Origin of the sequence: Kineothrix sp. IPX-CK (assembly GCF_039134705.1) — a bacterium.
Taxonomy (GTDB): Bacteria; Bacillota; Clostridia; order Lachnospirales; family Lachnospiraceae; genus Kineothrix; species Kineothrix sedimenti.
In genome coordinates this window covers 3,287,275-3,402,617 of the sequence record NZ_CP146256.1, presented here as the reverse complement: position 1 = coordinate 3,402,617, position 115,343 = coordinate 3,287,275, and the positions used below count along the sequence as shown (strand labels likewise).

Genomic DNA, 115,343 nt, shown 5'->3' with positions numbered 1-115,343 from the left:
GCAGATTTTATTGTTGGTCAGCGTACCTCTTTTGGCATTAGGAGCGATCACCTATACGATAGGAGCTCAGAGGATAACTGCTATTATGACGGATACAATAAAAAAAGGGCTCATATCGACGACAATAGCGGTAAGAGATACCATCGGCGCAGGAAGAGAGGGGGATTTTCGTTTAGATGAGAATGGTGATATGTGGAAAGGCGACAGCCTGAACATATCCCAGAGTACCGAAGTCGTGGACGATATCAAGGAAAATACCGGAATGGAAGTGACCGTTTTTTTCGGAGATACGAGATACATGACCTCGGTAAAGGATGACAAGGGAGAACGTGTCATAGGAACCAAGGCATCGGATGAGGTAATCGAGACCGTATTAAAGGGTGGCAATGAATATTTTGCCCAGAGAGTGAATGTGGCGGGGGAAGAATTTTTTGCATATTATCTTCCTATATACAACAGCGATTCCAATACGCCGGTGGGAATGGTGTTCACCGGTATAAGCCAGGAAAAAGCGGAAGCTTCTATCGATAATATCCTCAATAGCTTATTGGCCATCATATTGATTTCGGTCGTCCTTTTCGTTGCTTTGGCATGGGTAATTTCCAACGGAATTATAAAAGGCGTGAGAGCCGGAGTCGGAGCCATTGAAGAGGTGGCAAACGGCAACCTGACCGTGAGCATCGAGACGAAAGCGATGAAGCGTAAGGACGAGGTGGGAGAAATGCTTACCGCGGTGGTGAAGCTGAGAGAAGAACTGGTACGTCTGATCGGGCAGATAGCCGATAAGAGCGGGCAGGTACATCACGAGGCCGAGATGCTGAGCAAGAAGACGGGAAGCGCATCGGAGATGATGGCTCAGGTGGAGAAGGCGACTTCGGATATTGCAGCAGGTGCCGGTTCTCAAGCGGAGGAGACACAGGAAGCTACGGAAAACATAGTGCTGATGGGCAACATGGTGGAAGAAACCAACAGAGAGGTGAGCAGCCTCGCGGATAATTCCACTCAGATAAAAGCGTCGGGAGATGCGGCGACAGAGACTCTTCAGGAACTCAATGATATTAACCGCAAGGTTACGGAAGCTATTGGCATTATCTATGAGCAGACGAATACGACCAATGAGTCGGCAATGAAGATTAAGGAAGCGACCAACCTGATCACGTCTATTGCGGAAGAAACGAATTTATTATCCTTGAACGCAACGATAGAAGCGGCGAGAGCCGGAGAGCATGGCAGGGGATTCGCGGTGGTTGCGGCTCAGATCCAGAAGCTCGCCGAGCAGTCCAACGAGTCGGCAAGGCAGATTGAGATCATCATTAATGATCTGATCCACGACTCTCAGGAAGCGGTGACGACGATGAACGAGATTCAGGAAATCATGAAGGAGCAGAATCTAAAAGTAACCCGCACAGACGATAACTTCGACGAAGTAAAAGAGGGTATCAGTCAATCGATGTTCAGCATTAAGGCGATTGCCGACCAGACGAAGAAGCTGGATGAGGCGAGAGTCAAGGTGATCGACGGTGTACAGAACCTTACCGCCATAGCACAGGAAAATGCAGCGTCTACGGAAGAAACCTCCGCTTCTGTTATGGAGGTGAGTTCAATCGTGGAGAACATCGCGTCCAGCGCGGGGGACTTGGAAAAGATTGCGGATGAACTGAAGGAAAGTATCGGAACATTTCGACTGTAAGAAAAAATAAATGACTGTGCGGACGCGTTAGCGGACTGCGTGGTATAGACGGACACTCATTTCAGGGAAGGGAACCTGAGATGAGTGTGTTGTTTTTTATCAGCCGCTCGGTTATAATTTATTATGTAAGGGTTCGTGCAGCAGATACGGAAAGTGGTGAGCAAGGTGATTGATAAGGACAAATTTCAGGTTTTAAATTATGTAAAAAAAGAGGAATACATCGGCAGCATGGATGGAATGCGCTTTATGCTGAGAAAGAAAGCTTCGGGAGAAGAGACTAAGCTTGAGACCATCATCTGGCCGGAGCCTTTGGGATATGCCAAGACACCGGAAAGCAAGAAACAGCATATGGAGTTTGAGTTCAGCCAGCCGGGCCTGGAGGAAGCGATAGACTGGATGAACGGACAGTATGGGCAGCTGAAGGAATTGTGGAATGTTATGAAGTAGAGCTGATATAAATAAAATTGTGGAATAATTTGGGTAGGCTTTTGCGGAAAGGGTGAGTATGGACTTGAGAAGAGGGAAAGAAAATGGATTGTGGACAAAGGGACTGCGATTTCTCTGCACAGCGTCGGCGTTTCTTATACTGCCGGTTTATGTGGTGGCCCGGATATTATTTAAAATCGCTATCGTGCGGGATAACGAAATCTCATTTTTTAAACATCCTGCAGTAAGATATCTAATGGACGGCATCGGAGCTAAAATCGACGCCATCAAAAATAACAGGCCGGAGGAGCAGGCAGAATCCGGCAAGGGCTTCGCGTGCTTTCGGCAGGAGATAGAAGCAGGAAAAGCATGGTTCCTTTCGCAGAACAAGGAGAGAATCACGGTCACAAGCTATGACGGATTAAAACTCGCGGCATATTATCTTCCGGCGGAAGGCGATTCCGACAGGGTGATGATTCTGATGCACGGGTACCGCAACGATGGCTTCGGGGATTTCAGCGGTCTGGCGGAGTTCTATCACAGTATGGGTTATCATCTTCTCGTGCCTCATCAAAGAAGCCACGGGAAAAGCGAGGGAACCTATATCTGCTACGGCGTGAAGGAGCGGTATGATCTGAAACAATGGGCGGAATATGCCGTTAGCCGTTTTGAGGGAAAGTGCAGCGTCTTTTTGTCAGGGATCTCCATGGGAGGAGCTACGGTGCTCATGGCGGCAGATCTGGAACTGCCGACTCAGGTAAAGGGAATCATAGCGGACTGTGCGTTTACTTCGCCGTGGGATACTTTTTCTCATGTGATGAAGATGGATTATCATCTTCCGAGATTTCCGTTCTTATATGCGGCGGATTACGTATGCAGAAACAGAGCGGGATTTCGTTTCAAGGAATGCAGCACCATTTCGTGCATGAAGAGGAATAAGATTCCGGTGCTGTTCATACATGGCGGAAGCGACACTTTCGTGCCCACCGAAATGACCTATAAAAATTACGAGGCCTGCGCCGCCCCGAAGGAAATATTGATCGTGGATCAGGCGGCTCACGGAACCAGTAATCTGGTGGAGCCTGAGGTTTACCGCAGTACGGTAATAAATTTTATGGAGAAATGGACAGATGGAAATTAAGGAACTGATACATTTTATAGGGCTGCTGGAAAAACTGAAATGCAATACGAGGCATTCGTGGACCACCAGCGGAAGAAAGGAAAGCGTGGCGGAGCACAGCTTCATGCTGGCGGTCATGGCATATCTGGTAAAGGATTCCTTTCCGAAAACGGATATGAATAAGGTGATCGTGATGTGCCTTCTGCACGATTTCGGCGAGGCTGTGACCGGGGATATTCCTGCCTTTGAAAAGACAAGGACAGATGAAGACACAGAGGAAGAAGCGATTGCCGGCCTGCTTAGTGAACTGCCGGATAAGCAGAGAGAGGAAATGAGCGCTTTGTTCCGGGAGATGAAGGAGATGAAGACGCCGGAGGCAAAGCTGTGCAAGGGGTTGGATAAGATGGAAGCGGTGCTGCAGCATAATGAGGCGGATATCAGCACGTGGCTGCCGCTGGAGTATGAGCTGCAGCTTAAATATGGAGAGAAAGAAGTGGAATTTTCTCCTTATCTTACAGCCTTGAAGGCGCAGTTGAATGAGGATAGCAGGAAGAAAATTACTAAAGAAAAGGAATCGATGTAATAAGCAGGAGAATAGAAGATGGATATTAAGTGCATTGCGTTGGATTTGGACAGGACGACTTTGGATGCGCGGGGGAGGCTGTCCGAGGGAAACAGGGCAGCGCTTGAGCAGGCTATTGAAAGAGGGATACATATTGTTGTGGCGAGCGGGCGTTCATTTCATACGCTGCCGGAAGAAATCAGAAACTTCCCGGGAATAGAATATGCAGTAACCGGGAACGGCGCGGCAATGTATCATGTGCCTTCGGCAAAATGTCTGCATAAATATTTACTGGAGAAAGAGGATGTACTCGCTATTATGAAGGAGACGGAAAGAGATGCTGTGTCGTATGAAGCTTTTATAGATGGAACGGCGTATGCCAGTAAGGAATATATTGAGAATCCGGAAGCCTTCGGCGCTTCTCCGGAAGCGGTGGAATACGTGAGGACGACCAGGTGTCTGAAGGAGGATATTGTTTCCTTCATCATGGAAAAGCAGGCGGTACTGGACAGCATAGATATCATAATTAACGATGAAGTTAAAAAAAGAGATATATGGGGAAGGGTGCAGAGACGAACAAATAAAGTTTACATAACTTCTTCGATTCGCCAGCTCATCGAAATCTCTCACCAGAATGCGGGAAAGCATTCCGGAGTCACGTATTTTATGGATTTGTTAGGATTAAGGCGCGAGGAGGTTGCGGCCTTCGGCGATGGAGATAATGATATTGACATGCTTCTTCATGTGGGACATGGAATTGCCATGGAGAACGCTTCGCAGGGATGCAAAGAGGCGGCGGACTATGTGACAAAGCGTCATGACGAGGATGGCGTGGCGTATGGAATGAGAGAAATACTGCGGGTGATCGATTAATGGCAGCAGGAAATAAGAAAATGGGAGACGAGTCGCTATGGATATAGGAAAGAAGAGGAATGAAGCCAGGGGAAACGGGAAGATAAATAAAGGCCCCGGCAGGAAAGGCACTGAGGGAGATGGTGCGAGAGCAAAAAGCGGAAACAGGAATACGAACGCGAGCGGAAAAGGAGAGAGGGGCGGAGATAAGGATAAAGATAGGTGGGGAGAAGAACGCGGGAAGAGGGAAACACGAGAAAGAGGTAATGGTGAGGGTTCACGGAGAAGTGAAGGGAAAGTAAGTGGAAAAGGAAATGGAAGCGTTGACAGAGATAAAGATAAGCATAGAAATGAAAATGTAAATGGGGAGTGGAAAGCACGAGGGAGAAGCAGTGGAGAGAGCCTGCAGAGAAATGAGGGGAAGGTAAGTGGAAGAGGGAATAGAAACGTTGATGGAGACAGAGATAAGCGTAGAAATGAAAATGTAAATGGGGACTGGAGAGCACGAGGACCAAAAGGAGAACCTGAAAAGGGTGGAAAGTTCAAGGCAAAAAACAAGGACGGCCAATGCAAAGTGTCCAGAGAATGCGGCGGCTGCCAGATGATAGATGTGCCGTATCCCGAACAGCTCATAAGGAAGCATAAGGAAACGGAAAAGCTTTTAAAACCTTTCGTAAAGCTGGAAGGTATTATAGGTATGGACGAGCCGGAGCATTATAGAAATAAGGTGAATGCGGCTTTTACCCATGACAGAAAAGGCAAACCGCTGTCAGGGGTATACAAGGAGGGAACGCATTATATCATTCCTGTTGAGGAATGTCTGCTGGAAAATAAAAAGGCCGATGAAATTATCGGTTCGATCAGAGAACTTCTTCCTTCCTTTAAAATTAAGACTTATGATGAAGACACGGGCTACGGGCTCCTCCGCCATGTGATGGTGCGCGTGGGATATACCAGCGGGCAGATTATGGTAGTGCTTGTGCTCGCTTCGCCCATCATGCCTTCCAAGAACAATTTTGTGAAAGCGCTGCTCAAGCTTCATTCGGATATTACCACGATCGTTATAAATGTGAACGACAGGAAGACAAGCATGGTTCTGGGGGATAAGGAGCAGGTGATATATGGAAAGGGTTATATTGAGGACAGTTTGAACGGCAAATCCTTCAAGATTTCGCCCAAATCCTTCTATCAGATCAATTCCGTGCAGACGCAGAAGCTCTATGGCAAGGCTATAGAATATGCCGGACTCACCGGAAAAGAAACGATACTCGATGCGTACTGCGGCATCGGTACTATCGGCATAATGGCAGCCGACAAGGCCAAACAGGTAATCGGTGTGGAATTAAATAAGGATGCCGTGAAGGACGCCGTAATAAACGCCAAACAGAACCAAATATCCAACATACAATTCTATCAGAAGGATGCCGGTGAATTCATGGTGCAGCTTGCCGAGCAGGGAACGAAAATAGACACCGTATTCATGGACCCTCCCCGCGCAGGCAGCGACGAGGTATTCTTGAATTCACTGGTGGCGCTGAAGCCTAAAAAGGTAGTGTATGTTTCCTGCAACCCCGAAACACTGGCGAGGGATCTGGAGTATCTGGTGAAGAAGGGGTATCGAGGGGTGAAGGGAGTGGCGGTGGATATGTTTCCGTTTACGAATCATGTGGAGAGTGTGATACTACTACATCGGAAAAATATCTAAGAATCCTTGATTTTAGGCACTTTGAGAGGTTTTTTCAGTTTTCACAAAGTGACCGAAAAGGGAAGAAAAAAGCAATTTCTGACGGTGTGAACGTGTCAGTGGTTCTTGATATGGTGTCCGGGAACACATGCAAGTAAGGTTAACATTTTTACTATTTTTTCATTATTCAACTAAATAAGAACATGTCGTGAGACCGTTCATTTTCAAGCTAAATTGAGAATGGGCGGTCTCTTTTTGTTTTCAGAAATTTATGTTAGAAAGGATGTGTTTTTGGATATGGGTGCAAAAATGAAGGAGTATTCTTCTTCGCAAGAAGAGGTTGTAACGGAAGGCAAAACGAATACACAGGTGGATGAAATCAAGAATTTAAAGCTAAATCAGCTTATAAATTTCAAAGATCATCCGTTTAAGGTAGAGACAAATACTGAGTTATTCGAATTAATGCAAAGTATAGAAAAGGATGGAGTGCTTGTTCCATTACTAGCTAGACCTAATCCAAATGGAGAAGGCTATGAGTTGATTTCAGGTCATAGAAGAAAAGCTGCTTGTGAATGGGCAGGAGTTACAGAAGTACCTGTTATTGTTCGTGATCTTGATAACTGTCAGGCAGTCATAGCAATGGTTGATGGATTTAGAGTAATGCACACCGTCATTGTCACAGGCGAATCGTTTGAAACGGATGAGTCAGAAGGGAGAGTTGGATATGGATGAAATGTACAATATCTTAGGAGAAGAAAAACCGAACCAGAGGGAACAGATAAAGATTCAATCAGAGAAATTAAATAAGTACTTTCCAGCTGATTTTACAGAACATCAGAAAGTGGAACTGATTGAAAATCTTGTGAAAGATTGGCACACCGCACAGTCGTTAAAGAAAGGCTCAAGATGATAAAATTTAGGAGGATAAAGAAGATGGATACAAGAATTGAAGTAATAGGAATCGATCACGGTTGGTCGATGATGAAAAGTGTATCGGAAGTTTTTGTTACAGGCATTAAGGAGATAACAACAATTCCAGCTCTTTATAAAGATACCTTGGAATACAAAGGCAAATGATACCAGTGGAGGAGGATGGATATCAGAGCTAGAAAAGATTGCGAATGACGAAACTAAATACAGAATTCAATTGGCATCTCAAAATGATTTATCAAATAAAACAACAATCGATGATATTCAAGATTTTATGAAAAATCTTGAATTAGATAGATGGGAAGTAATTGATGAATTACCAGAAAAAGTAAGTTATGATAATGTACTGTTTTTCCAAGAAGAGATTTCAGATAAGAACAAGTATAAGAATATCGCCAATGTACATTTATTAGAGGGTAAAGATATTGTTTTAGTAACCGTTGCAAAAGGATTAGTAGATTTATCTGATGAATTTGTTCCCCAAGATGATAGTTTTACTTCAATATATCGGGTACCAGAATCAGTCGCACAATATTTGGAATCACTATTCAGCGAAAAATAGAATGTAATGTGAGTCTGTCGTTAGGCGTAAAAGTTTATGACAAGTGTTATATGTTTTATATACGCGGTAAGCAATTACGTAAGTAATCTGAAATTTTCTCAGGAGATTCCTTACAATCATCATCGACCCAACGTTTTAGCACAAAAGTAAAGCCTGCTTGATAGAAAACTAGATAATATAGCATTTCTGAGTTATTGGTGATTCCGGCGGATTCGCATACTGGTTTTACTACATGTTCCATTAGTGCTTCGTACCCAGTTGTAATAGGAAAATTGTTTCTTGATTGAAGACAGGCTTTGTAAAAATTTCTATGCTCGTATATCGTTGTTAAAAAAGGAAGATAGAAACTACCGTCTAACATGCTATCTGAAACATCATCGATGCTATTATATTTTGCAATGATTTTTTTATGGATATCAGTCTCTAGTATGTTTAGAAGTTCAGGGATATCCTGATAATGAGCATAAAAGGTAGAACGATTGATACCAGAGTTTTTACAGATATCCTGTACCGTTAATTGATTTAAACTTTTACTATTTAAAAGTGACATGACTGTATCTTTGATTTTTTGTTCACTTTCCTTGTATCTTAGATTGTTTTTTGTATTCATTGTTTAATATCCTTTCATTATTCCAACACAAGTTGGAAAAGTGATGGTTGTTATTTTAGATATAAGTAATTATACTTGAAATATATTAATAATACAAGTGTCGGATTAAAGGAGGAATCATTATGAGAGCTGCATTATATCAAGGACAAAAAAATATTGAACTTACAGAAATTGAAACGCCAATAGCAGGTGATAACGATATTGTAATTAAGAATCTATATTCAAGCATCTGTGGAACGGATGTGGCAGTATATAATCATGGACCAAATACAGGACATAAAATTTCAGTTGGCGAGGAGTTTGGACATGAAACGATATCCGAAGTAGTACAAGTTGGTAAAAATGTAAAAGATATCAAGATTGGGGATAGAGTTTATCCATATCCGAGACTGGCAAAAGGAGATACAAAAAGAGCTGGAACAATTGGGGGTTTCTCAGAATATATACTAATACCAAATGCAAAAATGAATGAGCAGGTTTACAAAGTCAGTGAAAAAATCGATAGTAAGACTGCTTGTTTGATTGAGCCATTTACAATCGGGTGTAGAGCAGCAAGGCGTTCAAATCCTAAGAAAGGTGAAAATGCCATAGTATTTGGTGCTGGAACAATTGGTATTTCTGCAGCTATAGCGTTGAAATTTTTTGGATGTGATAAAGTTTTGATTTGTGACTACTCCGATTTTCGCTTAGAAAAGGCAAAGGATTTAGGCTTTGATATTTGCAATAATGGAATGGAGGATTTAAATGTAAAAGCCAAAGAGTTATTTGGTGAAGCAATATCTGCATTGGGTATGACTGCTAATGTAGATATTTATATTGATGCGGCAGGAGCTGAAACAATCCTTGAGACCTATCAGGGAATGGCGAAAGTAGATTCGCGAATGGTTATCGTTGCGGTACTGGCTGGAAAACGTCCAGTAGATCTTCTGGCAATGACTTTTGGACAGTATGCGCTAATTGGCAGTGGTGGATATACACCAGAAGATGTGGCTGATGTAATGTCAATTATGGAAAGTGGGAAGTGGTATATTCAAGATATCATTACGCAAGAATATTCTTTAGATGAATTAGCACAAGCAATTGAAATGGCTGGCAAGGTGAATGAATCTTTAAATGTGGTGATAAAATTCAAATAAATCTGATTGATAGAGAAACTTTTTGCTTCTAAAGGGAAGTAAAAGTACTTATATCAATACTTCAGTGTGAATACAATCTGTTGAATGAAAACTTTAATAATATTGTATATGAGATGCCTTTATAAACACGATGGTTACTTCAATCTGGGTTTATAAAGGTATTTTGTTCATTGGTATAATAGCAACTAAAAGAAGTAAAAATATTTAATTTTATCTGTGCATATAAACAATTCTGAAACAAATGTGTTGTATAGTATTTTTAATCAAATGTCAGAATGTAGATAGGTGTTTACACAGTTATATTTAATGAGGGTTGCAAGACATTTGGTTGATAAGTAACACCACATATAAAGGACAGATTAGATGATAAATTTGGATATTTAAAGTGAATATTTAAAATATTGAAAGTAGGGAAGGCGTTGGTCGATTATTTGACCAGCGTTATTTTTTTGATTGGAATGCGATTGTAATATAAAAATAGAGTGATATAATAATCTATAGGAAACGACAGTTTCCTTTAGAAAGGAGCGGTGAAATTATGAGACATAAGTCAGTGGAGAGAATGAATTCCATAAAACAGTATGTAGATGACTATTATTTTAAACACCGCCGTTTTCCTTCAACAAGTGAAATCGCTTGTGAAATGGGGATTGTCAAGAGTACTGCTTATAAGTATTTAGTAGCTATGGATGAGAGTGGAATACTTAAATATGATGGTAAGGAGATACTTACAGACAAGATTCAGAAGGTCAATACAGATACTACTCATGTTGCAGTCCTTGGCTCAATCTCTTGCGGAATCCCACAGCTTGAGGAAGAGAATATCGAGGAATATGTAACATTACCAGTATCAATGTTTGGCAAAGGTGAATTTTTTATATTAAGAGCAAATGGAAATTCTATGATTGAGGCTGGAATTAATGATGATGATTTAGTGGTCATTAGGAAACAGAAAGAAGCAAAAGATGGACAGATTGTTGTAGCTCTAATTGAAAATGAGAATACCTTAAAGCGGTTTTATATTGATAAGGAAAAGAAATGTATTAGGTTACATCCTGAGAATAATACAATGGAAGATATTATTGTTTCAAATTGTGAAATTCAAGGTGTGGCAGTTCATGTAATTAAAGCTTTGGAATAAGGCGCAAAGTAAGACTAAACAGTTGCTATAACCAAAAGATCAGAAGGAAGCACCAAATTTCTATAGTTGTCAGCACTTGGCTTCGGTGTATCGGAATCTGGCTATTATAGAGACTCATCAACGGTTTTACTTTCCCTGAATCCGTTTGAGTGATACTTTATATTACTTAGGAGGTATTCGTTAGATGAGAAAACGTAAAGAGTTGTTTTGTGTATGCTGTCCACATTGTGGGAGCATCGTTGCCAAGACTTCTTCGACTGAATATACTGAAAATAAGTGTACTTGTGGGAGAAGGGTTGCATCATGGGTAGAAAAAGGCTGCATTATGGTTTTTGATGCAGAATGTAATGAATCTTATGAGATGGCAGAGAGACTAAAGTTATATCATGAAAAACTAATGGTAGAGCAGTCGTAAATTTTACCAATACAAAATTTCATACATTGAGACATTGGAGGAATCGTCAGATTGGGCGAAGAGCTTTTGGTATTACATAAAGGCTTGGGAATCTTCAGAGACGGCACCGATGTTCAAGAGTTTGTGATGAGCTGAATATGGCATTGACAATCCTATAGGTGACTCGAATGGTCGAGCGCTGATTGTTATTAGAATCATTAAGAGCCTGGCAAAACGTTAACAGTAATTCATGGGACAAGTGGACAACACCACTACCCAACAGAATTATTTGTGTACCGTTTTGCCGGGCTTTTATTTTTATGCATTTTTAAGAGTAATTTTACACCTGTTAACGTTTACAGGCTCCAGAAACGAAAGGAGCATGTATATGTATTACGATTTAGAAATGAGTGGAAAAAGAATTAGAGGATTACGAGAAGCAAAGGGCTATACGCAGGAAAAATTAGCAGAGGAAATTGGAATGTCTCAAAAAACTATTGCAGCTATTGAAAAAGGGAAGAAAGGAACAACCATTGACACGTTGGTTGCAATTGCAGATGTATTAGAAAGCTCCCTTGATTATATTGTAGGTGGCAAAACAACAAGCACTGAAATAGAAAATTTATTATCAGGACTTTCTGCTGATAAGAAGGAAATGGCTTTCAAGATTTTGAAGGGCATTCTTGAAAATATATAATTCCCTCAAAGGAGTAAATTACTCCAAAAAGATTTATTTCAATTAGCGGTGATCTCCTTAGAAAAAGTCAACTTTCTGCTGCTGGATGAACCGACAGGACATTTGGATATTTATGCGCAAATTGCATTAGAACAGGCAATTTCAGAGTATAAAGGAACAATTCTTATGGTGTCTCATGATTATTATACGGTGGCCAATTGCATGGACTATGTACTTTGGGTAGAAAATAATACTGTGCGCAGAATGAGCATCCGTAAATTCCGTCAGATGATTTATGCCAATCATTTCGACAAAGATTATCTGCTGTTGGAGCAAAAGAAAAAAGAGACAGAAACCAGAATTCATCAAATGCTTCAAATGAATGAATTTGAAAAGGCAAAGGTTCTGATGGAATCCCTGGAAGAAGTTATTAAAAAAATGAAAGTATGAATGACATAATTTAATCGAGAAGAATTGTTGAAATAAATATCCTGCTATCAAGGCATTATTAGGTTTAATGAGAATATAAAAAACAAGTTTTTAGATATGGAACTGATTCAAGGAATAAAAACTGTGGGAGGCATAGAACTGCTCATTGTCTTTGCGGTGGCTCCTTTCTACTTTTTCCGTTGCGCCTTGTCAGATGTTTTTTTAATGAGTATAATATTTTAAAAGTGATATAAAACGAGAATCTTATGGAGGAAAAATTATGGATGCAATAACCTGTATAAAAAAAAGGCGAAGTGTAAGGAAATTTAAAAAAGAGAAGATTGCTCAAGAGGTAATGAAAGAACTTGTTGAAACGGCTTCTTATGCTCCATCATGGAAAAACACACAAATTGTTCGTTATATAGTGTTGGAAGATCAGGAAAAAATAGAAAGAGTTGCCCGGGACTGTGTATTAGGATTTGAATATAATACCAAGACGATGAAAAATGCAGCAGCTTTAATCCTTGTTACAATGATAAAGGGCCGTTGCGGATACGAAAAAGATGGTTCTTTTTCTACGCCCAAAGAAGATCGGTGGGAAATGTTTGATGCGGGTATTGCAAGCCAGACATTTTGCTTAGCTGCCCATGAAAAAGGTATAGGTTCAGTAATCATGGGTATTTTTGATGAATCCAAGGTAGAGGAAGTTGTATCGATTCCAGAAGGGCAGCAGTTAGCGGCAATTATTGCGGTCGGGTATCCAGAAGTTATTCCTGACGTACCCAAAAGAAAGACAGTAGAGGAACTCGTTTCATTTAAATAAGATGGGTTCCTTTTATTGATTTATGATATCGACAACGAAGTTAACATTCTTTGAGTAAGCGAAAGTGGATACGCTCACTTTGTGAGGATATTTACCGCTTATAAATACAAAGGGCTAAAAGTATTTTATATAAATGTTGCACCTATATCTGGAGTGCTATGAACTTATACATATGTTTTGGGCATTGGATCATGAGGGTCTAATGCCTTTTTTACCGGTTACGGTATTCTCGAGGCGAACTTCCTGTTATTTTTTTAAATTGCTTATTAAAATTAGACAGGTTGTTAAAGCCACAGCTGTAGGAGATAGTCGATATGTCATCAGTTGTATCTGTCAGGGCTGTGCATGCGGCTTTGATCCTGAGGTGGGTCAAAAATTCAATCGCACTGCAGCCGACGGCTTTCTTAAAGGAGTTCATGAAGTGACTGGAACTGATGGCGCATTTAGCGGAGAGCTCGTCGATCGTGATGGAATCCATGTAGCAATAGGTCATATGCTCCAGCGCAGGACGGATTAGGGAAGAATAACTGATATCGTCGTCCTGAAAGGAAGACAGATTATCGTTTTTTTCAAAAAACCAGTAAAGCTGCAATAGAGTACTTTTTAATAAAAGGTCATCATATGGATTGTTTTTGTTCGCACAGCTTACGATCGTCTCAGTCAGGGAGCGTATGACCGGATAATCCGGGTGGCTCAAGTCGTATTTCATATTTACACGCAGCTGTCCTGTGATAAGAGGGCGTATACAGTGGGTACTGCTGCGATCATTGCTTTCAAGTCCGAGCATGTTGGCGTGAAATACAAAGGCAATATAATGCAGACTCATGTTGGAGGAAGGGTAGGCGGCATGCAGCATATTGGGAGAAATCATAATCACGTCCCCATGGCTTACAGGAAAGTGTTCGTCTCCACAGATGAAGTCACCCTGTCCCTGCAATACATAATCAATTTCAAACTCACTATGCCAGTGCATAGGCACGTTGGGAAAAGAATCCGGTATCTGGCAATCATAAATACTGTAGGGAACCGATGAAGAACTGTGCTGGCGCTGTTCTTTATTACCTTGAGATGCAACGATCGTATATTTCATATCTGACCTCCATGGATAACAATCCGAATTACAACTTAAATCGTAGAATAGTATCAAAAATATATAGTATTTCAGAAGAAATGTAGTCGTTTATAGAGTATTATATCATTGTAATCCAAAAAATCAACTGACATATGGGAGGATGTACTATGAAGTTTTTAGATGACAATGGGGCATTGGTGTTTTACCAAAATGGCGAAATGGGGCGAATCGAAGCCTGGGGTAAGGATTCTGTCAGAGTACGTACCACCATGTTTGGCAAATTTTATGGAAACGACTGGGCATTGACAGAAAATGTTGACCATGTAGATAGCGTTGTAAAGATTGAAAGAGAAGATCATTGGGTCGGAGATGGAACCATTGATCAGAGGGAGATTGCTTCGATCACGAATGGTCGTATTAAGATAGTTGTGAATTTTGTGGGTATTATTTCGTTTTATAAAGATGACAAGCTGTTCCTTCGTGAATACTTCCGTATGTATGACGGAACCATTTCTAAAGAGAGCCGCTGCCTGAAAGTAATTAACCGCGAATGGAAGGGAATTATTGGTGGAACCGATTATTCTTTGAATGTAAAGTTTGAAAGTAATAAGGGTGAGAAAATCTTTGGTATGGGCCAATATCAACAAAATGATATGGACTATAAGGGGTGTGTCTTGGAATTGGCACAGCGTAATTCTCAGATTTCTGTTCCTTTTGCTGTATCTTCCTCAGGATATGGCTTCCTTTGGAACAACCCGGCTGTTGGTCGTGTAACCTTTGGCAAGAACTATACAGAGTGGATTGCAAGATCTACCAAGGAGATGGATTACTGGGTCACTGTGGCAGATACACCCAAGCAGATCCTGGCAAACTATACCGCAGTTACCGGCCGCGCTGACATGTTTCCGGAAGATTTGATGGGACTTTGGCAATGCAAGCTGCGTTACAGAACTCAGGATGAGGTTCTGACTGTTGCTCGTCAGTATCAGAAGGAAGGCATTAAAATTGACCAGATCGTCATTGATTTTTTCCATTGGACAGTACAGGGAGACTGGAAATTCGATACACAGTACTGGCCGGACCCTAAGGCTATGGTTGATGAGCTTCACTCTATGGGAATCAAGGTTATCGTATCTGTCTGGCCTTCTGTGGATCGTAAGAGTGAAAACTTTGGTCCGATGATGGAAAGAGGACTTCTGATCAAGACAGAGCGTGGCGCTGCACAGACCTATGATTATCAGGGGGACTGTGTGGAAATCGACCCTTTCAACCCTGAGACACGTAAGTATGTATGGGAAGTATGCAAGAAAAACTACTACGATTTCGGCATCGATGCTTTCTGGCTGGATAATTCGGAACCGGATTATGGTGTGTATGATTTTGAGAATTACAGATATTGTGATGGTCCTGCACTTAGTATCAGCAATATGTATCCTCAAATGTATAGTCGCTTATTTTATGATGAGATGAGCAAGGATAATAAGTCTGTTGTAAATCTGCTTCGCTGTGCATGGGCCGGCTCTCAGAAATATGGGAATGTGGTCTGGTCCGGTGACGTGCCAAGTACCTTTGAAGCCTTTGCCGATCAGCTGCAGTGCGGTCTGAACATGGGACTTGCAGGTATTTCGTGGTGGACGACGGATGTCGGAGGCTTCATGACAGATGATGTAAATGATCCTGATTTCAGACAGCTCCTAATCCGTTGGTATCAGTTTGCAGTATATTCCGCTGTACTGCGTATGCATGGAGACAGAGGCCCTTACAACATTCCGCCGCTGGATAATAGAGACTGGGGAGGCGGTTACCTTCATACAGGCCAGCCAAATGAACTTTGGAGTTATGGGGAAGACAATTATAAGATCATGAAGAAATACTATGATATCCGTATCAGTATGCATGATTATATCAAAAAGCTTTATGAAGAAGCTCATACGAATGGCTCTCCATTGATTCGTACCATGTTCTACGAATTCCCCGAAGATGAAAAATGCTGGGAACTTCAGGATCAGTATATGTTTGGGGACAAATACCTTGTAGCGCCGATTCTTCATCTGAATGAATTCAAGAGAGACGTATATCTCCCTGCCGGTGAGTGGATCTTGACCTCTACCGGAGAAAAGTATACCGGCGGCATAACGGTATCAGTTGACGCACCAATCGAATACTCTCCGGTTTTTGAACGCATACATGCCTGACAGAATCTCGCTAAGCAGGCTGGTAAGGCAATTGTTTTTGAAATTACCCTGACACCAATATCGCACCAGATTCAAGCGACCTCTTTTTTGACCGTTCACTGCATGAAGAGAAAGTAGTATTGATGTCAAAGGTGGTGAAATAAAGAGAACTGAAAAGATTTGAAATAAGGGGGGCCATGGATTGGAATTTCAGCGGATTAAGAAGAGAGGAGGTTCCGATACTGGAACTTCCTTATTTTTTTGTTTGGGTGAACATATCCATGTTATAAAAATAGATGGGGTTGTGAGTGGACAGAATGGATGCCTTGTAAGCAAGTACTTTCATATTGATTTTAATATCCATGGCAGCGATTATAATAACTTTCATATTAAATCTATTGTTTAAGAAAATAAGATTTGTGAAATATATACCGGCAATTGTATTATTTCCTTTTATGATATACAATTTTATTACTAGCTGCATGCGCAAGTTCTCTTATTGCTTCAATCGCTTTTGATATTACGCATAGAATTATCGGTTGAGAGAAATAAAGTTGGCGAGTTCACGATATCTTAACGATTAAAAAATAATGGAAGTGAAATATGATGATATTTGAAAAAATCAAACAAGAAATTATGGCTGACCAAATGAACGAATCCTATACAAAAATGGGGATCCCACCATTATTCAAAGCTTCTGTAGATGCTCGCATTGTCATAGTTGGCCAAGCACCGGGACGTAAGGCAGAAGCAACTCAATTGTTTTGGAATGATTTAAGTGGTGATCGATTAAGAGAGTGGATGGGAGTATCTCGCGAGATGTTTTATAGTACGAATCGCGTCGCTCATTTGCCTATGGATTTCTATTATCCAGGAAAAGCGAAAAACGGTGATATTCCACCTAGAAAAGGCTTTGCAGAAAAATGGCATCCACGTTTACTGGATGAGATGCCAAATATTGAAATTATAATTCTAATCGGTAGCTATGCACAGAAATATTATTTAAATAAAAGACGTGAAAAAAGTTTAACTGAAACAGTGAGAAATTTTCAAAAATATTTACCGGAATATTTTCCGTTGGTTCATCCTTCTCCTTTAAATCTTGGCTGGTTGAAACAAAATCCATGGTTTGAAAAAGATGTTTTACCTGTTCTGAAAGAAATGGTGGATAAGAACTTATAAGGAATCATCTGAGATTGGCTATAGTCAGTCTCTTTTTATTTACAAGGCACCCTGATGTATAACGCTTATAATTAGACATCGAAAAATGAGAGTTGTCATGTTATAATTGGTACAGCTAATTTATAAAAAAGGTTGAGCATTTAAATCATTGAAAATATACCCTGACGCTAAAGGAGTACCAGACTTGATGGTGATCAAGATTATAGCAATAACGCATATTGAAAAGGAGCAGGTATGAAAAAAATTTGATTGTTTTTACCGTTCTCTTATTGATTCTGAGCTTCAGCAGCTGCGGGACTCAAGGCGACAGGATATATTATTCTAACAGCTATGATAATGGAACACTTTATAGTATGAATACTGACGGCAGTGATAACCGTAAGCTTAACGACAATCTTTGTCAAATGTTTCAATACCCTTTCTTATTGTCGGAATATACAAAATACTTTTTAATTCTAAAAGAATTGACATATAAATGGAAGTAAAGATGGACATAAGAACATTAAATTGTAGGCTATAACCGGGGGAGGAGTGAAAGGATGCCGTTTACTGAGAAAATAAAATTGGAAGCGAAAAAAAGATCAAATTTTAGATGCTGCATATGTCATAAAATATTTGTGGAAGTACATCATATTCTGCCAGAGGCAGATGGAGGCTCAGACACTATTGATAATGCTGCTCCATTATGTTCTTCATGCCATGATTTATATGGTGGCAATCCGGAGAAAAGAAAGCAGATCAGGCAGATGAGAGACTACTGGTGGGATCAAATGGATGAATGGCGCATGAACTTATCTCAAAAAAAAGATCTTGATCATATTGCAATCATTGAAGAAGAACCAGAGAACATAAATCAACTTAAATATAAAGGTATTGCAATTTATCATTTTATCTATAAAGAAGAGGGATTTAAAGAAAGTGCGCAAATGCCATTTGATCTAGTTAAAGAAGCACAGACCAATAACCCTAATCAAAAGAGGTTACTTTATTTAGAGATAGATGGGCATAGAAATAAAAATGGTGGTTTTGACCATGATATGTATGAATTACAAAGATATTTCATTTTAGAATTTTTGATGCCTTATTTAAGTTCTGTATCTATGCCTTTACTTTCGGTAACAAATAATAAATTACAAAAAAATGATTTTCCTGATGAACTGAGAATAGATTCGGAAGATTAATTATAATAAATTAAGTGTGGATAGCAAGAGACAATATTTACAATTATTTATAGAAAATTACATGTTAACAAAATAAGAAATATACTCTGCCGCCAAGGTCTTACCAGCGTCAATGGGCATCTTGTTTATCCCCTCAAGGTATGTGGAGACGGTAGAATTGATCTCAAGGGAAATAAACAAAGAGTGAAGAATACAATAATTAAGAGGTGAAATAAGATGAAAATTCAATTTGACCCTAATAACAATATTATTAAACTATGTATGATGGGTATTGGCATGGAAGATAGCAACAAACCCGAAGATGCGGGCGCGCTGTTTCTTAAAGCATGGAGTGAAGCTGAAAATGACTTTGAAAAATTTATTGCAGCTTATTATGTTGCCCAACATCAAAAAAATGTTTCAGATAAATTAAAATGGTTGGAAACATCATTGCAGTTTGCGTTAAAACTAAATGATGACAGCGTCAAGAGTACTTTCACATCGCTGTATTTTAATATTGCCAAATGCTATGAGGAGCTATGCGATCTTGAAAAGGCAAAGATGAATTATGATATATCTAATTCGTACAATGTTTTGCCCCCTGATAAAGGTCCATTTTATCATGGGACAAAAGCAGATTTGCAGGTTGGTAATCTACTGACAGCAGGGGAGGATTCGAATTATAAACCTGAACTCAAAATGAATCACATTTATTTCACAGCCCTTGTTAACGGTGCAGGACTTGCAGCTTCATTAGCAAAAGGAAATGGAAGAGAAAGAGTTTATATTGTGGAACCAACAGGGGAATTTGAAAATGATCCAAATGTTACAGACAAGAAATTCCCAGGCAATTTGACACGTTCATATCGCTCGCGAGAACCATTAAAAATTGTTGGCGAAGAAACAGAGTGGGAGAAACAGACACCTGAGGAATTACGCCAGTGGCGTGAAAAGCTGGCTGATAACAAAGGAGATATTATTAATTGAGGATATATCGATTATACTCCAATCTGGTGGAATCAAACACATGAAAAAACCAGATTATCGCCAGAGCCGGAAATATACCTTGCTGTCAAGGTTCCACCGTGTTCAAGCGCCCACCTTTTTGACCGTTCAAGGTACAGAAACGCTGTGAGAATTGAACGTGCCTGAACCATTATAAATAAAAGCATTAACTGCTTTTGCAGCTTTGAAATTATCAGGTGCCCCTTGAGGCGATAAAAGATGACATGCCCCTTAATCTGAGTAGAGATAAGCAAGGTCACTCGTTGTTGTACAACGTTCTGTAATAAGCATTTCTATAAGTGGAAGGAGTCAGGTTTTCATATTCCTTGAAAAGCTTCATAAAGTATTTCTCGTCCTTAAATCCCAACTTATAGGCTATTTCCTTGATGCTGAGATCGAACCGGCAGAGATATTCCTTTGCTTTAAGTATTTTCATACCATTGATATATTTTCTGGGGCTGACTCCTAAATGCTTTTTAAACATTCTGGACATGTAGTCCTTGTTGTAATTGAACTTTTCGGCCAGCTCATCGATAGTGAACTCCTCGGTTATGTTAAGACGAATCCATTCAAGGAGAATATTGAAATTACCTCCGCCGGTGTTGGGTAATTCGTTTAGATTCAGACTGGCATGAATAAACTGCTGGGATAGTTCCAAGAGCAGTGTGGTAAGTGAATAATCGGTGCAGAAGGAGCTATAGTAGTCCGAATTAGCTATATGAAGCAGCTGCTTGAAAAGTATAACACTTTTTTCAATACTTTCAGGCTGCCAAAATGCAGGTAACATAATGCTGTCATTAAGCTTGTTGAAATACGGAGTGGAATTTAAAGGGGAAATCTCGTCCAAAGCATCCCTTCTATTAAGTATACTGTTTTGACCGTGGCAGTAAAAGTGCAGCCAGTAAAAAGAAGTTTCCCCTGTCGAGTGCCGGTAGCCTGTATGAGTATGGCCAGGCAGAAGGAGCAGAACCGAACTTGGAACCACCTCATACTTAATATCATCCTGCATGATATATGCAGTTCCTTTGAGCCCTATAATTATTTCAAAGCTGTCCATATTCCGTTTATTATGAATCCAGTTTCCTTCAGAAATAAATTGCCCGGAAGAAATATATGAAAAAGGTCTATCAAGGGAAGCCTTAAAATAAAACATATGTCGGATTTCACCACCAATTCTTCATATTTATGGGTCGATTCGCAAAATCTATTTTGTTAAAATTAAGTATACTACATAGGATTTTAAACTTCAAGAATCAGTAAAAACGCTAAAATGCGCCAAAGGAGAGAACTATATGACAAAGCATACCGAATCATATCCACTGACTCTAAAGAAAACCGTAATCAATGACAGCTTCTGGTCGGAATATCAAAAGCTGATCCGGGATGTCGTGCTTCCATATCAGAAGGATGCATTAAACGACAATATTCCAGGTGCTGAACCAAGCCATGCCATAAAAAACTTCAAGATTGCCGCGGGTCTTGAGATTGGAGAATTTCAAGGTTGGGTATTCCAGGACAGCGATGTTGCAAAATGGCTGGAGGCCGTTGCTTATAGTCTTTCGCAGACGCCGGACAGTGAGTTGGAGCGTTCTGCGGATGAGGTCATTGATATTATTGAAAAAGCACAGCAAAGAGACGGTTACCTTGATACTTATTTTATTATTAAAGAACCTGAAAAGCGCTGGACAAACCTTGAGGAATGCCACGAACTGTATTGTGCAGGACATATGATAGAGGCGGGTGTTGCATACTTTAGTGCTACCGGAAAAAGAAAGCTGCTCGATGTTGTATGCCGTCTTGCGGATTGCATAGATTCAGTTTTCGGTCCTGAGCCTGGGAAGATGAAGGGGTATTGCGGACATCAGGAAATAGAGCTTGCCTTGGTGAAACTTTACAGGATCACTGGCAATGAGCGCTATTTAAGCCTGAGCAGATACTTTATTGATGAAAGAGGGAAGGAACCTTATTATTTCAGCCTTGAGAGGGAGAAAAGAGATATCCTGGAATTTTGGCCGGGCTTCAGTAAGTTTAAAAGGGAATACATGCAGACCCACCTGCCGGTGAGGGAACAGAAAACAGCGGAAGGCCATGCGGTCAGAACAGTATATATGTATTCGGCTATTGCTGATATTGTAGCAGAAACAGGGGATGAAGGGCTTCTTGATGCCTGCAGGAATGTATGGGATAATATAGTAAAGCGTAAGATGTATATTACGGGCGGAATAGGCTCTGCTGCTTTCGGAGAGGGGTTCACCTTTGATTATGATCTCCCCAATGATACTGTATATGCGGAATCTTGTGCCTCGGTGGGTCTGGTGATGCTTGCCCACAGGATGCTGAAAATCGAGGCGAAGGGCGAGTATGGGGATGTTATGGAAAGAGCACTGTACAATAATATTTTGAGCGGAATGGCGTTGGACGGGAAGAGCTTTTTCTATGTTAATCCTTTGGAGGTACTTCCGGAGGCCTGCGAGAAGAATCCGGCAATGGAGCATGTCAAGCCTGTTCGGCAGAAATGGTTCAGTTGCTCTTGTTGCCCGCCGAATATTGCAAGATTGCTTATGTCGCTGAGTCAATATATATATACGGTAGGAAAAAACTCCATATACACTCATCTTTATATAGGCGGAAAGGCAGAATTTGATCTTGATGGCACTTCGGTTATACTTACTCAGGAAACAAACTATCCGTGGGATGGGAACGTAAGGCTAAAAGCTACGGGCTTCGGTGAAAAGGAGTTTACACTGGCATTGAGGATACCGGCCTGGTGCAGGAATTACAAGCTTAGGGTGAACGGAAAGATTTTGGAAACCGGTGTGGATATCTTAAAGGGATATGCCAAAATCAGTAGGATTTGGAATGATGAAGATACAGTTGAATTGTCAATGGATATGCCTGCGGTATTAATCCAGGCGAATCCAGAAGTTCGGGCCGATGCGGGAAAGGTTGCTATCACAAGGGGGCCGTTGGTATACTGTCTTGAGGAGATTGATAACGGAAGTAACTTGTCGGCAATATCGATTCCACTGGACTGTAGTCTTGAAATTGAAAAAGACAACAGCTTTTTAAACGGTGCCGTTACAATAAGAACAACGGCAATTAGGACAGATGATAAATACTGGCCGGACGAACTTTACCGCCCAGCGGTAAATACGGAGAAGGAAACAATCATAAAAGCCGTGCCTTATAGCATGTGGTGCAATAGGAGGCCCGGGGAAATGACTGTTTGGATCCGGTATAGGTAATTTTCTTGCAGACAAAATGCCCCTTTTATGAATCACCTATAAGGGGCATTTTATATCGAATCGGTTTTTAGGTATTATCAAAGTTTACTATGGTTTTGAATGTCCCTCTGCACTTATATTATTGGAGTAGAAGACTTACAAATAAATATGTCAACTAGAATGAGTTATAAATTTTAGAAAGTAGACCTCCGTTTACTTAAAACAAACCGGCCTCCAAGATCCAATCAGGCTTGCCCGATATTATTTTTGTCTATTCAAGGCATGTGGAGACAACAGCCCTGTTGCAAAGGAAAGGTGCTGACTTGATACATTAAAGAACGGATAGAACAAAAAGAAAATAGGGAGCACGGGGAAGACATTAGAGTGCAATCATTTCAATATGATATACACGATAATGTCTTTTTTGCTTCCCTTGATGCAATCTATTATAGATAACGTAAGGCTTATTATAGTTATAGTGATTTGTGGGAAGATGTTTGGTGAAGACATGAAAGGAGGCAAAGAGAATGTTATAAATTGCTAAGGAAGAAGTTATACTTATCCCATTTATATTTATTTGATAGAGTAATCTAATGAATTCTACGACTAACAGGTGTTCATAAAGCGGAGATAGAGTAGAAAATGAAAAAAGTAAGGAAAACAGAGATACTAGAAAAGCATACGATTTTATCCACTGGGCGCTGATTCCGATCATTACGACTCCCTTTTGTAATTTTAGGTGCTTCATAATTCTTTTTGGAATTATAATATTTTCTCTTAATTTTAGAATGAATAGATTTTTTACGATGCTTTGGTTAGAGGGTAAATGTATGATTATTCTTTTATATATAATTGGTTAAGAATTCTCAGATAAAAAGAAAGGGTAAATTCTCGTATTATGCAGAATATATAAGGAATAAATAAGATTTAATTCATTGTTGCAATTGAACTAATATGTTATATTATATTTAATAATCGTGAAAATGTGTTGGGTATGCAAATAAGAAAAAGTGCTAGTAGAGTGAGATGTTATTGTCCCATTGTTCAGAGACTGTATTTTAAAAAGGCCAGGAGGAACTATGTCCTTAAAAATTAAAGTTAATGTTTTATTACCTGTATTTGTTTTATTTTTAATTACAGTGTTTATAGTAGCGCTACAGATAGTAGAAAAGGGAAGAAGTGCTGAGGAAAATAGCGGGATTGAGCTGGAAGAAGGCAAAGAGGATGATCTTTCTGTAAAAGTACTAAATGAAACAAGCACTAACCAGTTTTTAGTAGAGGATATGGATGACTTGCAGATAAGCAAAGAATTCCATATCGAGAATTACTATATTGACAGTAAGGCAGAAGCTGGAAATTATTACTTTATAGATGAAAATAAAACGCTTTGGGGCGAAGGAAGCAATGAATATGGTCAGCTAGGGTTTAAAGAAAAAGAGGGGATAGATTCATTTAAAAGCGCACCTTATAAAATCGCGGAAAACGTCATCCATGTAGATAGAGGAGGAGTATATTTCACTATTTTTCTTACAGAAGAAGGTCATCTTTATGGAATGGGAGATAATCTAAATGGATTAATGGGTATGGAAAATATAGAAGGGAAAGACTACTTTTTAAATCCAGGAAGTGTGGTGACTGAAAAGCCGGTTTTACTGATGAAAGACATTGTTTATGCAAGATGTGGGAACAGAAATATTATTGCATTGCAAAAAGATGGCAGTGTATGGTGGTGGGGAGAATTTCGTACCACTTCTTCCAAGGGTGGAAAAGAAGTGAAGAGTATTAGTTATTCCCAGCCGGTAAAGGTGTTGGAAGGAGCTCAGTATGTGTCATGCAGTTCTTTTTGTGCGGGTGCGATTAAAGAAGATGGGAGTTTATGGTTATGGGGAAATAATACCTTTGGTTCCTGTGGTATAAACAGTGGAGAGGAAGATTTCATAAATGAACCTGCTAATGTGACGGATGGAGTAAAAATGGTGTGGTTTGATTCTATGGAGTTTAATTCTATCCAGACGCCAAGTATACATCTCTATGAGGATAATCCTGAAAAATGCAGATATCCATACGTTACCTTTATCGAGAAAAAAGGTGGAGAGTTGGCTGCATGTGGATATGGGGTAAAAGGAGAAGAAAGCGTAGAAAGGGTCTATGCTTTATTTGACGATATTTTAAGGACAGAGGACGCGATGAATGGGGAAGATTTTGAGCCTGTAAAAGTGAGTTATTCTGAGACATTTCAACCAATCAGTATCATTCAAAAGGATGGGGATATAAATTTGAAGTTAGAAGAATGTAAGTATGGATGGTCCCCGGAAGAACTTGGTGAATATCTGGATACTATAGGGATGGGCTATAAGGTGATAGATGGTGAATCAGAAGGGGAACAGGTATATTGTTTTGTTACCTTAGATAATTACTTTACTTTTTATTTTAATCAGAATAAGGAACTTTATCGATTTTACTCAACAGCTTATGGATCAAGAGATGGAAAAATAAGCATTGGGATGCGTAAAGAAGAAGCTGAAATATATTTAGGAGAACCCATAGAAGAGGTGGTTAGCGCTGATAATAATGTATATACAACTACTATTTATCAGAAAGAGGATGTTTTTTTTGAGATTGGCTATGAACATGGGAGAATTTTTTATATATATGAAAGTATAATAGAGCCAGATAAATGATATTTTTAGGGAACGAATTATTCATTCGTTCCCTGATATTTATTTTAAATTAGTTTTTCTGCAAACAAAAGTTTGTTGCAAACATGGATCCGCCAGAATAATTCAAAGTGACAAAACCGGTGTATGAAGTGACAGCAGCACTTCCTTTCTTATAACCGATAATGTACATATTGGCCGGATTGCTTTCGCCGGCAGTAGCACTACGGGTATATACATAGTCACCTACACTTAGGCTTGTATGGGCAGACCCGCTTGTAGAAACTACGTTCAATGCTCTTCTAAGCTTAAAACGATAGCATGACGTAGCCCCAAGCGCAGACTCTGTAACAGATGTTCCAGAGTAAGCAAGATTGCCATACTGACCAGTATTGATATAACCAATGCCATAGCCCCCACTGCTGTTGAGAAAGCGAATTTCATAATTCCCAAAATATCCATTATGTTCTTTGATGAAAGTAAATACCTCACCATTGTAGAGTGTTCCATACTTTGAATCGCTTTCACAGCTGGAACGGCTGTAGACGGTAATATTAGAACCTTCGTTGATTGCATGATAAGCCATATTCGTTATCCTCCTTATAATTTTTATAATAATAGTTGATTTGCAAATCTATATTATATAGATATATGTAGGTGTAAATTGTAAACTGTTTTTTAAAATTTATTATTTGTATAATACCTTATATAAATAAAGACATTACAGCGATCCCCAAAGCAGAAAAAAACAAAAGTCCGGGGTTTTAACCCCGGATTCTTCTTATTGATTATGGTATCGTGTTGTATAAATGTTAGCCATTAATTAAGAGAGTTATCTCCTCATATACATGCTCAGGAGAAATGTAATAATCTCTTGTTCTACGATTTTCCTGTAATATGCTGGAATCCCCGAAAGGTAATGGGATGTTATAAGATTGATCATGGTACTTCACTACTACATATAAGACACCTGAAGTGCAGGGAGCATTTACATCACCGTCCATTTTCTCCAATGCACGAGAAATTAACAATGCCGCATTCTTTACTAAAACAGTTGGATTATTCCAATCAGAAACGAGGCAAGTATGATATATCGGTCCACCAAATGACTGGTAACCAAGATTGCTCTCCATACCAAGTTCTTTATGCACCTGCGAGAATATGCTGCCGATATACGTTTCCGAAAAATCATCTATCAATTCATTTGTGCCATATACCGTTACGCGCAGGTCTGGGTATGTATCTGGTACATATTTAATCCAGTGCATATCCAGGTTGAGACTGGCTCTGTCAATCCTAAATTTGCAATCATATTTTTCTTCCAACATTTGTATCGCTTCCTGTCCATAAGCCGGCGTCCTTCCCCAAAAGGAAATTTTCTCGAAAGGATACCAATAATTTTCCGAAAGAAACACGCCATATGCTACTTCCAGCTTGCCATCTTCTGTTATATTCTCTTCATTCATTGTAAAGAGTCCATAGACTGCGGCAAAAAAAAGTATAACATACGCAAAAATATTGTATGCTTTCAAAGAAATGGCTTGCAGGAGCTTTCTAGATTCTTCCTTTCCCTGATTTCCTATGATAAGTAGTCGCCTAAATAGTATAAATGGAGTTATGGTGCTAATAATGTAACCAAGGGCAGACAACCATAAACGATATTCAATTTGAAAGAGGGATAATAACGCTCTTAGTCCCCAAAATAATATCAGCCATATTACATATCTAAAAATAGATGCTCGTAGTTTTTGATATTCTTTCTCCATTTTTCATTATTCTCCTACAAATATTTGTACGATAAATTATTCCATATTCTTCCTTCACATCCCAAATTCACGCTAAGTTCTGTAAAAATCGTATTAAAATATTTTCCTATTTTTGTAAGATACTCAAATAACATATCTTTCTTATTTACTAACTATTATGAAAATTATTACATCATGATTATTATACACTGATAAAAAAATATCCACAACTTGCTAGTTATCAATAAAATGAATCCACTCATTAACAAATATTCAAGGCTTTTATATAAGGATGAAAAAGAGAATTACGTAGAAGAAAAAGCATTTTATAATGTTATTCTACAAGAAGATTTTTTTATGAGATCACTTTAATTTATTTTTACTAGTTTACAATTTGAGGATTTTATCCTTTTTATTATATATAGTCGGCTAAATAAAATAAAAAGAAAGGGAATTAATTATGGATTCAAGAGTACAAGAAGTGCAAATATGGTTAGGAGATACCTTTCCAAGTTACTTTTATTATGATGAGAATGGGCAAAATTCGGGGTCATTTCCAATCGAGCCAGACGGCATGACAGGGAATACTACTGTAAAGGCGCTTATTATGGCACTACAAATTCATCTGAATTTAAAACCTGATGGTCTATGGGGCAATGGTACTTCGTCTGCATGCCCTACAATTAATGATTCTACCAATAATGTTACGTTAGTAAAGATACTACAGGGAGGATTCATCTGCAAGGGTTATAATCCAGGGCCGTTTGACGGGGTTATGGGAACATCTACGAAGTCTGCAATTAAGAGTTTTAAAGCTGATTTGGGATTTGCTAATGGTACAGAAACAATGGAAGCATCTTACTTTAAGTCGCTGCTTACCACTGATCCAACAATTGTGACAAATACCACAGATGTATATATTCGTATAGCTCAGCAATATCTGAACGCGAATTATTCAAATTTATATCTCAGCAGTCTTGGTTTCATTCCAACTAGTGGACATTTTGAAAGAAAAACTAGTAAAGCGCTTATATATGCGTTTCAGAGTATTATCAATACTACCCCAGATGGAGCCTTGGGGCCAAATACTTTTAATAAAATGCCTTCCATATCCGTGGGAAGCAGTAATGTAGCATTGATAAAGCTATTGCAATGTGCATTAACATGCAATCAGTTTCATGTCAATAATATAAACGGGGTTTACGATCAGCATGTAGCAAGTAAAGTAACGGAGTTCCAAATATTTATGTGTTTGGATATAGATCCGCTCGTCACCTTGGGTGCTGTAAACAGAAGAACTTGGGGAGCATTATTATGGAGCAAGGGTGACATGGATAGAGCAGCCAATGCTGCTGATACAAGATATCAATTAACAGCAGTACAGGCTCAGTCACTTTATAATGATGGGATACGATATATCGGAAGATATCTAACCAAGGTTTCAGGTGGATTCGACAAGAATTTAACGGAACAAGAGATTAGTAATATCCAAAATACAGGGTTAAAGATATTTCCGCTGTTTCAGGAAAATAATGCATCGGCTACAGATTTTACCTATAGGACAGGATATGATAGTTGGAATAAGGCAGTAAAAGCTGCCACTAAGCTAAGAATCCCTAGTTGTACGATTTACTTTTGTGTAGATTTTGATGCGACGGAAGCTCAGGCTAAAGGAACTGTAAAACAGTATTTCCAAGGAATAAATGATGCAAAGAAGGCCAATTCTTCAATTTATAAAGTGGGTATATATTCGGCAAGGAATACATGTAGTGTTATCTGCTCTGCTAATTTGGCAGTCAATAGCTTTGTCAGTAATATGTCTACTGGGTATAGTGGAAATTTGGGATTTTTAATGCCGGAAAATTGGAGTTTTGATCAATATGCTACTGGTTCCTATATTGCCAGTGATGGCAGTCGAATTGATCTGGACAGGGTAATTGCATCCGGGCGTGATCTCGGAGTCGAGACAACAGGTGAAATTGGTGATGAACCTATAGTTTCCCGCCTGGAAGATGTATATTGGGAATGTTTCCCGAATGCAGATGCAGAATCTTGTGTATTATCGGTATTATATTATTTATGGCATAAAAAATATACAGATTTAGAGTTTAATGTAACATTAGTATCAAACCCCATTTTTGCGGATTATATGACGGCAAATCATCCTGATCTTGCGGCAGAGTTGGAGCCATATATTAAGAAAACGGGGTATATTATTTTAAAAGATTCTTCCGGTAGGCTTATAGAACTTCATCATCTTGCGGCAGTTATATCAGCCTATTTGAACCCTCCGGTTTTGATTCCGGCGGAATGGTACGGGTGGGCAGGCGACTTGGCAACAGCTATTAAGGAAATTAAAATATTAAAAGACAACTTGGAACCCAGGGGGGAATATCTCGGTGACATAAGGCATGCGCGAGATAGGATAGGGCGAATGGAAGTCGGTGATGATGTCCAGATGAACTATTGTGACATATTTGGTGATGCTGATGGTTTTGCTATTCATACACTAATTCGGGCAATATTAAGTAAATCACTTAAAGAACATGTATTAACAGGTTCCTTTTATCAGTATTATGCGGATGAACATACCAATAGAATGACATATTTGCTGAACAATATGGGGGCTGGTTCTTATAGTATTGCAGAAGTTACAGATTATTTATATTATTACTTTATTAATCCAAAGCAAGATTTATTGATGCGTACCAAAGCCGGAATAGAAGGTGAAGGAATATTGGCAAATTGGACAATTATAAAAGCTTGTTGCCAAGCCTTCGTAGAATTTATTATTCATGATTGGAAAAATTATTAATTATCTGTCTGCTATAAGGGTATTCAGAAGTAAGATTTCGGACAAAATCCCGGGTATATTCGTGCCCGGGATTTTGTAATTTACCCCAAATGAATGGTATCTTATAGATGGATATTTTGTGTTCATAAAGTTGCGCTTATCGCAAAAAGTCCAGTAAAATAGTCGTCGATGAGTTATGTGACTAGTATCCTACGTTTTTGAGTGCTGTTTGCCTTGGGACAGGGAAGGACTAAGTGAAGTTAATGTAAATTAGATACTTGTAAGAATAAGTTCCTTGTTTGATACTATCAAATTTAGATTTCAGGACTCACTACTGTACAGGATCACTATTTCTGTAGTAGAATCTAAACGTAAGAGCAACTCATATTACCCCAGAGGAGATTCAATATGTGGAGAAGAACCAGAAAAACATTATTTCTAATATTTGGCTGCTTGATCATGTTTTTGGCGGCTGCAGCATTATATCATTTTATCATGCTGAAGGTGAAAAAGGATAAAATAACGCAAGTTGGAACAGCTGTTGAAGTCGACGGCTATAACATGAATGTTTACGTGGAAGGTAAGAGAGAGGATTCGGAGGCGGCAATCATACTGTTATCCGGCTCAGGTGTTGCTTCGCCCATATATGATTACAAAATACTGTATTCTAAACTTACCGATGAATATCAGGTGGCAGTTGTTGAAAAATTTGGATATGGTTATTCGGATGTAAGCGGATTGCCAAGAGATGTTGCGACTTTGGTGGAAGAAGATAGAAAAGCCTTGAAAGAGGCCGGGGTTGAAATGCCATATGTACTGATGCCGCATTCTATGTCGGCATTGGAAGCGATCTACTGGGCGGATACTTATCCCGAAGAAGTAGAGAAAATAATAGGACTCGATATGGCTGTTCCGGAGTCTTATAAGAAAAGCAATATGGCAGGTATTACTTTTATGAAAACCATGACTTACTTTGGAATGCACAGGATACCGGCTTTTTGTTATGTTAACCGGGACGGTTTGACCGATGATGAATTTGAACAAAATAAGTTATTGGTATATAGGAATTCCTTAAATACAGATGTTTATGAAGAATGCAAAGTGGTTTTAAATAATGCAAAGATAGCGGGCGAATTAGCGGTTCCGGATGTGCCGATACTGATGTTTACTACCAATCTGGGGCAGGCATCCGGGTATGAAGGCTGGGTAAAAGCGCAGGAAGATTTCGCTGAACGCGCGAAGAACTGCATACTGATCGAACTTGATTGCGGTCATAGCCTGCATTATTATAAGTCTGATTATATGGCAGAGGAGATTAAGAAGTTTATGAAAAAGCAGTAATTTTATAAGGCTGGCATGTTGTCGGGCAGCTACGCGCGATAGAATTATTTATTTGTACTGAATTGGGAGCAGAAAACCGTAACCAAAAAATTAAGTCCTCATAAAGTACAATGAGGTGGTTGAAATGCCAAATGGAATACACACACATGATTACAGCGGAAGGACAACAATTAATATTGAACATCGTCATGAATATTCGGGAACGACGAGTTCGGCACCTGATCGCGCAGGTCATTTTCATTATTTGGAGGGAACAACATCCTTAAACGATGACCATGTCCATAATTACAATACTACAACAAGTCCTGCAATTTACGTCGAAGGCGGTCATTATCATTACTACAGCGGTGCTACCGGTATAGCATTTATACCTGAAAGGCATATTCATTATTATAACCAAAATACGTCAACGTACATGGGATGAGATACCATATACCCTCAAAACAGACTGAAAAGTATATTTTTCAGTCTGTTTTAATTTTGCCTGATACTCAGCAAGAAGGGGAAATTATCCGTGCAGTAAACTTAATTGATGGAGTTCGGGTTTTCTTTTTCGTCTGATGAGTTGATGGTGCTTATAGTAGGATGGCGGTTGCCCTTGCTGTATCATTGCGGGCAACGTTTGTGTAGAAATAATTATTAAGATAACGGATTGAACCAAAATTTGTATGCCATCCCCTTGTCACGATTGAACAGGCAAGAGAGCTTGAAACAACGGAACTCATTAACAAAATGTATGATGGTGTCGCGGACCAGCTTGTGGCTTCTATTCTGGGACGAAAAAATTTATCCCCGGAAGAAATTAAGAGATTAAAGCAGCTCGTCAACAGTCTGGAATAAGGAGGATGATCATGAGTTTTTCGGCTTCTGTGCTTATTCTGGTTATCGTAATCCTCCGTGCGCTGCTATTGTACAAATTCCCCCCAAAAATATTTATTGTTTTGTGGGGTGTGGTATTATGCCGCTTGTTGATTCCCTTTGAGGTTTCGTCACGATTCAGCATTTATTCAGTTATAAATATGCTAAAGGACAGATTCTATAAACCGGATTTATCATTGGCTGAAATATCTGCTATGCTAAGCAATACGGCTGTTACAGAGACTATAGCTACTCTGCCGGAAACGGCAAATGCAAATGTATCTCCTTTCGTGGTAATCTGGATTATTGGTTTGGTGGCCTGTGCGCTTTTTTTTCTTATAACACACATGCGTTGCCGTAGAGAGTATAAGACGTCGCTCCCGGTAAACAATGAATTTGCGCATATCAGGAGATTTGATACGATGATAAAGTTAGTAATGGTGACAGCTCTGTGCGTTCACTGGTTCAATCCCTTTGTGTGGCTAATGTATGTAATAGCAAATCGAGATATAGAATTATCCTGTGATGAAGCTGTTGTAAGGATATTCGGAGAAAATGTAAGATTGGCCTATGCCCTGACATTGATCGAGCTGGAAGAGAGAAGAAACCGTTTTGCGCCCCTCGTAAACAATTTCAGTAAGAATGCTATTGAAGAAAGGATCCAAGCGATTATGCTATACAAAAAAGCTTCAATATTAACAAGCTGCATAGTCTTTATACTGATTATTAGTTCGGTCGCTGTCTTTGCAACATCAGCACAAGTAAGCGAACTTAGACCATTCAACCAGGAGAAATCCAAAGTTACATTATCAAATAACAACCAATCCTTTATTTTTGAGAACGTAGAGTTATCTTATTATGATAATGGTCATCCATATTTGCATGATGTTAAAACAAACAATACTGATAAGATAATAACTGGGATCCAGTATGGGATGTTGAGTTATGACGAGTCTGGCGGGCCGTTAAAATTACAATGGAATTTCCTTGATTCTTCATCTGAAAGTACCTATGAGTATTTGGTAAAAGAGGAACTGGATATTTTGCCGCAACAGACTTATAATGTCAAAGGTGGTTGGTCTTTGTATGACAGCGAAAAAATGGATTGGTCTGAGATAGAAAATGCCCATCCAAACAAAGTAGCATATGCACTGTATCAGATAAAAGAAATTACATTTGAGGACGGAAGCGTATGGAATAATTCGGAATATAGCAATTGGCTGGAAACATATAAAGGAAAGACTGTGGAAGTTTCGGTGTTGGAAAGCTTTTACCCGAGCGAATATAAAATTATGCAATAGGAATATATGGCCTGAGAAGTATTACCTTTCGTTAAGCAGCAATCAGGACATCTGACCTTTATAATTTTAAAAAGGATTTTAAAAGACTTGACTTTGACGTCGTGTCGTACTTTATAATATTGGAAATAATGTAGCGTAATGGAGTTCTCATTAACACTTTAAATAAACTAAAGCTGGTATAGGATTTTATTAAATTATGTAGATTGGGTGTTTCAGGCAGTGGCCTCAAAGGATAAGGTACATATATGATGAACACATATTCCGACATAAAGATTGTCTATTACTCCGGCACCGGAAGCAGTTTATCAGTGGATTGATAGCTTGTATACTGTAAATCACGCCTCTGCGGCGGTAATCTCTGTTTCAGGGGCCGATGTTGTTTGCCCCAACACAGCCTGCCGGGTCAGCAGTACCAGGTGTCTGTAAAAAAGGCGAGCCTTTATGGATTGACAGAATTTTTTCTGTGATAGGAAAGCTGGAGACTTCAGGAGGACACTACTGGGGTAAGCGGATAAAGGTGCTGGAGCACTGCACCCAATGCGGCTGGTGTGCGGGGCATTGTCCTTCAGGGAATATTGCTATGCTGAATGGAAAACCAACATTTGGTGATGGGTGCCATTTTTGCTTAAAATGTATTTATGGCTGCCCCATCAAGGCCTTGCAGCCGGAGATCTGTAAATTTGTTGCATACAGGAGGGAGACTGTTTGCAGGATTACTCAAGAAGATTCCCACAGAACCGCCAGATACCAGTTAAAGATTTAAAAGTGGGTTTCTTCTGGCTGGGAGTTAAGAAATATCTAATGTCTTGGGCGGATAAGGGGAAATGATTGCTTGCATGGCGACACGTATGGAAATCGATTGAAGGAAGGAGGTCAGACATGAGCGGTTTAAAGACGATAACACAAGTTACAAAAACGTTTGATATTTCCACACGTACATTGCGTTATTATGAACAACTGGGTTTGATAAAAAGCCAAAGAATAGAAGGATATTCATATAGAGTTTATGACGAAGCCGCCTGCTCGTCCATAAATCAAATTCTGATTCTACGCAAATTACGCATTCCTTTAAAGCAAATAGGTGTGATACTCACTCGTCCAAATGCTGTAAATGCAACAAATATCCTTATTCGGAACATTGATGAAATAAATATTGAAATGGATTCCTTATCAACCATCCGATCAATATTAATTAAATTTGTGGATGAGCTTCGTGAAAAATCAGGTATCTATCTTATGTCAGATATTCTGGAAGATGCCACTATTCTATCAATGATTGCACCTCTTGCTCAAACAGGCCGCAGTATGAGTGAGAGGCGGATAATGGAGGATTTACAAAGGGCAAGTGATAATCTGAATAAACTGAGTGATGACGATGTACGGATTGTGTACCTGCCGCCTGCAACTGTGGCTGCTTATCAATATACGGGAGATGAGCCGGAAAACAAAGTGGCGCAGATTATTGATAAATTCGTATTAGAGCACGATCTGCCCAAAATAAAACCTGACTTACGACATTATGGATTCAACGCGCCTAACCCGGCCACTGAAAGCAATGATCACGGCTACGAAATGTGGGTTACTATCCCCGAGGATATGGAAGTGCCGGAGCCGTTGATGAGGAAACGCTTTGGCGGAGGGCTTTATGCTGCGCACATGATACCGTTTGGTTCCTTTGAAGTATGGAACTGGTTTGTGAACTGGCTAAATAACAGCAAGAAATATGCTTATGACGGCAACGGGGATTCGGGCAATATGTTTGGCTGGCTAGAAGAGGAATTAAACTATGTTAACCGTGTTTATCTTCCCGGTCCTCAAAGAGATGGACTTCAACTGGATTTGCTGATTCCAATCAAAGAAAAAAAATAGGGTAAGGTATTATCAAAGCATCAGATATTCAAAAAGAAAGAATAGCAGGAATTGAAAATAAGGCAGGTTTGCTTCTGGGGGAGGTTAAGATTGCCACACTGACCTCAGTAAACGAGAACGGTTATCCCCGAACTTGCGCCATAACAAAGGCCGGAGACAATGGGTTTCGTGAAGTTCTGGAAATACCCATTATTAATGAAGATCATGGCAATTATGACGGCGTACAATTTGGCTTCTCAGATAAAGAGCCTGATTTTTGGATTAGGAGTGAAAACAAATAGGGAGGCGCCACTGTAAAAGCGAATCTTGTCTTTTTTGTAGATGACTTGAACGTTCTATATGAAAAAGTGCGCCAAAAAGGTGTCGATTGTAATCCGCCCATGACAACGGAATGGGGAGGAAAGTCCTTTCGTATGGCAGATCCATGCGACAATGAATTGGAATTTTTAGTGTCAATGTAGCAGTTTTAATTTTTTAGTAAGGGGGGTAAAGATGAATTTTGAGAATTTAGAACAAAGAATAGCACAGGCTTATATCGATTTGCTTCCGCCGTTTGTTCCTGATGATAATGCGAGCGTAAGTGCGGCGGAACAAGAACAGTTCTATATTTTAATAAAGAAACTATATCAGTTAGCTTTTGACGAGCCATCGCTTTTTGTCGCATCGCTTCATGAGGATGATGCTTATCCTGGTTATATTAAATCTTCTTATGGCAAACCTGAATTGCAGGTTAATATGAGAAAATTCAGTAATTCAATAGATATGCTGCTGCAAAATATGTTTCTCATAGGTCAAGGTGCTCAGGTAAAATTGAATAAAAGGCAAAAAATAATCCTCACTAAGCTTGATATTAACGATTTTACAAATCTATCTGCTGCCTGGATTTGGCTGTCAACCCGTCCTGACAGCAATTTAACCGAGTTCTCATTTTGCTTATTTAATAAGAAATACCCATATACTTCCGACATCTATGCATATCTGCTTGGGGAAGCGGCATTTCACAAGCTTGAAAACTGGATGATTGGACAAGGATATAAACGATTTGATATTTACAATATCACTGCCAGCGACTGCAAGCTGTCATTGACTTATGCAAACCCTATGTGGAGCAAAGATCAGCCCAACGGCGGCTTTGAATACAAAATCAGACATACAGGCATATCGGCACGATATGACTCTTGCTTTAAAAATCCTGTTGTTTTTGGTTTGTGCATACCAAATGGCTTGAAAACATACTTGGAGGCTTTTGATTCGGCAAATACGAATGTGAAAAACTTTATAATAGAGCATACAAAAAAATGTGACGGATGTAGATATTGTGTGCAGACCGATAAAACCGGGACACGTCCGCTTGCCCAAATGAAAGTCGTTCATAATGGAGAAGAATATCATTTATGCCCTTATTTTCCGGGGTATGGTTATCGTTGGCACAATATCAACGACGAATTGGCTGAACAGTTGATAGAAATGTTAGCCTTTATGGACAAACTCTACAAGCATTCAAATAACCGCCATGAGAATGTAATCGGTAACGACTAAGGGAGGTAAAATGGCATACTTAACAAAAAATATTCAAAGCGAATCAACACTCATGAAGCTGACCCACCATGCATTTCCGGAAAGAAAGCTTGAAAATCTGCATGAGCTGACAGAAGGCTATTTTAATATAGCTTACGAGGTTTCTTTTGAAGATGGGACAAAAAGCGTCCTGAAGATAGCACCTGACCCTAAAGTAACGGTCATGACCTATGAGCAGAATATCATGGAAGCGGAAGTGCGTTCCATGCAGTTAGCAGCACAGAAAACCAGGGTTCCATTGCCGGAAATCGAGTTTTATGATCCATCCTGTACACTTTGCAGCTCTCCCTATTTTTTTATGAACAAAATAAACGGCAAAAGCCTATCTTCTCAAAAATCTTTGCTGACCTCAGAGCAGGTAAGCCATATTTATTATTTGGTGGGTTCCCTGAATAAAGAGATTAACCAAATAACCAATGATAGCTTTGGTTACCCCAGTCAAAAGGCACTGCAAGGCAAAAACTGGTTTGATGTTTTTACCGCAATGATAAAAGCCATAATACTGGATGCCGAAAAAGAAAGCATAGACCTTACAATCTCTGTGGAAGAACTATTCGAGCGGCTACAAATGGACAGAAGAATATTCTCGAATGTGCTTACACCGCAGTTGGTTCATTGGGACATATGGGATGGCAATATTTTTATTGAAGATGAAAAGATGACAGGCTTAATTGATTGGGAGCGTTGCCTGTGGGGAGATCCGCTTATGGAAGTTGGATTCCGGTCCTATGCCCAATCGGCTGACTTTTTAAGAGGATACGGAATTGAGAAGTTTACAGAAGAAGAAAAACAAAGAATCCTTTGGTATGATCTCTATTTGCTCATGATTATGGCACAGGAACATGTTTACCGAGGATACGAAACGGCAGATTCCTATCATTGGGCGACAGCATTATTGCGTGAGAAATATACAGAACTATTGAAAACATCATCTCGTTAAGGAGGGGAGAAAACGTGTTGCAGATTACGCCCAATCTTCATTTTCGTGGATAATGTAAGCAAGCTGTTCAACTATACAAAGAAGTTTTTGGCGCTCAAGTTAAAGTCATGTTGAGTGAAAAAGATGTTAACCCTAATGCTGATATTGCTGAAAACAATGCAAAGCACCGCCTACAGCAGCAGCTTTGTTTCACTCGTTGATAAATTCGGCATGCGGTGGGAGCTTATGACAGAACAGACTGAAAAGTAGCTATTCTTTAAGACGCTGTTTTGTAGCACTCATGTTTGGAGGACATTGTATGGTGAAAGAGCTTCATAATGTACATAACGCCTCTCTAAAAATGATGGAGGCATAGCAGAGGACGCCGACAAAGTGGTATTTTGGCTCAAGTTTTTTGACAGTCTGGATAGGCGTAACAGACGAGAAGTTCTTATTGTTTTTAGCAGGTGATATTGTACGATTTTGAGGTGCTATTTTAATTCGGTGCTTCGCTGTTGGGCTATAAGACATGCAAATAGCATTCATATAAGGGGGCAGGATCATGTTAAAAAATAAGGTGTTTGTAATAGTAGTGGCCTTAGTTTTAGTCGTTTCCATTACGTTTAATATTAAAGTTTTTGTCGAGCGAGACAAGAATAGGCAGCTGCTTATAAACCATATTTACTTTGAGATGGAAAATATTTCAAGAGATTTGGAGCTTTTTATTACTGACCAAAAAGAGGGATCCGTGGAAAAGAAATTATACAGGTTAGAATATGCAAGTGTTAAATTAAGAAAATTAGATCAGACAATTTTAAATTATTCAATTTATGTCGACGAATTGTTGTTTTATCCCGGCATAATATCATTTGATTTGATTGCAGATACTTTAATGTATGGATATAGTTCAGAATTGAATGGAGCAACTATTTATAGCGTTTCAAATGATGACGTAGTTTCTGATGATGAAATGACTTATATTAAAATGTTGCAAAATGATTTGAAAGATACTGCTAATAAAATGACCTCTGCTAATGACGCTCTTAAAGAGAATAACAAACTTTCCATCCAACAAATTAATTCTATTTTGAATGAGTTTTATTTAAAGTGGTCTGATTCAGGTGACACAAGTCCATATAGGCTATTGCGTGACAATTAAGCATTTTATAGATAAGGAGAACAAAGTCATTTGATACATATGGTTGTTTGAATGGCTGAATCATACTGCGGTCATCTTGCAATGAGACATTAAGGTACAACTGTATATTTGGTATGTAGGGATTAGAAGTAAAACTTTTATATAAAAATCAAAGGAGAAACGGGATGGATCATAAGGAAAAAGTAAAATATTTTTATGAGCATATAACTACTAATCATATAGTTGAAAAAGTCGCTGACTATGTGTCCGACGATTGCGCTATTCGATTAGGGGATAAAACGATACCGGTTGGGGTAGCAGGTATGCAGCAACACATGATTGATGTAAGGAAAACTTATCCCGATTTAAAAATGATTATTACACGCCAATACTGCGATGGCGACTATATTATCTCCGAATTTATTATGGAAGGAACTCATAAAGGAGAATGGCTGGGGATGAAACCTTCCGGCAAAAAGTTATGCATTACCGGAGTGGATATTGATAAAGTAATAGATGGAAAAATCGTGGAACACGGTGGAGCAGTGAATACGTTTGAAGCTTTGTTTGAAGCCGGAATTATTTGTCCGTCTCTATAAAAATTCTGATTACTTGTCTGTCCAGAAACAGGAGGAGAACATGGATATTAGTATTATCCCCGTATACAAAAACCTTGATGGTTATATCGCAGACGTAGAAAGTAAAGTAGACAGTGTGGAGATCCTGTGGGATAAATATGCAATAGATCCTTACTGGGAAACCTTGTGTCAATACGCCCCATACGATTTAACTGACAGAAAGCCAAAGCCCGTTACAAACATCCCCACACTTAAAAAGCAGATTGAACTATTGAATAAAATTAATCTCACTAAGCTTAAAGATGAATTTATTAAAATTGCTTTAGCCCTTCCAAATTATGATGACGATCCTATATATGTAGCTATATATCCTCTATCTGACGATAATTCATCCATAAAGGAACTCCAAAACGGTGTCGTAGGTGCCTCTACCTTTGGAAATATGTTGATAAATATTAATCCTTTAGCAAATGACTTTAAGGACTGGATACCCTATGTTTTCGCACATGAATATCATCACACTGTTTGGGGGAATTACTGGTATGCATTGCACGGTGGTGAGTTAGATATTCAATTTATCAATTCGTTACTGATTGACGGGGAGGCAGATAGCTTTGCATTGTCTTTCTATCCCCAACTAAAGCCAAAATGGCTGTTTGATCTATCCGAAAGCTCTGAACAGATTCTTTGGAAAAGACACTATTCTAAAATAATATTGAAACAGAATGTAGATTATTCCAAATATATGTTTGGAGATAAAAAATCCCAGATACCATGGTGTGCGGGATATACCGTAGGGTTTAGAATTGTTCAAAAGTTTTTAATTAAAAACCCTGATATTACGTTTAGAAAGTTGGTTGAGATGCGTCCATTTGACATATATGAGGGGAGTGGATATCAAGTTCCATTATAATTGAACGGCAAAGAGGGATGGGTAAGCACGATTGAAAAGATCACCAGCGTAATGAATCGAAACCAAAGCGACCATGACCTGATGCTCTTGCTGTTTCCAGTTCATATTTTCCACACATCGGAGCTTTATCAGCGGATTGATAAAGATAAATGGAATACCTACCTATGCGGGTAGCTGTTAATGATTTAAAGGTGGTTTTCTCCTGGTTGGGAGTTGAAAAATATTTGCTTTCATTTGGTGATAATTAAGGTCATTTGCTTTAAACATAGACAAGTTCTAATTGGAACTGCAAAAGCGACGGATGATTCTATAAGATAAAGAAGGGATAGTTTTATGAAGAAAAAGTATTGTGTATGTGTAAATATCTTACTGCTGGGCTGGTTCTTTTTAGATATGGTAGGTGTGTATTTTGAAGATACATATTTAGTCACTCGTTCTTGGAAAGATGACGGCATATTTATGTTCATATTTGCTGTTACATTGATTCTGTTTATCTTTAAAGAGCATATAGGGAAATACATCTTAGTAGGTTGGCAAGCACTTTGGCTGATTACGCAATTTATTTTTCATGAATGGTATACTATTGTCGGCGGTGGAGAGGAAAAAATGCGCTATTTTAGTGAATCTATAAAGCTTTTTTATTCAGAAAGCCGTTATATTCCTGACCTGTACCATATTGTTCTTCATATCCTGATTGCTGCGTCACTGGTGTTAACAAGTTTGTATATTATCAAAAATAAAGGAATTTGGCCCCAAAAACCGATTCAATAATTGCACTATTAAAATTTATGTCCCATTTCTTAATGCTTAACAAATAATTGCTAAAGGAAGTTTTGAATCAACTTTAATAGCACGAGACCGTAAGCGTATACATAAGAGTTATCCGTAGAACATTTGACAATTGTATGCAAATATTTTATACTGAACATGTTCAATTATAGTTCAGTTGGGATGGTATAAAATATGAATTCTAAGGAGCAAGATACTCAACAGTTGATTATTGATATGGCAAAAGAACTACTGGAGGAAACAGAGGATGTAGAGAAGATAACTGTCCGACAGCCATACAGATTTATCACCCACCCCCAAATTAAAAGCAATGCTCAAAGAGTTTTATGCCCTATCAGAAATTCCGCTACGTTTTATATGTACAGTGGTATTGATTTGTCCGATCAGGGACAGCAAAGTCGCTTTATAGATAAGCTGATAAACAACTTAATTGGCAGTAATGAAAAAAGCGTAGAGATATGAAAACAGTAACTATCATCAGTGCAGTTATCACAATGTTGCTTCTGTTATCCACCATGATATGTGGGCTATGGTTGAGGGCTAACAGCATCAGCACCCCCAGCTCTTTTGATTTCCATGTGAACTGCGGGATTGTGCAGAAATACTATCCGCTCTAATTAAAGATTGCTCCCTTTGCGATTTATCAATGCAAGTGCCGGACATTGGAAGCTATGATATGGTCATTATAGGCTCCGGCGTAAGAATGGGAAAGATCTATAAGTCAATGAAAAGCTTCATTGAAAATAACACGCAGGCGCTTCTTATGAAGAAAACAGCTGTTTTCTTATGCAACGCTTACCCGGATACATTCCAAAAGGTTGTTGAGAAAAACATACCCCAAGACCTGATTGACAGAGCAATTTACATAGAATCCCTTGGAGGTATCCCGCCTTTCGCTTCGCCTAAAAATGAGGATTGGATTTTATCAGAGCATGTAGACCGGCTGGTTCAGGCAGTCACTTTAAAGGATAAGGTAAATATATAATGAAAACATATTCTCATATAAAGATTGCCTATTATTCCGGCACCGGAGGAACCGAGCTGGCGGCAAAGAGCTTTCAAAGTCGATTGGAAGAAAAGCGTTGTATATGTACCATTGAAAAGATCACCGACGGAATGAGTGTAAACCAAAGTGACCATGACCTGCTACTTCTACTGTTCCCGGTCCATGCCTTTAATGCTCCGGAGCCAGTTTATCGGTGGATTGACAGCTTGGATGCTGTAAACCACATCTCTGCAGCAGTCATTTCTGTTTCTGGAGCCGGGGAGGTTTGTCCCAATACAGCCTGCCGGGTGGGCAGTATCAAACGGCTGACGAAGAAAGGCTATCGTGTCATCTATGATAGAATGATTGTTATGCCCTCTAATTGGGTTGCATCTGCCCCCAGCCCTTTGCCCTATCTGCTGATGCAGACACTACCAATAGCGGTCGAGCAGATCTCGTGCGATTTGCTGTCAGGTGTCTGTAAAAAAGGCGAACCGTTATGGATTGACAGATTTTTTTCGGTGATGGGAAAGCTGGAAACATCAGGAGGACACTATTGGGGTAAACGGATAAAGGTGTTGGGGCACTGTACCAATTGCGGCTGGTGTGCAGGGCATTGCCCTGCTGGTAATATCACGATGTCGAATGGAAAGCCAGCCTTTGGTGACCAATGTCATTTTTGCCTAAAATGCATTTATGGATGTCCGAGCAAAGCCTTACACCCGGGAACTATGAAATTTGTTGTCATCCAAGAAGGATATTGTTTAAAGGATATCACAGAAAAGTTTTCACAGAACCCTCAGACATCTATCAAAGATTTAAAAGTGGGGTTCTTCTGGTTGGGAGTTAAGAAATATCTATTGTCTTTGGAGGATAAGCACAAATGATTAATTGTAATATACATTCGCTTTATTTATGTGTTTTTGATATGGAACGTCCAATTGCTTTTTATGAGGATTTTTTTGAAAAAAGTATGAATCACATCGTCTCGGAAATAACTGTCTGCCGAGTATTGAGGTTGAGGATGTTGAAACATTACATCGGAAACTATGCGGGTTGAAAGTTGTTTTTCCTATTACTTTAATTGGACAGAACTTAGTATGTGAATTCGAAGATAGTGAAGGAAATCATATTGAGTTAACTGCTCCAGCTGAGTATAGCTGATAAATATGCTTTCAGAAAGCACAAAGGGATTGACTTTGACATCGTATCGTACTTTATAATCTGCATAAGGGAGGAGACCATGCATGAGCAACTTAAAAACGATAATACAGGTACAAAATCGTTTGGGTATATGCCCTGCGATCCTCTAAAACCTTATATCGCGAATTATTGGGGAACAGCAGGGGTTTCACAGGAGAAAACAAATTCTGAACTTCTGCCAGCGTGCCAGCACACTAGTCATTCCAGATACCTGCTATGGATGTTATCTTTGATATTAACCACACAACTGGTACTGTGAACGGTAAATTATGCGGCATGGATGAAACGGCTTTTACATTTATTCCTGTGCAAACAACAGATGTTATCTCGCGTTTTGCAATACGATTTTACTTTTGGAGCATTCATTCTTATTCTGATTATCATCTGCATCCAAGCAAAACAGTCGCGTTATGAACGCACTGTACTATATGTTGAAAAATCGGGGCTCATCTTGTGTAAAAGACGCCTGCGCTTACTCTTGCACTAGTCAGAGACAGCTTGAACGCCTCTTTCAGGAACACATAGGTACTACCATTAAGAAAACGTCCAACCTCGTGCGCTATCAAAACCTATGGCATGATATTGTTTTTCAAAAGCATTTTTATGTGCAGGAAGCTGTACTCAAATACGGTTATACCGACCAAGCACATTTAATAACTTCTTTTAAGAGTTATCACACTATGACACCTTTAGAGGCTAGGAAGAAAATTTATTGAAGGTATAATTTTATGTCGCTTTTTTGCAATACACAATAATGAAGCAGTGATAAAATATTACTGTAAAAATTTATAGAGTCGGAAAATATGCAATTCAGACAGATTGGCGTGCATGGTTGATATACGTATTAATTATGATTATCAAAGCAAACTGTGTAAAGCATATGACTTTTTGCTAAAAGGGGTAGAAAATGAAGTTCATAAATTCACCAACTGAGTCACCGGAAAATGTAATACATAAAACATATTACAGCCAGTTAATGGCACGCGATATTGGCTATAATATTTATTTACCGCCAGATTACAATGAGAATGGCGAAAAATTCCCGGTTTCATATCATTTGCATGGATGGACCGGCAATGAATCATCCGAAGTGTGGGCGATGGAAAAAATATATAAAGGCAAACAGGAAATTACCGTGTTCCCAAACAATTCCCCGGTAATCGAAAAATACGAGAAATTGCCTATTGAGTTCATGTTTATTAACGAGTTAATGCCACATATTGAAAGAGAATACAAAACGATATCAGCACACAGCGGTAGGTCAATTTCCGGTTTTTCGATGGGCGGCGGTATGGCGTTTAATTATGCCATTAAATATCCTGAATTATTTTCTTCGGTAACTGCTTACGCAGGGACATATCACCATTATTATCACAAAGGCTCTGGTACTGTGGGGACAGATCCGAAGAAGGCCAGCGAACTGTATGCAGATATGATGAGAGAAGAAAGATATTTTGACGAAGGCAATATTTTGTGCTTGATAAGACAAAATGCAAAAAAGATTCGCGGCAGCTTGGATATAAATATGCATATCGGAACGGCTGATATATTGTTTTGTGATAATGAGATTTTGCATTTATACTTGGATTCATTGCATATTCCGCACAAGTACAATATATTCGAGGGCGCGGGACATGAACTGGAGCGAATTCTATAAATGGAAAGAATAAGAATGGCTTTATCCAAACTATAAAAGAGAAAATTCTTGCAGTATAGAGCTGTGACAGGATAAGTATCCTGGAAGGAAGTGATCGATATGAAAACTAAAAAGCAACAAGAGCTGTTGGATTCATTTTTGGATACGCTGGATCATGAACTGTGTTTATTATATCAAGCAATTGCAATGTGTTTATCGGAACTTGGTTATTATCCTCGGAAGCAACGCTCTTATATAGTGTTTAAGCATGATTTACATAATAAAGAAATGGCAAAGATGGGTCTGACTTGGACTAAGGATCATTCCCCATACTTTGCTTTACGATTCTCAGCTTGCAAAGGATATTCGGAGAAATTTTCAAATATCGTTAGAGATTATATTGAAAATAATATGGGCAAGCTGTTCCCGCATTGCGAGGATGGCAACTGCATTTTTCGTTCGGACGGAGTCAGACCCCCACGTTATGAATATTCTTATTCCAATGGAGAAAACGGATCTTGCTGCGGAGCGAAAGCGCTTGTTATACCTAATATTACAGCAGAAGATATAAATGAAATTAAAATACTTATTAGAGAAGAACATGATTACTTAATAAAGCATGAAGCATGAGTTGGCTTGCCAACTGGTTAAGCGGCAGCAATAAATATGATTATGACGGTAATGGGGATTCGGGCAATATGTTTGGCTGGCTGTAAGAGGAGCTGAACTATGTTAACCGAGTCTATCCTCCTCCTTCTCAAAGGGATAGGTTTTAGTTTGATCTGCTAATGCCAATGGAAGAAAAGAAAGTGAGATGAGATTTATGAAAGCATCAGAGATTCAAAAAGAAAGAATAGCAGATATTGAAAATAAAGCAGATTTTCTGCTTAAAGAGATTCAGACCGCCACACTGACTTCGGTAAATGAAAGTGGCTATCCTCGAACCTGCGCTGTTACAAAGGCCGCCGACAATGGCTTTCGGGAAGTGTATTTTATTACCTCAAAGCGTTCCCAGCTTCATGGAAAAGCAACGCACTTTGAAGAGAATCCGAAAGCTTCCATGTGCTATTTCAAAGGCACTGATAGTGTCACTTTGGTTGGAGAAGTCGAGTTTGTCGAGGATCAAGCGCTGAAAGAAAAGCTATGGTCAGAATCTGACCGACGGTTCTTTAGTAAGGGCATCGCAGACCCTAAATTCAAATTATTGAAATTCACAACATTAGAGGCAACCTTTTGGATTGGGGGCAAATTCAGAACCTGCAAGTATAAAAAGCAGCTTTTCGTTGATACATCAAGAAAGGCATAACGCGCAATACCCGATGTAATTTCATTTAAAATATGAAGGTACATTTATGCAAGTGGTTAATTTAAGCGATGAAGTTAATAAGAATTCGGAACTATATGTCTACAAAAAAATAGGGCTGTTAAATGAGGTTCACTTCATTGAGGGCGGCTTTTTTTAGAAACCGAGGAGCAGAAAATGAAAGTCAACGCAGGGGAATTTGTGATTGTCCCTAAAGGGACGAAGCATCGTCCTGTAGTCGGCGCTTTGACTAAGTCCTTAATGATTGAACTGTCCTGTACGCTAAATAAAGAGAATAGCGGGAATCTATATGAGGACTAACTCCATATTAACGGGAGAATAGGAACGAAAAGCAATAATGGATGTCTTGTCATGAAAGGTAGTCATTTTTTAAGAAATTGTTTTGCATATTCCGGTCAATCTGCATGCCGATTCCGATAGCAACTGCATGGCACTTCCGACCGGTTCTGCACGCCTTTCCGCTTTAACTGCATAAATATTTTCAACGTGTTATAGTTCTTTCGTAGTCATAAAACAAACTACGAAAGGAGGCATGCAAATGCAAGACTACAACACTATTATTTGCGTGATTCAAATGCGCCAGAATAAGTGCTCAATCAGTGTGATCCAAGACCGATATCATATCGGCTCCGGAACGGTGCAGCTTATTCTAAAACGTTACAATGCTTCGGGTTTCGCCCTGGAGCAACTAAAATCCATGGAACCACCTGAGGTTGAGATGCTGTTTTATCCACCCGAGAACCTACAACGCAAAGACATCCAACTACCAGAATTCCAGCACTATTTCAATCGTATTCATTCCAAAGGAAGTAAGGTGAATGTATCTTACTGTTGGATGGAATACAAACAGGAACATCCTGATGGATACGAACAATCCCAGTTCTACGAACTTTATAACCGCTTCGTAGAACAAAACTTTGGAAAGCGTGATGTCAAGATGGCAGTGGAACGCGTTCCCGGAGAAAAAATGTACATCGATTGGGTCGGTGACCAACCAGAGCTATTAATGGATCCAGAAACCGGCGAAATACGGAAGGTACATTTATTCGTAACCACGATGGGACTTAGCAGCTATATCTATGCGGAAGCATTCTTAGATGAAAAGTTGCAAAGCTTCTCGACAGGAACGGTTCATGCACTTCAATTCTATGAAGGGATACCTAAGTATCTTGTTCCTGACAATTTAAAAGCTGCTGTTACAAAGCATACCAAGGATGAGCTGATTTTACAGTCTGCTTATTCTGATCTGGAAGATTTCTACGATACGATCGTACTCCCTCCACCGCCTCGAAAACCGAAAGGGAAACCTACCGTGGAGAATCACGTGCGCTATCTTGAAACCCATCTTGTAGAAAAACTCAAAGAGAACATTTATATCTCTTTGGAAGAGTTGAACGCTGACATACAAAAAATAGTAGCGACCCTCAACTCTAGGAAATTTCAAAACAAGAATTACTCAAGAGCCGACGCATTTGTAAAGTACGACAAACCGTGTATGAAACCACTGCCAGGCGGATGCTTCACGGTATGCGATTACAAAACAGTCACAAGAATTCCTGATAATTACCACATCGAGTATGACGATCACTACTATTCAGTAGTGTATACCCATTGTGGAAAACCTGCAATTATAAAGGCAACAGCATCAGAAATCCGTATCTGCGATGGATACAACAGATTGATCTGCAAACACAAACGGTCTTACAAGGACTTTCCCAAATACATCACAGAAGATAGTCATATGAGACCGGAACACCTTTACTACAAGGAAGTCAATGAAAAGGATGGTGCTTACTATAGGCGCTGGGCTTCAGTATTCGGACCTAACATGGAAGAATGCATTGATAGGCTACTGAAAGCTTCTAAACACGAGGAACAAGCCTATAATGCGTGTGCTGGGCTTCTTCATACGGTAAAAGAAATGCCGCATGGAATCGTAGAAGAAACAGCACGTCAGTGTATTCAAATGAACTCCTGCCGTTACAAAACATTTAAGCAGGTATTAAGTCGAATGCAAAGCAATCCGATTAGTCCAGGAGTTCTTCCTGAACACGAAAACATCCGAGGAAAGGGCTTCTATAAGTAAGGTGAGAATTATGGCTTATACACAAAAAAACTATACATACAATGACAAGCTAAGCACTGATGAAAATCTGTTATTGGACAAACTATTTAAACTCCGCCTGTCCCACATGTCGGAGGCATTGGAGAAGCAGTTCCTTAACCCCAACACGGCACTCGAGGACTTTCATACCCGTATATCTGAGATTATTCACTATGAATGGGATCAGCGTCAGAACACAAAGTTCAACAAGCTACTTAAGAAAGCGTCCTTGAAATATCCGACTGCAGACTTTGATTCTGGTCTTTACGAATCAGATCGTATGCTGGATACTCACACCATTGAGTTACTACAAAAATGTGAATGGATTGACGAACCTAAAAATCTATTGATTACTGGTAGCGCTGGGGCAGGCAAAACTTATATCGCGAATGCACTATGCATTACCGCTTTACAACAGCTACGAACAGTAAAATATATCAGAGCCAATGCACTTCTTCTAGAAAGTGAAAAGGCACGTCAACTTGGTCATGCCTACGATTATACAAATCAGATGGCAGCTTATGACTTGCTGGTAATTGATGATTTCGGTCTTATGGAACTAAGCATGGATAAGTGCCGTGACCTCTTTGAAATCATTGAAACAAGAGATTGTAAAAAGGCAACAATGATTGTATCTCAGCTTCCCGTCATCAAGTGGTGGGACCTCTTCAAAGATAACACCTATGCGGATGCCTGCTTAAGCAGGATGACATCTAAGGCGTACCGCCTTGAGTGCAATGGAAGAGACATGAGAAAGTAACAAAATCTACAACGTGCAGTTTGAAGCGGAATAGCATGCCGTCCCTTCGGGACGGTTATGCTGTTTGGCTGGAATATGCAAAATTGTTTTAAGGCACTCATATTTTAAGGATAATTTATACATAAATTGCAGTTTTATTATAAAAACAAAATTCAATTGAAAAATAAATTATAAAAGGAGCAAATTCATGTAAAAGCATTCGTTGACACCGCAGAGAGGTTTTTTCCCTCAGCCATCCTACTTGATCGGCACTTTTAAAGATGATGCCGCTCCAAATTTTACTTTAATTACATTTATAACATTCTGCTCGATTAATCCACCAATGTTGATGTTCGCTTCAAGAGGCAAAAACTTGTACGTGATCTTACTGAGAAAAATAAAGTTTTTTCTGCAAACCTTGTTACCGCCAGAATGATGTACATAGCAGATTACTTTGGTAATACATTAGGATATGAAAGGAACAAATGTGAAGATATAGGGGCCATATATACAAACTGTAAGGTTTTAAACGTTCCCATTTCGGAAGAATCACCATGGGTATACGAATGCGTGCTTAAGGATTTAAAAAGTACTGGTGACGGATGCATATACATTGGAGAAGTTAAAAATATACTGGTTGATGATAAAATTGTGGATACATCATATGGGAAGCTTGATATGCTTTCTGTAGATCCACTAATCTATGCGTTTGGTCATTATTATCGATTGTCTTCCAGTATTGGTTCGGTTGGGTATTCTAAAAAACAATTAGAAAACCTAACAAGGCGCCCACCATATTCAAACAACCTCTAAAAGTATGGGAAGGAACTTAATAGACCGAAAAATCGTGGAACACGGTGGTACAGCGAATACATTTGAAGCCTTGTTTGGAGCCAAGATCATATGCCCGGCTTTATAAAACTTGATTAATGAAAGGAGTGTACTGGATGAAACTAGGAGCAACCTTATATATAAAAAATACCGTTGAAGCTGTAGCATTTTATACAGAAGCTTTTGGACTAACCCTGGGATACCATGAGAAATTTGCGGATGGCACATTTATGCATGCGTCATTACTTAGAAACGGACAAGAAATATTTGCTGTCAGTGAATCACATAATGATACCTTTGTTAATATCATGCTCACATCATCATTAGAAGGATCACGCCCAACTATGAGTTATGGGATTAACTTTGAGAGTGAAGAAGAAGTAAAAAGGGCATATGAAATGTTAGCGAAGGATGGAACGGTGCTATTAGAGTTGGGTTCCCTTCCATGGAGTTCCTGTTGTGCGGATGTCGTCGATAAGTACGGCGTATACTGGTATATCGCAGTATAGAAAAAGAGATCATGGAGGGAATAGAATGCTTATGAAGGTACCAACCAATGAAGAAATGATTTCTTTAATTGGTAATTTATTAGGATACACGGAGTCTTGACACTAAACCGTTAGGCGCTATTGCTTCCTGTGCCCAGATGGGAGGATATTCTCCATGTATTGCTGACGGATTCCCATAAATGGAGGTGGGTGGTACATGAACTTTCCGGACGGCGATGAGATTGATTTATGCCACGAAAAAAAGAGCGTGGCATGGATTCTTATCCTATATTTTTAACTGCTAATGATTAGGAAAGAGATATGATAGAGGGCTATGAGGCCGGTGGTGCAGATTATATTACAAAGCCCTTTTCGATTGCGGTGCTTACAAAGAACTTTACACCCAAGGAATACCGTATCTTATTTCTTTTTATTATAAATCCCCGAATTATACTGACGAAGCGTCAATTATTGGAAAAGCTATGAGACATCGACGGTGATTTTGTAGATGAGCATACACTAACTACGACAATCAGTCGTATTCGTAAGAAAATTGAATCTACTGCAGCAGAAGCTATCTGGATTTACTTCTGATTTATGCCGTACATTAGATGGAATGATGAATGGGAATGAAAAACCGAAGATTAATTTAGAAGAGGAAAGTCTGCTGGCTCGTATCAGTCATCGTTTAGAGCGGTTTTATCATACCACGCAGGAAAATAGAAAACAATCGGAGCCGGAAAAATTAGAGCTTCAACCCCTTGTGTCGGATATTTCTCACCAAACAAAAACACCCATAGCAAATCTAAAAATGATTAACGATACCTTGCTGGGACATTCCGTGTCGGAGGAAAGGCAAAAGGAGTTTTTGATAACTGTAGAGAGTCAATTGTATAAATCGGATTTTCTTGTTTCGTATTTTAATGTATAATTATTATAATTGATTTTTTCGTTTTATAATTTTATGGAATTGGGGGGGTGCATGAAAAAGTATACAACAATTGAATTAGCTCGGATATATCATATTCACCCAAACACCATACGCCTCTACGAACGCCTGAATTATATATCTATACCTCAAAGAGCAGATAATAATTATCGAATTTTTACAGAATTACACATATTGCAGATTAAAATATGCCGTTGTATTTTTGGTTATCCCTTTACGAATAAAAATATACGGAATGCTGGAAATGAGGTTATGTGGGCATCAGCAAAACAAGAGTGGAATATTGGTAGGCGAAATGCAGAACGATATATCGGAATTATCGAACAGGAAATTAAAATTGCGCACAGAACAGCTATTATATTAAATCAATGGGCAAATACGGTAAATCAGCAAAAAAATTCAGATAATAAAAACTACCTGTCACGCAAAGAAGTAGCTGACCGTTATTCCGTTACGGTGGAAGCAGTGCGAAATTGGGAGCGAAACAGGCTCATTTTTTCTGTTAAAAAGGGCGAAAAGGGTGAGCAACTTTATTCCAGGACTGATTTAGATAGAATAAGCATAATATATATGTTGATACAAGCTGGCTTTAGCGTTGCCGCAATACAGCGAAGTCTTACTATGTATGAGAATGGACATCCAAATGAAATTGTAACTGCTTTAAACAATCCCAAATATGAGGAGCTTGTTTCTGTTGGTGACCGATGGATTCATGAATTAGAACGCTTAAACAAAGCGGCACAAACGATACCTTCAATTTTTGACGAATTAGCAACTTTATAAAACAAACCTTACACATGCACACCACCCCTTTCTTTAATGCTATTATTAGCAGAGGGTAGGTGTGTTATTTTTTTTACCTTTACATTAAGCGCGGGAGGATTTATTAAATGAAAGATTTTTTGAAACTATTATCAAAGGAGCGGCCTGTTGGAACAAAAGTAAATACGGAATTGGTAGAAGTACTTGAACGGAGCTTGAGTGAAATGGGATATACCGTACAATCATTACCATTTAATTGTATGGTATGGAACAAAGGAGTATCCTCTATCAATGCTGATAATCAGAGTATTACAATTGAGCCAAATCCTTTTTCAGAACCATTTAACGGAAGCGGCAAACTACAGCTTATAAAAACATTAAAACAGTTAGAAAACATCAAATGTAAGGACGATATCTTAGTGCTTGCAGAAGATATGACACGAACACCATTGCAACCGAAGAATTATCCCTTTTACTATCCTGACGAACATAGGACGATTATTTCACTGCTTGAGAAGAAATCACCCAAAGCTATTATTGCTGTTACAGGAAAAAACACTCTAAATGGCCAAAATCCTTTTCCGCTTTTTGAAGACGGTAATTTTCTCATTCCATCCGGTAGCATTGGGGAACAGCATCTAAAAGAACTAGACAAGTTTTCTCGTCTGAATGTACCTGTAAACTTAGTAATAGATTCTTATAAAGTAGAAGCAAAAAGTCGTCAGATCGTTGCATCAAAAGAGGCGAAAAAATCAGTAGGAAAAATTATTATTGCCGCACATATGGATTCAAAGTACAATACGCCAGGCGCACTTGATAATGCAGCGGGGGTTACTGTGTTATTGAAAACGGCTAAATCATTAAAATCCTCAGTATATGATATAGATATTGTTCCATTTAATAGCGAAGAATTCTATGGTGCCAATGGAGAATTGGAGTATCTCAAACTTCTTGATAGTGAAAGCAAACAGATTGCGCTCATGATAAACATAGATTCTCCGTGCCACAAAGGTTCAAAGACAGCTATCTCATTTCATAATTTGAGCAATCCTATTGAGAAAATAGCCAATACTCTGATTGCTAACAGTCCCAAAATGTCAAAAGGTAAGGAATGGTATGCTGGGGATCATGTTCCATTTATATTTCGCGGGGTTCCATGTGTTGTTGTAACATCATCTGATTTTTTTGATGGAGCATTAGAATATACACACACCCCAATGGATACTTTAGATACTGTTGATTTTAGATTAATTAAACCTACAGCACAGCTTCTTACTGATATTATTGATTCTCTTTCTGCAAGAGAGCAAAAACGGAGATTTGAAATTAACAGATAATCCTTATTTTTTACTTACACCCAATAAGCTATTATATTATCGGTCTTTACGTTTCTACTCTGCAGGCGGAGCCTCAAACGCTTACCGCCGGCTCGGCTTGTATATTTTCGTCAAAAGAAATACAATAGAGCTATAAAGATGTTATGCATGGATTACTTGTACCATATAGGAGCAGTAAAGTAAAGGACGGTGAAAATAAATGAAACGGATATTCTTGGTTGAGGATGATAAGGCGATCGCTAAAAATCTTATACTTTTGCTCCGCGCGGAGGGATTTACAGTCACTCACGCTCCCACGCGGAAGGATGCTCTTGCCGCGCTTGCCGGGAATAAATTTGACCTGGCGCTTGTTGATATTTCTCTTCCCGACGGAAACGGCTTTACGATTTACACAGAAATCAAAGAGACAGGAGATGTTCCTGTTATCTTTCTGACGGCTTCCGGCGATGAAGCGAGTGTTGTTACCGGGCTGAATATGGGCGCTGACGACTATATCACCAAGCCTTTCCGGCCCCGTGAATTGATTGCGCGAATTGGAACCGCATTGCGAAAAAGCGGGCGCTCCGGGTCGGATTTTGAGATCTGCGGGCTTCATGTCGATACGGCAAGCGGCGTTGTGAGGAAGGACGGCAGCGAGGTTTTTCTTTCGGCATTAGAATATCGCTTGCTGCTGGTGTTTATTAACAACCCCAATAGTATTATAACAAGGGGAAGGCTCCTTGACGAATTGTGGGACGCGGCAGGAGAGTTTGTCAATGATAATACACTGACCGTATACATCAAACGCTTGCGGGAGAAGATAGAGAACGACCCGGCAAGCCCGCAAATAATTCTGACCGTTCGCGGGACAGGGTATCGATTGGGGGACGAGTATGCTTCGGAATAAAGAGTTTCGGCAGTTTGCCATCTTGTTCTCCTTAATGGCTGCCGCCGCTGTAATATTGGGATTTGCGATCAACAGGCCGGCGGGAATCCTTGCCGCCTCTTCTGCCGCTGCTTTTGGCGCAGCGTTTTTTGCGTTTACCAAAACCAGGTACAAAAGCATTGCCCGGATTTCGGATCAAATCGATCTTGTGCTCCATAATGCCGACCATCTGTATATTGGTGAATCGGACGAGGGCGAACTTTCCATTCTGCAAAGCGAGATAACAAAAATGACATTGCGCATCCGGGAGCAAAACGACGCGCTGAAAAAAGAAAAAGAACATCTTGCCGATTCGCTTGCCGACGTAGCCCACCAACTCCGGACTCCGCTCACATCCGCGAACCTCATTCTGTCATTGCTGGCGAATAACCCTGATGAAAACGAGCGGAAAGCATTTGTGCGGGAAACGGAGGAATTGCTTTTGAGGATGGACTGGCTGATCACTTCCCTGCTGAAATTATCCCGCCTGGATGCGGGTATTGTAATGTTCCAAAGCGAGCAGATAGATGTGAACAATTTGATATGCGACGCGCTTCGTCCGTTCCTGATCCCGATGGAACTGCACGATATTGATCTGCAAACAGATGTACCGGAAGGGATGCTTATTCAGGGCGATTCAGGCTGGTTGTCGGAAGCGATCCAAAATATTCTCAAAAATTGCATGGAAAGCGCAGGAGAGAAGGGGAAGATTGAGATTGTTTGTGAGGACAACCCGCTGTTTGCCGGAATCGTTATCCACGACAGCGGTCCGGGCTTTGAAAAAGAAGATATCCCCTGTCTGTTTGACAGGTTTTATCGTGGGAAAAACCCGAACGCGGCAGGATACGGGATCGGGCTTTCGCTCTGCAAGATGATCATAACACGGCAGAACGGGTCGGTTGCCGCAGGAAATCACCCCCAGGGCGGCGCGGTATTTTCTATTCGTTTTCCAAAGTGACGAATCTCTCACCGGAAAGTCACCAAGATGTAAGCCGAAGGCTCTATTATATGGGTAAAGGTTGAAAGAAATACACTTTCAACCTCAAAAGCTTTGTGCCTGCGTAATCCTCGGCGCAAAACTTGGATGTGCAGAACCATGCGCAGGAAAGGAGACTCACATAATGGAGTTTTTAAAAATCGAGAATTTATGCAAGGTCTACGGCAAGGGAGAAAATCGAGTCACCGCCCTTGACGATGTTTCGCTTACCATCGATAAGGGAGGATTTACTGCAATCATCGGTTCCTCCGGTTCGGGCAAATCTACATTGCTTCACATCATCGGCGGTGTGGACGTACCGACGAGCGGTAAGGTGTATTTGGAGGGGCAGGATGTATATGCGGGGAGCAATGAGAAACTCGCCATCTTCCGCAGGCGGCAGGTTGGATTGATTTACCAGTTTCACAACCTCATTCCCACTCTGAATGTGGTGGAAAATATCACCCTTCCTATCCTGATGGACAAGCGGAAGGTCAATGAGGAACGGCTGAATGATCTGCTCGAAATGCTTGGTCTGCAAGACCGTAAAATGCATTTACCCAATCAGCTTTCGGGCGGTCAGCAACAGCGCGTTTCCATAGGGCGCGCTTTGATGAACGCTCCGGCGGTCATGCTTGCCGACGAACCCACGGGCAGTTTGGACAGCCGGAATGGACATGAAATCATCAAGCTGCTGAAAGAAAGCAATAAGAAATATGGGCAGACCCTTCTCCTCGTCACCCATGACGAAAATATCGCCCTGCAGGCAGACCGCATCATCGGTATATCGGACGGCAAAGTAACGCGGGATGAGAGGATGGTGCAGCCATGAATATTTTTAACAAAGTTACCCTGCAGAGCATGAAAAGAAGCCGGACCCGAACGATTGTCACGATTATCGGAGTTATTCTGTCCGCTGCCATGATTACAGCAGTCGCTGCCTTTGCCGTGTCCCTGCAAAGCTATATGATAAGTGGTGCCGTTGCCAAATATGGTGATTGGCATATTGAAATCCCGGACGCAGATTCCTCCTTTGTGCAGGAACAGACAGAGGACAGCCGAGTGGCAAATGCTGTAGCGCTGCAGAACATCGGCTATGCCACACTGGAAGGCGGACAAAATCCCGACAAGCCATATCTCTTTATTACCGGATGGAACGAGGAAGCCTTGGATGCTCTGCCCATCAAGCTGCTTTCCGGCAGACTGCCGGAGAACAGCAGCGAGGTCGTGATACCGGCTCATATTGCGGCAAACGGCGGCGTGAAAATTTCGGTGGGCGACACACTCACCCTCTCGGTCGGCAACCGCATGAGCGGCGACCGGAAGCTCAGCCAGCACGATTCGTATTGTGCCGGGGAAGAAACGCTTGTGCCCGTGACAGAGAAAACATATACGGTCGTCGGCATCTGCGGGCGGCCGGGAATCGAGGAGTATGCTGCACCCGGATACACTTTGATTACAACAGAGGATACCGCCTCAGCGAACAGTCTTACCGTATTTATCACGCTGAAGGACCCATATCAGATTCATTCTTATGCAGATAGCATATCAGACAATAACCGTTACGTTTTGAACGATGATGTACTGCGTTTTATGGGACTTTCAGGTGAAAAGATGCTTACAGTTCTTCTGTACTCGATTGGCAGCATTTTGATTGCCCTGGTTATGCTCGGCTCGGTGTTCCTGATTTATAATTCATTCAACATCTCATTGAATGAACGCACGCACCAGTTTGGAATTCTCATGTCGATAGGTGCCACGGAAAAACAGCTGCGCAATTCTGTGCTGTTTGAGGGGATTTGTATCGGTATGATCGGCATTCCGATCGGTATTTTGGTCGGGATACCAAGCATCAAGCTTGTGCTTTCTCTTGTGGCAAAGAATTTCGCAAATGTTATGTATGACAATGTACCGTTGATTTTGGTGGTGTCTGTTCCTGCTCTTGTTGCGGCGGCGGTTATCAGTATGATTACCATTCTGATTTCGGCCTATATTCCGGCAAAGAAGGCCGCCAGTGCGCCCGTGATGGAGTGTATCCGCCAGACAAACGAGGTCAAGGTGGAAGCCAAAGCGATAAGAACTTCAAAGCTCGCGGAACGCCTTTACGGTTTAGAGGAGACACTTGCGTTAAAAAACTTTAAGAGAAACAGGCGGCGTTACCGCAGCATTATCCTGTCGCTTACGTTAAGTGTTGTGTTGTTTGTGTCGGCAAGCTCTTTCGGAGCCTATTTGTATAAGATCGCTGAGAATTCCTCTGTGGTAGTTGAAGAATATGACATCTGTTTCTATACGCGAGACATGGAGGAAAGTGAGCTGTTACAGCTTTATGATGAGTTGAAAACCGCCGATAGCGTTACCGAAAGCTCTTATCAGGCACTTTCGACCTATTCCTGCGTGCTAGGTACAAGTGATCTGTCAAGCCATTTTTTTGACGAGTATGGCGAGTCCATCGGTTATGATGGGGCGAGTGAAACGGTGGAAGTGCAGTTGGATATTCAGTTTGTTGAGGACAGCGTCTATCAGAACCTGCTCGAAGGCCTCGGCCTGTCCGAAGAGGAATACACCGGGCAGGACAAAAAAATGATCATGGCAGGAATACTGCCTGGGAGTTGGTATACGCAGGAACAGCCTATGGAATTTACGCTCCGCTCCAAGACCGGGGACCAGACGAAAACGATCCGTGCAACCTTTGTAAAAGACTACCCCGATCTGCTGCCCACAGAGCCGGGTGAGTGGCCCGGATACTCTCTTATGGTGATGGCCCCCTACGAGGTAAAGCCGCAGTTTGACGCGCTAGGTGCGACTGTAAAGCCTACAAAACTGGGCATGACCTTCAAGTCGGAAAATCCCGGTCAGTCTACGACTGAGATGCAGAGGATGATTGATGGAGCCGGCATTACCGCCGACTATAATCTGTACAATGTCTATGAGATACTGGAGCAAAACCGTAATATCACATTCATTGTTAATCTGTTCTCGGTTGTTTTTATCGCGATGATTTCGCTGATTGCGGTTGCCAACGTCTTCAACACGATTTCCACCAATATCAAGCTGCGCAGACGGGAATTTGCCATGCTCCGTTCTGTGGGAATGTCCGATCGGGATTTCAATAAGATGATGCGCTTTGAATGCACTCTTTATGGAGCGCGGACGATGCTTTGGGGGCTGCCCCTCTCAGGAATCCTTTCGGGTCTGATTTATAAGGGGATGGTTGTCGGTGGGGCGGACAATATCGATTTCGTTTTTCCGTGGGGCAGTATGGCAGTCAGCGTGTTCAGCGTGCTCTTTATCGTGTTCATTACAATGCTGTATGCCATCAGCAAGATAAAAAAAGAAAATATCATTGATGCGCTTCGGGATGATATGACTTGAAAGTATTGCTGAAAAAATTATTAAATGTCGTTTTTTTTGCAATATTTATATAGAATCCATGCTATAATCAGCAGTAACTATCAGAGCCCGATATTAGAATGCAGACGAGGGCTTTGGACATGCGCTTGAGGCAGACAATTGGAATCCGAATTCATCACCGGTACTACTGGTTTTGCAATAGGTATTTTAGAAGAAATTAACTTTGACGATAAACAGCATCCGATTTTGCAGGGGATTTTAAAGTATATCACAAGCACAGCAAGTTTAAATGAAAAGGGCTGGCCCTGGAGCGTTCCATCGAATAACGATTACGCTCATGCGTCATGGTACACATATGATGCCGGCAATAAGGATGCATATTTGGAGCTTACTTCTATAGAACTTGCATTTTTCGCCGTACGGCATGCCGATGAAAAGTCTGAAATATATAAAAAGGCGGCAATGTTACAGGATTGCAGTATCCTAAAATCCACTAATGTATGGAGAGAGACCCGGCGAAATGGTCCGGATGGTGTGGAAGACCTTCTTCTTTTATCCAATCACCCGACAGTAAATATTATAAGGGTAACGAGGACATAATGTCAAAAGAGCTTGACTGGCAGCTTGAAAAAATAATCGGAAGACTTTCAGAGTATAATGTATGGAATGTAAATGCAAACGGTTGGTATTGGTTTGACGATAATCAGGGAGGCGAATATCCGATGGAGAGTTTTGTAAGTGCAAATTGGTGGGAGGTTATTGATATGATTAAATATATCGGGCTTTTTAAGAATTTCGGCAGGATGGATGTTAATTGAAAAAGTTAGGAGGTGTTCCAATGAATCTATATGAAAAGCATGTTGAGAAGGAACTGAACCGCTGGCATGATGACATTATTAAAAGCGCCGGATTATTTGAACGTACCTCCAAGGGAATTCAAAAGCAAACGCAAAAGCTGGTGCCGAAAAAAATGCAGAATACAATTACTGCGACGGTTGAAAAAATGGTACAAACAATTTTGTTTGGATCAGATTTATTGACAATAAAGGAAGATGCTTCCGGCCTGTCACTGGCTGAGCAGGATTTTCTGGTACAGGAGCAATTTCAGATTTACATGAAGACAGCTGTCACACAGGGCATTGGGTTTGGAGCAGGCGGTATTTTATTGGGATTAGCCGATCTGCCGGTGCTGATGGGGATAAAAATAAAATTTATGTTTGACGGCGCGAAGTTATATGGCTATGATACAGACCAGCAAAGCGAAAGGCTGTTTCTGCTGTATGTTTTCCAGCTTGCCTTTTCCAGCAGAGAGCATCGTCTGGATGTGTTCCGGATATTGCAGGACTGGGATGAGCGCGACCATCCGCCGGTGGATTGGGAAAAATTTCAGATGGAGTATAGGGATTATCTGGATATCGCCAAGCTGTTACAGCTTATGCCGGTCGTAGGAAGTGTTGCGGGTGGAACCGCCAACTACAAGCTGATGAACCGACTGAAAGAGAATGTCATGAATTGCTATAGAATGCGGATTCTTTGCCAGAAGTGGAATGAATGAAATAGAAGTTTTACATTTAAAACAGACTGAAAAGCATTCTTTTCAGTCTGTTTTAAGTTATCAGATATTTGAGTTACAGCTATAAATTCAGGGAACAATTTCAAAAATAGTACCTTGATTATAATCGGTCACTCTCGTGGAGCTGTAAACTCCCAAAAATAGTCTGGTCTGATTCATATCCGTTCCCAAACCAACATAATAAGAGGATCTATCTCCGAAATCATAATCAGTTTCAATAATACTAAAATCGTTAAGCTTACAATCCGTTCTTGGCCTGGTATAAGCCAGGACACCTCTGGTAGGCTGCGGAGATTCCTGACGGCGGGCCAGCTCCGTAAATACAATACATCCCATTAAATCAGGAATATCATTTCCCATATAGGGATGGATGCCTGTGAGAGCAGAAGCTTCAAATTTGTCCGGACGGGAATCTTCATGAAAATAGCTGATTAAAGGCGGAAGGCGCTGCACTGAAGTTTCTACTGCTTCATCATAATAAGCAAATATTTTTTCGTTTAAATTCGGGTTTGCAGAGCAGCTTCTTAAGAGCGCAGTAGGAAATATACCTTCCCACCCCCTCCAGCCGAAGTTGACAAATCCTTTCTGATCCGGCTCGGTTTCCGTTAATGAAGAGTCAATAAGATCAGTAACGGGCATCGGTTTATAGTCTACAAACGAAAAAATAGACTCTACTAAATCCTGCCCAACATCTCCTACGTATTTGATATACTGATTATTTACCCTTTGAAAAGAAATGCCCGGTATATTGCGGACTCCTTTGGCAATGACCGTAAGTGTATCCTGAATAGATGAGGGAAGTTCGCTAAATCGTGTGACTACGGGAGGATCATCGCTGAAGGAATCTATGTCTACATCAATTTCAATTATTTTCCCGGCGATTTCCATATCATCCTGACTTAAATTAAATGGATCGTAGCCCGATCCGCCGTCTCCGGTTGTCAGAACGAGTTTGCCGGTTTCAGGTGAAAAGTTCAGGCTATTGACACCATTATGATTCAAAAATGGCCTTCTTATATTAAGCAGTGTCCGCTGTCTTTGCGGTTGGCTGGCCGGATCAAAAATCCATTCTTCGATGGTATCGATATGATCATATCGGGTTTCTCTGTTTAGCCACCTAAGATTAAGTGTTGAAGGGTCGCACGGATCAGGTGTAACGGGTCGGGAAAGGGCTCCCGGGCCTTGTGATCCGGCTACTGAATAATGAATATAAAACAGCCCGTTATTATTAAATGCGGGATGAAAAGCCAGCCCCAGCAATCCGCGCTCGTCGTATCCGCCGGAAGTAGTGCCTAACTCCAGGATCTGCGGGCGAATATCTAAGAAGGTCTCGATAACGCCGTTTCCCATGCAAAAAATCTCTCCTATCTGTGTAGCTATAAATAATCTTTCTATTGAGTCGCCCGGAAGTATAGCAGTTTTCAAAACTGTGGGTAAATTTATATTACCGACTAAGGGCTGTAGTCCAACTTTTACTTGTACCAATGTCGTTACCTCATATTTACTAATGCCTCTTTTAAAAATATGATTATTATTATTTGATTAGTACCAGATCCTGTTATAATATACCTATAAATGAAGAAGATAAATCAGCAATTGGCATTAGAGCTTTGGAACATGCAAAATATCTTGCTTCCCAACGTATTGTTTGCTATAATATACATTGTTTTAAAAGCATTCTTGTAGCTTAGGAATGCTTTTTATTATATCTTGGACAGGAAGTTATGTTAACAATAAAAGGAATAAACCTATGGAATGGATAAAGGAAGGATTAAGGCTCTTAGTAAGTCGCTCCGGCAAAAAACAAAAGGAGTTCGAGAAATACAACAGCATGCTTGTTCTAAACAGAATCCGGCTGATCTCTTTGGCTAATATTTTCCTGTCAATCTTTTGGGTATATATGGATTGGACAATTATAAATAATGGTGCCGATAGGATATATGGTATAACCCTTATTACGATGCACGCGTTTAGTGAAGTCGCCTCGGTTGTGTTCTTGATTTTCTACAAGCGGGTGCTTGGTAAGAGAAAGAACACGAATTATCGAATCATATATATTTCTTCAAAGATATATGTATTTTTGTATATTCTTTTTGGTGCTGCTTCTTCTATCAATAGTCAAAGATATACCGGTAATATTTATTCCTATCTTATTCTGGCATTAATTGCAGCGATTGCCTTTACCCTGAAACCGTCTTTTATGCTTTTTGCATTTGGTGCGAATCATATTATTTTCCTTGCAGGCATCGGGATCCTCTGCAATGACACGAGTCTGCTGCTATCAAAGGTGGTTAATTCTACAGTTCTGGCAGGCGCTGCATTTCTGCTTGGATTTATCTTTTACCGTCACAGGATGACGGAATTTTTTTATAAAAATAAATTAATGGAAAACGAAGAGAATTTTAAAAAGCTTTTTTATGTAAATCCTTATCCGGTATTTATTACAAGGCGGGAAGACGGAACGATTATAGAAGCAAATAAAAGGGCATGCAGCCTGATGGGGATCAAAGCAGAGAGCCAGGATAGTTTTAACGGTATCGACTGTTATATTATGGGTGACAGCAGATGGACTCTTCAGGAAAGATTGAAAGAAAAGAACAGTATTTTTAACCAGATTGTAGAGTATAATTTTAATGGCAGGCGCAAGTGGGTTACCGCGAATTACGAAATAATTGATTATCACGGTGAAAAGTGCATTCTGACAGGTATCATGGATATAACGGAAATCAGAAAAGCGGAGGAAGAACTGTCCCATTATGCTTCTATCGACTCCCTGACCGGAATTATGAACAGAAGAATGGGCTTTAAAAAACTGGAAGAGCTGTTGGAGGAGTCCAAAAAAGAATTTCTGGAATTTGTGATTTGCTTTCTGGATATCAATAATTTAAAGCTCGTAAATGATACCTATGGTCACAGCGAAGGCGACCGCTATATTCAAGCTTTATGCGGTATGATTAAAAGCAGACTGGAGGAAGAAGATATCTTTTTCCGCATAGGCGGTGATGAGTTTATAATAGTATTTAAGAAGAAAAATAAAAAGCAGGCAGAAAATATCTGGGAAGAGATCATAAAACAGTTTAACGAAAGAAATCTTCAAGAAGAGTTCCCTTATAATATTACGGCAAGCCATGGATTTTATTATTTCTGCACCGGTATGGATATAGATTTGGATCAGATGATTGAAAAAGCAGATAAACAAATGTATGAAGAAAAACAATGGTTCAAGAAAATGGAAATTTCTTAAGTATTTTTACATTTCTTCTATATCTTTTATCCTTTTGCTCCTTAATAATATGATGTTATAACGGTAGTGTCCAGGTGACTTCAAGGCATGCTTATCCTTGGCAGTATCAATTCCTGTGTATATCATTGTAAAGCTCCCTTGAAATATATTTGATACTGTTTGGAATGTACAGATATAAAAAATCAAAATAATAAAAATAATAAAAATAATAAAAAAATCATATCAAAAATAATTCTCATTTTGATAAGAGTTGTTTTGACGTTTTATCAAAATGAGAATCGTAACATCTTAAAATTATCATATTGATAAAAAACGAAAGGATTTGTACAAGAATAAGTGCAAAATCCTTTGTTGACAGTCTATTTTCGACATGTTATACTCCGCTTAATCAAACAAGAATTCCAAGACGACAGAGAGGTTGTATTCCTCATCTGTCTTTTTTTGAACCAAAAAACGACCTACAGTAAAAAAGTTTCTAAAAGCGTTTCACAGATATGGGGACTGTGTCTTGCAGTTAAAGTGGAAGAGAGGATTTAGTATGCATGATTATATCATTAAAAACGGAACAGTAGTAACAGAAACGGGAGTCTGCCGGACGGATATTGCTGTGAAAGGTGAAAAAATAGCAGCATTAGGAGAATCTGAATTTTTAGGAGAAGCCAGAGAAGTAATCGATGCTTCCGGTAAAATCGTAGTACCGGGTCTGATCGATCCCCATGTTCACATTGCAGCACCGTTTATGGGTTGTATCGGACCGCTTGATTTTTATAGTGCCAGCAAAGCGGCAGCCTTAGGCGGAGTTACTTCTATTATTGATTTTACCAATACTCAGCCCGGTGATTCTGTCCTTCAAAAAATCGAGCATAGGAAAGAAGAGATGGCAAACGCGGCTATTGACTATGGTATTCATGCAAAAATTGTAGAGGCAACGGATGCCATAATCGGAGAAATCAAAGGCATGGTAGAAGCAGGCTGCCCTACGCTTAAATTATTTACTACATACCGAAAAGCCGGAGTCATGATACCTGATGAGGATATTGTCCGTGTCATGCTGGAAGCGAAAAAATGGGGAGCAAGACCGGGAGTCCACGCTGAGGATAATACGCTTAGTGAATATAATGATGATTTGTTTGCGGCTCAGGGAAAAACAGACTGGAACTATCATTACTTGTCCAAGCCGCCCATTGTAGAAGGGCTTGCAACGGCTAAAATTATTGACTATGCAAAGTTTGCAGGGTGTGAATTATATATATTCCACGTAACCTGTACAGAGTCGATTGATGCGATTAAACGGGCACAGAAGGAAGGCTATCCGATTATTGGAGAGACCTGTATTCACTATTTAGAGCTTACAAAGGAAGCTTTAGATGATGCAGATACCGGATTTCGTTATATCTGCAGTCCGCCGCTGCGTGACAAAAAAGATAATGCTGCTTTATGGGATGCACTTTCAGAAGGAACCCTGAGTCTGGTAAGCTCTGACAATTGTTTATATGATGATAAGGAGAAAACAAGCTTTTTAGAAAAAGATGCCCGGGGGAATGTTATCCGTGATTACAAAAAGATTGCTAATGGTGTCAGTGGCATGGAAGAACGGCTGCCGCTCTTGATGACAGATGGTGTGGGCGCGGGGAAGATAAGCTTAGAGCAGTTAGTGGAAATATCCAGTACCAATCCGGCCAAAATATTTGGAATGTATCCGAAAAAGGGTGTTATTCAGCCGGGCAGTGATGCAGATATTGTACTGATCGATCCTGATGCGAAGATGACATTATCTGCAAAAACCTTGCACTACGGAATCGATTCTTCCGTATATGAAGGAAAAGAGGTTAAAGGCATGCCGGTTATGACCATGCGTAGAGGTGAAGTAATTGCAAAAGACGGAGAATTTTTTGGAAAACCAGGTACGGGACAATTTCTGCACCGTACATTAGGGTGAAAGGTATGAAAAAGATTTTACTGATTAACCCCAATAGCTCTATAAAAATGACAGAAGATATAAAGGCTACCGTATCAGAATTAAGGACCGATGCGGATATCGAAGTAATCAGAATGCCCCGTTCCCCTAATGTTTTGGAAAGCTTTACCGATTATACACTGGCAGGAGCAGAACTTATAAAATACTTTCAAGAAAATGACCTCACAGCTTACAACGGCATTCTGCTTGCCTGTTTTGGAGACCCTTGTCTGTTTGCATTAAAGGAACTGTCACCGGTTCCTGTAGTCGGAATAGCAGAGGCTGCATTTTCAAGAGCATTGTTGTTAGGATACCGCTTTAGTGTGCTGGCAGCCAGTAAAAAGGCGCAGCCTATGATGGAATCGCTTATAGACGGCTATGGTCTGCAGTCAAGAAATGCAGGAACCTTAACACTGGGAATGCCCATAGAAGAATTCTTATCCGATCAAACAGCTCTGGAAGGAAAGCTTTTGGCTTTAATCGAAAAAGCCAAAGAAAAACAGGCGGAAGTCGTCATATACGGGTGTGCCGGTATGACAACGGTCTCCAAAAATACAATTATGGAGAAAACAGGCATATCTGTGATAGATCCGGTTATCTCGGGTGTATCTACACTGCTTTCCCTGCTTGAAGACGGGGACGGCATATCAAATTCAGGACTTTATTTCTAAACAGGCCACAACGCAGTACATGCGAGGCAATAAATATTATTATACTTAGGAGGCGCACATATGAAAAGCATTTGGAAACTTGAAGAAGGCGAAGTAAGAAAACCTGGTTTATCCCACTACGTTATGATGGCATTATTTACAGGAGTGGGTATTGTAGTCGGTACCTTTGGCAGCTTAGCGGTGTCTATCGGACCGGTATCAGCTTTTTGGCCGGGACAGGCAATTCAATCCGTAGGAAGTATCTGGTATGGTGGGTGGGGAGCGATAGCCGGAGTTGTATTTCCGATGATATCCAATGCAATATCGGGTTCTGCAGCATTGCCAATATCCATTGCGTATATACCCGGCAATCTGGCACAGGCAGCATTTGCAGGATATTTCTTCCGTAAACTGAATTGTGATCCCCGTTTAAAATCGGGAAAAGATTATGCGGTATTCTTGATCTTAGGTACTCTGGTTGCGAATATGATAGGCGCAGCAGAAGGGAATCTTGTATTACTGCTGTTTGGTATTATTACTCCGGCAGGAGTTCCGTTAAATTTCCTTGGATGGTTCCTCGGCAACACAGTAGCATCAGCAATTTTGGGTGTTATTATGTTAAAATTCTTGTCACCGCTTGTAATGAAAACAAAAACTTTCTGCAAAGGCTTGTGGGCATAAGTCTAAGGAACACTTCTTTAGTGTGGGGCAGCAGATTATGCTGCCCACAATTATAAGAAAAAATTATTAAAATGATAAAAATATTTATTGCGGCATGGAAGGACATTATTATGAAACATGAAAATATGAGAAAAACAGTATTAGGTTATGTGCCTATTCAATCCCCTATCTATTTGTTGCATCCGGTAACCAGGATTATTTTATATCTGGTTATGAGTTTTGTACCGCTTTTAATTCAGATGCCGGAGGTTAACCTGATTCTTTTAATTGGAACACTTTGTTTATTTAAGTTTTCCCGCATTGATATGCGTCAGTTAAAGATTTACGTTCCTATGATGATTTTGGTAGCTTGTTTTATTACTTTTTCTTATATAGTATTTCCTACCAAAATGAGCGGTGAAATTCCTATTGTTTTCTTTGGATTCAAGCTGTACCTTTTTTCCATTATGTGGGCAGTTATGGTATACGTTCGTATTATCACCTTATTGCTCGCTTCAATTTTCTTCTTTTCAACAAATAGGGAAAGAGATATTTTAGTAGGGCTTCGATGCCTTCGTGTTCCGTTTGCGGTGTCTTACTTTTTGGGACTGACCCTGCGGTCTGCGGGTATGTTCTTAGAGGATTATGGAATTGTAAAGGAAGCGGAAAGAGCCAGAGGACTTGATATGGAAAATGAAAAATTTCTTACCAAGGTAAGCCATTTCCCGATGTATATGATCCCGCTTTTTACACTGGCTATCCGTCGTTCGGAAGATATCAGTACCGGACTCTATGCCAAAGGAACGGAAATCAAGGGAACTTATAAAGGGATGAAAAGGCCGGATTACTTACGGACCAAATTTAAAAAATCTGCGTTAGACAGTGTGGTATCCTTTGCTGCAATATGTTTTTTTGCCGGAGCAGTCATTTTGAAGATATCCATTAATGCCTTTGAGCTTAAAAACTCAATTCTGAATATATGGTTTGGCAATATTTTATAAGGGACCGGAGGAAAAAACATGAATGCAATTGAAATTACTGATTTATGCTGGAAATATGACGGCGCGGAGGAATACATATTTGACCACCTGAATCTGACCATAAAAGAAAATATATTTTTAGGAATTGTAGGTTCCAATGAAGCAGGAAAGACAACACTGGTATCCTGCATAAAAGGGATTATTCCAAACAGTACCACTGGTATTTATAAGGGAAATGTGCTTTTGTACGGGGAATCGGTAAAGGACTGTGATTCCCGTGTGATTTCAGAAAGTGCGGGTATGGTTTTTTCGGACCCGGATGCACAGTTTACCACCATGAGCGTGGAAGAAGAAATAGCCTTTGGCCTTGAGAATATCGGGGTGGCGGTAAAGGAAATCGAAGAAAGAATTTTATGGGTCAGCAAGCTTTGTCATTTGGATGACTTGCTGGAAAAGCCTCCTTTTGACTTGTCGGGAGGACAGAAGCAGCGTGTGGCTATAGCTGCTGTATTGGCAACGAAACCAAAGATGATTATCTTAGACGAGCCTACCTCTATGTTAGATCCGAAATCAAAGGACGAAGTATTTGATATTTTGCAGGAAATTAAAAATAAGTTAAATATTACGGTAGTAGTAATAGAACATAATATAGAAAAAATTGCAGAGCTTTCGGATGAGGTCATTCTGATGAAAGAAGGAAAAATAATCCGGCATATGGAAACAAAGGATTTCTTTAAGGACGTGGAATTATTGAAGGAAAATAGCCTAAAGGTACCGGAATCCATTGAAATGCTATATTATCTCTACGATAAATTGGGAATCGATAAAACAGGACCGGTAAAGCTGGAAGAGATTGCGGTGGAAATCAAAGAGCTGCTGTCAGGAAGAAAGGCGGTTAATTAATATGGAAGAAATTATTAAAGTATCAGATCTGACATTTGCCTATGATGATGGAACGGTAGCGCTGGAGGATATTAATATAACTATACATAAGGGAGATTTTGTGGCATTAATCGGTCAAAATGGCTGCGGTAAAACAACCTTATCCAAGTGTCTGAATGGTATCTTGAAAATAACCAAAGGAGAAATCGTGGTAGGCGGGCTTCATGTGGAGCAAAGGCCCAAGATAAAAGACCTGGTAAAAAATATCGGGTATGTATTTCAAAACCCGGACCATCAGCTTTTTAACTCTAAAGTTTACGATGAAATTGCTTATGCACCCAGAAACATCGGTTTGGATGAAAAGGAAGTGGATAAGAGGGTAAAGGAGGCGGCAGCAACAGCCGGAGTAAAAGAAGCTCTTTTTGAGGAACAGCCCGTGCTTTTGATGAAGGGCCTGCGTCAGAGAGTAGCGATTGCTTCCATCCTTTCGTTAAAGCCGCAGGTCATTATTGTGGATGAACCAACCACAGGACAGGATTATAAGCAATCCTTGGAAATCATGGAGTTCTTAAAAGAGTTAAATGAGAAGCATGGACACACTATTTTGATTATTACCCATGAAATGCATATTGTGGCTCAGTATGCGAAAAGAATCATGGTAATGAAAAAAGGGGAGATTTTTATGGACGGGACACCAGGCGAAGTCTTTTCGCAGCCGGAGAGATTGATGGAGGGGTATGTAAAACCGCCTATGGTGACGAGAATGGCACAATTAATTGACAGTACGGGAGCAAGTGACGGCGTAATCAATATAGAAGAATTGAAAAAGATTATGGAAGAAGGCAAAATTGTTTAATGAAAATAAAAATCAAAGATGGTTTTATTGTTGATGGTACCGGTAAGAAAGGTTTCCTGGGTGATATCCTGATAAATGGAGAAAAAATTGAAGAAGTGGGAGTTGTTACGCAAGAAGTTGACCGGGTAATTGAAGCAAAAGGACTGGTGGTTGCCCCCGGCTTTATTGATACTCACAGCCACAGTGATCTGGAGGTGCTTGTCCGCCCTGAGCTGCTTCCAAAGCTTCGGCAGGGAATAACAACAGAGGTGTTGGGGCAGGACGGAATCTCCATGGCACCGATGCCCATAGCCTATAGCAGTTCGTGGAGAAAGAATCTGGCAGGTCTTGACGGAGACTCCGATGAGATATGTTGGGATTATGAAGATACGGCACAGTATTTAAAGCGGATTGAAACGGCAAAACCTGCCTTGAATGAGTGCTATCTGCTGCCCCATGGAAACATTAGAATGGAAGCAATGGGATTAGATAACAGAAAACCGGATAAAAAAGAGCTGGAACGAATGAAGGAAATTGTCCGCAGGGAAATGGAAGCGGGGGCTATTGGTATTTCGGACGGACTTATCTACATGCCCTGTGCGTATTCCGAAATGGAAGAAATCATTGAGATTTGTAAAGTGGCGGCCGAATATGACGGTGTTTATGTGGTACATCAGAGGAGCGAAGCGGATACCATATTGGAGTCGATGAAGGAAGTAATCCATATCGGAAAAGAAAGCGGTATCCGGATTCATTTTTCCCACTTTAAGGTTTGCGGCAGAAAAAACTGGAGTAAGATAGAGGCGGTTGTGAAACTGCTGGATTCCTGTAAAGAGGAAGGGATGGAGGTATCCTTTGATCAATACCCTTATGTGGCAGGAAGTACCATGCTTGGTGTGATACTCCCGCCATGGGTACACGATGGCGGTACTGACAAGCTGATGCAAAGGCTGGCCGATCCGATACTCAGGGAAAAAATGATAGAGGACATTGAAAAGGGGATACCAGGCTGGGATAATTTTGTTGATTTTGCGGGACTTGACCAGATCTTCATTACCAGCGTAAAAACCAAAAAAAATCTGGATACGGTGGGGCTGAATCTAATAGAGCTTGGTAAGCTTAAGGGTAAAGAACCTTATCAGGCAACATTTGACTTGCTATTAGAAGAGGAAAATGCTGTAGGCATGGTTGATTTCTATGGGACGGAAGAGCATGTTATGTGCTTTATGAAACGCCCTGAGATGAATGTATGCACAGACGGCTTATTAGGTGGGAAGCCACATCCCAGAGTATATGGTGCTTTCCCTAGAATTTTGTCTACTTATGTCAGAGAGAAGAGAACTTTGACACTGGAAGAAGCAATCTATAAAATGACCGGTAAAGCAGCGGAAGCAATGCGTCTTAAAAACAGAGGAAGAATACAGGAGGGCTTTTATGCTGACTTGTGCATTTTTGATGCAGAGGCGGTAAGGGATAAAGGAACTTTTACAGAACCGGTCCAGTATCCCGAGGGCATTTGTTACGTACTTGTAAATGGAGAGATTGCAGTTTCCGGAGAAGAATTCACAGGAGTAAGAAACGGAAAAGTCATAAGAAGAAAGGATCGGTGAGGGTATGGATTCTATATGGGCTGTGATTATTTTTCTTTTGAATATGTTTTTTTTGCTTGCAGCGTATTATTTTTTAAATGCTTATCTGTATTTTTCTACAACTTGTATAAGGCCTAAGAAGAACGGTGAGGAAGACGCTGAAGAAATAAGGCTGCCTGCCATATATGATCATATTATGATAGAGGGGGCGGCAGGTAAGCTTTCGGGATATTACAGGAAGGGGCACAAGAATAAGCTGGTCATATTAATTCACGGCTGGATGGATGATGCAAAAAGTCGCTTAGAGGACGTAAGTCCATATGCAGAGTTGGGATATCATGTGTTGCTTTGCGATTTGAGGGCACATGGAAAAAGCGAGAGTAAGTACCTTGGCATGGGTATTGCGGACAGCTTGGATTTGGAAGCATGGGTAGCCGCCATGGAGGAACAATTGGGAGAAGGAATTGAGATAGTTTTAGATGGCGTGTCTTTTGGTGCGGCAGCAATCTTACATCTGAATCCGGATTTCCTGAAGGATCATATAACAGCTGTAATTGCGGACAGCAGTTATGAAAGCTTAGGCATGATACTTCGAAAAATGATACGATTTTCTCCGAAATTTATGGCAGGCTTTTATTTAAGCGGTATTCATATTTGGGGAAAGCTGCTGGGAAAGTATTCAATAAAGAAGGATCATGTAGAAATCAACATCGCACAGATTACAGTTCCAGTGCTGCTGATTGGTGGAGCATTGGATAAATTGGTTTCCATTGATACCCAGAAAAAGTTACAAAAGGCGTGTAAAGGCATTTGTGAGCTTTTTATAGTAGAACGGGCGTCACATGCAAAAGCTTCTTATGTGGATCGGGAAGGGTATGAAAAAAGAATTAAATTATTTCTAAATACATATGCAGAGTGATAAACTTGTTCGAAATTAAGGGCTGGCTGATGAAACAGTTATCAGCGCAGGGCTGAAAATATATGGAGGTTTTATGCAGGAACAAATTAAATGGGTAATGAACATAATGCCAAAAACAGAAGATACACAGTTGCATGTCATGGAAATTGAGGAAATAAAAAAAGCCAGAAAATTTCATGCAAGTTTTCCTCAATATGAAATCACACCTCTGGTAGAGCTAAACAATATGGCTGCATTTTTAGGAATAAATAAGGTTTTGGTGAAGGATGAGTCCTATCGTTTTGGATTAAATGCCTTCAAGGTCTTGGGAGGGGCCTTTGCCATGGCAAAATATATGGCTCAGAAATTAGATAAAGATGTATGTGATCTGCCTTATGAAGTTCTGGTGTCGGAAGAAACCAGGGAAAAATTTGGTCAGGTGACCTTTTTTACTGCAACGGATGGAAATCATGGAAGAGGAGTGGCCTGGGCAGCCAATCGCCTTTTACAAAGGGCAGTGGTGCATATGCCAAAAGGGTCGACAATTACCAGACTTAATCATATTAAAAAGGAAGGTGCTACGGTAACCATAGAAGAAGTCAACTATGATGAATGTGTTCGTATGGCTGCGGCGGAAGCAGCAATGGAACCAAACGGTGTCATGGTTCAGGATACCGCATGGGAGGGTTATGAGGAAATACCCGCATGGATCATGCAAGGCTATGGGACCATGGCAATGGAAGCTGATGAGCAATATGTAAAGGCCGTCGGTACGGCACCTACTCATGTGTTTGTACAGGCAGGAGTAGGTTCTTTGGCAGGTGCGGTGCAAGGATACTTTACAAACAAATATCCCATAAATCCTCCCAAAGTAGTGGTGGTAGAGGCGGCAGAGGCGGCTTGCCTTTATCAAGGAGCAGCAAAGGGAACTGGTGAAATCAGTATCGTTACCGGAGATATGCCAACTATAATGGCGGGGCTTGCCTGCGGTGAGCCAAATACGATTTCCTGGAATATATTAAGGAATCATGCAACTGCTTTCCTATCCTGCACCGACCAGGTGACAATAAAAGGTATGCGAATGCTTGCAGCACCTGTCAAAGGGGATACTCCGGTTACAAGCGGAGAATCAGGAGCACTTCCCTTTGGAGTGCTCGCTTCTGTCATGACAGATGAAATCTATGGTCCGTTAAGAGAAGCATTGCAGTTAAATGAAAATTCCAATGTACTATGCTTTTCAACGGAAGGAGATACAGATCCTGAGCGCTATCAAAATATAGTTTGGAGGGGAGCCGAAAGATAAAAAAAGAAAAAGGCAGGGATTAACATGACACATTTAAAGAAAATTCAGGATGCAGTAATACAATATGCCAAAATTATGGCGGAGGTAGTACAGGCAGATGTTGTAATTGTTGATACAGATTTTTTCAGAATAGCCGGCACAGGGGTGTTCGAGCATGAAATCAATACATTTGTGGGAAGCACTGCTTTTGTCTTTGATTATGTTATGAAAACCGGAAAACAGATGATCATTGATAATCCGGGGAATCACCATCTATGCATCGCCTGCCCCAATGGGGGTAACTGTTATGAAACCTATGAGATTTCTGCGCCCATTCTGTTAGGTGATAATGCCATCGGTGTAATCGGACTGGCTTGCCTGAACGAAGAACAAAAGGCGCATATTAAAAGAAAACAGACTACATACTTAGAATTCTTAAAACAGATTGCGGATATGATTGCGGCAAAAGCCATGGAGCAGGAAGAAAAAGAGCGCAACAGGGAGCTTAACAATATTCTTCGTGAAATGGTTAATCAGGTCAATCAAAGCGTATTGGTTATGGGAGAAAAGAATAATATTCTGATGGCCAATAAAGCGGCAAGAGAGCAGCTGCATCTGGAAGAGGAAGATATGACAGAGTACCAGATGCAGATAGAGCCTACCGGAGATGTAATGAATCATTTAAGAGAATATCTGCTGACAGTAAAAGAACGGAAATATACGGTGATGGGCACCTTATACGATATGCAAAACGGCGGCGATGCTGCCAGCAGCATGCTGTTGTTCAGCGATATCAATGTTCTGCAGAATCAACTGTATGAATATAGTCAGAAAGCCAGAGCTTATAGTGAGGACAGCATTATCGGCAGCAGCGCCATTACAAGAGACCTGACCAAAAGCATCAAAAAAATTGCTAAGGCAAATACTACGGTTCTGATTACAGGAGAAAGCGGTACCGGAAAAGAAATTGTTGCAAAATCAATATGGAAGTCCAGTGACAGAGCAGATAAACCTTTTGTTGTGATTAACTGTGCTTCTATCCCGGATGCCACTATGGAATGTGAATTGTTCGGCTATGTAGCCGGAGCTTTTCCGGGTGCAGATCCGGCCGGAAGAATGGGAGAATTCGAACTCGCTAATAATGGAATTGTTTTCCTTGATGATATCGGAGATTTACCGCTCCATTTGCAGGGAAAGCTGCTTCGTGTTCTGCAGGAACATAGGATTACCCGCGTAGGATCCAGCCAAAGCATTTCAGTTAACATTAGAATTATTGCGGCTTCTAATCGAAACTTACATGAAATGATGGAAAAAAAGGCGTTTCGAAGTGATTTGTATTACCGTTTAAATGTTATTCCTCTGCATGTGGCACCTTTGCGTGACAGAAAAGAGGAAATTGAGGAATTTGTAATGTATTTCATTAACCGTTACTGCCGCCTTCAGGGAAAAAAATTCAACTATATGGATCCTGAGGTCATGAGGCTGCTTCGCAGATATGACTGGCCCGGGAATGTAAGAGAATTGCAAAACGTAGTAGAATTCATGGTCAGTATGATGGAAGACGACGGACATATCGGATGCAGTAATCTGATCCTGGATTTGTGGAGCATATCCACAGGCAGGGAAGATAAATACATGCATACAATTAGGGAGCTGGAAGAAAAGGAAATACAAAAAGCATTATGGATTTATGGAGATTCTACGGAAGGAAAAAGAAGAATCGCACAAAAACTCGGGATTGGCATAGCTACGCTGTACAGAAAATTGGATGCGTATAACATAAGCAGTGTCAATCCGGCTTGGAATGGAGAACAGGAAAATGGATATAAAATTAGATTATAGTGAATTACTGCAATTATGCCGGACTCTAATTCAGCAAAAAAGCTATTCTGGAGAAGAAAAAGGTGTATCTGACAGAGTGAAGGAATATATGTTAAAGCACGGATATGATGATATGATCGTAGATAAATACGGCAACATAATCGGACATATAAAGGGAAAGAGAAAAGGTCCCAGAATTTTATTTGATGGTCATATGGATACGGTGCCGGTAACACAGCGCGAAAAATGGAAGGTGGATCCCTTTCAGGGAGAAATGAAGGAAGGGAAATTATATGGCAGAGGAGCAACCGATATGAAAGGCGCCCTGGCTGCCATGATTTTTGCAGGTGCTCAATTTGCCAAAGACTGTGATAAAGATTTTGCCGGAGACATTTATGTGGCAGGAGTTGTGCATGAGGAATGCTTTGAGGGAGTGGCGGCAAGAGAAATCAGTGCCTATGTCAAACCGGACTATGTGATTATCGGTGAAGCATCTGAGTTGAACTTAAAAATCGGACAAAGAGGGCGGGCGGAAATCGTTGTAGAGACATTTGGGGAGCCAGCTCACTCAGCAAATCCGGATAAAGGTAATAATGCGGTATATCAGATGACAAAGGTAGTGGAGGCTATTCGTACCTTAAAGCCTACGGAACATCCTGTGCTGGGTAAGGGGATCTTGGAACTGACTGATATCAAATCCAGCCCTTATCCGGGGGCATCCGTTGTACCTGATTATTGCAGAGCCACCTATGACAGAAGGCTGCTGGTAGGAGAAACCAGGGAAAGCGTACTGGAGCCTATTGAGAAACTTTTTGAAGCACTTATCAAGGAAAATGAAGGCATGAAAATAAAAATATCTTATGCGGCGGGGAAAGAAAAATGCTATACCGGAGAATGGATTGAAGGAGAGCGCTTTTTTCCCGGCTGGCTATTTGAAGAGACGGAACAATATATTCAGGACATTAAAAAGGAAATGGAAGAAAACGGTTATCAGCCAAAGGTTACACAATATAACTTTTGTACCAACGGAAGCCATTATGCGGGAGAAGCAGGAATAAAAACAATCGGCTTGGGACCTTCCAGAGAGAATCTGGCACATACCATCAATGAATATGCTGAAATAGAGCAGATTGAAAAAGTTGCGGACTGCTATTTACTTGTTATGAAGGCACTGCTAAAATAGCACTTTCTTCTAAGTTTATTATGTTTTCATATACAATAGAAAGCTCCTTGCTCCCCAAAGTTTTTTACTTTATGGTGCCTTTCGTGATATTTTTACATTCCTTTTACATCCTTTATACTTTTGCTCTTTAAAAATATGATATTATTGTTTTAACAGTAATAATCGGACGTTTCCTTTCGCTTTGCAATAAGGGCGCCTGGGCGGATTTCTTAGCAATATATGTTAAAACAGTAAAAGGAGAGTTGATTCATGAAATTAAGTAAGGAAGAAAGAGCATGGATATTGGTTGATTGCGGCAATTCAGCATATTCCATGGCGGTTACAACTGCGTTGCTGCCAATTATATTCGGTATGTTTGAAAATGTCAAAAGCAGTATGGATCTTGGGTATTTTAATTCATTTGCAAGTATTCTGATAGCAATTCTTAGTCCCATTTTAGGTACGATTGCAGATTACAAGGATAAGAAGAAACGTTTTTTTACATTTTTTACGTTTCTGGGTGTGTTTGCTACAGCCGGGCTTGCATTTTTTTCTCCTTCCGGGGGACAATGGCAGCTGTTGATTCTCTTTTTTATCTTGTCGGCCATCGGTTTTGCAGGTGCTAATATTTTCTATGACGCATTTTTGGTAGATGTCGCGAGTAATGAAAGAATGGATAAGGTTTCTTCTTTCGGTTTTGCTTTCGGATATATCTCGAGTATCATTCCTTTTGGTATCAGTCTGGCACTGATATTCTTTATGGGAATGGATAAAGCGATCGGATATCAGATCGGGTTTATTATTACTGCTCTTTGGTGGGGGCTCCTGACCATACCTATGCTAAAAGATGTGAAACAGAGACATTATATTGAACCGGAGCCTAAGCCGGTGATCAACAGCTTTATACGTCTGGCCGATACGTTTAAAAACATAAGACAGCATAAAACGGTATTCATCTTCCTTATGGCATATTTTTTCTACATTGATGGTGTGGATACGATCATCAAAATGGTGGTACCCTATGCTACTTCCATTTTAGGAGAGGGAACGCTTGACACTTTCACTTTGCTCGGGATACTGCTGATCATACAGGTTATCGCATTTCCCTGTGCGATCCTCTACGGTAATCTGGCAAAAAGGTTTTCAGCCAGAACGATGATCATTGTCGGTATCATCACGTATATCATTGCCTGTGTAGCGGCATATTTTATATCCTCCTTATGGCATATTTTCATTCTGGGCGCTATGATCGGCTCTGCGCAGGGAGGAATTCAGGCACTCAGCAGGTCATATTATGCGAAGATTATTCCCAAGAAAAAGTCGAATGAGTTTTTTGGATTTTACAATATCTTCGGTAAATTTTCGGCCATCATCGGTCCGGTCATAATGTCTTTGACAACAACGATCACCGGTAACGCGAGATTGAGCATATTTGGAATTATTCCGCTGTTTATTATAGGATTCGTTATTTTCATTACTTTGCCTAAGGAACAAAAGTACAGTTCTGAAATTATGGAGTGAAAAAGAAGATGGATACAGGAAAAGCAAAATATTTGGTAGTTATCTCCTATGATGCATTTTCGGAAGATAACTGGGAGAAGGCAAGCAGACTTCCCAATCTTTCTAAATTAATACAAAATGGAGCATACAGCACAAAATTAAGGAGCGTCTATCCGACGCTCACTTATGTTGTACATACCACGATGGTAACAGGTGTCTATCCTGACAGGCATGGGATATATCACAATAATCCTTTCCAGCCATTTGTGGCGGAAAAGGAGCAGCGCTGGTTTTGGTTTAAGAAGGATGTCAAGGTACCTGCTATTTATGATGCGTTGAAAGGGAGCCGGATGAAATCGGCAGGAATTCTGTGGCCGGTAACAGGAAAGGCGTCCATCCGCTATAATATACCGGAGATAAGAGCGATCAAAAAAGAAAATCAGGCTTTTAAAATTTTAAAGAACGGCAGCCCTTTTTTTAGTATAAGAATGGAGAAAAAATACGGAGCACTTAGAAGAGGAATAGAACAACCCTTTCTGGATGATTTTACAACGATGTGTGCTGTGGATACCATTAAAAGAAAAAAGCCTGATCTTCTTCTGATACACTTGATCGACCTGGACGACGCGAAACATGAACATGGAACGGATAGTCCGGAAATTGAGAAGGTGCTTATCCGTATGGACAAAAGACTGGGCGATATCATGGATGCGGTTGAGAAGGCAGGCATTAAAGAGGATACGGTTTTTCTGGTCTTAGGTGATCATGGGCAGATCAATGTCAGATACAAGGTAAGGCTCAATCAGCTATTGAGGGAAAAAGGACTTATTTACGAAGAAGATGGTGAGATGAAATGGAGAGCTTATATACAGAGTGCCGGCGGAGCGGCTTATCTGCATTTAAGGGAAAATGATGATGAGGCAGAACATCTCACCCTGGATATTCTCAATAAGGCCATAACGGATGGATGCTATGGAATAGAGCGGCTATATGACAGGAAAGAACTGGATGGTTTCCATGCAGCTTCTTTGGTGACATATATGCTGGAAGCCAAGACCGGCTATTGCTTCGAAGACGGTCTGGCTGGTGAGGTTGTCACCGATCTGGAAGAACAGGGAATAAAGTATGCAACCCACGGGTATTCACCCGATAAAGCGGGCTATCGATGTAATATAGTAATATCGGGAGACTGCATAAAAAATGGATATTCCCTGGGAGAAATCCGGATGGTGGATATAGCGCCGACTATGGCAAGTATTCTGGGAATTGATTTTCATGACTGTGACGGACGGCCATTGAATGAGATTTTTTATCATTGACTGAGGGAACAATTCCAAGCATTTACCGTAAAAAACAGAATTGCAGTTCCGCCGATGGTAGTTTTTACATAGCCGGATGACACAGTGCGTGCGACGCAAAAACATGTGGAGCATTACGAAGCCGTTTGAAAGGATATATTATTTCCGACATGAAAATGCTAAAACAGTTGCAGGATAAATGAAAGAGCGGCAGGGGGCTGCTACTCATATTTTATCGGGAAATCCAAGGTCGAAAAGTAATCGGCAGGCGATTCCGGCCGTCGTATCTGACGTACGGAGCCATCCTGGCGGAGCAGCAGTTCTGCAGGCCGTAACCTTCCGTTAAAATTATTGGCATGAGAATAGGTATAGGCTCCTGCATCATGAAATATCAGGATATCGCCGGCTTCTATGCATGGGAGTCGCCTGTTCGCCGCGAAACGGTCCCTGTTTTCACATAAAGCTCCGGTAATATCATAAGTATGATCGTATGCCTTCTCTTCCTTGCCGGCAACGGTTATATGATGATAATCGGTATATCTGGAAGGGCTCATAAAGCTGTTGGTGGAAGCATCCAGACCCAGGAATGTCCTGTAGTTTTTCTTGATATGGAGGACTGAAGATACAAAATAACCATAAGGGCCGGTCATGAAAATACCGAATTCGATATATAAGGGAAGCGGTGCCAGGCCCGCCGGTTCCAAAATATCCTTATAGGCTTTTTGGATGGCATGACTCACTGCTTCAATATCCGCACCGTCAGCATCGTCCTTATAGGGGATTCCCAAGCCTCCTGCCAGATTAATGAATTCAAACTTTATACCGGTTTTATGACAGATATCGACAACCTCTTCAAATAATGAGCGGGCATTTTCTTCGAAATAATCCGTTTCAGTTCTGTGGCACCCGAACTGGTTGTGTAAGCCGAAGCGTCTGATTCCTCTCTTTTTTAAATAAGTAACACCTTCTATAAACTGTTCCTTTGTAAACCCGAACTTGTGGTCATTGTAATTCAGTATTGTTTTGCCTTCGTATTGGATAGTCCCGCCGGGATTTAATCGAAAGCAGATAAGCTTCGGAATATCCGTATGCTTTTGCAAATAATCGATATGAGAAAAATCGTCCAGATTGATAATTGCATTCAGGCTATTCGCTTTTTTAAATTCTGCGGCAGAAGTCACGTTAGAGGTAAACATGATTTCTTCTTTGCGAAAGAAGCAGGAATCGGCCAAGATCAATTCTGTTTCGGAAGAACAGTCTACGCCGCAGCCCTCTTCCTTGAATATTTGCATCAGAAATGGATTGGGTGTGGATTTCACGGCGAAGTATTCCCGGAAGCCTGCATTCCAGGAAAAAGCTTTAAATAAACGGCGTATATTCTGCCGGATCGCCTTCTCGTCATAGAGATAAAATGGGGTGGGATACTCGCAGATAAGGTTCTTTAAATCTTTGAAATCCAACGGAAAAGTTTTCATGGTCATATATTCTCCTTCTTTGCTCTGTGGTATGATTATAGTAATCTTATGCGGACCGGACGGGAAAAACAAGAATCGAAAAAGGTATCTGTACCGGTATAGATATCGTGTGAAAGGAGGGAGAGGCATGTACAAATATAACCAAATAGCCGATTCCATCAAAGACAGAATATATAAGGGCGACTTAAAGCCGGGCGAAAAGCTGCCATCCATTCAATCCTATGCCAGGGCATCGGGGTATAATTCAGATACTGTTGTAAAAGCTTACAGGCTTTTAGAAGAGGAGCATTTGATATACGCAGCACCCAAAAGCGGTTTTTACGTGGTGAAATCCATGGGCAGGCTTTCAAAAGCCGGGGATGAGATCGATCTGATTACTGTAAGGCCTCCGGATTCGATTAACCCTTATAAGGACTTTTATCACTGTATGGAGAAATCAATTTCTATCTATCAAAATAAGCTTATGGAATATGCTCCGCCCCAGGGAATGGAGGAATTAAGGGAAGTTTTGGTTAAGCATCTGATGAATTTTCATATTTTTATAAGGCAGCAGGATATTTTTATTACTAACGGTGCCCAGCAGGCTTTATATATTCTGGCAGCCATGCCGTTTCCCGGTGGCGGTACAAAAGTCATTGTGGAGCAGCCGACTTATGCGGTCATGCTTCAGGCATTAAGCTGCAATAAGATACCTGTCATAGGGATAAGAAGGGGAAAAGAGGGGATTGATTTAAAGGAATTGGAAGCGCTTTTTAAAACGGGTGATATTAAGTTCTTCTATACCATGCCGAGATTCCAAAACCCCACGGGGTTCAGCTATCATGAGAAACAAAAACGGGAAATTATAAGGCTGGCCAACCGATATGAGGTATATATTGTGGAGGACGATTATCTGGCAGATTTAGAGCTGGAGGAAAAGGTGGATTCCCTCTATGCCATGGGCGGGAAGGAGCGGGTTATTTATATCCGCAGCTTTTCCAAGACATTACTGCCTGGATTGCGCCTTGGTATGACTATCATACCGGAACCGCTGAAAAAGGAATTTATACATTACAAGCAAAGCATGGATATAAATACTCCGGTCCTGACCCAGGGGGCCTTGGAAATATATTTGAAAAGCCGTATGTATAGATCTCATGTGTTAAGAACGAAGAAGTTCTATAAAAATAAGATGGAAGCCTTAAGAGAAGTGTGCGGACTCTTTTTTTCAAGTGATGTCAAATATCATATTCCATCCACTGGTATATATGCCTTTATTGAAATGGAAAAGGGCTTGGCGGAGAAAGTAGTAAGCAGCCTGGCTGAATGTAATGTTCGGGTAAACAGTATAAAAGATTGTTATTTGGACGGATTTACCGTTTCGGAGGGAATACGCCTGTGTATATGTAACTGCGAGGATGGGGATTTGGCAAAGGCTGTGAAATTGATGAGAGATGAAATATCAAAATATACGTTATAAGAACAGGAATCACTAAACAACAAAGCCTTCACAGTTGCGGAGAAATGCGGGCCGTGAAGGCAGGGGAATAAACCGGTGTCATCTTTATAGCTTTGTAGAATTCCGTACAACCAGTTCTGTATGCAGTATTACTTGCTTATCCGGTGTATTGGGGTTCAGTATTTTTTCGATAAGGAGTTCACAGGCCTGAAATCCGATATCAAAACATGGCTGTTCGATGGTCGTTAAGGGCGGATTGCACATCAGGGACAAGTCGATGTTGTCGAAACCGATAATAGACAATTCTTCCGGTACCTTTATACCCAGCTCGTTGGCAGCACGGATCGCGCTGACTGCGAAATAGTCGGATGTACAGAACAATGCATCCGGTCTGCTTTGAAGGCTTAAAATATGTCTTGCATGTGAGAGCGCAGAATTGAAGTTAATAGAAGAAATATGGGCAGTCCATTCGGGATTCATTTCCAGACCGGCATTTTCTAAGGCAAGCCGGTAACCCTTCTCGCGATGTCTCGCGTATTTAAATTTCATATTACAATTTAAAAATCCGATTTTTTTGCATCCTATGGAAATTAAATAGTTTACTGCTTTCTGTGCGGCGGCCACGTCATCGATGCTCACATAAGACACGCCGTAAGTTTCGGAATATTCCGAACACATTACCACAGGACAGCGGAAACTCAGCTCCTCCAATAATTTGTTATTGGGAGCGGAAGACAAAATGAGCATACCCGCCAAAGAGTTATTTTTTAGAATGTTTAAATAATCATCGCTTTCGGTATAATAATCCTTAGATTGCAGCAGCAGTACATCATAGCCGTTATCATGAGCTGCTTTTTGCACGCCGTCAATGACAAGTGAATTAAAAGGGTTGTTAAAATCAGGAACACACATGAGAATAACCCTGCTTTTTGAATTATTAAGACTGGATGGAGCTTTGGGCTTAAACTGCAGTTCTTCCATTATGGAAATTACTTTTTCTCTGGTAGCTGGTTTTACAGTATCTTTATTGTTCAGAATTCTTGAGACGGTTGCGATGGAAACATTGGCTTTCTGTGCAATCTCTTCTATTGTTATTTTTGAATTTTGTGTCATAACAAATCCCCCGTTTAAATTTTTTTACTTTACTAAGTATAGCTAATAGGAAGTGAAATGTAAATAAAAATGTAAAAAATAGTGTAAAAAATAATTTTTACATTATTTTCAAGGATGAAAAAAAATAATATACAAAAATATAAAAAAATATTTATTTATAATTACCAAAAATTAAAAAAATTTAAATACACATTTGACAATTATGGCAAAATAGAATATTATGAAAATGTAAATTTACAGAAATAAAATAATTTTACAGTAAAACGAGGTGCGATATGAAATATGGAATAAGTTCATATGTATGGGTTTCTCCGTTTTCCAGCCATACATTAAATCAATTGCAGCACGCGAAGGATATGGGATTCGATATTTATGAAATCGGGGTCGAGAATCCGGATGTCATCGATATTGAATTAGTGAAGGAAGAAGCGGATAAGACAGGAATTGCGGTGCACATTTGCGGTGCCTTCGGTGAAAGACGGGACATAGGCTCCGATGTAACGGAATACAGAGAAGAAGGTATGCGATATATAAAGACTCTGATCGATATGGCGGAGGTGACAGGTTCGCCTTATGTGGCAGGCCCCATGTATGCCGCGACGGGAAAGACCGGGATAGCAGGCGGTGAAGAACGCATAAAACAAAGAAAATATGTGCTTGAGAATATGAAACGTGTCGCAGAGTATGCTGCTTCCAAAAATGTAAAGCTTGCACTGGAACCGTTGAACCGGTTTGAAACTGACTTTATGAATACGGTTAATCAGGGTCTTATGCTTATGGATGAATTGAAGCAGGATAATGTAGGATTTTTATTGGATACCTTCCATATGAATATCGAAGAAAAGGATATTCCCTCGGCAATACGGCTGGCAGGGAATAAGCTGTATGACTTTCATGCCTGTGCCAATGACAGGGGAACACCGGGAGAGGATCATTTCAACTGGCCGGAAATTAAGAAGGCGCTTGCTGATATTAATTATGACGGCTCTGTCGTAATCGAATCATTCACAACCGACATAAAAGAAATTGCAAGAGCAGTTTCTTTATGGAGACCGCTGGCCAAGGATCAGGATACTCTGGCAAGAGAAGGTCTCAGATTTCTAAAAAACACATTATAAGGAGAGAAAAGTATGAAAAAGAAAATGTACAAGAGAGTAGTGGCTTTACTGTGTGCATCCGTTATGGTGCTAAGTCTTACTGCGTGTCAGAAGACTGAGAGCACAGATACTGCAGCGGATAATCAGCAGGCGGCGGAAACGAAAGAAGAAACGGGTAATAGTGAGCCTCAGACAGAAGAAACCAGTGCAGGGGATAAGAAGGTATATGGTTATATCACACCAGGCCCTGATACATGGTATCAGAGAAACGTAGAAGGTTTCCAGATGGGAGCAGAAAAAGCGGGTTATGACGTAGTGGTACTTAACTCGGATTACGATGCCAGCAAAGAAGTTGCCAATATCGATGCAATGATAAATCAGGGAGTTGATGGTGTTTGTATTTTCTCCTTTAATGAAAATGGAGCAAAAATCGCTGCCGAAAAATTTGCAGAGGCCGGCATTCCGGTAGTGGCTACAGACTCCTGTGCTACAGCGCTGGATGCGGAACAGGATATCGTTGCTGCAATTGATTTCGACTGGGTAGAAATGGGAAATAATTATGCGCAGTGGATGGCAGATAATCATGCAGGCGAAAATTATGTTATTATTACCGGTAATTTTGAATCGGTACCTTGCCAGATGATAAATGAAGCGATGACTGCAAAATCCGAAGAATTGGCACAGAATGAATGTATCGACATAAGAGAGGGCAAGTATGACCCCAGCGAGGCAGTAAATGTTGCACAGGATCTGATTTCTTCCGGCAAAGAATTCTCCATCATATATGTAATGAATGAAGATATGGCTGCTGCTGTTGTTCAAATGCTGGAAAACAATAATCTGTTGGATCAGTACACGGTAATCGCTCAGAACGGCTCTCCTGCCGGTCTTCCTCTTATTGAGAACGGTAAACTGAGCTATACAATTTCTTCTTCCCCCGGATGGGAAGGGCTGGTATCTTTCCTTGTGCTGGATCAATATGTAACCGGCAGCAGCACAGCGGTGGAACAAGCGGTTATGCTGCCTATCATGCCTGTTGATCAAGAGAATATCAATGATGAATCTAAGGTAGTACCGTGGGAGGTCAATGATATTTATTGGGATTTGACCAACGAGTATTTTCCGGATTTAATGAAGTAATTAATGTGGTTAAGGAAAGGCAGTCATTGACTGCTTTTCCTTTATAAAGGAGATAAGATACGTTGAAAAAAATACTCGAATTAAAGGGAATTAATAAATCATTTTCGGGCATACAGGTATTGCATGATGTCAGCTTGTCTTTGTGGGCAGGAGAAGTGCTTTGCCTTGTAGGAGAAAACGGCGCCGGGAAGTCTACATTGATCAAAATCTTATCGGGGGCTGAGAAACCGGATAGTGGAGAAATTGTGTTATTCGATAAGCATTATGACAAGATGCAGCCGTCGGAGGCTATTAAGCTTGGAATAGCAACGATTTATCAGGATGTGGATCTGGTAGATACACTGACTGTTTCCGACAATATTTTTCAAGGATCAGAAATCAAATTCGGCAGAATCTTCATTAACCGGAGGGAGCAGGAAAAGATTACGGAGCAACTGCTCGACCGTCTTAAGATTCGGATCCGCCCCGATGCTATGGTGGAAGATTTGTCTCCCGGACAGAAACAAAACCTGCAGATCGCGAAAGCGCTGTATAAAGAAGCGAAAGTTATTATTATGGACGAGCCCACCGCATCGCTGGGGGAAGAGGAGACGGCATCATTGATGCAGCTTATCGGTCAGTTGAAAAAAGACGGAATTGGAATTATTTATATATCACATTATTTTGAGGAAATATATCGAGTGGGAGACCGTGCTCTCGTGTTGAAAGACGGGCACAGTATATGCGAACGCGTGTTAAAAGAAACAACGCAGGAACAGCTGATAAAGGATATGGTCGGCAGAGACGCGTCAAACTTCTATCAAAAGGGGAATTTTGATAAAAGTGACAATGCCTTGGAGATAAAAAGCTACAGCGGAAACGGTCTGGTGAAAAATGTGAGTTTTTCGGTATCGAGAGGCGAAATATTTGGCCTGGGCGGCCTGGTGGGCGCCGGACGGACTGAGTTGGTCAGAATGCTATTCGGTGCTGACAGACAGGAGTCGGGCAAGCTTTATCTGGATGGGAAGGAAATAACGCCCGCAAGCCCTAAAAATGCAATTGAAAGAGGAATATGTTATGTCTCGGAAGACAGAAAAGGCGAAGGCCTTTTTTTGGAGCGCTCTGTAAAAGAAAATATTTCTATTACCAGAAACGAAAACAAGTTCTTTTTAAGCTTGAAAGAGGAATCGAAGCTTGTTGGGGAGCAGATCGGACAACTGGACATTAAGGTCTTCGACCAACAACATGAGGTAGGGAAACTCAGCGGCGGAAATCAGCAGAAGGTAGTAATTTCCAGATGGATTTCCATGCAGGGGGATATATACATTTTCGATGAACCGTCCAAAGGCGTGGATGTAGGAGCCAGGGAGGAAATATACCGGCTTATGGAGGGACTGGCCAAGCAGGGTAAGATTATTATTATGGTCTCTTCCAATATGCCGGAGTTACTGTCTATGAGCGATCGGATCGGTGTAATGAAAGACGGAGAACTGACACATGTTTTTAAGGCAAGAGAAGTGACTGAGGACAAGCTCTTAAAGGCCTATATGGGAGTAGAGGAAACGGGCGAACGGGAAAAGGAGACAGACAATGAATATAAAGATTAAACAAACATTACTCAGGTCGCAATGGCTGATTCTTTTAATGGTTATTTTACTGATTTCTGCAATAACGGCAATCATAAATCCCAGATTTTTGATGGTGAACAATATTATGAATATCTTTGAGCAGATTGCTGTTTTGGGGCTTGTGGCAGCCGGGGCGTCTATTATAATAATTTCGGGAAATTTTGATATTTCGGTAGGTGCTATTATCGGGCTCACCTGCTGTATTACGGCAATTTTAATCAACGCGGGAGTGAACGGATTTGCTGCGTCGGCAGCAGGCATTCTGGTGAGCATGCTGTGTACTCTGTTAAACGGAATATTAGCAATACTGTTTAAGGCACCGTCCTTTATCATTTCATTGGCAACTACGAGTGTCTATACGGGAGCCGCACTTTTCATAACAAAAGGTGTGATTCGTACCGTATATGGAGAATTCGGCTTTTTAAGCAAAACAAAGGTCTTAAATATAATACCGTTAATATTTATGATCAGTCTGATCGGTTATGTCATCGTACATGTCATTTTAAAATATACACAAATCGGCAGAAGGCTGTTTGCCATTGGCTGCAATGAGAAATCCGCATTTCTCGCGGGAATAAGCGTTACCGGGAATAAATTGATATTTTTTGTGTTGAATGGTTTTTTCGTGGGCGTGGCAGCTGTCCTTTTGCTGTCAAGAGTCGGGTCGGCGCTTCCGTCATCGGGTGCGGGCATGGAACTGCAGGCGATGGGAGCGGTGGTAATAGGCGGTGTTCCTATCAGCGGCGGCAAAGGAAACATTATAGGTACTTTTTTTGGTGTACTTCTTATGGGATTGATATCCAATGTTCTTAATATTCTGGGAGTTAATCCGTATCTTCAGGAAATTGCTTCCGGAGCTATTATAATCATTGCCCTTGGTATCAGCGCGTTAAGGGTAAATTTACTGAATAAAAACTAAAGGAGGAAGGATATATGTTTCATATTGGTATTATCGGATGCGGAAAAATCGCACAGGTCAGACATATACCGGAATACACGGCGCTGAATGACGTAAAGATAGCGGGATTTTACGATGTAAGCAGGGAAAGAGCGGAAGCTTTGGCGAATGTGCATGGAGGAATTGCTTACGATTCCTATGAAGAGATGCTGAAGAATCCTCAAATCGATGCGGTAAGCGTATGTGCCGCGAATCATGTTCATGCGGAAATTACGATAAAGGCACTGGAAGCGGGAAAGCACGTTCTTTGTGAGAAGCCTATGGCAATGACTCTGGAGGAGTGCAAGGCAATGGTAGAGGCATCGGAGAGAACAGGGAGAATACTGATGATCGGACATAATCAGCGTCTGACAAAGGCTCATGGAAAAGCAAAGGAGCTGATAGATGCCGGAACAATAGGAAAGGTAATCACCTTTCAGGCGATGTTCGTCCATAAAGGACCGGAGACATGGAGTATAGACGCAGGGAAAAACACCTGGTTTTTCGATAAATCCAAGGCTGTCCTGGGAGCTATGGCTGATTTGGGAATACATAAAACGGATCTGATCCAATATCTGACAGGAGAAAAAGTAACGGAAGCCACAGCCGTTCTGACTACATTGGAAAAAACGGACGCATCCGGCAACAAGATAGGCGTAGATGATAATGCTTTTTGTATTTACAAGATGCAAAGCGGCATCGTGGGAACGATGACGGCAGGGTGGACCTGTTACGGGAATGAGAATAATTCCACGGTCATCTATGGAACAGAAGGAGTAATGAAGATATACAGCGATCCCGATTATTCAATTATATTGGAAATGAAAGACGGAGAGACGGTTAAATATTGTATAGATAAAATCCAGACAAACGATAATCAGACAACGTCAGGTGTCATAGATATGTTTGCGGATGCGTTAAGGACAGGAAGGGAACCCGAGTTGAACGGACAGACTGCGCTGAACGCAATGGAAGCGGTTTTTGCCTGTGTGGAGAGCTCAAGGACAGGCAGAACCGTTCAAATAGAGAGATAAGAAATTACCGGGCTTTGAAAGGAGCAATAAATATGAAATTAGGATTTGTAAGCGCAATTCTTGAAAAAGACAGCTTTGAAGAAATGATAGATACGGCGGCAGAGCTGGGATTTTCCTGTGTGGAGGTTGCCTGCTGGCCAAACGGCAAGGCGGAAAGGAGATATGCGGGAGTCAGCCATATAGATGTTAATCGTACGGAGGATAGCTATATAGACTATATTAAGGACTATTGCGGAAATAAATCTATTGAAATTTCTTCTTTAGCGTTCTATCCGAATACGCTGGACGGCAATCTGGAAAAGAGAGAGGCAAATATCGCCCATCTGAAACAGATTATTTTGTTCAGTGCAAAGTTAGGCGTAAATATGGTAACTACTTTTATCGGCAGAGACCAACATAAAACCGTAGAAGAGAATCTGAATATATTCGCGGATATATGGAAACCGATTATGGCATTTGCAGAAGAAAACAAGGTGAAAATTGCAATCGAAAATTGTCCCATGTTATTTGGCCCGGAGCAGTGGCCGGGTGGGCAGAATCTTGCTTCCACACCTGAGATTTGGAGAAAAATGTTCGAGCTGATACCCAGCGATTATTTGGGAATCAATTATGACCCTTCCCATTTCGTTTGGCAGATGATCGATTATATTAAGCCTATTTATGAGTTTGCGGACAAGATATTTCATGTGCATTATAAAGACATTAAGCTGTATAAAGATCGCCTGGAGAAAGTAGGAAGCATGGCATATCCGCTCGCTTATATGTCGCCGAAGCTCCCGGGACTGGGTGATGTGGATTGGGGAAAATATGTCAGTGCATTGTCCGACGTAGGATATGACGGCTATTCCTGCATAGAAGTCGAGGACAGGGCCTTTGAAGGAACGAGAGGAAATATTATAAAGAGTCTTAAGCTGAGCAAAAGATATATGGAACAGTTTGTTATATAAATCCGAATCAGAGGTAAATATTAAAAACATTTATTTTATATATTCGTACTTGAAAATGGGCCGTTTCGGCTCATTTTTGTTGTCTTATAGGATTAGGATGTCAAAAGGTCCTTTTTGCGAACGTCTCTGGACAATATGCCCAAAACAAAAAGACTCCTGCGCCGGATTCCAATATATAAGAAGTTCTAATTCTCAGTCCATTTGAACCAAACATAACAGAAAACAAAAAACTCGCTGCGCTCAAACAGTTTTGTTTTCTGTTATGGCACAAATGTCCAGAGAAAGAACTTCTAAATATTTTCATAGGCACAGTCTTTCTTTTTGTTTCGGGCATATTGACTCGAATATTTTTAAAAAGGACCTTTTGACACCCTAATTCTTATTGGATAGCACGTCCTTAGTATATTGCATCGAATGTCTGTTTGGTATATAATAATATATAATATCTAAACGGGAAGGGGAAGAGATATGGGAACTATCGATAAAAGTGATTTGTATTATGAAGTTTACGGCGAAGGGCTTCCGCTTGTGATGCTGCATGGATGGGGGGTGGACCGCCGTATACTATCCCACTGTATAGAGCCTATGCTTGCCGGGTATCCTATGCCTGTTCAGCGGATTTATATCGATTTGCCGGGTATGGGCCGGTCGCCGGCGGCGCCGCATATCCGCACGTCCGATCACGTTTTGGATGCATTGGCGGCGCTTTTGGACGAACTGATACCAGGGCAGCGTTTTCTGCTTATGGGTGAGTCGTACGGCGGATATCTGGCCCGGGGCATGGTAAGGCAGCGTGCATCTCAAATCGCCGGACTCATACTGCTTTGTCCGCTCATCATTCCCGGAAATCGTCAGGGGAATGTGGAGCCGCTGCGCGTGATGGAAAAGGACGAGGCCTTTTTGAGTACGCTCAGTGCGCAGGACAGGGCAAGTTTTGAATATTTAAATGTAATACTTACTGAAAACGTCTGGAACCGCTTCCGTGATGATATATTGGAGGCACTGCAGCACCAGAACACCCATTTTCTCCAGTCGCTGGACGGAGCATTTTCTTTTGACGCGGATGAACTGGAAAGGCCTTTTGCAGCACCGTGTCTGATACTCACAGGCAGACAGGATACCGAGGTTGGATGGCGCGATCAATTCAGGCTCATGGATATCTACCCTAATGCCACGTTTGCTGTACTCAACCGTGCGGGCCATAACCTGCAAATTGAGCAGCCTGAGCAATTTCTGTCGATCCTGATTCATTGGCTTAGCGACAATATGGAGCTGTTTGGGGAATTCCCGAAAGATGATACAATTGTCTGAAGAAAGAAACAGTCGTGAAAAACGAAAATTACTGCGACGGAAGGGCGATAATACATGGATGGAAATATTTCATGGTTTATAAATAAACAAGTTGAAAAAGTGATAAACGGATTAGAAAAGCATAATATGAAAGGAATCTTTGTAAAGGATGAAGAGGAATTAATAGAAATATTAAAAGAATTCATTCAGGAGGATTCTGTTGTTGGAACAGGCGATTCCATTACTCTTCTGGAAACCGGAGTTTTAGATTTTCTGCGCGAAGGAAACTATATTTTCCTGGATAAATACAGGGACGGAATTACGAGCGAAGAAAAACGGCAGATTTATATACAGAATTTCTCGGCAGACACGTTCCTTTGCAGCACGAATGCTTTGACGGAAGAGGGAGAACTTTATAACATCGACGGGAATGGAAGCAGAGTGGCCCCAATGATATATGGACCGAAGCAAGTCATAATAGTTGCCGGAATAAATAAACTGGTTAAAAATCTCGAAGAGGCGGAAAGAAGGGTTAGAAATTATGCCGCGCCTATTGATGCGAAGAGGTTAGGGAAGGACACGCCATGCACTAAGCTGGGGCATTGTGTGGATTGTAAAAGTCCGGATAGGATATGCAATGATTTTGTGACCATAACAAGACAGTTTGTTAAGGATAGGATAAAGGTAATTATTGTGGCGAAGCAGCTGGGATATTAAGTTATCTTCTTATAAAGAGAATATGACATGCTATTGTCATATTCTTTTTGTTATACTCTTCAAAAAGGAGGGAATGTTCATGGATAAAATAAATAATGATGAGAGCAGATACGGAGAATCTCATACTTCGTCTGTGTGGCATGTGGTCGATGTCATTGATTATGGGGAGCAGAAGATAATAAACGGATTGCCGCAGTTTGGGTTTCATGATTATACCGGTGCCTGCTATATCGCAGAATATCACAGAAACTTTATAGGATTACTTGACGATGGCGGCGCTGCATGGACGGCAGGAGCCACAGACCCGGAACTTGCTCCCGTGCACTTTAGCGTTTCGCTGACACAGCCTAAATATATTTCAAGGGCATTTCAGCATAATACCCTGCTTGTTTCCGAAGATAGGTACATATATCAAATGGACTTATCCACGAACTGTTTCACTGCCCTTATTGATAAGGAGGAAGCCGGAATTGTCGATATAGGGAATTGTATCTATGACCATAACGATGATATATGGGTAAATGACGTCAGGGGATTCCGGATTTTTCATTTCAGCTATGATGGTACGCTGATTGAAACGATAGGAAAAAAGGAAGCAGGATTTCAAAAAGGAACAGTACCTTTTCATCAGGCGTCCTTCCACTGGATATATGATATGAGATTGGGGGCTGACGGAAATCTTTATGTTCTTGACAGCAGAAACTATGCGGTCCGCAAGATTGACCCTGAGGCCAAAACAGTGACTACAATTTGCGGGGACGGAACAGGCGGATATTGCGGCGACGGCGGCGATGCACGATATGCCCGCCTTGGGGCCGGGGCCGATCCGGCGGAAGTATTCGACGGTCCCTGGTCTTTGTCGGTGGATGAAAAGAATAACATAATCATCGGAGATACATATAACCGGGCGATTAGGGTTATTCAGGCCGGTACGAATATCATTACGACCGTAGCGGATGCGAGCAATACAACAGCCGACGGTAAGAGGGCCGGCTTTGAGAAAATATGCGGTATGGACTATTGGAACGGAATGCTGTATATTCCTGATTGGAGAGAGGAAACTCCCAATACCTTCATTATCCTGCAGAATAAAAGCAGGGCCTTTCCCAATCATAATTAGACGGGACGGGCGGCTATGTAAAAAGAGAGCTTAAAAGGGGACACAAGGATGAAACCACAAACCACCGTTATTTAATATTATGATATTTGATAAGTACATCCTCAATTTCTATGCGGGATATGAGCTGTCTACGATAATTGTCAGCGCTGTTTTCCTGCTCCTTTTGTATCTGCTTGCCGACAAGCTGCGGCTTAGCTATTTTACTCTTAAAAAATTGACGGGGTCGGCCGGCCTGTTCCCCTGATTTGCCCTTTACCGGAAAATTACATGTAAGCAAAAAATAAACCAGTGCCTTTCTTGAATTAAAAAAGGCACTGACTTTTTTGATAGAAATATTATTTTGAGAAAAGTGAGTTATAATTATGAATGCTTGCACTGCGACCTTCGTCTGTCAGCTTTGTTAAACCGTCTGACAGCTTAATGTAGCCTTCATGCTCTAATAACTTGATAATTTTTGATGTGAATTCGACCGTCCAGTGCAGATGTGCCGGTATAGTATTAACGCCTGCTTTTGAATCTTCTTCAGCACTGGACTCATGGTTAAACAGGTGAAAAAGAAGCATTGTTTTAGCAAACTCAATTTTCTGTGTCTTGCGTCTGAGCAATGAACCAATCAGTCCTCTGCGGGGAGCAAAAATAAAAACGGCCAGAAAAACCAATCCGGTCACCACTGCCATGCTGCCGGCGATGGAGACATCAAACATTGTTGCGGCCTGATAACCGAGGATGCCGTTGACGGCTCCGATCCCGCCGCTTAAGATCAGCATATGTTTGAGATCGTCCGTCAGCAAATAAGCCGTTACCGGAGGTCCGATCATAAAGGCTACGACCAGCACCGAGCCCACCGCCTGAAATGCGCCGACGGTAGTCAGGGATACAAGCGTCATTAAGCCATAGTGCATCAATGCCGGAGAGAAACCCAATACCGCGGCGAGCATGGGATCAAAGGTCGCTGCCTTCAATTCCTTAAAGAATATAATAATGGCGCTAAGATTGATCAGTAACAGTATCCCGGTTGTGTAGATTGCCTTCGCACCAATGTCTTTGCCGCCGATGACCATGCGGTCGAAGGGGGCGAAGGCCAGCTCTCCCAAAAGCACTGAATCGGTATCCAGGTGAACGGAACCTGCGTAGCGGGTAACCAGGATGATGGCGATGGAAAAGAGCAGCGGAAAAACCACACCGATGGCAGCATCTTCTGCCAGGAGCCGGGTCCGGCTCAGCATTTCCGTCAGCCAGACGGTCATAACACCCATTAACGCCGCACCCGCAATGAGCAGTGGGGAGGAAAGGTCATAGGTGACGAAAAAAGCAAGCACTATCCCTAACAGTATCGTATGGGTAATGGAGTCAGACATCATAGACATCTTACGGAGTACCAGAAAAACTCCGGGAAGAGCACAAGCTACCGCCACAATGACAGCAATGATTTGAATTTCAATTTGAGGGGACATCCGGCTTACCTCCTTCCAGTTTATACAAAATTCTATTTCTCCTTCGCACATAAATCCGGTGCAGTATCCCTCTGCCCGGTGCAAACAGGACGCTGATGACTACTATGGTGCTGATACAAATCACGATAGCCGGGCCCGTGGGCAGCTTTGGCACGAGAGAACTGGCAGCAGTACCGATAACGCCCGATACGGCTCCGAACAGCGCTGAGAGCATTACCATGATCCACAGTTTATTCGTCCACTGACGGGCGGCAACGGCGGGGGTGATCAGCATGGCACTCATAAGGATCACGCCTACAGCCTGCAATCCTATAATGATTGCCAGTACGATCATAAACGACAGCAGCAGATTCAGCCTTTTGGGTGAAAAGCCAAGACTCTGGGCAAAATCGGCATCAAAGGTAAAGAGCTTGAATTCCTTCCAGAACAAAAGTACCAGTGTCAGAAGCAGCAGGCCGCAGATTACCATCAGGAGGATATCCCGCTGCAAAAGTGTGGATGCCTGCCCGAAAATAAAGCGTTTGAGTCCGGCTTGGTTGGAGTTAGGAATCTTCTGTACATAGGTGAGCATTACCAGGCCCAATCCGAAAAAGACAGACATGACCAGAGCGAGGGCGCTGTCAAACTTCACACGGGTATATCTCACAATGCTGACAATGAACAGCGTTGCCAGCAGACCGGAAATAAGAGCGCCTAACAGCAGAATTTCCGTATTTTTGCTTCCCAATAGAACAAAAGCCATGACCACACCGGGCAGCGCAGAATGCGATATCCCGTCTCCCAAAAGGCTCTGCTTTCTCAAGACTGCAAAGCTGCCCAACACTCCGCTGATCAGTCCCAAAAGAGCGGAACCCAGAGCGACCGTTTGAAAGGTATAGTCTGAAAACAAAGCAATTACACTGTTCATATCACACCACACTCCTTAGAAGAGCGGCGCAGTTGTGATAGGTTTTCTTCAGATTTTCTTCATGGAATACCTCCTCCACAGGTCCGCTTGCAACTACGCGAAGATTGATCAGGGTTACCCAGTCGAAATAATCCGGAACCGTCTGTAAATCATGGTGGACAACCACTACGGTTTTGCCTTGATCTTTCAACTCCTTTAGAAGGGCAACGATGGCCTTTTCCGTTTGGGCATCAACACCCTTAAAAGGTTCATCCATAAAGTAGACTTCAGCCTCCTGGGCTAAAGCACGGGCGAGAAATACTCGCTGCTGCTGACCGCCGGAGAGCTGGCTGATTTGCCTGGAAGCATAATCCTGCATGCCTACCTTTGCCAGTGTTTGTTTTGTCAGTTCTATATCTGATTTGCGGGGGCGGCGAATCCATCCCAGCTTGCCGTAGCATCCCATCAGGACAACATCCTGTACCGTAGCCGGGAAATCCCAGTCTACACTGCCGCTTTGAGGCACATAACCAATCTGGTTTTTCAGGGTCCGTATACCGCCGTTTCCGTCAAGAAAGTGAACCGCTCCGGTAACCGGCTTCAAAAGTCCCAGCATAGCTTTTATCAAGGTCGTCTTACCTGCTCCGTTAGGGCCTATTACTGCCATCAATTTGCCTTTTGGGATCTTCAAGTCGATATCCCAAAGCACCGGCTTGGCGTCATAAGCTACCGTAAGGTCCTCTACCTCCACTGCATAATTTTGTTGTATTTTCATAATTTTTCCTCCCACTATTTTAAAGCATCCACAATCGTATCAATATTTGCTTTTACGGTCAGAATGTAAGTTTCGGCTCCTGAATCTGCGCCTCCCAGGGAGTCGGAATACAACTCTCCGCCTATGGCGACATCAAAGCCTTTTGCTTTTACTGCGGCTTGCAAGGCTTCAATGGTCTTAGGCGGTACGGAGGATTCCACAAAGATTGCCTTGATTTGTCTTTCTACAATGAAATCTGCCAGAGCACTCACATCGGACGTGCCCGCCTCTGCGTCGGTGCTGATTCCCTGCAGGCCCCTCACTTCAAATCCGTATGCTTTGCCGAAATATTGAAATGCATCATGAGCGGTAACCAGTACTCGCTGTGATTCCGGCAGCTCCGTCACACGATTGCGGATGTATGTATCCGTTTCATCCAACTCTTTCAAATAAGATTCTAAATTGGCTTCATAATCTGCTTTTCCTTCCGGATCAGCCTGAGTCAGCCCCTCCGCAACAGCTTTTGCCGCTTGCTTCCATAGGGAAACATCAAACCAAATATGGGGATCATGGACCGAACTGTCGTTTTCCCAGGCCAGAAGCATAGATTCATCCAGTCCATTTTCAATACAAATGACAGTAGAACCCTGGGTGGACAGATTTTCAAATATTTCACCCATTTTCCCTTCGAGATGCAAACCGTTATATACTACAACATCTGCTTTCTGCATCAGAGAAACATCTCCTGCACTGGCTTGATACAGATGAGGATCGATGCCGGGTCCCATAAGACCATTGGCAGTGATGCGTTCGCCTCCGATTTCCTCTGCCAGATCGGTCAGCATGGTAGTAGTAGCGACTACATTCAATTTATCCGTCCCTGACTCTGCGCTTTCTGCGGGAGCTGAGCAGCCCGCAAGTAATAATGTCAAACTTAGAACTGTGCCAAGAAGGCTTTTAATCTTATTGTTCATGTGAATCCTCCTTATAATTTTTTTGTGTGATCAATCTTCCGTCCGGTCTATATAGATTTGACGGGCGGCTTTGTAACTAATCTGAACGTGTTTTCCGTCCAGATCAAGGGTAAGCGGTCCTTCATATGCGGCAGCCTCTACAATGCGAACGGGGCTCCCTATGGTGATACCTGCTTCCTGTAAATAGTCCAGCAATTCCTTTTCCTCTGTTACACGCCGGATATGAGAGACGGTACCGACGGGAAGCAGATCCAGGGTCTGCAGAGGGTGGTGGTGGATCTCGCCGTCAGAATGAGGAATCTCGCTGCCATGTGGGCAGTACGCCGGATAATTCAAGAATTTATCCAGCCGGGAAGTCAGGCGGGAAGGCGTAATGTGCTCCAGCAGCTCCGCATCTTCATGAGCCTCACTCCATGTATAACCAAGATGGCGCATCAGAAATACCTCCCAGAGCCGGTGCCCGCGCACCAGTGAAATAGCAGCGCTCATTCCTTCCGCTGTCAGACGGGAACCCTTATAGGGCTCATAATGAATAAGCCCTTCCCGCTTCAGCTTGCCGAGCATCTCCGTAACGGAGGCAGGCGCGATCTGCAAGGTTTCCGCAATCTGCTTATTGTTCACTAACTCCTCCATTCCGCCAAGTTTATAAATGGTTTTTAAATAATCCTCTTTATTTGGTGTCATTTTTTTCTTCCTCCGTTTTGAATAAACAATCCGTATGAATTTGGCTTAAGATGCAACAATGTATTTAGGCATACCTAAATTTAATTAAATTATATACCTAAAATATAAAAACTGCAAGCGGTTTTTAAAAATCAATGAATTGACTGTAAGAATTGTTAGGGATGGGAAATAACGTTTCCCTTGACTAATTTATGATGATTGGTGAAAAGTGTTACATATGTCAAAAGGTCCTTTTTGCGAACGTCTCTTGACAATATGCCCAAAGCAAAAAGACTCCCGCACCGAATTCCAATATATAAGAAGTTCTAATTCTCAGTCCATCCCTGCCAAACATAACAGAAAACAAATGTCCAGAGAAAGAACTTCTAAATATTTTCATAGGCGCAGTCGTTCTTTTTGTTTTGGGCATATTGCCTCGAATATTTTAAAAAGGACCTTTTGACACCCTAATCCTATGATGTTGGGGTCAATTTAGGATTTTTATTCCCCCAATTCTTTAGCACCTTGAAAATTTCACACATATTTTTAAAAACATTATTCAAAAAGGGTAAATCGTTAATTATCACTAAGTAATCCTGGCTTTTCAATATATTAACTGGCTAACAATGGATTTTGCGCATAATGTCCCAAGCCATTTCGGAAAGTCAATAGCTTACGTACATTCAATGCTGCAATTTTGCATCCAAAGAAAAATCCACTCCGGATTTTTCCACGGACAGCCATACGATCTACCTGATACTGACTTCTCAAAATAGAAGGAATGGTCTCAACCCCGTTGCGTAGTCGAGCGAATGCCTTGAATTCGTCAGTTTTCATGTAACGTCGTGTTTTGGCACGATATTGTGCGGTAGCAGATAGGTCCACTGAACAGACATTTTTATATACTTTAACTCTACATTCATCCTTATGCGGACAGCCTAGACAGAGTTCCTTTATAAAGGATGCATGCACATGCCCATTGCTACTAGAACAGCAGCAGCTTTTCGGAGAATATCCAGCCGGACATTTCAGGATTCGGGTGCCTTCTTTATTCATTTCGAAATCAGCATAAATATCTGGTACCTCTTTTCCGGTTAAATCAGTGGTAACCAATCGGATATTTTTAGCGGCTGCCAGACTTGTGTTCTCTGCTCCACTATACGCGCCATCTGTAATAAGGATTGTAGTTTCCTTTTGTGATTCTGTTTGTTGTAAATGATCTTTGAGAAACTGACTGTCACTATAAGTATTGGGTTCGAATTGATAATCCGTAACTACAGAACCGTTTTCACCGACTGATTCTTCGAAATTTGCCACATAGCCCCGATGTTTCTTACCAGCTTTTTCACGATAGGTTGCATCTGGATCAGCTGGATTTTGAAGCATGGATGAAGAAAATCCACCATCTTCTTTGTTACGAAGCTTTCTTACTGAATTCTGAACGACTGTTTGTTCAGAAAGGCATCTTATTAAAAGTTGATACTCCGTAATCTCATCATAGTCAGAATTGCATAACTCCAATAGTTTTTCTGCATCACAGAGAATAGAATGGATGCGCTCGTCCGTCCCAGTGCTGTCATTGTAGTAAAATGTTTGGTTGAAATCATTTGGATTATAGTAATGCTCCAAACCTTCCAGTATATCATTTCTGTTTTCCTTGTGAATGTATGCTACAAGTTTTGCTACACAGGTATAAAGTAGCTCTGCACGGCTAAGGTTTTTGATGTTTGCTTCAATCATCAGAGAATCCATTCGCTTCATGCGGGGATTTATATTCATCATCTTAGCAATCTTACTGCTTAAGTCTGCTACGCATTCATGCATTAAGTTCGTTCCATAAGCAGACTCGTAATCATAGCAGCGTTTTCTAAAACGAGAAAGTGTTTTATCACTTAGAGGCTGTTCTTCATAACTGGTGGTATGCAATGCATACTGATATCTTGGGTCAAGCATTAGATTTTCTACAACTTCATCGTCGGAAATTTGGAACAGTTCTTTAATAATAAGTGCGCCTACGCAGATATTCACTGGTGTATTGGATCGACATTGGGTTCTGGTTGAGTAAAGCACATGAAAACGTCCTTCATCTATAAAGGGAAAAATCTCTTCCGCAAAGATTTTAGCCCATGAGTTTTCCATTGCTTTTTTCTCACGAGTTGTTAATGTATTTGTGATATCTGTTAACGAGTATTGTTGTGAACTATTGGTATGGAATGCCATTAAAACACCGCCTTTCTGCTATATTCATTATAACAGAAAGCGTCAAAAAATAAATGTGTGTAATTTTCAAGGTACTAAAGGGGGGGTATTTGACCCCAACATCATCCTATTATATAAAATAAGAGCAGGCGTAAGCCTGCTCGGAAGTTTGCGGGGCGACTTTATGACTTAGAAGAAGTAGCGGCGCTGTATTTTTGATATTGAGAAGTAAAATATTCGATCTTATGAGAAACCTTCAGTAAATGCTTTTGCATTTCCTCCAATTTTTCCTCTACATTTTTTTTGTGTTCCTGCAGCATATCACATCGCTGCTTTAAAGTGACTTCGCCTTCCATACTCAGCTTGACAAAATCTTTTATTTGCTTTATGGACATACCGGTATTCTTCAGGCAGCAGATTAATCCGAGCCATTCCAGATCATCCTCCGAATAGTGCCGTATCCCGCTTTCGCTTCGTTTTACGAAGGGCAGTAAGCCTTCTCTTTCATAATAGCGTAAGACATGCGCCTTTAAATTTGTTTTTTCCGATACTTGCTTGATAGAATAGTCCATAAAAGTTCTCCTCCAAATATTTATGTTACTGTTCACTCCGTTCACAGCAACCCATGATGTTCTGCAATGCAAACTTTTTGCATTTAAATTCGCTTCGCGAAGCAGAAATCATCTCCTGAATCACGTTCTTACGCAGCTTAACAGCAAGTGTTAAGCTGCTGTGTGAACAGTAACAATATTTATACTATATTTTACTTTTTTATATTGACTTGAAGTTAACGTTAAGGTTTATAATTTCATCATACGTTATATTTAGCTATTTATCAATATAAATTTAAGGAGGTTCTGGAATGAAATCACTAAGAGATGGTTACGAATTACATAATGGAGTGAAAATCCCATGTGTAGGGTTCGGCACATATCAGATACCAAATGGAGAGTCTGCGGTATCTGCTGTGAAAAATGCCCTTGGATCAGGTTATCGTCATATTGACACCGCGGCAGGGTATGGCAATGAGGAGAGTGTCGGCATTGCGGTAAAGCAAAGCGGCATCAGCAGAGATGAGATTTTTATTACCAGTAAGCTGCAAAACCCGGAACATGGTTATGAAAATACAATGAGAGCATTTGAACAGACGATGAAAAATCTGGATATGGATTATTTGGATTTATATTTGATTCATTGGCCCAACCCGATTAAATTCAGAAACGAATGGCAGTCGGCGAATGCAGGAACATGGAAAGCCTTTGAAGAATTATATAAGACTGGCCGTATACGCGCCATAGGAATCAGTAATTTTCATCCCCGTCATATAGATGAGCTTATGAAAACCGCAACGATTGAACCCATGGTAAATCAAATACGTCTTTGCCCCGGAGATACACAGGATGAGGTTGTGAGCTATTGTAAGGAACGTAATATCGTATTGGAGGCGTATAGCCCTCTCGGAACAGGGCAGCTTTTTGAAGTGCCTGATATGCAGGCTATTGCGCAAAAATATGGGAAAACTATTGCACAGATAGGGATCCGGTGGAGTCTGCAGAAGGGATATTTACCTCTGCCTAAGGCAGTATCGGAATCCCACATAAGAGAGAATGCCGATATTTTTGATTTTGAACTTTCCGAACAGGATGTTCAGGTTATTTCAGATTTAAAGGGATGCTGCGGGTATTCTCAGAATCCGGATTTGGCTACTTTTTAAAATATTTCGCAGGAAGGAATATATGTGATGTTGAATTTTGATTTACACATCCCTACACGTATTTTATTCGGCAGGGATACACACAAGGAAATCGGTACTTTGTTACAGCCCCATGCCAAGAAGGTGTTGCTTCACTTCGGCGGGACCAGTATTAAAAAAAGCGGCTTGTATGATGCGGTAACTGCCTCCTTGAAAGAAAGTGATCTGGAATTTGTTGAGCTTGGAGGTGTGGTTCCCAATCCCCGGGTATCTCTGGTCCGTGAAGGGATCGCCCTTTGCAGAAAAGAGGGTGTAGATTTGATTCTCGCTGTGGGCGGAGGCAGCGTCATTGATTCGGCGAAAGCCATCGCCATGGGCGTATGCTGCGAAGGTGATGTATGGGAGCTCTATGAACAGCAAAAACCGATTACAAAAGCGCTGCCGGTTGCAACGATTCTGACGATCCCGGCGGCAGGCAGCGAGTCCAGCAACGGTACGGTAGTTACTAACGAGGAGAAACAGATGAAGCTTGGGTATGGAAGTGTTCATCTGCGCCCTTTGCTCAGTGTCATGAATCCGGAATTGTTCTTTACATTGCCCAAAAATCAAATAGCAAACGGTGTAGCTGATATGATGAGTCATATCTTTGAGCGTTATTTTACAAATACGGTGCATACTGATTTGACAGACGGATTATGTGAGACAACGCTGAGAACTATTATGAAAAATGCTGTGCGTGTATTTTCGGATGTTCGCGACTATGATGCATGGTGCCAGGTTGGATTTGGAGGAACAATAGCCCATAATGATTTGCTGGGACTTGGCCGTGAACAGGATTGGGCCTGCCACGGTATGGAGCACGAGCTTAGTGCTATCTATGATGTAGCTCATGGTGCCGGACTGGCCGTATTGACTCCCGCCTGGATGCAGTACGTTTATAAGACGAATGCTAACATGTTCGTCCAGTTTGCGGTAAATGTAATGGGAGTGGAAGGCAGCTACCGCGATCCCGACGCCATTGTGATGGAAGGTATTGCACGTCTGCGCGGTTTCTATAAGAAAATGGGGCTTCCATCTACCCTTTCGGAGCTTGGCATTGACGAAAGTAAACTGGAAGTGATGGCAAAAAAAGCAACGGGAGAAACTTATGGCGCCGAGCAGCCTCTTGGCAACTTGAAGAAACTGTACTGGCAGGATGTGCTTGAAATTTATAAGCTCGCTAAATAAAACATAATATAAAAGGAGAAAAACGATTATGAAAACTATGAAATTAGGACAATCGAATTTACAAGTGCCGGTGATTGCGGTCGGCTGTATGCGCATGAAAGATCTGAATAAAAAAGATGCTGAGCATTTGGTGCAGACCGCTTTAGAGGACGGTGCTAATTTTTTTGATCATGCCGATGTCTATGGCAGGGGAGCAAGCGAAGAAATATTTGCGGACGCCATTCATATGAACGATACTGTGCGCGAAAAGATTATCCTGCAATCCAAGTGTGGAATCAGGAAGGTGGAGAATACCTTTGATTTTTCCAAGGAGCATATATTAGAGTCGGTAGATGGAATCTTAAAACGCCTGAAAACCGATTATTTGGATGTTCTTCTCCTGCATCGTCCGGATGCATTGGTTGAGCCGGAAGAAGTTGCCGAGGCATTTGATAAGCTCTATAGCAGTGGAAAGGTTCGAAACTTTGGTGTATCCAATCACAATCCTATGCAAATACAGCTGCTTCAAAAATCGTTGAATCAGCCTATCGTGGCAAACCAACTGCAGTTGAGCATCACCCATGCCACTATGATTTCATCGGGTATCCATGTCAATATGCTGGATGAGACGGCAGTTAACCGCGATGGAAGTATATTAGATTTCTGCCGTTTGAACGATATCACAATACAGCCGTGGTCACCTTTCCAATACGGATTTTTTGAAGGTGTTTTCTTAGATAATGAGAAGTTCCCGGAGCTGAATGCCAAGATTAATGAAATTGCCGCTAAATATGAAGTGACGAACACCACGATCGCGTTGTCCTGGATCCTGCGTCATCCTGCACATATGCAGCCTGTAACAGGAACAATGAATCCCGAGCGGTTAAAAGATTGTATAAAGGCAGCAGATATTTATTTGACTCGTCAGGAGTGGTATGACATTTATCGCGCGGCGGGGAATATTCTGCCTTAAGTTCGTAACATTCGGGTTCCTGGTCATATAAATATTATATTATTTATCCCTCAATAGAAGGTCTGATGACCGGTCTGTTGAGGGATATCTTTGTGTGAAGTATATACTTGGGTGTTTCTGAAAACCACATTAAAAATACTGAGCCAAAAGCACAAAAATGAGTTATAATAGTGTAACATATTGTGATTTTATTAATTTCCATAATTAAGCGATACAAAGAGGAGGTCATTCAATGGCATATCGCAATCTGCAAAGTTTCCTGAGAAAACTGGAAGAGCACAATGAATTAATAAAGATAGATGTTCCGGTATCTACGGAACTGGAAATGACGGAGGTGGCGGACAGAGTCAGCAAAGCGCAGGGACCGGCTTTATTATTCCAAAATGCGGAGGGTTATGATTATCCTGTGGCAATGAATGTAATGGGCAGCGAAAAGCGTATGAGCATGGCACTTGGAGCGGACAACCTGGATGACATTGGAAGGGAAATAGAGAAATACCTGAATCTGGAGAATTATCTTTCTGTTTCCGGTCTGGTAAAAAGTATTCCCCGGTTGCTTCGGCTTTTGCATGTGTTTCCCCGCCGGAGCTTTCGTAAAGGAAACTGTCAGCAGGTAATCGAAAAAGAACCGGATTTGTTTTCTCTGCCAGTACTGAAATGCTGGCCGCAGGATGCTGGCCGTTTTTTTACGCTTCCTCTCGTGTTTACAAAGGAGGCGGGAAGCCGTCGGCAGAATGTGGGCATGTACCGTATGCAGATTTTGGACCGGACTAGCACAGCCATGCACTGGCATAAGCACAAGGACGGCTCGGAGATATTTCAGTCGTATGCGGCGGAGGGACGTAAGATGCCGGTGGCGGTTGCCCTCGGGTGCGACCCTGCAATTACGTATGCGGCGACCAGTCCGCTTCCAAAGATGATAGATGAGATGATGTTTGCGGGCTGGCTTAGAAAGGCCCGGGTGAAACTGGTGAAGTGTATTACCAATGATATTTATGTTCCGGCAGATGCTGAATTCGTACTGGAGGGTTATGTTGATACGAAGGAAGATTTGGTAAGGGAAGGCCCCTTTGGGGACCATACCGGTTATTATTCGCTGGCGGATGAATACCCGCGGTTTCATGTGACCTGTATAACTCATAGGAGAGAACCGGTCTATCCGGCTACCGTTGTGGGTAAGCCTCCCATGGAGGACTGCTATATGGCGAAGGCTACGGAACGTATTTTCCTGCCCTTTCTGCGCCTGCAGATTCCGGAACTGGCAGACATGAACCTTCCGCTTGAGGGTGTATTCCATAACTGTGCGATCGTTTCCGTAAGGAGCCGTTACCCCGGCGCCGCGCGCAAGGTGATGAATGCGATATGGGGTATGGGACAGATGATGTATACAAAAATGATCGTCACGGTGAACGAGTCCGTGGATGTGCGCGATCTTTCCAAGGTGCGGGACGTGGTTCTGCAAAATGTCAGAGGAAGGGAAAGCCTTTTCTTTTCTAATGGACCGCTGGATGCTCTGGACCATTCTTCCGGCACGGCCTTATACGGATGCCGCCTCGGCGTGGATGCGACAGAAAACGGTATTTCGCAGGAAAAAGAGGTGGAAAACAGCTTTATTGTTATTTCGGTGAAGAAGGAGTATAATTTCCAGGGAAGAAAAACGCTGGAAGAATACCTTCCCGTACATTCGCAGAAGTTTGTTATCTGTGTGGATGACAGTGTGGATGCGGGCGATCTGTCTACGGTGATGTGGAAGGTTTTTAACAATATCGACGCTTCCAGAGATATAGTTATTCTCGGACAGAAAATCGGTGTGGACGCTACGAGGAAGCTTCGGGGGGAAGGTCTGTCCCGAGACTGGCCGGATGATATTGTCATGTCGGAGGAGATGAAACGGATAGTCAGCGAAAGGTGGATGGAGTATGGAATTGACGGCAGTTCTAAAAAAGGGAATAAAAAAAATAAATGATTATGGAAAGCTTGTGATGTTTTCACACACGATTTTTTCCTTCAGCTTCGCGCTGATTTCTATGGTGCTCGCGGCTAACGGGCTGCCGGAGCTCTCTGTTCTTCTTTGGATACTCATATGCTTTATGGGAGCGCGTACCGGAGCGAATGCCATTAACCGTGTGATCGATGCGAAGATCGATGCGAAGAATCCGCGCACGGCAAACCGGCAGATTCCCCAAGGTGAAATGAAGGCGGGCGAGGTAATCATTTTTACGGCGATCTGCTTTTTGTTCATGTTGTTTGGGGCGTATAAGCTGAATTGGCTGTGCTTTGCATTGTCGCCGGTGGCGTTGTTTTTGCTGATTATTTATTCTTATTGCAAGCGATTTACCTATTTGTGCCATTTGGTACTGGGTGTTACCTGTGCCTGTGCACCTGTCGGTGCGTGGCTTGCGGTTACGGGGCGGTTTGCGTTTCTTCCGCTGGTCATGGGAGCGGCCAATACCCTTTGGGTCGCGGGGTTTGATATTATTTACGGTTGTCAGGATTACGATTTTGACAAGCGCAGTGGTCTGCATTCCATTCCGGTGAAATTCGGGGTAAAGGGTGCTCTGGCAATCGCTTGTCTGTTTCATATAGGGACGCTGTTTTGTCTGATTTTAATAGGGATTTTAGTACCGCAGTTCGGACTGATATATTATATCGGTGTCGGCTTGATCGCCGTTTTGTTCGTGGCAGAGTACCGCATGGTGTCTCCCACGAATCTGACAAACGTCAATATTGCATCCTACAGCATTAATCAGATAGTTAGCATAACATTGCTGGTATTTGGACTTTTAGACGCTTTTATTTAAGAAGGATGGGTATAAGGTTGAAAGGAGCACGGGTATAAAAATGAAGAAAATAATACTCGGATTGACCGGAGCGAGCGGCGGCGTTTATTTTCTGCGCCTTGCGCAGCTTTTGTCCATGCAAGAGGTGGAACTGCATATAATCGCATCATCTAACGGAGAAAAAGTATTGCAGTACGAAACCGGTGTTTCGCTGAAAGAGCAGGTGAAGCTGTGGGGCGGAAACGGAGCAGAGATTGTACTAGAGGATAATCACAATCTGTTTTCCGCCACGGCCAGCGGCTCCAGCGGTTTCGAAGCGATGGCGATCGTTCCCTGCTCCATGTCGGCGCTGGCAATGCTGGCTCATGGGATTACGGAAACGCTGCTTACCCGCGCCGCAGATGTTATGCTGAAGGAAAGGCGCACGCTCGTGTTGGTACCGCGGGAAACACCGCTTTCTACGGTGCATTTGAAGAATATGACAGAGCTTTCCCAGATGGGAGCCACTATTCTCCCTGCTATGCCGGGATTCTATGGACGGCCCCGGACGATGGAGGAACTGGTGGATTTTATCGCGGGCAAGACTTTGGACAGTCTTGGAATCGAAAATACATATTATAAAAGATGGGAAGGTAAATATGAAGAATAAAATTGTTGTAATGACTGCGTTATTAATTCTGCTGCTTACAGCAGCAGGCTGCTCGAAAAAGGAGGATGCTGCGGTTTCTGCCGCCGGGGATAAGACGCTGCTGCGCATCGGAATGATGTCCTCCTCGGATGTAATTCCCTATGTTCTCATAAACGAAAACAAGCTTTCGGATAAATATAATTTTGAATTGGATCTGCAGGTTTTTACATCGGCAAAGGATAGGGATGCGGCATTTCAGGCAGGGGAGCTGGATGGAGTGCTTACGGATTATATCGGCGTGTGCATGTATCAGAATGCAGGCTTCGATGTGAAGATCACAGGTATTACGGACGGAGATTATATTCTGGTGGCCGGGAAGAACAGCGGCATCACCGATATAAGCCAGATAAAGGGAAAGAGCATCGCAATTTCGGAAAAAACACTGATAGAATATGTTCTCGACAATATTTCTGCGGAAAACGGTTTAGCGGATACCGAGGTGGTAAAGGAAATAGTTCCCCGAATCCCGGATCGTCTGGAGCTGCTTAGAAACGAGCAAATAGATCTTGGTCTGCTGCCGGAACCCTTCGCTACACTGGCGCTTTCAGACGGAGCGGTCCGGCTCGGAACTGCCAATGAATATGGACTTTATCCGGCCGTCTCGGCATTTTCTAAGACGGCACTGGATGAGAAAAACGAGGCTGTCAGAAACCTATACAAGGCTTATAACGAGGCGGTAGACTATATGAATAGTACGGATATTCGGGAATATGAAAAAACGGTCATCGAGGCGGTAGGTTATCCCGAAGAGATGCTGGGAGAGATTACGATAAAGCCGTTTCGTGTTAGCGAGCTTCCCCCTGAGGAGGATGTAGCTGCGGCGGTGCTCTGGGCCAGCGAAAAGGGGCTATGCGAGTCTGCGCTTACCTATGAGCAAATGACTTTTGATGTTTATGGAGAGTAGGAAAGGTTGAAAGGATCATAGGTATAAAAATGCTTAAAATAGATGATATTTCCGTAAGTTATCGGACTAAGGGCGGAGAAGTGCCGGTTCTTAAGCGTTTTTCTCTCTGTCTTGAACAGGGAGAAGTGCTGGCGGTGCTGGGGCCTTCCGGATGCGGTAAATCGACCTTGATCCAGGTGCTGGCAGGTATGCTTCCTGCAGACGGCGGTACAATAACGGTTTCTGAGGACGGCAAAGAGATTCTTCATAATCCGAAAACTCAAAAGATTGCGGTTATTCCTCAGAATTGCGGTCTTCTGCCATGGAAAACCATCCGTCAGAATTGTCTGCTGCCGCTTAAACTGCACAAGCTTCCGGCAGATGAAAAGAAGCGGGCGGAGCTTGAGGAGACTTGCCGCTCTTTGAAAGTAGATGCTTTGCTGAACCGGTATCCGGGAGAGCTTAGCGGCGGTCAGGTACAGCGTGTGGCTTTGGCCCGTGCATTTTTGCAGGAACCGGATCTTCTTTTGATGGATGAGTCCTTTTCCTCATTGGACGAGATTACCCGCTTTGATGCATGGGAACTTTTTCTGAAGATCTGGCGGCAGAAACGGCCCACCACCATATTGGTCACCCATAGCATGGAGGAAGCCCTGTATCTGGGGGAGAAAATTGCGGTGCTGGACAGGGAAGAGGGAAGGCTGCTCAAGCAGATGGATAACCCATATTTTGGACAGAGAAAGACGCAGGGTGAGGACTTCCTTCAGATAAGGGGGATGCTGCGGGACCTACTTAAAACCGTTAATGAAGGAGAGGCACCATGAAGAAACTGCTGAACCAAATCTGTCTTTTTTTAGAAGGCTTTCTGCTGATCAATGTCATCTGGTATATCGGTTATCTGACGGTGCAAACTACCGTGATTCCTAATCCGCTAACGGTATATATGAATTTCGGCAAGGTGTTTGAAGACGATATTCTCATACATATTTTATATAGCCTGAACCGAATCGGGCAGGGCTTGCTTTTATCCCTTTTGATAGGGATTCCGGTGGGGATTGTTATGGCGTATTCATATAGAGCCAATAGAATATTGTATCCTCTTGTCTATTTCAGCTATCCGATACCCAAGACCGCTTTGCTGCCAATCGCTATGCTTCTATGGGGAATGCGGGATGGTTCCAAAGTGGCCATTATCTTTCTGATTATTGTATTCCAAGTAATTGTTGCGGTTCGGGACAGCGTACAGAACATCGATCCATCTCTGTATCTGGTTACAGTGAGCGCCGGAGCTACTAAGGGGCAGATCGTCCGGCATGTGACGCTTCCGGCGATCATGCCCGAGCTTTTGACCAGCCTGCGGGTTTCTTTAGGAACGGCAGTTTCCGTTCTTTTTTTCGTGGAGGGGTATGGAACGAGACATGGAATGGGTTATTATATCGTGGACGCATGGTCGCGTATCGATTATATCGGCATGTACAGCGGTATCATCGTGATTTCGATTGTGGGATTTTTGCTGTTTGCGGCGGTGGATTTTCTTTCCGGCAGGCTTTGCGCCTGGAAGTGATCCATAATATTGAAAAATGTTAAAATGTAACGAAAAAAGGAGTGTTAGTGATGCCAATTTATAAAGTCCTTGCGAAAAGCATACGGGAATATACAACGCCTTCAATTAAAGCGCCCGTATATGTTTCGTTCGAAGTAATAATGGAGTGTATCATACCGTTTATTATAGCGATGCTGGTGAATCAGATCAAAGCGGGAAGCGAATTCGGGGTAATTGCCGGATATGGCCTTATTTTAGTGCTTATGGCAGCCTTGTCCCTGACCTTCGGGACCCTTGCAGGAATGTCCTGTGCCACCGCCTCCAGCGGTTTCGCACGCAATTTAAGAAAGGATTTGTTTTATAGGATCCAGACCTATTCCTTTGAAAATATCGATAAGTTTTCCACTTCCTCTTTGGTAACGAGAATGACGACGGACGTATCCAACGTGCAAAATGCTTACATGATGATTATCAGAACGGCGATACGCTGTCCTCTGATGCTGGTATTTTCTTTTACCATGGCCTTTGTCATGGGAGGGAAGATGGCATTTATCTTCCTGTTCGTAATACCGGTATTGGGGATAGGCTTGTATCTGGTCATCCGGAAGACAATACCCTTGTTCCGGAAGGTATTCCGTAAATATGACGCGCTGAACAATTCCATTCAGGAAAATGTAGCAGGAATTCGGGTGGTAAAGTCTTATGTGCGGGAGGATCATGAAAAAGAGAAATTCGAAAGAGCGGCGGAGGATGTTTGCAGAGATTTTACCAGAGCAGAAAAAATACTGGCCTTTAATAGCCCTCTGATGCAGTTTTGTCTTTATACGGTTATGATATTTGTGCTCTATTTCGGTTCTTATACCATTATTACCTCGCGGGGACTGGATCTGGATGTGGGACAGTTTTCCGCCCTGCTTACTTATAGCTTTCAGATTTTAAGCAGCCTGATGATGCTCTCCATGGTGTTCGTTATGATAACCATCGCAGGAGAATCGGCACACCGTATTGTGGAGGTATTAAACGAGGAAAGCACGATGAAAAGTCCGGAGGGAGGTCTGCTCCTCGTAAAAGACGGCTCTGTGGATTTTGAACATGTGAGCTTTAAATATTCCAAAGAAGCGGAGCGTATGGCCCTGGAGGGAATCGATCTGCACATAAAATCGGGAGAAACCATAGGAATTATCGGAGGAACCGGCTCTTCCAAGTCTTCGTTGATTCAGCTCATTTCCCGCCTTTACGATACGACGGAGGGAGTTGTGAAGGTAGGCGGTGCGGATGTGCGAGAGTACGACCTGGAAGCACTTCGAAATCAAGTGGCGGTGGTATTGCAGAAAAACGTATTGTTTTCAGGAACGATAAAAGAAAACCTCCGATGGGGCAGCAAGGACGCTTCGGACGAGGAACTGGAGGAGGTCTGCCGACTGGCGCAGGCTGATGAATTCATATCCCGCTTTCCCGAGAAGTATAACACCCACATCGAGCAGGGAGGAACCAATGTGTCGGGCGGGCAGAAGCAGCGCCTGTGTATTGCCAGAGCACTGTTAAAAAAGCCTAAAATACTCATACTGGACGATTCTACCAGCGCGGTGGATACAAAGACGGATGCATTGATCCGAAAAGCTCTTAGGGAGTATATTCCTGAGACGACAAAGATTATTATCGCACAGAGAACGGCATCCGTAGAGGATGCGGACCGCATTATCGTTATGGAGGGCGGAACGATTCTCGCCATTGGGACTCATCAGGAATTGCTTGCAGGCAATGAGGTATATAGGGATGTTTATATATCCCAGAATAAGGCAGGTGAGTAGTGTGAAAAATAATAGAATCGTAAAAAAGGGCGTGTTGAAGCGCTTGATCAGAATAATGTTTGGATTTTATCCGGTCATGCTGCCTATTGTAGTGGTGTGCATTATTTTCAATGCAGTAATTTCTTCCATCCCATCTATATTCATGCAAAATATTATTGCCTTGGTGGAACGCTCCTGGCAAAAAGGTGATTGGCAGTCAGTGGCGGCCCGGATTACCGGCTTTGTGCTCCTGCTGGCAGTCTGCTACATCCTTTCGCTGGCGGCGGCCTTTGCCTATAACCGGATGATGGCGGTTATTACTCAGGGTTCTTTGAAAAAGCTTCGTGTGAAAATGTTCCGCGGAATGCAGAATCTTCCGGTTCGCTATTTTGACTCGAATAATCACGGAGATATTATGAGTTACTATACCAATGACATTGATACCCTTCGCCAGATGATTTCACAAAGCATACCACAGCTAATGATGTCCGGCATTGCAGTTATGACTTTGTTTTGTATCATGATGTATTACAGCATTTGGATGACTTTTGTAGTTTTGCTTGGCGTATTCATCATGTATCGGGTTACCAAAAAGGTGGGCGGAGGCTCCGCGAAATATTTCCTGCGTCAGCAGGTGGCTCTCGGTAAGGTGGAGGGCTTTGTGGAAGAAATGATGAACGGCCAGAAGGTCGTGAAGGTATTTGGCCATGAGGAGGAAAGCAAATCGGAGTTTGACCGCATCAATGATTCACTTTTTTCGGATGCGGAGCGGGCAAATAAGTATGCCAACACGCTGGGGCCGATACTGAATAATATCGGAAATATGCTTTACGTAGTAGTAGCGCTGACGGGAGGTTTTTTCCTGCTTGCCAAGGTGCCTAATGTGAGCTTTTCCGGATTAGCCTTCGGTATCAGCATTGTCGTTCCTTTCCTGAACATGACAAGACAGTTTGCGGGCAATATTAACCAAGTGTCTCAGCAGATTAACGCAGTTGTTATGGGACTGGCGGGAGCCTCCAGAATCTTCGGGCTGATCGATGAAGAACCGGAGCCGGACGAAGGCTGCGTGACTTTGGTAAATGCCAGGGAAGTGGACGGAGAAATCGTGGAATGTGCTGAGCGTACAAAAATGTGGGCGTGGAAGTATCCTCACGGCGACGGCTCCGTTACGTATACGAGGCTGGCCGGAGACGTGAGAATGGAGAATGTAGACTTTGGCTATGTTCCCGATAAGACAATTCTTCACGATATTACCTTGTATGCGGAGCCGGGGCAGAAGATTGCCTTTGTAGGCGCTACCGGCGCCGGTAAAACGACGATTACGAATCTGATAAACCGTTTTTATGATATAGCGGAGGGTGAGATTCATTATGACGGCATAAATATCAATAAAATAAAAAAGACAGATCTTCGTCATTCTCTCGGTATTGTTTTACAGGATACCAACCTGTTTACCGGAACCGTTATGGAAAATATACGGTACGGCAAGCTGGATGCTTCGGACGAAGAGTGCAGGGAGGCGGCGAAGCTGGCGGGAGCCCACGATTTCATTACCCGGCTGCCGCAAGGCTATGAAACGCTTCTTGCCGGCAACGGGGCGAATCTGTCGCAGGGGCAGAGGCAGTTATTAGCTATTGCCAGAGCGGCCGTGGCGGATCCGCCGGCTATGATTCTGGATGAAGCCACATCTTCCATCGATACCCGTACGGAGGCTATTGTTCAGCGGGGCATGGATGCCTTGATGAAGGGCCGTACTGTGTTTGTAATAGCGCACAGACTTTCTACGGTAAAGAATTCCGACGTGATTATGGTGCTGGAACATGGACGTATTGTTGAAAGAGGCAGCCATGAGCAGTTGATCGCGCAGAGAGGTAAATATTATCAATTGTATACAGGAGCTTTTGAATTAGAATGAATAAGGAGAGGATACTATGGCAAAATGTTATCGTTCGGAGTTAGTCGGAGCCTTCGGCTGCCCCATTGATGAGAACCCCACCGGAGTGATGGAGGAAGCGGCGTTTCGTGAAATGAGTCTGGATTACAGATATTTGACCGTGAAAGTAAATCCCGGAGATTTAAAGGCGGCGATTGAGGGAGTAAAGGCCTTTCAGATGAAAGGAATCAACCTGACTATTCCGCATAAGGTGGAAGTGCTCAGGTATCTCGATGAACTTTCCCCCGCAGCAAGTATTATCGGCGCGGTGAATACGGTAATCAACAGAGAAGGAAAGCTTTACGGCGAAAATACGGACGGTAAGGGCTTTCTGCAATCTTTGGAAGATGAAGGCATCTCTCCGCTGGGGAAACGAATCACAGTGATAGGTGCAGGAGGGGCGGCGAGAGCGGTCGCGGTGGAATGCGCGCTGGCGGGTGCCGAAAAGGTTATAATAATTAACAGAGATGAGGTGCGGGGTAAGGAACTGGTAGATTTGCTGAAAAGCAGGACCAAAGCGCAGACACAGTTTATCCCGTTCATAAAAGGGATGGACATACCGGCGGAGACGGATATTTTGGTGAACGCCACATCCATAGGCCTGTATCCTGACTGTGATAAGAAGCCTGAGATAAATTATGATACGATAACGAGTAAAATGACAGCAGCAGATGTGGTATTTAACGATCCCAATACGAGGTTCCTTGCGGAGGCAGGAAAGAGAGGCGCAAAGGCAATCAACGGCCTTGGAATGCTGGTAAATCAAGGCGCGCTGAATTTCGAGTTATGGACCGGGGTGAAACCGCCGGTGGATGTGATGGTAAGGACATTAAAAGAGGAATTCGATTTGTAAGACGATATACTTTGCGCGGCATGAAGACGCCGAAAGGAGAGAGCTTGAAAAAGGATTTTATTTTGATGGATCAGGTATCCTTTTCTTTTGGGAGGCAGCAGGTTTTGAAGAAAGTCGATCTCTCGCTGGAACAAGGAGTTTCCTACGCTTTAATCGGGAAATCGGGTTCCGGCAAAACGACGATGCTGAATTTGATCGCCGGATTTTTAAAGCCTGACGAGGGAACGGTGAGCATTAACGGGACAAGGGTGTCAGGACCGAGGAAGGAAACGGCATTTCTTTTTCAGGAGTTAGGACTCTTTCCATGGCAGACGGTAGAGGAAGCGGTTGCTATGCCTCTCAAGCTGAGGGGCGGGAAGCAGGGGGTGAAAGAGGCTGTCTATTGCCTGCTTGAGAAAATGGGACTAGAAAAGCATGGGAACAAGTATCCGCAGGAGTTGAGCGGAGGAGAACAGCAGAGGGTAGCGCTTGCGAGAACTTTAATCGGCGGTCCCGATATTATCTTGATGGACGAGCCTACTTCCGCGCTGGATGCGGTAACTAAGGAAGAACTGCAGAGAGTGATCAGGGAGGAACAGCAAAGGCGGGGGATGACGCTGTTTTTCGTGACACACGATGTGGAGGAGGCAATGCGGCTAGGGCAGTATGTCCTCATTTTGAAAGAGGACGGAAAGGTAGAACAGAGAGAGAATCTCTGTTATTTTACCAAAGATGCCAGAAAACAGTTAGGTTTTTATGAGGAATGTATTGAATTAAGGAAGCTGTTAAAAATGGAGAAAGAAGGATAAAGAGGCGTATGGCTATTCGAGCGGGGGCTAAGGAAAGAACGGGGAAGTTTGTTAAGAATCAGTGTTTAGGCTTTGTCAGCTTTCTTATTTTCTGGGAGATCTGTCATCTGCTTTTA

Annotated in this window: 115 protein-coding genes and 4 pseudogenes (2 of these 119 only partly in view); 104 read left to right on the top strand and 15 right to left on the bottom strand. The window is 41.6% G+C overall.

The window, feature by feature from the left end; all coding sequences use genetic code 11:
* From V6984_RS16300 to V6984_RS16255, 10 genes and pseudogenes are all read left to right on the top strand, one after another.
* On the top strand, nt 1-1,690 hold the 3' portion of the coding sequence (locus V6984_RS16300) for a methyl-accepting chemotaxis protein (RefSeq protein WP_342756663.1). It extends 14 nt beyond the left edge of the window; 1,690 of the gene's 1,704 nt are visible here — the last part of the coding sequence; its start codon lies beyond the left edge, outside the window; its stop codon occupies nt 1,688-1,690.
* A 156-nt stretch (nt 1,691-1,846) separates the two neighbouring features.
* A complete protein-coding gene (locus V6984_RS16295) occupies nt 1,847-2,137 on the top strand; it encodes a hypothetical protein (RefSeq protein ID WP_342756662.1) in 291 nt (96 codons plus the stop codon).
* A 58-nt stretch (nt 2,138-2,195) separates the two neighbouring features.
* Nucleotides 2,196-3,257, top strand: coding sequence for an alpha/beta hydrolase (locus V6984_RS16290; RefSeq protein ID WP_342756661.1), 1,062 nt, complete (start codon nt 2,196-2,198; stop codon nt 3,255-3,257).
* The gene (locus tag V6984_RS16285; protein ID WP_342756660.1) at nt 3,247-3,819 is read left to right on the top strand and encodes an HD domain-containing protein; all 573 of its coding nucleotides are present in this window, start codon (nt 3,247-3,249) and stop codon (nt 3,817-3,819) included. The genes V6984_RS16290 and V6984_RS16285 overlap by 11 nt, the downstream gene beginning before the upstream one ends.
* Before the next feature lie 18 nt (nt 3,820-3,837).
* Nucleotides 3,838-4,671, top strand: coding sequence for an HAD family hydrolase (locus tag V6984_RS16280; protein ID WP_342756659.1), 834 nt, complete (start codon nt 3,838-3,840; stop codon nt 4,669-4,671).
* A gap of 37 nt (nt 4,672-4,708) precedes the next feature.
* Nucleotides 4,709-6,355 carry a 23S rRNA (uracil(1939)-C(5))-methyltransferase RlmD gene (gene rlmD / locus V6984_RS16275; protein WP_342756658.1) on the top strand — a complete coding sequence of 549 codons (1,647 nt, stop codon included), beginning with the start codon at nt 4,709-4,711 and terminating at the stop codon, nt 6,353-6,355.
* 234 nt (nt 6,356-6,589) lie between these two features.
* Complete coding sequence (locus V6984_RS16270; protein WP_342756657.1) at nt 6,590-7,066, top strand: ParB N-terminal domain-containing protein; 477 nt, start codon at nt 6,590-6,592, stop codon at nt 7,064-7,066.
* The gene (locus V6984_RS16265) at nt 7,059-7,244 is read left to right on the top strand and encodes a hypothetical protein (RefSeq protein ID WP_342756656.1); all 186 of its coding nucleotides are present in this window, start codon (nt 7,059-7,061) and stop codon (nt 7,242-7,244) included. Before V6984_RS16270 ends, V6984_RS16265 begins: the two co-directional genes overlap by 8 nt.
* Before the next feature lie 23 nt (nt 7,245-7,267).
* Nucleotides 7,268-7,408: pseudogene (locus V6984_RS16260) on the top strand (ParM/StbA family protein); the annotation flags it as partial.
* Nucleotides 7,409-7,481: 73 nt separating this feature from the next.
* Nucleotides 7,482-7,826: a hypothetical protein gene (locus V6984_RS16255; RefSeq protein WP_342756654.1), complete on the top strand. Its 345-nt coding sequence runs from the start codon at nt 7,482-7,484 to the stop codon at nt 7,824-7,826.
* Nucleotides 7,827-7,881: 55 nt separating this feature from the next.
* Here the strand turns inward: V6984_RS16255 and V6984_RS16250 are convergent, their stop codons facing one another.
* The gene (locus V6984_RS16250) at nt 7,882-8,436 is read right to left on the bottom strand and encodes a TetR/AcrR family transcriptional regulator (RefSeq protein ID WP_342756653.1); all 555 of its coding nucleotides are present in this window, start codon (nt 8,434-8,436) and stop codon (nt 7,882-7,884) included.
* Between the two features lie 122 nt (nt 8,437-8,558).
* Between V6984_RS16250 and V6984_RS16245 the strand changes: the two genes are divergently transcribed.
* The 6 genes from V6984_RS16245 (at nt 8,559) to V6984_RS16220 (ending at nt 13,035) form a co-directional block, all read left to right on the top strand.
* The gene (locus tag V6984_RS16245) at nt 8,559-9,572 is read left to right on the top strand and encodes a zinc-dependent alcohol dehydrogenase (protein ID WP_342756652.1); all 1,014 of its coding nucleotides are present in this window, start codon (nt 8,559-8,561) and stop codon (nt 9,570-9,572) included.
* A 538-nt stretch (nt 9,573-10,110) separates the two neighbouring features.
* Entirely contained in the window at nt 10,111-10,713 is a 603-nt protein-coding gene (gene lexA / locus V6984_RS16240) for a transcriptional repressor LexA (protein ID WP_342756651.1), read from the top strand.
* 184 nt (nt 10,714-10,897) lie between these two features.
* The gene (locus tag V6984_RS16235; protein WP_342756650.1) at nt 10,898-11,128 is read left to right on the top strand and encodes a hypothetical protein; all 231 of its coding nucleotides are present in this window, start codon (nt 10,898-10,900) and stop codon (nt 11,126-11,128) included.
* A gap of 367 nt (nt 11,129-11,495) precedes the next feature.
* The gene (locus tag V6984_RS16230; protein ID WP_342756649.1) at nt 11,496-11,804 is read left to right on the top strand and encodes a helix-turn-helix transcriptional regulator; all 309 of its coding nucleotides are present in this window, start codon (nt 11,496-11,498) and stop codon (nt 11,802-11,804) included.
* Nucleotides 11,805-11,852: 48 nt separating this feature from the next.
* Nucleotides 11,853-12,233, top strand: coding sequence for a hypothetical protein (locus V6984_RS16225; RefSeq protein ID WP_425324214.1), 381 nt, complete (start codon nt 11,853-11,855; stop codon nt 12,231-12,233).
* Nucleotides 12,234-12,492: 259 nt separating this feature from the next.
* Complete coding sequence (locus tag V6984_RS16220) at nt 12,493-13,035, top strand: nitroreductase family protein (protein ID WP_342756648.1); 543 nt, start codon at nt 12,493-12,495, stop codon at nt 13,033-13,035.
* 211 nt (nt 13,036-13,246) lie between these two features.
* Here V6984_RS16220 and V6984_RS16215 read toward each other — a convergent pair whose 3' ends face one another.
* On the bottom strand, nt 13,247-14,125 hold the full coding sequence (locus V6984_RS16215; RefSeq protein WP_342756647.1) for an AraC family transcriptional regulator: 879 nt from the start codon (nt 14,123-14,125) through the stop codon (nt 13,247-13,249).
* A gap of 149 nt (nt 14,126-14,274) precedes the next feature.
* On the opposite strand from V6984_RS16215, the gene V6984_RS16210 reads away from it, so the two are divergent.
* From V6984_RS16210 to arr, 5 genes are all read left to right on the top strand, one after another.
* A complete protein-coding gene (locus V6984_RS16210; RefSeq protein WP_342756646.1) occupies nt 14,275-16,302 on the top strand; it encodes a glycoside hydrolase family 31 protein in 2,028 nt (675 codons plus the stop codon).
* Nucleotides 16,303-16,884: 582 nt separating this feature from the next.
* The gene (locus tag V6984_RS16205; RefSeq protein WP_342756645.1) at nt 16,885-17,463 is read left to right on the top strand and encodes a uracil-DNA glycosylase family protein; all 579 of its coding nucleotides are present in this window, start codon (nt 16,885-16,887) and stop codon (nt 17,461-17,463) included.
* A gap of 218 nt (nt 17,464-17,681) precedes the next feature.
* A complete protein-coding gene (locus tag V6984_RS22370; protein WP_425324213.1) occupies nt 17,682-17,948 on the top strand; it encodes a DUF5050 domain-containing protein in 267 nt (88 codons plus the stop codon).
* A gap of 54 nt (nt 17,949-18,002) precedes the next feature.
* Nucleotides 18,003-18,644, top strand: a complete 642-nt coding sequence (locus tag V6984_RS16200; protein ID WP_342756644.1) for an HNH endonuclease signature motif containing protein — start codon at nt 18,003-18,005, stop codon at nt 18,642-18,644.
* A gap of 540 nt (nt 18,645-19,184) precedes the next feature.
* Nucleotides 19,185-19,610 (top strand): NAD(+)--rifampin ADP-ribosyltransferase, encoded by a 426-nt coding sequence (arr, locus tag V6984_RS16195; protein ID WP_342760029.1) that lies wholly within the window; start codon nt 19,185-19,187, stop codon nt 19,608-19,610.
* A 274-nt stretch (nt 19,611-19,884) separates the two neighbouring features.
* On the opposite strand, the gene V6984_RS16190 is transcribed toward arr, so the two are convergent.
* Nucleotides 19,885-20,685 carry an AraC family transcriptional regulator gene (locus tag V6984_RS16190; RefSeq protein WP_342756643.1) on the bottom strand — a complete coding sequence of 267 codons (801 nt, stop codon included), beginning with the start codon at nt 20,683-20,685 and terminating at the stop codon, nt 19,885-19,887.
* Nucleotides 20,686-20,920: 235 nt separating this feature from the next.
* Between V6984_RS16190 and V6984_RS16185 the strand changes: the two genes are divergently transcribed.
* Together V6984_RS16185 and V6984_RS16180 are read left to right on the top strand one after the other, a co-directional pair.
* The gene (locus V6984_RS16185; RefSeq protein WP_342756642.1) at nt 20,921-22,873 is read left to right on the top strand and encodes a glycoside hydrolase family 127 protein; all 1,953 of its coding nucleotides are present in this window, start codon (nt 20,921-20,923) and stop codon (nt 22,871-22,873) included.
* Between the two features lie 1,058 nt (nt 22,874-23,931).
* Nucleotides 23,932-25,533: a hypothetical protein gene (locus V6984_RS16180; RefSeq protein WP_342756641.1), complete on the top strand. Its 1,602-nt coding sequence runs from the start codon at nt 23,932-23,934 to the stop codon at nt 25,531-25,533.
* 49 nt (nt 25,534-25,582) lie between these two features.
* Here V6984_RS16180 and V6984_RS16175 read toward each other — a convergent pair whose 3' ends face one another.
* The gene (locus tag V6984_RS16175; protein WP_342756640.1) at nt 25,583-26,095 is read right to left on the bottom strand and encodes a hypothetical protein; all 513 of its coding nucleotides are present in this window, start codon (nt 26,093-26,095) and stop codon (nt 25,583-25,585) included.
* Between the two features lie 226 nt (nt 26,096-26,321).
* Nucleotides 26,322-27,275, bottom strand: coding sequence for a hypothetical protein (locus V6984_RS16170; RefSeq protein ID WP_342756639.1), 954 nt, complete (start codon nt 27,273-27,275; stop codon nt 26,322-26,324).
* Nucleotides 27,276-27,714: 439 nt separating this feature from the next.
* On the opposite strand from V6984_RS16170, the gene V6984_RS16165 reads away from it, so the two are divergent.
* The 42 genes and pseudogenes from V6984_RS16165 to V6984_RS15970 all read left to right on the top strand — a co-directional run bounded on the left by V6984_RS16165 (nt 27,715) and on the right by V6984_RS15970 (nt 60,476).
* Complete coding sequence (locus tag V6984_RS16165) at nt 27,715-30,069, top strand: glycoside hydrolase domain-containing protein (RefSeq protein WP_342756638.1); 2,355 nt, start codon at nt 27,715-27,717, stop codon at nt 30,067-30,069.
* Nucleotides 30,070-30,456: 387 nt separating this feature from the next.
* The gene (locus tag V6984_RS16160; protein ID WP_342756637.1) at nt 30,457-31,389 is read left to right on the top strand and encodes an alpha/beta hydrolase; all 933 of its coding nucleotides are present in this window, start codon (nt 30,457-30,459) and stop codon (nt 31,387-31,389) included.
* Nucleotides 31,390-31,513: 124 nt separating this feature from the next.
* Complete coding sequence (locus tag V6984_RS16155; RefSeq protein WP_342756636.1) at nt 31,514-31,813, top strand: YmaF family protein; 300 nt, start codon at nt 31,514-31,516, stop codon at nt 31,811-31,813.
* Between the two features lie 227 nt (nt 31,814-32,040).
* Nucleotides 32,041-32,229, top strand: a complete 189-nt coding sequence (locus V6984_RS16150; RefSeq protein ID WP_342760028.1) for a BlaI/MecI/CopY family transcriptional regulator — start codon at nt 32,041-32,043, stop codon at nt 32,227-32,229.
* A 5-nt stretch (nt 32,230-32,234) separates the two neighbouring features.
* Nucleotides 32,235-32,549 (top strand): annotated as a pseudogene (locus tag V6984_RS22365) (hypothetical protein); the annotation flags it as partial.
* A gap of 120 nt (nt 32,550-32,669) precedes the next feature.
* Complete coding sequence (locus V6984_RS16140) at nt 32,670-33,548, top strand: M56 family metallopeptidase (protein ID WP_342756634.1); 879 nt, start codon at nt 32,670-32,672, stop codon at nt 33,546-33,548.
* A gap of 463 nt (nt 33,549-34,011) precedes the next feature.
* Complete coding sequence (locus V6984_RS16135; RefSeq protein ID WP_342756633.1) at nt 34,012-34,311, top strand: hypothetical protein; 300 nt, start codon at nt 34,012-34,014, stop codon at nt 34,309-34,311.
* A gap of 116 nt (nt 34,312-34,427) precedes the next feature.
* Nucleotides 34,428-35,417: a MerR family transcriptional regulator gene (locus tag V6984_RS16130; RefSeq protein ID WP_342756632.1), complete on the top strand. Its 990-nt coding sequence runs from the start codon at nt 34,428-34,430 to the stop codon at nt 35,415-35,417.
* Between the two features lie 68 nt (nt 35,418-35,485).
* Entirely contained in the window at nt 35,486-35,698 is a 213-nt protein-coding gene (locus V6984_RS16125; RefSeq protein WP_342756631.1) for a hypothetical protein, read from the top strand.
* A 66-nt stretch (nt 35,699-35,764) separates the two neighbouring features.
* Entirely contained in the window at nt 35,765-35,878 is a 114-nt protein-coding gene (locus V6984_RS22360; protein ID WP_425324262.1) for a VOC family protein, read from the top strand.
* A 31-nt stretch (nt 35,879-35,909) separates the two neighbouring features.
* Nucleotides 35,910-36,956, top strand: coding sequence for a hypothetical protein (locus V6984_RS16120; protein ID WP_342756630.1), 1,047 nt, complete (start codon nt 35,910-35,912; stop codon nt 36,954-36,956).
* A gap of 10 nt (nt 36,957-36,966) precedes the next feature.
* Nucleotides 36,967-37,935, top strand: coding sequence for an aminoglycoside phosphotransferase family protein (locus V6984_RS16115; RefSeq protein WP_342756629.1), 969 nt, complete (start codon nt 36,967-36,969; stop codon nt 37,933-37,935).
* Between the two features lie 114 nt (nt 37,936-38,049).
* Nucleotides 38,050-38,184, top strand: a complete 135-nt coding sequence (locus V6984_RS16110) for a hypothetical protein (RefSeq protein WP_342756628.1) — start codon at nt 38,050-38,052, stop codon at nt 38,182-38,184.
* Between the two features lie 292 nt (nt 38,185-38,476).
* Nucleotides 38,477-39,073, top strand: a complete 597-nt coding sequence (locus V6984_RS16105; RefSeq protein ID WP_342756627.1) for a hypothetical protein — start codon at nt 38,477-38,479, stop codon at nt 39,071-39,073.
* Nucleotides 39,074-39,237: 164 nt separating this feature from the next.
* Nucleotides 39,238-39,651 (top strand): ester cyclase, encoded by a 414-nt coding sequence (locus V6984_RS16100; RefSeq protein ID WP_342756626.1) that lies wholly within the window; start codon nt 39,238-39,240, stop codon nt 39,649-39,651.
* Nucleotides 39,652-39,691: 40 nt separating this feature from the next.
* Entirely contained in the window at nt 39,692-40,543 is an 852-nt protein-coding gene (locus tag V6984_RS16095; RefSeq protein ID WP_342756625.1) for a DUF2268 domain-containing putative Zn-dependent protease, read from the top strand.
* A gap of 333 nt (nt 40,544-40,876) precedes the next feature.
* Nucleotides 40,877-41,314: a hypothetical protein gene (locus V6984_RS16090; RefSeq protein ID WP_342756624.1), complete on the top strand. Its 438-nt coding sequence runs from the start codon at nt 40,877-40,879 to the stop codon at nt 41,312-41,314.
* Nucleotides 41,315-41,506: 192 nt separating this feature from the next.
* On the top strand, nt 41,507-41,794 hold the full coding sequence (locus tag V6984_RS16085; RefSeq protein ID WP_342756623.1) for a hypothetical protein: 288 nt from the start codon (nt 41,507-41,509) through the stop codon (nt 41,792-41,794).
* A complete protein-coding gene (locus V6984_RS16080) occupies nt 41,791-41,949 on the top strand; it encodes a hypothetical protein (RefSeq protein WP_342756622.1) in 159 nt (52 codons plus the stop codon). Before V6984_RS16085 ends, V6984_RS16080 begins: the two co-directional genes overlap by 4 nt.
* Before the next feature lie 29 nt (nt 41,950-41,978).
* The gene (locus tag V6984_RS16075; RefSeq protein WP_342756621.1) at nt 41,979-42,317 is read left to right on the top strand and encodes a flavodoxin domain-containing protein; all 339 of its coding nucleotides are present in this window, start codon (nt 41,979-41,981) and stop codon (nt 42,315-42,317) included.
* Nucleotides 42,317-43,204, top strand: a complete 888-nt coding sequence (locus V6984_RS16070; protein ID WP_342756620.1) for an EFR1 family ferrodoxin — start codon at nt 42,317-42,319, stop codon at nt 43,202-43,204. The genes V6984_RS16075 and V6984_RS16070 overlap by 1 nt, the downstream gene beginning before the upstream one ends.
* A 532-nt stretch (nt 43,205-43,736) precedes the next feature.
* On the top strand, nt 43,737-43,934 hold the full coding sequence (locus tag V6984_RS16065) for a hypothetical protein (protein ID WP_342756619.1): 198 nt from the start codon (nt 43,737-43,739) through the stop codon (nt 43,932-43,934).
* Nucleotides 43,931-44,236, top strand: coding sequence for a helix-turn-helix domain-containing protein (locus V6984_RS22355; RefSeq protein WP_425324212.1), 306 nt, complete (start codon nt 43,931-43,933; stop codon nt 44,234-44,236). Before V6984_RS16065 ends, V6984_RS22355 begins: the two co-directional genes overlap by 4 nt.
* Nucleotides 44,237-44,427: 191 nt before the next feature.
* Nucleotides 44,428-45,177 carry an alpha/beta hydrolase gene (locus V6984_RS16060; RefSeq protein ID WP_342756618.1) on the top strand — a complete coding sequence of 250 codons (750 nt, stop codon included), beginning with the start codon at nt 44,428-44,430 and terminating at the stop codon, nt 45,175-45,177.
* Between the two features lie 99 nt (nt 45,178-45,276).
* A complete protein-coding gene (locus V6984_RS16055) occupies nt 45,277-45,786 on the top strand; it encodes a hypothetical protein (protein ID WP_342756617.1) in 510 nt (169 codons plus the stop codon).
* A gap of 184 nt (nt 45,787-45,970) precedes the next feature.
* Nucleotides 45,971-46,462, top strand: a complete 492-nt coding sequence (locus V6984_RS16050; protein ID WP_342756616.1) for a pyridoxamine 5'-phosphate oxidase family protein — start codon at nt 45,971-45,973, stop codon at nt 46,460-46,462.
* Between the two features lie 174 nt (nt 46,463-46,636).
* On the top strand, nt 46,637-46,780 hold the full coding sequence (locus V6984_RS16045; RefSeq protein ID WP_342756615.1) for a hypothetical protein: 144 nt from the start codon (nt 46,637-46,639) through the stop codon (nt 46,778-46,780).
* 301 nt (nt 46,781-47,081) lie between these two features.
* A complete protein-coding gene (gene istA, locus V6984_RS16040) occupies nt 47,082-48,566 on the top strand; it encodes an IS21 family transposase (RefSeq protein WP_342756614.1) in 1,485 nt (494 codons plus the stop codon).
* 10 nt (nt 48,567-48,576) lie between these two features.
* The gene (locus tag V6984_RS16035; RefSeq protein ID WP_306720410.1) at nt 48,577-49,344 is read left to right on the top strand and encodes an ATP-binding protein; all 768 of its coding nucleotides are present in this window, start codon (nt 48,577-48,579) and stop codon (nt 49,342-49,344) included.
* A 396-nt stretch (nt 49,345-49,740) separates the two neighbouring features.
* A pseudogene (locus V6984_RS16030) lies at nt 49,741-50,136 on the top strand (flavin reductase); the annotation flags it as partial.
* A gap of 134 nt (nt 50,137-50,270) precedes the next feature.
* A complete protein-coding gene (locus V6984_RS16025) occupies nt 50,271-50,663 on the top strand; it encodes a VOC family protein (RefSeq protein WP_342756613.1) in 393 nt (130 codons plus the stop codon).
* Nucleotides 50,664-50,859: 196 nt separating this feature from the next.
* A pseudogene (locus tag V6984_RS16020) lies at nt 50,860-51,203 on the top strand (response regulator transcription factor); the annotation flags it as partial.
* The gene (locus V6984_RS16015; RefSeq protein ID WP_342756612.1) at nt 51,196-51,573 is read left to right on the top strand and encodes a hypothetical protein; all 378 of its coding nucleotides are present in this window, start codon (nt 51,196-51,198) and stop codon (nt 51,571-51,573) included. The pseudogene V6984_RS16020 and the gene V6984_RS16015, both read left to right, overlap by 8 nt.
* Before the next feature lie 51 nt (nt 51,574-51,624).
* Entirely contained in the window at nt 51,625-52,374 is a 750-nt protein-coding gene (locus V6984_RS16010) for a MerR family transcriptional regulator (RefSeq protein WP_342756611.1), read from the top strand.
* Between the two features lie 107 nt (nt 52,375-52,481).
* Nucleotides 52,482-53,690: a M28 family metallopeptidase gene (locus V6984_RS16005; protein ID WP_342756610.1), complete on the top strand. Its 1,209-nt coding sequence runs from the start codon at nt 52,482-52,484 to the stop codon at nt 53,688-53,690.
* Between the two features lie 199 nt (nt 53,691-53,889).
* A complete protein-coding gene (locus tag V6984_RS16000; protein WP_342756609.1) occupies nt 53,890-54,576 on the top strand; it encodes a response regulator transcription factor in 687 nt (228 codons plus the stop codon).
* Nucleotides 54,563-55,552: a HAMP domain-containing sensor histidine kinase gene (locus V6984_RS15995; RefSeq protein ID WP_342756608.1), complete on the top strand. Its 990-nt coding sequence runs from the start codon at nt 54,563-54,565 to the stop codon at nt 55,550-55,552. The genes V6984_RS16000 and V6984_RS15995 overlap by 14 nt, the downstream gene beginning before the upstream one ends.
* 163 nt (nt 55,553-55,715) lie before the next feature.
* On the top strand, nt 55,716-56,402 hold the full coding sequence (locus V6984_RS15990) for an ABC transporter ATP-binding protein (RefSeq protein ID WP_342756607.1): 687 nt from the start codon (nt 55,716-55,718) through the stop codon (nt 56,400-56,402).
* On the top strand, nt 56,399-58,942 hold the full coding sequence (locus V6984_RS15985) for an ABC transporter permease (protein ID WP_342756606.1): 2,544 nt from the start codon (nt 56,399-56,401) through the stop codon (nt 58,940-58,942). The genes V6984_RS15990 and V6984_RS15985 overlap by 4 nt, the downstream gene beginning before the upstream one ends.
* A 138-nt stretch (nt 58,943-59,080) precedes the next feature.
* Nucleotides 59,081-59,521, top strand: coding sequence for a hypothetical protein (locus V6984_RS15980; protein WP_342756605.1), 441 nt, complete (start codon nt 59,081-59,083; stop codon nt 59,519-59,521).
* On the top strand, nt 59,521-59,739 hold the full coding sequence (locus tag V6984_RS15975) for a hypothetical protein (protein WP_342756604.1): 219 nt from the start codon (nt 59,521-59,523) through the stop codon (nt 59,737-59,739). The genes V6984_RS15980 and V6984_RS15975 overlap by 1 nt, the downstream gene beginning before the upstream one ends.
* 20 nt (nt 59,740-59,759) lie before the next feature.
* Nucleotides 59,760-60,476, top strand: a complete 717-nt coding sequence (locus V6984_RS15970; protein WP_342756603.1) for an EcsC family protein — start codon at nt 59,760-59,762, stop codon at nt 60,474-60,476.
* A gap of 87 nt (nt 60,477-60,563) precedes the next feature.
* On the opposite strand, the gene V6984_RS15965 is transcribed toward V6984_RS15970, so the two are convergent.
* Nucleotides 60,564-61,844 carry a PQQ-dependent sugar dehydrogenase gene (locus V6984_RS15965; protein WP_342756602.1) on the bottom strand — a complete coding sequence of 427 codons (1,281 nt, stop codon included), beginning with the start codon at nt 61,842-61,844 and terminating at the stop codon, nt 60,564-60,566.
* A gap of 400 nt (nt 61,845-62,244) precedes the next feature.
* Between V6984_RS15965 and V6984_RS15960 the strand changes: the two genes are divergently transcribed.
* The 14 genes from V6984_RS15960 (at nt 62,245) to V6984_RS15895 (ending at nt 79,273) form a co-directional block, all read left to right on the top strand.
* On the top strand, nt 62,245-63,738 hold the full coding sequence (locus V6984_RS15960) for a diguanylate cyclase domain-containing protein (RefSeq protein WP_342756601.1): 1,494 nt from the start codon (nt 62,245-62,247) through the stop codon (nt 63,736-63,738).
* 538 nt (nt 63,739-64,276) lie between these two features.
* Complete coding sequence (hydA, locus tag V6984_RS15955; RefSeq protein ID WP_342756600.1) at nt 64,277-65,677, top strand: dihydropyrimidinase; 1,401 nt, start codon at nt 64,277-64,279, stop codon at nt 65,675-65,677.
* 5 nt (nt 65,678-65,682) lie between these two features.
* On the top strand, nt 65,683-66,366 hold the full coding sequence (locus V6984_RS15950; protein ID WP_342756599.1) for an aspartate/glutamate racemase family protein: 684 nt from the start codon (nt 65,683-65,685) through the stop codon (nt 66,364-66,366).
* Between the two features lie 60 nt (nt 66,367-66,426).
* The gene (locus V6984_RS15945; protein WP_342756598.1) at nt 66,427-67,026 is read left to right on the top strand and encodes a hypothetical protein; all 600 of its coding nucleotides are present in this window, start codon (nt 66,427-66,429) and stop codon (nt 67,024-67,026) included.
* A 110-nt stretch (nt 67,027-67,136) separates the two neighbouring features.
* Nucleotides 67,137-68,006, top strand: a complete 870-nt coding sequence (locus tag V6984_RS15940) for an energy-coupling factor transporter transmembrane component T (protein WP_342756597.1) — start codon at nt 67,137-67,139, stop codon at nt 68,004-68,006.
* An 18-nt stretch (nt 68,007-68,024) separates the two neighbouring features.
* Entirely contained in the window at nt 68,025-68,888 is an 864-nt protein-coding gene (locus V6984_RS15935; protein WP_342756596.1) for an ABC transporter ATP-binding protein, read from the top strand.
* Between the two features lies 1 nt (nt 68,889).
* Nucleotides 68,890-69,723 carry an energy-coupling factor ABC transporter ATP-binding protein gene (locus tag V6984_RS15930; protein WP_342756595.1) on the top strand — a complete coding sequence of 278 codons (834 nt, stop codon included), beginning with the start codon at nt 68,890-68,892 and terminating at the stop codon, nt 69,721-69,723.
* Nucleotides 69,723-71,312, top strand: a complete 1,590-nt coding sequence (locus V6984_RS15925; RefSeq protein ID WP_342756594.1) for a D-aminoacylase — start codon at nt 69,723-69,725, stop codon at nt 71,310-71,312. Before V6984_RS15930 ends, V6984_RS15925 begins: the two co-directional genes overlap by 1 nt.
* 4 nt (nt 71,313-71,316) lie before the next feature.
* Complete coding sequence (locus V6984_RS15920; protein ID WP_342756593.1) at nt 71,317-72,210, top strand: alpha/beta hydrolase; 894 nt, start codon at nt 71,317-71,319, stop codon at nt 72,208-72,210.
* A gap of 73 nt (nt 72,211-72,283) precedes the next feature.
* The gene (dpaL, locus tag V6984_RS15915; protein WP_342756592.1) at nt 72,284-73,492 is read left to right on the top strand and encodes a diaminopropionate ammonia-lyase; all 1,209 of its coding nucleotides are present in this window, start codon (nt 72,284-72,286) and stop codon (nt 73,490-73,492) included.
* Between the two features lie 75 nt (nt 73,493-73,567).
* Nucleotides 73,568-75,313, top strand: coding sequence for a sigma 54-interacting transcriptional regulator (locus tag V6984_RS15910; protein ID WP_342756591.1), 1,746 nt, complete (start codon nt 73,568-73,570; stop codon nt 75,311-75,313).
* Complete coding sequence (locus V6984_RS15905; protein ID WP_342756590.1) at nt 75,291-76,475, top strand: YgeY family selenium metabolism-linked hydrolase; 1,185 nt, start codon at nt 75,291-75,293, stop codon at nt 76,473-76,475. Before V6984_RS15910 ends, V6984_RS15905 begins: the two co-directional genes overlap by 23 nt.
* Before the next feature lie 249 nt (nt 76,476-76,724).
* Nucleotides 76,725-77,975: an MFS transporter gene (locus V6984_RS15900; protein ID WP_342756589.1), complete on the top strand. Its 1,251-nt coding sequence runs from the start codon at nt 76,725-76,727 to the stop codon at nt 77,973-77,975.
* 8 nt (nt 77,976-77,983) lie between these two features.
* A complete protein-coding gene (locus V6984_RS15895) occupies nt 77,984-79,273 on the top strand; it encodes an alkaline phosphatase family protein (protein WP_342756588.1) in 1,290 nt (429 codons plus the stop codon).
* A gap of 200 nt (nt 79,274-79,473) precedes the next feature.
* Here the strand turns inward: V6984_RS15895 and V6984_RS15890 are convergent, their stop codons facing one another.
* Nucleotides 79,474-80,727, bottom strand: coding sequence for a diaminopimelate decarboxylase (locus V6984_RS15890; RefSeq protein ID WP_342756587.1), 1,254 nt, complete (start codon nt 80,725-80,727; stop codon nt 79,474-79,476).
* 127 nt (nt 80,728-80,854) lie between these two features.
* Between V6984_RS15890 and V6984_RS15885 the strand changes: the two genes are divergently transcribed.
* A complete protein-coding gene (locus V6984_RS15885; RefSeq protein ID WP_342756586.1) occupies nt 80,855-82,186 on the top strand; it encodes a PLP-dependent aminotransferase family protein in 1,332 nt (443 codons plus the stop codon).
* Between the two features lie 84 nt (nt 82,187-82,270).
* Here the strand turns inward: V6984_RS15885 and V6984_RS15880 are convergent, their stop codons facing one another.
* Nucleotides 82,271-83,278 carry a LacI family DNA-binding transcriptional regulator gene (locus V6984_RS15880; protein ID WP_342756585.1) on the bottom strand — a complete coding sequence of 336 codons (1,008 nt, stop codon included), beginning with the start codon at nt 83,276-83,278 and terminating at the stop codon, nt 82,271-82,273.
* 275 nt (nt 83,279-83,553) lie between these two features.
* Here V6984_RS15880 and V6984_RS15875 point away from each other — a divergent pair, with 275 nt between their 5' ends.
* The 10 genes from V6984_RS15875 to V6984_RS15830 all read left to right on the top strand — a co-directional run bounded on the left by V6984_RS15875 (nt 83,554) and on the right by V6984_RS15830 (nt 93,411).
* Nucleotides 83,554-84,396 (top strand): sugar phosphate isomerase/epimerase family protein, encoded by an 843-nt coding sequence (locus V6984_RS15875; protein ID WP_342756584.1) that lies wholly within the window; start codon nt 83,554-83,556, stop codon nt 84,394-84,396.
* Nucleotides 84,397-84,408: 12 nt separating this feature from the next.
* Nucleotides 84,409-85,515 (top strand): sugar ABC transporter substrate-binding protein, encoded by a 1,107-nt coding sequence (locus tag V6984_RS15870; RefSeq protein ID WP_342756583.1) that lies wholly within the window; start codon nt 84,409-84,411, stop codon nt 85,513-85,515.
* A gap of 62 nt (nt 85,516-85,577) precedes the next feature.
* Nucleotides 85,578-87,101, top strand: coding sequence for a sugar ABC transporter ATP-binding protein (locus V6984_RS15865; protein WP_342756582.1), 1,524 nt, complete (start codon nt 85,578-85,580; stop codon nt 87,099-87,101).
* The gene (locus V6984_RS15860) at nt 87,085-88,041 is read left to right on the top strand and encodes an ABC transporter permease (RefSeq protein ID WP_342756581.1); all 957 of its coding nucleotides are present in this window, start codon (nt 87,085-87,087) and stop codon (nt 88,039-88,041) included. The genes V6984_RS15865 and V6984_RS15860 overlap by 17 nt, the downstream gene beginning before the upstream one ends.
* Before the next feature lie 14 nt (nt 88,042-88,055).
* Nucleotides 88,056-89,093, top strand: a complete 1,038-nt coding sequence (locus V6984_RS15855; protein ID WP_342756580.1) for a Gfo/Idh/MocA family oxidoreductase — start codon at nt 88,056-88,058, stop codon at nt 89,091-89,093.
* Between the two features lie 32 nt (nt 89,094-89,125).
* On the top strand, nt 89,126-90,040 hold the full coding sequence (locus V6984_RS15850) for a sugar phosphate isomerase/epimerase (RefSeq protein ID WP_342756579.1): 915 nt from the start codon (nt 89,126-89,128) through the stop codon (nt 90,038-90,040).
* Nucleotides 90,041-90,508: 468 nt separating this feature from the next.
* Nucleotides 90,509-91,351: an alpha/beta hydrolase gene (locus V6984_RS15845; RefSeq protein ID WP_342756578.1), complete on the top strand. Its 843-nt coding sequence runs from the start codon at nt 90,509-90,511 to the stop codon at nt 91,349-91,351.
* 54 nt (nt 91,352-91,405) lie between these two features.
* Nucleotides 91,406-92,047, top strand: coding sequence for a lactate utilization protein (locus tag V6984_RS15840; protein WP_342756577.1), 642 nt, complete (start codon nt 91,406-91,408; stop codon nt 92,045-92,047).
* 79 nt (nt 92,048-92,126) lie between these two features.
* On the top strand, nt 92,127-93,167 hold the full coding sequence (locus tag V6984_RS15835; protein WP_342756576.1) for a hypothetical protein: 1,041 nt from the start codon (nt 92,127-92,129) through the stop codon (nt 93,165-93,167).
* A gap of 79 nt (nt 93,168-93,246) precedes the next feature.
* On the top strand, nt 93,247-93,411 hold the full coding sequence (locus V6984_RS15830) for a hypothetical protein (protein WP_342756575.1): 165 nt from the start codon (nt 93,247-93,249) through the stop codon (nt 93,409-93,411).
* Nucleotides 93,412-93,502: 91 nt separating this feature from the next.
* Here the strand turns inward: V6984_RS15830 and V6984_RS15825 are convergent, their stop codons facing one another.
* The 7 genes from V6984_RS15825 to V6984_RS15795 all read right to left on the bottom strand — a co-directional run bounded on the left by V6984_RS15825 (nt 93,503) and on the right by V6984_RS15795 (nt 100,669).
* Nucleotides 93,503-94,672, bottom strand: coding sequence for a metal ABC transporter permease (locus tag V6984_RS15825; RefSeq protein WP_342756574.1), 1,170 nt, complete (start codon nt 94,670-94,672; stop codon nt 93,503-93,505).
* Entirely contained in the window at nt 94,605-95,528 is a 924-nt protein-coding gene (locus V6984_RS15820; protein WP_342756573.1) for a metal ABC transporter permease, read from the bottom strand. The genes V6984_RS15825 and V6984_RS15820 overlap by 68 nt, the downstream gene beginning before the upstream one ends.
* A gap of 1 nt (nt 95,529) precedes the next feature.
* Nucleotides 95,530-96,282, bottom strand: coding sequence for a metal ABC transporter ATP-binding protein (locus tag V6984_RS15815; RefSeq protein WP_342756572.1), 753 nt, complete (start codon nt 96,280-96,282; stop codon nt 95,530-95,532).
* 14 nt (nt 96,283-96,296) lie between these two features.
* Nucleotides 96,297-97,235 (bottom strand): metal ABC transporter solute-binding protein, Zn/Mn family, encoded by a 939-nt coding sequence (locus V6984_RS15810; protein WP_342756571.1) that lies wholly within the window; start codon nt 97,233-97,235, stop codon nt 96,297-96,299.
* A 30-nt stretch (nt 97,236-97,265) separates the two neighbouring features.
* Nucleotides 97,266-97,919 carry a metal-dependent transcriptional regulator gene (locus V6984_RS15805; RefSeq protein ID WP_342756570.1) on the bottom strand — a complete coding sequence of 218 codons (654 nt, stop codon included), beginning with the start codon at nt 97,917-97,919 and terminating at the stop codon, nt 97,266-97,268.
* Nucleotides 97,920-98,510: 591 nt separating this feature from the next.
* On the bottom strand, nt 98,511-100,118 hold the full coding sequence (locus tag V6984_RS15800) for a transposase (protein ID WP_342756543.1): 1,608 nt from the start codon (nt 100,116-100,118) through the stop codon (nt 98,511-98,513).
* A gap of 161 nt (nt 100,119-100,279) precedes the next feature.
* A complete protein-coding gene (locus V6984_RS15795; RefSeq protein WP_342756569.1) occupies nt 100,280-100,669 on the bottom strand; it encodes a MerR family transcriptional regulator in 390 nt (129 codons plus the stop codon).
* Between the two features lie 290 nt (nt 100,670-100,959).
* Between V6984_RS15795 and V6984_RS15790 the strand changes: the two genes are divergently transcribed.
* From V6984_RS15790 to V6984_RS15725, 14 genes are all read left to right on the top strand, one after another.
* Nucleotides 100,960-101,811 carry an aldo/keto reductase gene (locus V6984_RS15790; RefSeq protein WP_342756568.1) on the top strand — a complete coding sequence of 284 codons (852 nt, stop codon included), beginning with the start codon at nt 100,960-100,962 and terminating at the stop codon, nt 101,809-101,811.
* Between the two features lie 27 nt (nt 101,812-101,838).
* Entirely contained in the window at nt 101,839-103,017 is a 1,179-nt protein-coding gene (locus V6984_RS15785; RefSeq protein WP_342760027.1) for an iron-containing alcohol dehydrogenase, read from the top strand.
* A gap of 28 nt (nt 103,018-103,045) precedes the next feature.
* Nucleotides 103,046-103,969 (top strand): aldo/keto reductase, encoded by a 924-nt coding sequence (locus V6984_RS15780; protein WP_342756567.1) that lies wholly within the window; start codon nt 103,046-103,048, stop codon nt 103,967-103,969.
* A gap of 232 nt (nt 103,970-104,201) precedes the next feature.
* Entirely contained in the window at nt 104,202-105,935 is a 1,734-nt protein-coding gene (locus tag V6984_RS15775) for a menaquinone biosynthesis decarboxylase (protein WP_342756566.1), read from the top strand.
* Entirely contained in the window at nt 105,889-106,770 is an 882-nt protein-coding gene (locus V6984_RS15770) for a 4-hydroxybenzoate octaprenyltransferase (protein ID WP_342756565.1), read from the top strand. Before V6984_RS15775 ends, V6984_RS15770 begins: the two co-directional genes overlap by 47 nt.
* A gap of 40 nt (nt 106,771-106,810) precedes the next feature.
* Nucleotides 106,811-107,398, top strand: a complete 588-nt coding sequence (locus V6984_RS15765; RefSeq protein WP_342756564.1) for a UbiX family flavin prenyltransferase — start codon at nt 106,811-106,813, stop codon at nt 107,396-107,398.
* Nucleotides 107,388-108,341 (top strand): ABC transporter substrate-binding protein, encoded by a 954-nt coding sequence (locus tag V6984_RS15760; protein ID WP_342756563.1) that lies wholly within the window; start codon nt 107,388-107,390, stop codon nt 108,339-108,341. Before V6984_RS15765 ends, V6984_RS15760 begins: the two co-directional genes overlap by 11 nt.
* A gap of 29 nt (nt 108,342-108,370) precedes the next feature.
* Nucleotides 108,371-109,144: an ABC transporter ATP-binding protein gene (locus V6984_RS15755; protein WP_342756562.1), complete on the top strand. Its 774-nt coding sequence runs from the start codon at nt 108,371-108,373 to the stop codon at nt 109,142-109,144.
* Nucleotides 109,141-109,884: an ABC transporter permease gene (locus tag V6984_RS15750; protein ID WP_342756561.1), complete on the top strand. Its 744-nt coding sequence runs from the start codon at nt 109,141-109,143 to the stop codon at nt 109,882-109,884. The genes V6984_RS15755 and V6984_RS15750 overlap by 4 nt, the downstream gene beginning before the upstream one ends.
* Nucleotides 109,885-109,934: 50 nt before the next feature.
* Nucleotides 109,935-111,674, top strand: coding sequence for an ABC transporter ATP-binding protein (locus V6984_RS15745; protein ID WP_342756560.1), 1,740 nt, complete (start codon nt 109,935-109,937; stop codon nt 111,672-111,674).
* A complete protein-coding gene (locus tag V6984_RS15740) occupies nt 111,640-113,568 on the top strand; it encodes an ABC transporter ATP-binding protein (RefSeq protein WP_425324211.1) in 1,929 nt (642 codons plus the stop codon). Before V6984_RS15745 ends, V6984_RS15740 begins: the two co-directional genes overlap by 35 nt.
* 16 nt (nt 113,569-113,584) lie before the next feature.
* Nucleotides 113,585-114,439: a shikimate dehydrogenase gene (gene aroE, locus V6984_RS15735; RefSeq protein WP_342756558.1), complete on the top strand. Its 855-nt coding sequence runs from the start codon at nt 113,585-113,587 to the stop codon at nt 114,437-114,439.
* 104 nt (nt 114,440-114,543) lie between these two features.
* Complete coding sequence (locus V6984_RS15730; RefSeq protein WP_342756557.1) at nt 114,544-115,227, top strand: ABC transporter ATP-binding protein; 684 nt, start codon at nt 114,544-114,546, stop codon at nt 115,225-115,227.
* A gap of 8 nt (nt 115,228-115,235) precedes the next feature.
* Nucleotides 115,236-115,343 carry the beginning of an ABC transporter permease gene (locus V6984_RS15725; protein ID WP_342756556.1) on the top strand. It continues 675 nt past the right edge of the window, so the window shows 108 of its 783 coding nt (coding positions 1-108); its start codon is at nt 115,236-115,238; its stop codon lies beyond the right edge, outside the window.

Bases quoted from the DNA above. Each gene is read 5' to 3' on its own strand.
- V6984_RS16290 (WP_342756661.1), top strand. From the start codon at position 2,196: ATGGACTTGAGAAGAGGGAAAGAAAATGGATTGTGGACAAAGGGACTG.
- V6984_RS16285 (WP_342756660.1), top strand. From the start codon at position 3,247: ATGGAAATTAAGGAACTGATACATTTTATAGGGCTGCTGGAAAAACTG.
- V6984_RS16280 (WP_342756659.1), top strand. From the start codon at position 3,838: ATGGATATTAAGTGCATTGCGTTGGATTTGGACAGGACGACTTTGGAT.
- rlmD (WP_342756658.1), top strand. From the start codon at position 4,709: ATGGATATAGGAAAGAAGAGGAATGAAGCCAGGGGAAACGGGAAGATA.
- V6984_RS16265 (WP_342756656.1), top strand. From the start codon at position 7,059: ATGGATGAAATGTACAATATCTTAGGAGAAGAAAAACCGAACCAGAGG.
- V6984_RS16250 (WP_342756653.1), bottom strand. From the start codon at position 8,436: ATGAATACAAAAAACAATCTAAGATACAAGGAAAGTGAACAAAAAATC.
- V6984_RS16245 (WP_342756652.1), top strand. From the start codon at position 8,559: ATGAGAGCTGCATTATATCAAGGACAAAAAAATATTGAACTTACAGAA.
- lexA (WP_342756651.1), top strand. From the start codon at position 10,111: ATGAGACATAAGTCAGTGGAGAGAATGAATTCCATAAAACAGTATGTA.
- V6984_RS16235 (WP_342756650.1), top strand. From the start codon at position 10,898: ATGAGAAAACGTAAAGAGTTGTTTTGTGTATGCTGTCCACATTGTGGG.
- V6984_RS16230 (WP_342756649.1), top strand. From the start codon at position 11,496: ATGTATTACGATTTAGAAATGAGTGGAAAAAGAATTAGAGGATTACGA.
- V6984_RS16220 (WP_342756648.1), top strand. From the start codon at position 12,493: ATGGATGCAATAACCTGTATAAAAAAAAGGCGAAGTGTAAGGAAATTT.
- V6984_RS16215 (WP_342756647.1), bottom strand. From the start codon at position 14,125: ATGAAATATACGATCGTTGCATCTCAAGGTAATAAAGAACAGCGCCAG.
- V6984_RS16210 (WP_342756646.1), top strand. From the start codon at position 14,275: ATGAAGTTTTTAGATGACAATGGGGCATTGGTGTTTTACCAAAATGGC.
- V6984_RS16205 (WP_342756645.1), top strand. From the start codon at position 16,885: ATGATGATATTTGAAAAAATCAAACAAGAAATTATGGCTGACCAAATG.
- V6984_RS16200 (WP_342756644.1), top strand. From the start codon at position 18,003: ATGCCGTTTACTGAGAAAATAAAATTGGAAGCGAAAAAAAGATCAAAT.
- arr (WP_342760029.1), top strand. From the start codon at position 19,185: ATGAATTATGATATATCTAATTCGTACAATGTTTTGCCCCCTGATAAA.
- V6984_RS16190 (WP_342756643.1), bottom strand. From the start codon at position 20,685: ATGGACAGCTTTGAAATAATTATAGGGCTCAAAGGAACTGCATATATC.
- V6984_RS16185 (WP_342756642.1), top strand. From the start codon at position 20,921: ATGACAAAGCATACCGAATCATATCCACTGACTCTAAAGAAAACCGTA.
- V6984_RS16180 (WP_342756641.1), top strand. From the start codon at position 23,932: ATGTCCTTAAAAATTAAAGTTAATGTTTTATTACCTGTATTTGTTTTA.
- V6984_RS16175 (WP_342756640.1), bottom strand. From the start codon at position 26,095: ATGGCTTATCATGCAATCAACGAAGGTTCTAATATTACCGTCTACAGC.
- V6984_RS16170 (WP_342756639.1), bottom strand. From the start codon at position 27,275: ATGGAGAAAGAATATCAAAAACTACGAGCATCTATTTTTAGATATGTA.
- V6984_RS16165 (WP_342756638.1), top strand. From the start codon at position 27,715: ATGGATTCAAGAGTACAAGAAGTGCAAATATGGTTAGGAGATACCTTT.
- V6984_RS16160 (WP_342756637.1), top strand. From the start codon at position 30,457: ATGTGGAGAAGAACCAGAAAAACATTATTTCTAATATTTGGCTGCTTG.
- V6984_RS16155 (WP_342756636.1), top strand. From the start codon at position 31,514: ATGCCAAATGGAATACACACACATGATTACAGCGGAAGGACAACAATT.
- V6984_RS16140 (WP_342756634.1), top strand. From the start codon at position 32,670: ATGATAAAGTTAGTAATGGTGACAGCTCTGTGCGTTCACTGGTTCAAT.
- V6984_RS16130 (WP_342756632.1), top strand. From the start codon at position 34,428: ATGAGCGGTTTAAAGACGATAACACAAGTTACAAAAACGTTTGATATT.
- V6984_RS16120 (WP_342756630.1), top strand. From the start codon at position 35,910: ATGAATTTTGAGAATTTAGAACAAAGAATAGCACAGGCTTATATCGAT.
- V6984_RS16115 (WP_342756629.1), top strand. From the start codon at position 36,967: ATGGCATACTTAACAAAAAATATTCAAAGCGAATCAACACTCATGAAG.
- V6984_RS16105 (WP_342756627.1), top strand. From the start codon at position 38,477: ATGTTAAAAAATAAGGTGTTTGTAATAGTAGTGGCCTTAGTTTTAGTC.
- V6984_RS16100 (WP_342756626.1), top strand. From the start codon at position 39,238: ATGGATCATAAGGAAAAAGTAAAATATTTTTATGAGCATATAACTACT.
- V6984_RS16095 (WP_342756625.1), top strand. From the start codon at position 39,692: ATGGATATTAGTATTATCCCCGTATACAAAAACCTTGATGGTTATATC.
- V6984_RS16090 (WP_342756624.1), top strand. From the start codon at position 40,877: ATGAAGAAAAAGTATTGTGTATGTGTAAATATCTTACTGCTGGGCTGG.
- V6984_RS16085 (WP_342756623.1), top strand. From the start codon at position 41,507: ATGAATTCTAAGGAGCAAGATACTCAACAGTTGATTATTGATATGGCA.
- V6984_RS16080 (WP_342756622.1), top strand. From the start codon at position 41,791: ATGAAAACAGTAACTATCATCAGTGCAGTTATCACAATGTTGCTTCTG.
- V6984_RS16075 (WP_342756621.1), top strand. From the start codon at position 41,979: ATGCAAGTGCCGGACATTGGAAGCTATGATATGGTCATTATAGGCTCC.
- V6984_RS16070 (WP_342756620.1), top strand. From the start codon at position 42,317: ATGAAAACATATTCTCATATAAAGATTGCCTATTATTCCGGCACCGGA.
- V6984_RS16065 (WP_342756619.1), top strand. From the start codon at position 43,737: ATGGATGTTATCTTTGATATTAACCACACAACTGGTACTGTGAACGGT.
- V6984_RS22355 (WP_425324212.1), top strand. From the start codon at position 43,931: ATGAACGCACTGTACTATATGTTGAAAAATCGGGGCTCATCTTGTGTA.
- V6984_RS16060 (WP_342756618.1), top strand. From the start codon at position 44,428: ATGAAGTTCATAAATTCACCAACTGAGTCACCGGAAAATGTAATACAT.
- V6984_RS16055 (WP_342756617.1), top strand. From the start codon at position 45,277: ATGAAAACTAAAAAGCAACAAGAGCTGTTGGATTCATTTTTGGATACG.
- V6984_RS16050 (WP_342756616.1), top strand. From the start codon at position 45,971: ATGAGATTTATGAAAGCATCAGAGATTCAAAAAGAAAGAATAGCAGAT.
- V6984_RS16045 (WP_342756615.1), top strand. From the start codon at position 46,637: ATGAAAGTCAACGCAGGGGAATTTGTGATTGTCCCTAAAGGGACGAAG.
- V6984_RS16035 (WP_306720410.1), top strand. From the start codon at position 48,577: ATGGCTTATACACAAAAAAACTATACATACAATGACAAGCTAAGCACT.
- V6984_RS16025 (WP_342756613.1), top strand. From the start codon at position 50,271: ATGAAACTAGGAGCAACCTTATATATAAAAAATACCGTTGAAGCTGTA.
- V6984_RS16010 (WP_342756611.1), top strand. From the start codon at position 51,625: ATGAAAAAGTATACAACAATTGAATTAGCTCGGATATATCATATTCAC.
- V6984_RS16005 (WP_342756610.1), top strand. From the start codon at position 52,482: ATGAAAGATTTTTTGAAACTATTATCAAAGGAGCGGCCTGTTGGAACA.
- V6984_RS16000 (WP_342756609.1), top strand. From the start codon at position 53,890: ATGAAACGGATATTCTTGGTTGAGGATGATAAGGCGATCGCTAAAAAT.
- V6984_RS15995 (WP_342756608.1), top strand. From the start codon at position 54,563: ATGCTTCGGAATAAAGAGTTTCGGCAGTTTGCCATCTTGTTCTCCTTA.
- V6984_RS15990 (WP_342756607.1), top strand. From the start codon at position 55,716: ATGGAGTTTTTAAAAATCGAGAATTTATGCAAGGTCTACGGCAAGGGA.
- V6984_RS15985 (WP_342756606.1), top strand. From the start codon at position 56,399: ATGAATATTTTTAACAAAGTTACCCTGCAGAGCATGAAAAGAAGCCGG.
- V6984_RS15975 (WP_342756604.1), top strand. From the start codon at position 59,521: ATGTCAAAAGAGCTTGACTGGCAGCTTGAAAAAATAATCGGAAGACTT.
- V6984_RS15970 (WP_342756603.1), top strand. From the start codon at position 59,760: ATGAATCTATATGAAAAGCATGTTGAGAAGGAACTGAACCGCTGGCAT.
- V6984_RS15965 (WP_342756602.1), bottom strand. From the start codon at position 61,844: ATGGGAAACGGCGTTATCGAGACCTTCTTAGATATTCGCCCGCAGATC.
- V6984_RS15960 (WP_342756601.1), top strand. From the start codon at position 62,245: ATGGAATGGATAAAGGAAGGATTAAGGCTCTTAGTAAGTCGCTCCGGC.
- hydA (WP_342756600.1), top strand. From the start codon at position 64,277: ATGCATGATTATATCATTAAAAACGGAACAGTAGTAACAGAAACGGGA.
- V6984_RS15950 (WP_342756599.1), top strand. From the start codon at position 65,683: ATGAAAAAGATTTTACTGATTAACCCCAATAGCTCTATAAAAATGACA.
- V6984_RS15945 (WP_342756598.1), top strand. From the start codon at position 66,427: ATGAAAAGCATTTGGAAACTTGAAGAAGGCGAAGTAAGAAAACCTGGT.
- V6984_RS15940 (WP_342756597.1), top strand. From the start codon at position 67,137: ATGAAACATGAAAATATGAGAAAAACAGTATTAGGTTATGTGCCTATT.
- V6984_RS15935 (WP_342756596.1), top strand. From the start codon at position 68,025: ATGAATGCAATTGAAATTACTGATTTATGCTGGAAATATGACGGCGCG.
- V6984_RS15930 (WP_342756595.1), top strand. From the start codon at position 68,890: ATGGAAGAAATTATTAAAGTATCAGATCTGACATTTGCCTATGATGAT.
- V6984_RS15925 (WP_342756594.1), top strand. From the start codon at position 69,723: ATGAAAATAAAAATCAAAGATGGTTTTATTGTTGATGGTACCGGTAAG.
- V6984_RS15920 (WP_342756593.1), top strand. From the start codon at position 71,317: ATGGATTCTATATGGGCTGTGATTATTTTTCTTTTGAATATGTTTTTT.
- dpaL (WP_342756592.1), top strand. From the start codon at position 72,284: ATGCAGGAACAAATTAAATGGGTAATGAACATAATGCCAAAAACAGAA.
- V6984_RS15910 (WP_342756591.1), top strand. From the start codon at position 73,568: ATGGCGGAGGTAGTACAGGCAGATGTTGTAATTGTTGATACAGATTTT.
- V6984_RS15905 (WP_342756590.1), top strand. From the start codon at position 75,291: ATGGATATAAAATTAGATTATAGTGAATTACTGCAATTATGCCGGACT.
- V6984_RS15900 (WP_342756589.1), top strand. From the start codon at position 76,725: ATGAAATTAAGTAAGGAAGAAAGAGCATGGATATTGGTTGATTGCGGC.
- V6984_RS15895 (WP_342756588.1), top strand. From the start codon at position 77,984: ATGGATACAGGAAAAGCAAAATATTTGGTAGTTATCTCCTATGATGCA.
- V6984_RS15890 (WP_342756587.1), bottom strand. From the start codon at position 80,727: ATGAAAACTTTTCCGTTGGATTTCAAAGATTTAAAGAACCTTATCTGC.
- V6984_RS15885 (WP_342756586.1), top strand. From the start codon at position 80,855: ATGTACAAATATAACCAAATAGCCGATTCCATCAAAGACAGAATATAT.
- V6984_RS15880 (WP_342756585.1), bottom strand. From the start codon at position 83,278: ATGACACAAAATTCAAAAATAACAATAGAAGAGATTGCACAGAAAGCC.
- V6984_RS15875 (WP_342756584.1), top strand. From the start codon at position 83,554: ATGAAATATGGAATAAGTTCATATGTATGGGTTTCTCCGTTTTCCAGC.
- V6984_RS15870 (WP_342756583.1), top strand. From the start codon at position 84,409: ATGAAAAAGAAAATGTACAAGAGAGTAGTGGCTTTACTGTGTGCATCC.
- V6984_RS15860 (WP_342756581.1), top strand. From the start codon at position 87,085: ATGAATATAAAGATTAAACAAACATTACTCAGGTCGCAATGGCTGATT.
- V6984_RS15855 (WP_342756580.1), top strand. From the start codon at position 88,056: ATGTTTCATATTGGTATTATCGGATGCGGAAAAATCGCACAGGTCAGA.
- V6984_RS15850 (WP_342756579.1), top strand. From the start codon at position 89,126: ATGAAATTAGGATTTGTAAGCGCAATTCTTGAAAAAGACAGCTTTGAA.
- V6984_RS15845 (WP_342756578.1), top strand. From the start codon at position 90,509: ATGGGAACTATCGATAAAAGTGATTTGTATTATGAAGTTTACGGCGAA.
- V6984_RS15840 (WP_342756577.1), top strand. From the start codon at position 91,406: ATGGATGGAAATATTTCATGGTTTATAAATAAACAAGTTGAAAAAGTG.
- V6984_RS15835 (WP_342756576.1), top strand. From the start codon at position 92,127: ATGGATAAAATAAATAATGATGAGAGCAGATACGGAGAATCTCATACT.
- V6984_RS15830 (WP_342756575.1), top strand. From the start codon at position 93,247: ATGATATTTGATAAGTACATCCTCAATTTCTATGCGGGATATGAGCTG.
- V6984_RS15825 (WP_342756574.1), bottom strand. From the start codon at position 94,672: ATGTGCGAAGGAGAAATAGAATTTTGTATAAACTGGAAGGAGGTAAGC.
- V6984_RS15820 (WP_342756573.1), bottom strand. From the start codon at position 95,528: ATGAACAGTGTAATTGCTTTGTTTTCAGACTATACCTTTCAAACGGTC.
- V6984_RS15815 (WP_342756572.1), bottom strand. From the start codon at position 96,282: ATGAAAATACAACAAAATTATGCAGTGGAGGTAGAGGACCTTACGGTA.
- V6984_RS15810 (WP_342756571.1), bottom strand. From the start codon at position 97,235: ATGAACAATAAGATTAAAAGCCTTCTTGGCACAGTTCTAAGTTTGACA.
- V6984_RS15805 (WP_342756570.1), bottom strand. From the start codon at position 97,919: ATGACACCAAATAAAGAGGATTATTTAAAAACCATTTATAAACTTGGC.
- V6984_RS15800 (WP_342756543.1), bottom strand. From the start codon at position 100,118: ATGGCATTCCATACCAATAGTTCACAACAATACTCGTTAACAGATATC.
- V6984_RS15795 (WP_342756569.1), bottom strand. From the start codon at position 100,669: ATGGACTATTCTATCAAGCAAGTATCGGAAAAAACAAATTTAAAGGCG.
- V6984_RS15790 (WP_342756568.1), top strand. From the start codon at position 100,960: ATGAAATCACTAAGAGATGGTTACGAATTACATAATGGAGTGAAAATC.
- V6984_RS15785 (WP_342760027.1), top strand. From the start codon at position 101,839: ATGTTGAATTTTGATTTACACATCCCTACACGTATTTTATTCGGCAGG.
- V6984_RS15780 (WP_342756567.1), top strand. From the start codon at position 103,046: ATGAAAACTATGAAATTAGGACAATCGAATTTACAAGTGCCGGTGATT.
- V6984_RS15775 (WP_342756566.1), top strand. From the start codon at position 104,202: ATGGCATATCGCAATCTGCAAAGTTTCCTGAGAAAACTGGAAGAGCAC.
- V6984_RS15770 (WP_342756565.1), top strand. From the start codon at position 105,889: ATGGAATTGACGGCAGTTCTAAAAAAGGGAATAAAAAAAATAAATGAT.
- V6984_RS15765 (WP_342756564.1), top strand. From the start codon at position 106,811: ATGAAGAAAATAATACTCGGATTGACCGGAGCGAGCGGCGGCGTTTAT.
- V6984_RS15760 (WP_342756563.1), top strand. From the start codon at position 107,388: ATGAAGAATAAAATTGTTGTAATGACTGCGTTATTAATTCTGCTGCTT.
- V6984_RS15755 (WP_342756562.1), top strand. From the start codon at position 108,371: ATGCTTAAAATAGATGATATTTCCGTAAGTTATCGGACTAAGGGCGGA.
- V6984_RS15750 (WP_342756561.1), top strand. From the start codon at position 109,141: ATGAAGAAACTGCTGAACCAAATCTGTCTTTTTTTAGAAGGCTTTCTG.
- V6984_RS15745 (WP_342756560.1), top strand. From the start codon at position 109,935: ATGCCAATTTATAAAGTCCTTGCGAAAAGCATACGGGAATATACAACG.
- V6984_RS15740 (WP_425324211.1), top strand. From the start codon at position 111,640: ATGTTTATATATCCCAGAATAAGGCAGGTGAGTAGTGTGAAAAATAAT.
- aroE (WP_342756558.1), top strand. From the start codon at position 113,585: ATGGCAAAATGTTATCGTTCGGAGTTAGTCGGAGCCTTCGGCTGCCCC.